This is a genomic window from Planifilum fimeticola (assembly GCF_003001905.1).
Taxonomy (GTDB): domain Bacteria; phylum Bacillota; class Bacilli; order Thermoactinomycetales; family DSM-44946; genus Planifilum; species Planifilum fimeticola.
Genome location: NZ_PVNE01000001.1, coordinates 171,345 through 286,687 on the forward strand (window position 1 = coordinate 171,345; position 115,343 = coordinate 286,687).

The 115,343-nt window shown below is 58.6% G+C and carries 104 protein-coding genes, 2 pseudogenes, 1 riboswitch and 1 other annotated feature (2 of these 108 cut by a window edge); of the genes and pseudogenes, 34 read left to right on the forward strand and 72 right to left on the reverse strand.

Annotation, left to right across the window (positions count from 1 at the left end; translation table 11 throughout):
• The 6 genes from CLV97_RS00795 to CLV97_RS00820 all read right to left on the reverse strand — a co-directional run.
• Positions 1–667: the 5' portion of a carbohydrate ABC transporter permease gene (locus tag CLV97_RS00795; protein ID WP_106343616.1), read on the reverse strand. Its footprint begins 161 nt before the window's first position; 667 of the gene's 828 nt are visible here — the first part of the coding sequence; its start codon is at positions 665–667; its stop codon lies beyond the left edge, outside the window.
• 12 nt (positions 668–679) lie between these two features.
• Positions 680–1,981, reverse strand: a complete 1,302-nt coding sequence (locus tag CLV97_RS00800) for a carbohydrate ABC transporter permease (protein WP_106343740.1) — start codon at positions 1,979–1,981, stop codon at positions 680–682.
• 139 nt (positions 1,982–2,120) lie between these two features.
• Entirely contained in the window at positions 2,121–3,395 is a 1,275-nt protein-coding gene (locus CLV97_RS00805) for an ABC transporter substrate-binding protein (RefSeq protein ID WP_106343741.1), read from the reverse strand.
• A gap of 81 nt (positions 3,396–3,476) precedes the next feature.
• Entirely contained in the window at positions 3,477–4,532 is a 1,056-nt protein-coding gene (locus CLV97_RS00810; RefSeq protein WP_106343742.1) for a Gfo/Idh/MocA family protein, read from the reverse strand.
• 23 nt (positions 4,533–4,555) lie between these two features.
• A complete protein-coding gene (locus CLV97_RS00815) occupies positions 4,556–5,587 on the reverse strand; it encodes a Gfo/Idh/MocA family protein (protein ID WP_106343617.1) in 1,032 nt (343 codons plus the stop codon).
• Between the two features lie 120 nt (positions 5,588–5,707).
• Entirely contained in the window at positions 5,708–6,676 is a 969-nt protein-coding gene (locus tag CLV97_RS00820) for a sugar phosphate isomerase/epimerase family protein (protein ID WP_106343618.1), read from the reverse strand.
• A gap of 509 nt (positions 6,677–7,185) precedes the next feature.
• Here CLV97_RS00820 and trmB point away from each other — a divergent pair.
• Both trmB and rpsD read left to right on the forward strand, forming a co-directional pair.
• Entirely contained in the window at positions 7,186–7,917 is a 732-nt protein-coding gene (gene trmB, locus CLV97_RS00825; RefSeq protein WP_106343619.1) for a tRNA (guanosine(46)-N7)-methyltransferase TrmB, read from the forward strand.
• A 260-nt stretch (positions 7,918–8,177) separates the two neighbouring features.
• A complete protein-coding gene (gene rpsD / locus CLV97_RS00830) occupies positions 8,178–8,777 on the forward strand; it encodes a 30S ribosomal protein S4 (RefSeq protein ID WP_106343620.1) in 600 nt (199 codons plus the stop codon).
• A 73-nt stretch (positions 8,778–8,850) separates the two neighbouring features.
• Here the strand turns inward: rpsD and CLV97_RS00835 are convergent, their stop codons facing one another.
• The 18 genes from CLV97_RS00835 to tyrS all read right to left on the reverse strand — a co-directional run bounded on the left by CLV97_RS00835 (position 8,851) and on the right by tyrS (position 27,801).
• The gene (locus tag CLV97_RS00835; protein WP_106343621.1) at positions 8,851–9,624 is read right to left on the reverse strand and encodes a DUF1028 domain-containing protein; all 774 of its coding nucleotides are present in this window, start codon (positions 9,622–9,624) and stop codon (positions 8,851–8,853) included.
• Between the two features lie 95 nt (positions 9,625–9,719).
• Positions 9,720–10,718, reverse strand: coding sequence for an ABC transporter ATP-binding protein (locus CLV97_RS00840; protein ID WP_106343622.1), 999 nt, complete (start codon positions 10,716–10,718; stop codon positions 9,720–9,722).
• On the reverse strand, positions 10,715–11,554 hold the full coding sequence (locus CLV97_RS00845; RefSeq protein ID WP_106343623.1) for an ABC transporter permease: 840 nt from the start codon (positions 11,552–11,554) through the stop codon (positions 10,715–10,717). Before CLV97_RS00845 ends, CLV97_RS00840 begins: the two co-directional genes overlap by 4 nt.
• Before the next feature lie 32 nt (positions 11,555–11,586).
• Positions 11,587–12,531 carry an ABC transporter permease gene (locus CLV97_RS00850; RefSeq protein ID WP_245891303.1) on the reverse strand — a complete coding sequence of 315 codons (945 nt, stop codon included), beginning with the start codon at positions 12,529–12,531 and terminating at the stop codon, positions 11,587–11,589.
• A gap of 91 nt (positions 12,532–12,622) precedes the next feature.
• Positions 12,623–14,173 (reverse strand): ABC transporter substrate-binding protein, encoded by a 1,551-nt coding sequence (locus CLV97_RS00855; protein ID WP_106343624.1) that lies wholly within the window; start codon positions 14,171–14,173, stop codon positions 12,623–12,625.
• 821 nt (positions 14,174–14,994) lie between these two features.
• A complete protein-coding gene (locus tag CLV97_RS00860; RefSeq protein ID WP_106343625.1) occupies positions 14,995–15,393 on the reverse strand; it encodes a hypothetical protein in 399 nt (132 codons plus the stop codon).
• Positions 15,394–15,554: 161 nt separating this feature from the next.
• A complete protein-coding gene (locus CLV97_RS00865) occupies positions 15,555–17,663 on the reverse strand; it encodes a multicopper oxidase family protein (protein ID WP_170070315.1) in 2,109 nt (702 codons plus the stop codon).
• A gap of 197 nt (positions 17,664–17,860) precedes the next feature.
• A complete protein-coding gene (locus tag CLV97_RS00870) occupies positions 17,861–18,691 on the reverse strand; it encodes a 1,4-dihydroxy-6-naphtoate synthase (RefSeq protein WP_106343627.1) in 831 nt (276 codons plus the stop codon).
• The gene (locus tag CLV97_RS00875; RefSeq protein ID WP_106343744.1) at positions 18,688–19,365 is read right to left on the reverse strand and encodes a futalosine hydrolase; all 678 of its coding nucleotides are present in this window, start codon (positions 19,363–19,365) and stop codon (positions 18,688–18,690) included. Before CLV97_RS00875 ends, CLV97_RS00870 begins: the two co-directional genes overlap by 4 nt.
• Positions 19,366–19,590: 225 nt before the next feature.
• Positions 19,591–20,223 (reverse strand): response regulator transcription factor, encoded by a 633-nt coding sequence (locus tag CLV97_RS00880; RefSeq protein WP_106343628.1) that lies wholly within the window; start codon positions 20,221–20,223, stop codon positions 19,591–19,593.
• A complete protein-coding gene (locus CLV97_RS00885; RefSeq protein WP_106343629.1) occupies positions 20,220–21,281 on the reverse strand; it encodes a sensor histidine kinase in 1,062 nt (353 codons plus the stop codon). Before CLV97_RS00885 ends, CLV97_RS00880 begins: the two co-directional genes overlap by 4 nt.
• Complete coding sequence (gene liaF / locus CLV97_RS00890; RefSeq protein WP_170070316.1) at positions 21,278–22,081, reverse strand: cell wall-active antibiotics response protein LiaF; 804 nt, start codon at positions 22,079–22,081, stop codon at positions 21,278–21,280. The genes CLV97_RS00885 and liaF overlap by 4 nt, the downstream gene beginning before the upstream one ends.
• Before the next feature lie 29 nt (positions 22,082–22,110).
• Positions 22,111–22,983 carry a LiaG family protein gene (gene liaG / locus CLV97_RS00895; RefSeq protein WP_106343631.1) on the reverse strand — a complete coding sequence of 291 codons (873 nt, stop codon included), beginning with the start codon at positions 22,981–22,983 and terminating at the stop codon, positions 22,111–22,113.
• Positions 22,984–23,210: 227 nt separating this feature from the next.
• Positions 23,211–23,885 (reverse strand): PspA/IM30 family protein, encoded by a 675-nt coding sequence (locus tag CLV97_RS00905; protein WP_106343633.1) that lies wholly within the window; start codon positions 23,883–23,885, stop codon positions 23,211–23,213.
• Positions 23,886–23,906: 21 nt separating this feature from the next.
• Positions 23,907–24,317: a hypothetical protein gene (locus CLV97_RS00910; RefSeq protein WP_106343634.1), complete on the reverse strand. Its 411-nt coding sequence runs from the start codon at positions 24,315–24,317 to the stop codon at positions 23,907–23,909.
• A gap of 256 nt (positions 24,318–24,573) precedes the next feature.
• Complete coding sequence (locus CLV97_RS00915; RefSeq protein WP_211295646.1) at positions 24,574–25,083, reverse strand: YkoP family protein; 510 nt, start codon at positions 25,081–25,083, stop codon at positions 24,574–24,576.
• A 438-nt stretch (positions 25,084–25,521) separates the two neighbouring features.
• Positions 25,522–26,484 carry an SDR family oxidoreductase gene (locus tag CLV97_RS00920; protein ID WP_106343636.1) on the reverse strand — a complete coding sequence of 321 codons (963 nt, stop codon included), beginning with the start codon at positions 26,482–26,484 and terminating at the stop codon, positions 25,522–25,524.
• A gap of 60 nt (positions 26,485–26,544) precedes the next feature.
• Positions 26,545–27,801: a tyrosine--tRNA ligase gene (gene tyrS / locus CLV97_RS00925; RefSeq protein ID WP_106343745.1), complete on the reverse strand. Its 1,257-nt coding sequence runs from the start codon at positions 27,799–27,801 to the stop codon at positions 26,545–26,547.
• 91 nt (positions 27,802–27,892) lie between these two features.
• Positions 27,893–28,111 (reverse strand) — a binding site (T-box leader).
• Positions 28,112–28,211: 100 nt separating this feature from the next.
• On the opposite strand from tyrS, the gene CLV97_RS00930 reads away from it, so the two are divergent.
• Positions 28,212–30,527: a transglycosylase domain-containing protein gene (locus tag CLV97_RS00930; protein ID WP_106343637.1), complete on the forward strand. Its 2,316-nt coding sequence runs from the start codon at positions 28,212–28,214 to the stop codon at positions 30,525–30,527.
• Between the two features lie 169 nt (positions 30,528–30,696).
• Here the strand turns inward: CLV97_RS00930 and acsA are convergent, their stop codons facing one another.
• Positions 30,697–32,418, reverse strand: a complete 1,722-nt coding sequence (gene acsA / locus CLV97_RS00935; protein WP_106343638.1) for an acetate--CoA ligase — start codon at positions 32,416–32,418, stop codon at positions 30,697–30,699.
• A 180-nt stretch (positions 32,419–32,598) separates the two neighbouring features.
• On the opposite strand from acsA, the gene CLV97_RS00940 reads away from it, so the two are divergent.
• The 4 genes from CLV97_RS00940 (at position 32,599) to CLV97_RS00955 (ending at position 36,108) form a co-directional block, all read left to right on the forward strand.
• A complete protein-coding gene (locus CLV97_RS00940) occupies positions 32,599–33,231 on the forward strand; it encodes a GNAT family N-acetyltransferase (RefSeq protein WP_106343639.1) in 633 nt (210 codons plus the stop codon).
• Between the two features lie 245 nt (positions 33,232–33,476).
• The gene (locus CLV97_RS00945; protein WP_106343640.1) at positions 33,477–34,127 is read left to right on the forward strand and encodes a CBS and ACT domain-containing protein; all 651 of its coding nucleotides are present in this window, start codon (positions 33,477–33,479) and stop codon (positions 34,125–34,127) included.
• On the forward strand, positions 34,124–35,281 hold the full coding sequence (locus CLV97_RS00950; protein WP_106343641.1) for an acetoin utilization protein AcuC: 1,158 nt from the start codon (positions 34,124–34,126) through the stop codon (positions 35,279–35,281). The genes CLV97_RS00945 and CLV97_RS00950 overlap by 4 nt, the downstream gene beginning before the upstream one ends.
• A gap of 14 nt (positions 35,282–35,295) precedes the next feature.
• The gene (locus CLV97_RS00955) at positions 35,296–36,108 is read left to right on the forward strand and encodes a sugar nucleotide-binding protein (RefSeq protein ID WP_106343642.1); all 813 of its coding nucleotides are present in this window, start codon (positions 35,296–35,298) and stop codon (positions 36,106–36,108) included.
• Positions 36,109–36,374: 266 nt separating this feature from the next.
• Here CLV97_RS00955 and CLV97_RS00960 read toward each other — a convergent pair whose 3' ends face one another.
• The 4 genes from CLV97_RS00960 to CLV97_RS00975 form a co-directional block, all read right to left on the reverse strand.
• On the reverse strand, positions 36,375–36,860 hold the full coding sequence (locus CLV97_RS00960) for a hypothetical protein (protein WP_106343643.1): 486 nt from the start codon (positions 36,858–36,860) through the stop codon (positions 36,375–36,377).
• Positions 36,861–36,880: 20 nt separating this feature from the next.
• Positions 36,881–37,351: a hypothetical protein gene (locus tag CLV97_RS00965; protein ID WP_106343644.1), complete on the reverse strand. Its 471-nt coding sequence runs from the start codon at positions 37,349–37,351 to the stop codon at positions 36,881–36,883.
• A 553-nt stretch (positions 37,352–37,904) separates the two neighbouring features.
• Positions 37,905–38,972 (reverse strand): NAD(P)H-dependent flavin oxidoreductase, encoded by a 1,068-nt coding sequence (locus CLV97_RS00970; protein ID WP_211295647.1) that lies wholly within the window; start codon positions 38,970–38,972, stop codon positions 37,905–37,907.
• A gap of 41 nt (positions 38,973–39,013) precedes the next feature.
• Positions 39,014–39,571 (reverse strand): helix-turn-helix domain-containing protein, encoded by a 558-nt coding sequence (locus tag CLV97_RS00975; RefSeq protein WP_106343646.1) that lies wholly within the window; start codon positions 39,569–39,571, stop codon positions 39,014–39,016.
• Between the two features lie 127 nt (positions 39,572–39,698).
• Between CLV97_RS00975 and CLV97_RS00980 the strand changes: the two genes are divergently transcribed.
• A complete protein-coding gene (locus CLV97_RS00980; RefSeq protein WP_106343647.1) occupies positions 39,699–41,177 on the forward strand; it encodes an L-lactate permease in 1,479 nt (492 codons plus the stop codon).
• A gap of 46 nt (positions 41,178–41,223) precedes the next feature.
• Here CLV97_RS00980 and CLV97_RS00985 read toward each other — a convergent pair whose 3' ends face one another.
• From CLV97_RS00985 to CLV97_RS01000, 4 genes are read right to left on the reverse strand one after another with little or no spacing between them, the layout of a single operon-like run.
• Complete coding sequence (locus tag CLV97_RS00985) at positions 41,224–42,108, reverse strand: ATP-binding cassette domain-containing protein (RefSeq protein WP_106343648.1); 885 nt, start codon at positions 42,106–42,108, stop codon at positions 41,224–41,226.
• Positions 42,101–42,508, reverse strand: a complete 408-nt coding sequence (locus tag CLV97_RS00990; protein WP_106343649.1) for a GntR family transcriptional regulator — start codon at positions 42,506–42,508, stop codon at positions 42,101–42,103. The genes CLV97_RS00985 and CLV97_RS00990 overlap by 8 nt, the downstream gene beginning before the upstream one ends.
• A gap of 18 nt (positions 42,509–42,526) precedes the next feature.
• Complete coding sequence (locus tag CLV97_RS00995; protein WP_146130375.1) at positions 42,527–43,261, reverse strand: hypothetical protein; 735 nt, start codon at positions 43,259–43,261, stop codon at positions 42,527–42,529.
• A 17-nt stretch (positions 43,262–43,278) separates the two neighbouring features.
• Entirely contained in the window at positions 43,279–43,773 is a 495-nt protein-coding gene (locus CLV97_RS01000) for a small multi-drug export protein (RefSeq protein WP_170070317.1), read from the reverse strand.
• A 157-nt stretch (positions 43,774–43,930) separates the two neighbouring features.
• Between CLV97_RS01000 and CLV97_RS01005 the strand changes: the two genes are divergently transcribed.
• From CLV97_RS01005 to CLV97_RS01030, 7 genes are all read left to right on the forward strand, one after another.
• On the forward strand, positions 43,931–45,547 hold the full coding sequence (locus CLV97_RS01005) for a helix-turn-helix domain-containing protein (protein ID WP_106343651.1): 1,617 nt from the start codon (positions 43,931–43,933) through the stop codon (positions 45,545–45,547).
• 136 nt (positions 45,548–45,683) lie between these two features.
• Positions 45,684–47,363: a urocanate hydratase gene (gene hutU / locus CLV97_RS01010; RefSeq protein ID WP_106343747.1), complete on the forward strand. Its 1,680-nt coding sequence runs from the start codon at positions 45,684–45,686 to the stop codon at positions 47,361–47,363.
• The gene (gene hutI, locus CLV97_RS01015) at positions 47,360–48,634 is read left to right on the forward strand and encodes an imidazolonepropionase (RefSeq protein ID WP_106343652.1); all 1,275 of its coding nucleotides are present in this window, start codon (positions 47,360–47,362) and stop codon (positions 48,632–48,634) included. Before hutU ends, hutI begins: the two co-directional genes overlap by 4 nt.
• Positions 48,635–48,685: 51 nt before the next feature.
• Positions 48,686–49,669, forward strand: coding sequence for a formimidoylglutamase (gene hutG / locus CLV97_RS01020; protein WP_106343748.1), 984 nt, complete (start codon positions 48,686–48,688; stop codon positions 49,667–49,669).
• Between the two features lie 134 nt (positions 49,670–49,803).
• Complete coding sequence (locus CLV97_RS01025; RefSeq protein ID WP_106343653.1) at positions 49,804–51,135, forward strand: YjiH family protein; 1,332 nt, start codon at positions 49,804–49,806, stop codon at positions 51,133–51,135.
• Between the two features lie 153 nt (positions 51,136–51,288).
• Positions 51,289–51,753, forward strand: a complete 465-nt coding sequence (locus tag CLV97_RS17820) for a hypothetical protein (protein WP_146130376.1) — start codon at positions 51,289–51,291, stop codon at positions 51,751–51,753.
• An 84-nt stretch (positions 51,754–51,837) separates the two neighbouring features.
• Positions 51,838–52,620 (forward strand): class I SAM-dependent methyltransferase, encoded by a 783-nt coding sequence (locus CLV97_RS01030; RefSeq protein WP_106343654.1) that lies wholly within the window; start codon positions 51,838–51,840, stop codon positions 52,618–52,620.
• A gap of 400 nt (positions 52,621–53,020) precedes the next feature.
• Here CLV97_RS01030 and CLV97_RS01035 read toward each other — a convergent pair whose 3' ends face one another.
• From CLV97_RS01035 to CLV97_RS01070, 8 genes are all read right to left on the reverse strand, one after another.
• The gene (locus tag CLV97_RS01035; protein WP_106343655.1) at positions 53,021–53,740 is read right to left on the reverse strand and encodes a 5'-methylthioadenosine/adenosylhomocysteine nucleosidase; all 720 of its coding nucleotides are present in this window, start codon (positions 53,738–53,740) and stop codon (positions 53,021–53,023) included.
• Between the two features lie 80 nt (positions 53,741–53,820).
• Positions 53,821–54,849 carry a catabolite control protein A gene (ccpA, locus tag CLV97_RS01040; RefSeq protein ID WP_106343656.1) on the reverse strand — a complete coding sequence of 343 codons (1,029 nt, stop codon included), beginning with the start codon at positions 54,847–54,849 and terminating at the stop codon, positions 53,821–53,823.
• Positions 54,850–54,999: 150 nt separating this feature from the next.
• Entirely contained in the window at positions 55,000–56,100 is a 1,101-nt protein-coding gene (locus tag CLV97_RS01045) for a hypothetical protein (RefSeq protein ID WP_106343657.1), read from the reverse strand.
• A gap of 295 nt (positions 56,101–56,395) precedes the next feature.
• Positions 56,396–57,514 (reverse strand): bifunctional 3-deoxy-7-phosphoheptulonate synthase/chorismate mutase, encoded by a 1,119-nt coding sequence (locus CLV97_RS01050; protein WP_106343658.1) that lies wholly within the window; start codon positions 57,512–57,514, stop codon positions 56,396–56,398.
• 351 nt (positions 57,515–57,865) lie between these two features.
• Complete coding sequence (locus CLV97_RS01055; RefSeq protein WP_106343659.1) at positions 57,866–58,615, reverse strand: anti-sigma factor family protein; 750 nt, start codon at positions 58,613–58,615, stop codon at positions 57,866–57,868.
• A 15-nt stretch (positions 58,616–58,630) separates the two neighbouring features.
• Entirely contained in the window at positions 58,631–59,179 is a 549-nt protein-coding gene (locus tag CLV97_RS01060; RefSeq protein WP_106343660.1) for an RNA polymerase sigma factor, read from the reverse strand.
• A 100-nt stretch (positions 59,180–59,279) separates the two neighbouring features.
• Positions 59,280–59,636 carry a bacillithiol system redox-active protein YtxJ gene (ytxJ, locus tag CLV97_RS01065; protein WP_106343661.1) on the reverse strand — a complete coding sequence of 119 codons (357 nt, stop codon included), beginning with the start codon at positions 59,634–59,636 and terminating at the stop codon, positions 59,280–59,282.
• Between the two features lie 18 nt (positions 59,637–59,654).
• Positions 59,655–60,083, reverse strand: coding sequence for an EamA family transporter (locus tag CLV97_RS01070; RefSeq protein ID WP_106343662.1), 429 nt, complete (start codon positions 60,081–60,083; stop codon positions 59,655–59,657).
• A gap of 174 nt (positions 60,084–60,257) precedes the next feature.
• On the opposite strand from CLV97_RS01070, the gene CLV97_RS01075 reads away from it, so the two are divergent.
• A complete protein-coding gene (locus CLV97_RS01075) occupies positions 60,258–60,464 on the forward strand; it encodes a hypothetical protein (RefSeq protein WP_146130377.1) in 207 nt (68 codons plus the stop codon).
• 113 nt (positions 60,465–60,577) lie between these two features.
• Here CLV97_RS01075 and nagZ read toward each other — a convergent pair whose 3' ends face one another.
• Positions 60,578–62,356, reverse strand: a complete 1,779-nt coding sequence (gene nagZ, locus CLV97_RS01080) for a beta-N-acetylhexosaminidase (protein ID WP_245891304.1) — start codon at positions 62,354–62,356, stop codon at positions 60,578–60,580.
• 226 nt (positions 62,357–62,582) lie between these two features.
• Complete coding sequence (locus CLV97_RS01085; RefSeq protein ID WP_106343750.1) at positions 62,583–64,139, reverse strand: multicopper oxidase family protein; 1,557 nt, start codon at positions 64,137–64,139, stop codon at positions 62,583–62,585.
• Positions 64,140–64,366: 227 nt separating this feature from the next.
• Between CLV97_RS01085 and CLV97_RS01090 the strand changes: the two genes are divergently transcribed.
• Both CLV97_RS01090 and CLV97_RS01095 read left to right on the forward strand, forming a co-directional pair.
• Positions 64,367–65,425 carry an isocitrate/isopropylmalate family dehydrogenase gene (locus CLV97_RS01090; RefSeq protein ID WP_106343751.1) on the forward strand — a complete coding sequence of 353 codons (1,059 nt, stop codon included), beginning with the start codon at positions 64,367–64,369 and terminating at the stop codon, positions 65,423–65,425.
• A gap of 366 nt (positions 65,426–65,791) precedes the next feature.
• The gene (locus CLV97_RS01095) at positions 65,792–68,011 is read left to right on the forward strand and encodes a transglycosylase domain-containing protein (RefSeq protein WP_245891315.1); all 2,220 of its coding nucleotides are present in this window, start codon (positions 65,792–65,794) and stop codon (positions 68,009–68,011) included.
• A 370-nt stretch (positions 68,012–68,381) separates the two neighbouring features.
• On the opposite strand, the gene CLV97_RS01105 is transcribed toward CLV97_RS01095, so the two are convergent.
• Positions 68,382–68,975, reverse strand: a complete 594-nt coding sequence (locus tag CLV97_RS01105; RefSeq protein ID WP_106343666.1) for a DUF4145 domain-containing protein — start codon at positions 68,973–68,975, stop codon at positions 68,382–68,384.
• A gap of 286 nt (positions 68,976–69,261) precedes the next feature.
• On the reverse strand, positions 69,262–71,337 hold the full coding sequence (locus tag CLV97_RS01110) for a cell wall-binding repeat-containing protein (RefSeq protein ID WP_170070319.1): 2,076 nt from the start codon (positions 71,335–71,337) through the stop codon (positions 69,262–69,264).
• Positions 71,338–71,701: 364 nt separating this feature from the next.
• Here CLV97_RS01110 and CLV97_RS01115 point away from each other — a divergent pair, with 364 nt between their 5' ends.
• Positions 71,702–73,741: a glycosyltransferase gene (locus CLV97_RS01115; protein WP_106343668.1), complete on the forward strand. Its 2,040-nt coding sequence runs from the start codon at positions 71,702–71,704 to the stop codon at positions 73,739–73,741.
• A gap of 119 nt (positions 73,742–73,860) precedes the next feature.
• Here the strand turns inward: CLV97_RS01115 and CLV97_RS01120 are convergent.
• Positions 73,861–74,211 (reverse strand): annotated as a pseudogene (locus tag CLV97_RS01120) (helix-turn-helix domain-containing protein); the annotation flags it as partial.
• 129 nt (positions 74,212–74,340) lie between these two features.
• Positions 74,341–75,153 (reverse strand): hypothetical protein, encoded by an 813-nt coding sequence (locus tag CLV97_RS01125; RefSeq protein WP_106343670.1) that lies wholly within the window; start codon positions 75,151–75,153, stop codon positions 74,341–74,343.
• A 266-nt stretch (positions 75,154–75,419) separates the two neighbouring features.
• A riboswitch (TPP riboswitch) is annotated at positions 75,420–75,532 on the forward strand.
• An 82-nt stretch (positions 75,533–75,614) separates the two neighbouring features.
• Between CLV97_RS01125 and CLV97_RS01135 the strand changes: the two genes are divergently transcribed.
• The 4 genes from CLV97_RS01135 (at position 75,615) to CLV97_RS01150 (ending at position 78,599) form a co-directional block, all read left to right on the forward strand.
• Positions 75,615–75,911 (forward strand): MTH1187 family thiamine-binding protein, encoded by a 297-nt coding sequence (locus CLV97_RS01135; RefSeq protein ID WP_106343672.1) that lies wholly within the window; start codon positions 75,615–75,617, stop codon positions 75,909–75,911.
• Between the two features lie 5 nt (positions 75,912–75,916).
• Positions 75,917–76,705, forward strand: coding sequence for an ABC transporter permease (locus tag CLV97_RS01140; protein ID WP_245891306.1), 789 nt, complete (start codon positions 75,917–75,919; stop codon positions 76,703–76,705).
• A 64-nt stretch (positions 76,706–76,769) separates the two neighbouring features.
• Positions 76,770–77,786 (forward strand): ABC transporter substrate-binding protein, encoded by a 1,017-nt coding sequence (locus CLV97_RS01145; RefSeq protein WP_106343673.1) that lies wholly within the window; start codon positions 76,770–76,772, stop codon positions 77,784–77,786.
• A 30-nt stretch (positions 77,787–77,816) separates the two neighbouring features.
• The gene (locus CLV97_RS01150; RefSeq protein ID WP_170070320.1) at positions 77,817–78,599 is read left to right on the forward strand and encodes an ABC transporter ATP-binding protein; all 783 of its coding nucleotides are present in this window, start codon (positions 77,817–77,819) and stop codon (positions 78,597–78,599) included.
• Between the two features lie 152 nt (positions 78,600–78,751).
• On the opposite strand, the gene CLV97_RS01155 is transcribed toward CLV97_RS01150, so the two are convergent.
• Entirely contained in the window at positions 78,752–79,114 is a 363-nt protein-coding gene (locus CLV97_RS01155) for a cupin domain-containing protein (RefSeq protein ID WP_106343675.1), read from the reverse strand.
• A 432-nt stretch (positions 79,115–79,546) separates the two neighbouring features.
• On the opposite strand from CLV97_RS01155, the gene CLV97_RS01165 reads away from it, so the two are divergent.
• Positions 79,547–81,412 (forward strand): arginine--tRNA ligase, encoded by a 1,866-nt coding sequence (locus CLV97_RS01165; protein WP_106343677.1) that lies wholly within the window; start codon positions 79,547–79,549, stop codon positions 81,410–81,412.
• A gap of 32 nt (positions 81,413–81,444) precedes the next feature.
• On the opposite strand, the gene CLV97_RS01170 is transcribed toward CLV97_RS01165, so the two are convergent.
• From CLV97_RS01170 to CLV97_RS01220, 11 genes are all read right to left on the reverse strand, one after another.
• Positions 81,445–82,881, reverse strand: a complete 1,437-nt coding sequence (locus CLV97_RS01170; protein WP_106343678.1) for an FMN-binding glutamate synthase family protein — start codon at positions 82,879–82,881, stop codon at positions 81,445–81,447.
• Between the two features lie 52 nt (positions 82,882–82,933).
• Positions 82,934–83,218, reverse strand: coding sequence for a spore coat protein (locus tag CLV97_RS01175; protein WP_106343679.1), 285 nt, complete (start codon positions 83,216–83,218; stop codon positions 82,934–82,936).
• A gap of 72 nt (positions 83,219–83,290) precedes the next feature.
• Positions 83,291–83,506, reverse strand: coding sequence for a DUF2383 domain-containing protein (locus CLV97_RS01180; RefSeq protein WP_106343680.1), 216 nt, complete (start codon positions 83,504–83,506; stop codon positions 83,291–83,293).
• A gap of 129 nt (positions 83,507–83,635) precedes the next feature.
• Positions 83,636–83,932 carry a hypothetical protein gene (locus CLV97_RS01185; protein ID WP_106343681.1) on the reverse strand — a complete coding sequence of 99 codons (297 nt, stop codon included), beginning with the start codon at positions 83,930–83,932 and terminating at the stop codon, positions 83,636–83,638.
• Between the two features lie 213 nt (positions 83,933–84,145).
• Positions 84,146–84,475 (reverse strand): hypothetical protein, encoded by a 330-nt coding sequence (locus CLV97_RS01190; RefSeq protein WP_146130378.1) that lies wholly within the window; start codon positions 84,473–84,475, stop codon positions 84,146–84,148.
• A gap of 36 nt (positions 84,476–84,511) precedes the next feature.
• Positions 84,512–85,096 (reverse strand): RsfA family transcriptional regulator, encoded by a 585-nt coding sequence (locus tag CLV97_RS18720; protein WP_106343683.1) that lies wholly within the window; start codon positions 85,094–85,096, stop codon positions 84,512–84,514.
• A gap of 161 nt (positions 85,097–85,257) precedes the next feature.
• The gene (gene nagA / locus CLV97_RS01200; protein ID WP_106343684.1) at positions 85,258–86,436 is read right to left on the reverse strand and encodes an N-acetylglucosamine-6-phosphate deacetylase; all 1,179 of its coding nucleotides are present in this window, start codon (positions 86,434–86,436) and stop codon (positions 85,258–85,260) included.
• A 331-nt stretch (positions 86,437–86,767) separates the two neighbouring features.
• The gene (locus tag CLV97_RS01205) at positions 86,768–87,514 is read right to left on the reverse strand and encodes a tetratricopeptide repeat protein (protein ID WP_106343685.1); all 747 of its coding nucleotides are present in this window, start codon (positions 87,512–87,514) and stop codon (positions 86,768–86,770) included.
• 153 nt (positions 87,515–87,667) lie between these two features.
• Positions 87,668–88,171: a DUF3907 family protein gene (locus tag CLV97_RS01210; RefSeq protein ID WP_106343686.1), complete on the reverse strand. Its 504-nt coding sequence runs from the start codon at positions 88,169–88,171 to the stop codon at positions 87,668–87,670.
• A 121-nt stretch (positions 88,172–88,292) separates the two neighbouring features.
• A complete protein-coding gene (locus CLV97_RS01215) occupies positions 88,293–89,462 on the reverse strand; it encodes a glycerate kinase family protein (protein WP_106343687.1) in 1,170 nt (389 codons plus the stop codon).
• Between the two features lie 35 nt (positions 89,463–89,497).
• Entirely contained in the window at positions 89,498–89,923 is a 426-nt protein-coding gene (locus CLV97_RS01220) for a CoA-binding protein (RefSeq protein ID WP_211295648.1), read from the reverse strand.
• Positions 89,924–90,370: 447 nt separating this feature from the next.
• Between CLV97_RS01220 and CLV97_RS01225 the strand changes: the two genes are divergently transcribed.
• From CLV97_RS01225 to CLV97_RS01235, 3 genes are read left to right on the forward strand one after another with little or no spacing between them, the layout of a single operon-like run.
• The gene (locus tag CLV97_RS01225) at positions 90,371–92,266 is read left to right on the forward strand and encodes a PrkA family serine protein kinase (protein ID WP_106343689.1); all 1,896 of its coding nucleotides are present in this window, start codon (positions 90,371–90,373) and stop codon (positions 92,264–92,266) included.
• Positions 92,267–92,286: 20 nt separating this feature from the next.
• Complete coding sequence (gene yhbH, locus CLV97_RS01230) at positions 92,287–93,450, forward strand: sporulation protein YhbH (RefSeq protein ID WP_106343690.1); 1,164 nt, start codon at positions 92,287–92,289, stop codon at positions 93,448–93,450.
• Positions 93,437–94,792: a SpoVR family protein gene (locus tag CLV97_RS01235; protein ID WP_106343691.1), complete on the forward strand. Its 1,356-nt coding sequence runs from the start codon at positions 93,437–93,439 to the stop codon at positions 94,790–94,792. Before yhbH ends, CLV97_RS01235 begins: the two co-directional genes overlap by 14 nt.
• Positions 94,793–95,054: 262 nt before the next feature.
• On the opposite strand, the gene CLV97_RS01240 is transcribed toward CLV97_RS01235, so the two are convergent.
• Positions 95,055–96,614: an extracellular solute-binding protein gene (locus CLV97_RS01240; RefSeq protein WP_106343692.1), complete on the reverse strand. Its 1,560-nt coding sequence runs from the start codon at positions 96,612–96,614 to the stop codon at positions 95,055–95,057.
• Between the two features lie 280 nt (positions 96,615–96,894).
• Positions 96,895–97,560 (reverse strand): serine/threonine-protein kinase, encoded by a 666-nt coding sequence (locus CLV97_RS01245; protein WP_146130379.1) that lies wholly within the window; start codon positions 97,558–97,560, stop codon positions 96,895–96,897.
• A 287-nt stretch (positions 97,561–97,847) separates the two neighbouring features.
• Here CLV97_RS01245 and CLV97_RS01250 point away from each other — a divergent pair, with 287 nt between their 5' ends.
• The gene (locus CLV97_RS01250) at positions 97,848–98,231 is read left to right on the forward strand and encodes a DUF3054 domain-containing protein (RefSeq protein ID WP_106343694.1); all 384 of its coding nucleotides are present in this window, start codon (positions 97,848–97,850) and stop codon (positions 98,229–98,231) included.
• A 12-nt stretch (positions 98,232–98,243) separates the two neighbouring features.
• Positions 98,244–99,408 (forward strand): annotated as a pseudogene (locus CLV97_RS01255) (iron-containing alcohol dehydrogenase).
• Between the two features lie 322 nt (positions 99,409–99,730).
• Here the strand turns inward: CLV97_RS01255 and CLV97_RS01260 are convergent.
• The 9 genes from CLV97_RS01260 to CLV97_RS01300 form a co-directional block, all read right to left on the reverse strand.
• Positions 99,731–100,099, reverse strand: a complete 369-nt coding sequence (locus CLV97_RS01260; RefSeq protein ID WP_106343695.1) for a hypothetical protein — start codon at positions 100,097–100,099, stop codon at positions 99,731–99,733.
• Between the two features lie 34 nt (positions 100,100–100,133).
• Complete coding sequence (locus CLV97_RS01265; RefSeq protein ID WP_245891308.1) at positions 100,134–101,900, reverse strand: ABC1 kinase family protein; 1,767 nt, start codon at positions 101,898–101,900, stop codon at positions 100,134–100,136.
• Positions 101,901–101,963: 63 nt separating this feature from the next.
• Positions 101,964–102,866: a R2-like ligand-binding oxidase gene (locus CLV97_RS01270; RefSeq protein ID WP_106343696.1), complete on the reverse strand. Its 903-nt coding sequence runs from the start codon at positions 102,864–102,866 to the stop codon at positions 101,964–101,966.
• A 17-nt stretch (positions 102,867–102,883) separates the two neighbouring features.
• Positions 102,884–103,312, reverse strand: coding sequence for an SCP2 sterol-binding domain-containing protein (locus tag CLV97_RS01275; protein ID WP_106343697.1), 429 nt, complete (start codon positions 103,310–103,312; stop codon positions 102,884–102,886).
• 358 nt (positions 103,313–103,670) lie between these two features.
• Positions 103,671–104,702, reverse strand: coding sequence for an HPr family phosphocarrier protein (locus CLV97_RS01280; RefSeq protein ID WP_106343698.1), 1,032 nt, complete (start codon positions 104,700–104,702; stop codon positions 103,671–103,673).
• A 66-nt stretch (positions 104,703–104,768) separates the two neighbouring features.
• A complete protein-coding gene (locus CLV97_RS01285) occupies positions 104,769–105,284 on the reverse strand; it encodes a DUF6114 domain-containing protein (RefSeq protein ID WP_106343699.1) in 516 nt (171 codons plus the stop codon).
• Between the two features lie 18 nt (positions 105,285–105,302).
• The gene (locus CLV97_RS01290; protein WP_106343700.1) at positions 105,303–105,836 is read right to left on the reverse strand and encodes a DUF6230 family protein; all 534 of its coding nucleotides are present in this window, start codon (positions 105,834–105,836) and stop codon (positions 105,303–105,305) included.
• Positions 105,837–106,119: 283 nt separating this feature from the next.
• Positions 106,120–107,622 (reverse strand): aldehyde dehydrogenase family protein, encoded by a 1,503-nt coding sequence (locus tag CLV97_RS01295; protein ID WP_106343701.1) that lies wholly within the window; start codon positions 107,620–107,622, stop codon positions 106,120–106,122.
• A gap of 83 nt (positions 107,623–107,705) precedes the next feature.
• A complete protein-coding gene (locus CLV97_RS01300) occupies positions 107,706–108,716 on the reverse strand; it encodes an alcohol dehydrogenase family protein (protein WP_245891309.1) in 1,011 nt (336 codons plus the stop codon).
• Positions 108,717–109,005: 289 nt separating this feature from the next.
• On the opposite strand from CLV97_RS01300, the gene CLV97_RS01305 reads away from it, so the two are divergent.
• The 4 genes from CLV97_RS01305 (at position 109,006) to dhaM (ending at position 112,547) form a co-directional block, all read left to right on the forward strand.
• Positions 109,006–110,193: a LuxR C-terminal-related transcriptional regulator gene (locus CLV97_RS01305; protein ID WP_170070321.1), complete on the forward strand. Its 1,188-nt coding sequence runs from the start codon at positions 109,006–109,008 to the stop codon at positions 110,191–110,193.
• A 325-nt stretch (positions 110,194–110,518) separates the two neighbouring features.
• Entirely contained in the window at positions 110,519–111,511 is a 993-nt protein-coding gene (dhaK, locus tag CLV97_RS01310) for a dihydroxyacetone kinase subunit DhaK (protein ID WP_106343704.1), read from the forward strand.
• Between the two features lie 20 nt (positions 111,512–111,531).
• The gene (gene dhaL, locus CLV97_RS01315; protein WP_245891310.1) at positions 111,532–112,161 is read left to right on the forward strand and encodes a dihydroxyacetone kinase subunit DhaL; all 630 of its coding nucleotides are present in this window, start codon (positions 111,532–111,534) and stop codon (positions 112,159–112,161) included.
• On the forward strand, positions 112,158–112,547 hold the full coding sequence (gene dhaM / locus CLV97_RS01320) for a dihydroxyacetone kinase phosphoryl donor subunit DhaM (RefSeq protein ID WP_106343706.1): 390 nt from the start codon (positions 112,158–112,160) through the stop codon (positions 112,545–112,547). The genes dhaL and dhaM overlap by 4 nt, the downstream gene beginning before the upstream one ends.
• A gap of 86 nt (positions 112,548–112,633) precedes the next feature.
• Here dhaM and CLV97_RS01325 read toward each other — a convergent pair whose 3' ends face one another.
• The gene (locus CLV97_RS01325; RefSeq protein ID WP_106343707.1) at positions 112,634–113,830 is read right to left on the reverse strand and encodes an FAD-dependent oxidoreductase; all 1,197 of its coding nucleotides are present in this window, start codon (positions 113,828–113,830) and stop codon (positions 112,634–112,636) included.
• A 34-nt stretch (positions 113,831–113,864) separates the two neighbouring features.
• Positions 113,865–115,178 (reverse strand): FAD-dependent oxidoreductase, encoded by a 1,314-nt coding sequence (locus CLV97_RS01330; protein WP_106343708.1) that lies wholly within the window; start codon positions 115,176–115,178, stop codon positions 113,865–113,867.
• Between the two features lie 150 nt (positions 115,179–115,328).
• Here CLV97_RS01330 and CLV97_RS01335 point away from each other — a divergent pair, with 150 nt between their 5' ends.
• Positions 115,329–115,343 carry the 5' end (the start) of a MarR family winged helix-turn-helix transcriptional regulator gene (locus CLV97_RS01335; RefSeq protein ID WP_106343709.1) on the forward strand. Its footprint extends 459 nt past the window's final position, so the window shows 15 of its 474 coding nt (coding positions 1–15); it begins with the start codon at positions 115,329–115,331; its stop codon lies off the right edge, out of view.

A 115,343-nucleotide genomic window follows, 5' to 3' on the forward strand; every position in this document is an offset into this window, starting at 1 on the left:
TCTTCATTGTCTCCTCGGTGTTGATGGTCAGGGCGAAGAAAAACTCGTTCCAGGCGGCGATGAAGACGAGGATCGCCGTGGTGAAGGTGCCGGGCACCGCCAGGGGGAAGATCACCTTCCAGAAGGTCTGCATCACCGTCGCCCCGTCCACCTTGGCCGCTTCTTCGAGATCGTAGGGAATTTGCCGGTAAAAGGCGGTCAAGTTCCACACAGCCAAAGGCAGGGCAAAGGTGGTATATGGAATCACCAGCCCCAAATAGGAGTTGGTGAGATTGACCGATTTCATGAACAGGTAAATGGGGGCAATGGTGGCGATCTGCGGGAACATCGACACCATCAGAAACAGCCCGAGTACCAGGGTTTTCCCGCGGAAATGCAGTCGGGCGATCGCATAGGCGGCGATGGCCGCCACAAACACGCAGTAGACGGTGGTCAGGGACGCCACGACAAAGCTGTTCCACAGATAAGAGCCGAAGGGCCGCAGGGTAAAGACCCGCACATAGTTGTCCAGCGTCGGATTCGACGCAAACAGTTTAAAGGCGCTTTCCCCGAATAATTCGCCGGGGGGCTTCAGGGATGCCAGGAACTGCCACAAGAAGGGAAACAGGATCACGAATACGAAACCGACCAAGAATACATAAAACCCCGGACCTGCTTTTTTCTGCATCCAATCACCCCCTCACCGTCTGCGCCCGTCGCTGATGAGATCGGAACCGAGCAATTTGACGAAGACCAGGCTGATCAAAGCCACGCAGATAAAGACGACCACGGACAGCGCGGAGCCGGCCCCGAAGTTCAGCTGGGCAAACATCGTTTTGTAGGCGAAAATGGAGATTGTTTCCGTCGAGTTGGCAGGTCCTCCGCCGGTCAACACGTAAACCAGGTCGAACACCCGGAAAGCGTCCAGGGTTCTGAAGAGCAGAGCGACCAGGATGGTCGATTTCAGCATCGGCAGAGTAATCTTGAAAAACTGCTGCGTTTTGGAGGCACCATCCACTTCTGCCGCCTCATAGAGGGACTGGGGAATGGTTTGCAGTCCCGCCAAGAGCAAAAGGGCCATGAAGGGCGTCGTTTTCCATACATCGGCGAAGATGACGGCAAACATCGACCAGAACTTGGTGGTCAACAGTGCACCCATGTTGGGAATCAGCCCGATCTCCGCAAAAATCTTGGCCATCACGCCGTTTTGACCGTCAAAAAGAAACTTCCACATCAAAGCGGCGATGACGGTGGGCAAAGCCCAGGGAACCAGCACGGCGGCCCGGACAATCCCCCGTCCCCTGAACTGTTTGTTGATCAGGACGGCGATCCACAAACCCAACGCCAGCTCCAGGAAAACGGAGATGACCGTAAAGATGGTCGTGTTGGCAAGGGCGTTCCACATCCGGGAACTGTTTGCAAACTCCAGGTAATATTTGAAACCGACAAAGTTGGGCTCGATGATCGTTTCCCGCCAGCCGTTCACCAGTCCGAGGAGATCGTTTTGTTTTTGCAATTTGTCCGCGTCGATCGCTTTGATTTCGGTGTGGATCCGTTCCAGCTCCTGGCGGATTTTCAGGGCGAGCTCCTCGTCCACCCGGGCATATTTCAGTTTTTCCGGAACCGGCTGGAAGTTGTTTAACAATTCATTCACTTCATCCAGCCGCTCGGACACCTGGGGATTGCCCTCGACGGCCTTTTTCAGCTCCCCCAAATCGCTCTTCAGGCTCTGGAGCTGACCCTTGACGTCCTCCGGAGCTTGCCGGATTTCGCTGTCCAGGGCGTTCATCAGGTAAGGAACCGTGTCGGCGTAGCGCTCCACGTCGATCCCATAACTGCTCTGGATCTGGAGCTTTGTCGGATCGTTCAACCGGATGTCGTACAGACTCATCCAAAAGGATCGAAGCACCGGCCAAATCGCGATCACGAGGATGACGACGAGTGCCGGCAGCACCAACAGGTATCCGATGTGTTTTTCGGACAGACTTCGCTTTTTCCCCATGAGTTCTTTCACCAACTTTGACTGTCCTTAGGATAAAGGGCGGAGTTGCCGTTTTTCCCGCGGGCATGCGCCTATTGAAGGGGGTGGAAGCCGCCCCCTTCAAAGGGGATGCGGCTTCCTCCCGATGTCGAGGAGAACCTCATTTCACCACTTCTTTCAGCTGCTTCTCCATGTTTTTGACGGCTTCCTTCGCCGACTGCTTCCCGGCCAAGGCTTTGGAAACTTCGACCTGGATGATTTCGGAAATCTTCGGATATTCCGGGGACACCGGACGAGGAATCGCCGCGCTTACCCCTTTGACAAAGTTTTCATCGGCGTAGAGGGGGTTGGCCTTCTGCACTTCCGGATCGTCATAGGTCGGCAGGTATGTCGGAGAATGGCTGTAGAGAGCGGAAATCTTCTGCCCCTCCGGTCCGGAGACGAACTTCACAAATTCCCAAGCCGCTTCTTTGTTTTTGGAATACTTGTTGATACCGATCATCCAACCGCCCAGCGCCGCGGCGGATTCCTTGTCCCCTTTCGGCAGCGGGGCCACTCCCACCTTATCCACGATCTTGGATTCATCCGGGTTTTGGACAATCGCAAACATGTACGGCCAGTTGCGGGCCAGCACCGATTCTCCTTCTTTGTACATCTGGTGCGTTTCCGGCTCCTTGATCGCCAGGATGTTGCCAGGCACCGCGCCGGATTTGACGACCTCGATCATCTTTTCCAGACCCTTAACCGTCTCGGGAGAGTTGATCACCACATTCCCCTTTTCGTCAAGGATCCGGCCGCCGTAGGAACCGGCGAACTCGATGAAGTTACAGACCAAACCTTCGTATTGGGCGGCCTGCATCACGAAGCCGGACTTGGTGCCCTTATCGCCCTTGTGCTTCTTGGCGAGTTCGATCAGCTCATCCCAGGTTTTGGGGGGCTCCTTCACGATATCCTTCCGGTAGTACAGAAGCCCCGCGTCGATAAACTTGGGCATCGCCCACTGTTTTCCGTTGAAGTTCCCGGCTTCCACAGCACCTTGAACATACTGGCTCATGTCGATGTTGTCCCGCTGGATGAAACGGTCCAGATCCTGCACGTATCCGGCCTGGGCGAATTCCGCCGGCCAAATTACATCCAGATCGAACACATCGATTTCCGAAGACTGTGCGGAGAGCATCGTCACGTACTGGTCGTGGCTGACGCCGGTGTCCGTCGGCATCTCCTTGTACTTCACCTTGATGTTCGGGTGTTTCTTTTCAAAGGCTTCCACCAGCTTCTGGGTGGATCCCGTGTCATCCTTGCCCCGGGCGTAGACGATGGTCACCTGTTCGCCTTTTCCTTCATCCGATCCGCTGTCGGAACTGCCGCAGGCGACCGTCGTCAACATCAACGCCAACGCCAAACCAATCGACCCGATTTTTTTCCATAAGTGCATGGCTTTTTCCCCCTTTGCAAACTGGATATTCCGTCTGAAGCGGTCTAGCATCCCTCCCTCGGCCATCACCCCCTTTTCGTATTAATCCAGCTCCACCAGTTCGCCCGTCCGGGACGAGCGATAGATGGCATCCAAAATCCGGTGGATATACACCCCGTGTTCCGGAGTACAGATGGGAGAAGCCGTCCCTTCCATGCTGTCGATGAAATTTTTCAACAGGTGAAGGCGGTCATCCCGGCGGGCCGGCCGAAGCACCGAATCCACCGGCGTGTTTCCCTCCTCGTGAAACAGGGTGATCTTCCGGTCGTGGAGATCGACGGCGGCGCCGCCTTCGCTGCCGAACAGGTTGACGAAGACCCGATCCCGCTCCACGTAGGCGGCCCAGCTGACATCCAGGGTCAGGGTGACTCCCCCTTCAAACCGGATCATCGCCACCGCCAGGTCCTCCACATCGAAGACACCCCGTTCGTCGATCGATCCATAGCCGGACAACCCCTTTTTCCTCGGGCCGAACACCCCGTAGGTCTGGCCGAAGACGGCGAGGGGCTTGGGAAAGCCCATCAGCCACAAGGTGAGGTCCAGCATGTGGACGCCGATGTCGATCAGGGGCCCACCGCCGGCCCTCTCCATCGACGTGAACCAGCTCCCCCAGCCGGGAATACCGTTCCTGCGGATCCAGCCCGTCTTCGCATGGTAGATCTGGCCCAATTTCCCTTTTTCGATCAATTCCTTCAACAGGAGGGTTTCGCTGTGGAATCGGTTGTTTTGGCCGATCATCAGCACCCGGTTCGTCTCTTTGGCAACCTCCGCCATCTTCCGGGCCAGATCCCCGTTGATGGCCATCGGCTTTTCGCAGAGCACATGCTTGCCCGCGCGGAGGGCATCAATCGCCACCGGTGCGTGGAGATCGTTGGGCACGCAGACGATGACGGCATCCACATCCTCCCGCCGGATCAAATCCCCGAAATCTTTGTAGACATGGGGAATCCCGTGCCTTTCCGCCCGTTCCCGCGCCTTCTCGACGGCCACGTCCGAAATGGCGACCACTTCCGCGCGGGGTTCCTTTTCCAACGTGTTCAAATGCAGTTCGGAAATGCCTCCTGCCCCGACAATCCCGAAACGCCACTTTTCCCGCATGATTTCACTCCACTCCATATCCGTCATAGCTCGACGCTTGCGATCCGCTTATCCTCCGCCGACTGCAGGGCGGCCAAAATGACGCTCAGTGACTTCATCCCCTCTTCCCCGGGAATGAGCGGAGGCGTCCCGTTGAGAATGCTCTCCAGGAATGCGTCGATCACTCCGCTCTTCGTCTGCCCGCCTTCCTCATTGGTGGCGATGGGCCCCACCCGGTGTTTTTCCACGTTGCCGTCGGCCCGTTCGACGATCAGCGGATACTCCGGATCGGCTCCGATGCGGATCAACCCCTTTTCACAGTAGAGGACGGTGCTGTTGTCCTCGCCGGGGACGTGGGTCCAGCTGGCCGCCATGGTACCCATCACTCCATTGGAGGTGCGGAGGATGAACACCGCGTTGTCATCCACGTCCGTATTTTCCTTGTGGAGCGTATCGACAAAGGCTCCCACCTCGACGATCTCATCCTTGAGCAGCCAGCGAATCAGGTCCACCTTGTGAATGCCCAGATCCCCCAGGGCCCCGAGAAATGCCCTATCCTTGCGGAAGAACCATCCGCCCTTCCCTTCGACGCTCCAGCTTTCCGGTCCGCCGTGCGCGAAGGCGGTGCGGAAGGTGAGAACGCGCCCCAGCGTGCCGCTCTCCAAAACCTCCCTCGCCTTGACATGGGGGGGCATCAGCCGCTGGTTGTGGGCGATCATCAGAACCACGCCCCGCTCCTTCGCGGCCCGGATCATATTCAGCGCCTCTTCCCGGGATGTGGCCATCGGCTTTTCGCACAGGACATGCTTGCCGGACTCGGCGGCGGCGATGGAAATGGGCGCGTGATACACGTTGGGAGTGCAGACGCTGACAGCGTCGATGTCCTCCCTCCGAAGCAGCTCCCGATAATCCGTGTAGGCCTCTCCCCCGTACCGGTCGGCGAAGGCCGCCGCCCTTTCCTCCACCGCGTCACAAAAGGCTGCCAATTCCACTTGCGGATGAGCGGCAAACTCGGGAATGTGCCGATGCTTGGCGATGCTGCCGCATCCGATCACCGCAACCCTCACTTTTGCCATATCGTCTTTCCTCCTCTGCTGGTTCATATCCTGTTCTGAGGGGGATGCGCCGCCGCGACCGATGAGCGGCACATCCCTTCCGCCCCGCTCTCTTTCACCGCTTCCGGAACTTCCCGAAAATTACACCCACCACATCTCGCCGAGGGATTCTTCGGGAAGAACCCGTTTCAGGTTTTCCACCGCCTTGAGGAATCCCTCTTCGATGGACAACAGGGCGTCCTCGTGCTCGATGCTGACCACATAATCGTAGCCGACCAGGCGCAGCGCGCTCAGAATGTCCGCCCAGGTTTTCAGATCGTGTCCGTACCCCACCGTCCGGAACAACCAGGCGCGCTCCTGCATGTTGGCATAGGATTGCATATCCGTCAGGCCGTACATGTTTACGTTATCCTGATCGATATAGGTGTCCTTGGCGTGGAAATGGTGAATGGCTCCCTCTTTGCCCAAAATTTTGACCGCGGCCACCGGATCGATCCCCTGCCACCACAGATGGCTGGGATCCAGGTTGGCGCCGATCACCTCGCCGACGGCCTCCCGGAGGCGCAGCAGGGTGGCCGGCGTGTGGACGAGAAACCCTCCGTGCAGCTCCAAACCGATTTTCACGTTGTGATCGGCAGCATATTTTCCCCATTCCTTCCAGTAGGGAATCAGCTTCTCTTCCCACTGCCATTTCAAGACTTCCCGATACTCGTTGGGCCAGGGAGCCACCGGCCAGTTGGGGTACTTGGCTCCTTCGTGATCCCCCGGCGTCCCGGAGAAGCAGTTGACCACGGGAACCTCCAATTTTTCAGCCAACTGAACGGTTTTTACAAAAGTTTCGTGGGATTGTTGTGCAAACGCTTTATCAGGCGACAAAGGGTTGCCGTGACAGCTTAATGCGCTGATCTGCAACCCTTTTTGTGCAACCGTTTGCTTAAATTCTTTCAATTTATTTTCATCAGACAACAGTACGTCGGGATTGCAATGAGCATTTCCCGGATAATTCCCGGTCCCCAGCTCCACCGCATCCAGTCCGGCTTCCTTGACGTAATCCAGCATTTCCTCAAAGGGCTTTTGCGCAAACAGAACGGTGAACACACCCAGTTTCATCGATCGCTCCTCCCCCTTTGATCAGGTTTTGGCGTTCGTCGCAAGCGGATGAAGCCGCTTTCCAAAGATCCAACAACAAACTGCAATCCTTTGAACCGGATCCCTCCCAACCGGCATGTAGTGCGGGAAGATGCTTCGCGTGAATCATACGACAGGATTCCGCGAAATGTCAAACTCTTTTTTGTCATGAATCGACGATGATTTTGATGAAAACGCAAATCATTTTGAGAGGGCTGCCCGACGAGAGCGGTTTTGCTTCCGAGCGCCTCTCGAACGCCTCTTTTTTGAAAGGGATTACACATTTTTAGAATATCCCACCCTCCGCGGGGACACAAGACTGAAAAGTTTGTCAAAATCTTCCCTGGGACGTCCCAGCCCACATACCTTTTGCCCTCTTTTCCATTTCCCGCTACAATGGGGGATGATCCCTTCGGGACTTTTCGCATCGGCCATTGCGGCCTTCCATTGCCGCATATTGCCGATGAAACGGAACGGAGGACGAACGAAGCATGAGACTCAGAAGAAACCCCCGCGCCAAAGAGCTGGTCAGCCGCCATCCCCGGGTCGTCGGCGAGCCGGAACGGATCCGGGGAAAGTGGCGCACCTATTTTGGCAATGACAATCCGATTCACGTGGAGCTGGGGACGGGAAAAGGGCGCTTTCTCTCGGTCGTTTGCGGTCTCAAACCGGCCGTCAACTGGATCGGGGTCGAACGGATCGAGGAAGTGCTGTTGACGGCCTTGAAAAAGTCGGACGAAGCGGAATGCGACAACCTCCGCTTCTTGTGGACGGACGTCGCCCGTCTCGCCGAGATCTTCGCCCCGGGTGAAGTGGATCGCCTTTATCTCCACTTCAGCGATCCCTGGCCCAAGCGCCGGCATGCCAAGCGCCGGCTGACCCATCGGCGGTTCCTCGCCCTGTACCGGCAGGTACTCAAGCCCGGCGGCCACCTCCTGCTGAAGACGGACAGCCGGGATTTGTACCAGTTCACGCTGGAGGAGCTGGAAGACTCCCGCTTCCGCGTGCTGGAAAAGAGCGAAGACCTGCACCGAAGTCCCTATGCCGAAGAGAACATCATGACCGAGTACGAAGAAAAATTCGTCTCGGCGGGCCTTCCGATCTACTATGTGTTGGCGGAACCCCTCCCCCTGGATGACGATCCGTCGAAAGGGGATGCCCCGGAAACATCACCGGAGGACTCGAAGGGCTTCCGGCATTCCGCTTCCCCGAAGCTTCTCTGAGGCGCCCTTGACGCAAGGCGTTGACTTTTCCCGCCCGAGCCTTATAATATTGATTTGTATGGCTCAAAGACCCACTCCTAGGGGACTTGAGGATGGCTTTGCAAAGGATAGGTGATGGATCACCCTCACTGGTTCCGCCCCGATGGCAGAGCCGTCGGGTGTCCCGCTTTTCGCCGCCATCCGGAAAGCGCGGGCAAGTTTCAGCGGACCAGCCACCCTGTCATTTGCAATCACGCAAATGATGAAAGGAGTCAAATTTCATGGCACGTTACACTGGACCGCGTTGGAAATTGAGCCGCCGCCTCGGCATCTCCCTTTCCGGTACGGGAAAGGAGCTGAAGCGTCCGTATCCCCCGGGGCAGCACGGTCCCGGACAGCGGCGCAAACTGAGTGAATACGGTCTCCAACTTCAGGAGAAGCAGAAAATCCGCTTCATGTACGGCGTAAGCGAAAAACAGCTCCGCAACCTGTATGTCCGATCCGGCAAGTTGAAGGGTGTCCACGGGGAAAACCTGCTGAAGCTTTTGGAATCCCGCCTGGACAACCTGGTTTACCGCATCGGCTTCGCCCGCACCCGTCCGCAGGCCCGTCAGCTGGTCGTTCACGGCCATATCACCGTGAACGGGAAAAAGGTGGACCGTCCCTCCTACCAGGTAAAACCGGGCGATGTGATCGGGCTTCGGGAAAAGAGCCGGGATCTCGCCATCGTGAAGGAAGCCCTGGAAGATCGGGACTATCTCCCCGACTACCTGACCTACGACGAAAACAAGATGGAGGGTACGTATACCCGCCTGCCGGAACGGGAAGAACTGCCGGCGGAGATCAACGAAACGCTGGTCATCGAGTACTACTCGCGTTAAAATGCGATATGCGGCTTCTGGAAAAGAAATCCGCCGACCCGAACGGGTCGGCGGATTGTTGTTTTCCCGCCCATCAATGTGCCTCCCCCGACTGACGGGCCGAAGGGCCGTCTCCCCCGCGTCGTCCCGATATTTTCGCACCCGGTTCCGGAAAGGAAGCGGAAAGAGGCGGTGAAGATTTCGGAAAGGGCACTCCCTTCCGGACGGACTCGACCCACTCCTCGTAGCGGTCGATGAGAAGCCCTTTGTTTTCCCGGTAAATGCGCTCCAGTTCGAAGACCGGATCCGGGTGGTGATCCACCCGGAAGTCGACGTAGGGAAAATCGGCCAGCGCCACGACCCGAACAGCAGCGGATCGTTTCCCCCGCCGGTCCCCTCCATGCAGATCCCCGGCGATCAGGGCGGCGAGAAGCCGTTCCGCCAAGGGGCCCACGCTTTTCCTGAACGCTTCGGCCATGGCGGAAAGAACGCTCTCCGTCGCCAGACAGTTTCCGACGACGGCAAACTCCTCCCCCGACAGGTGTCCCCTCGCATGATCATTGTCCGCCCCGGTATGGACGGCTACCGTTCCGTTGCGGTCGATGATGGCCAGTTGCCGCAATTCCCGGCCGGGATCCCGAAAGAGAAGCCTTTCCAGTACTTCCCCGCTGCACATTCCCCGCTCCAGCATCTCCATGCCGTGAAGGCCGAAGGAGGGGTTGACCCATCCCTGAATCACCATCGCGCCCACACCGGACCGGACATAGGGAGCGTAGGCGCCCACCCCCGGAAAATGGGAAGCCACCGCGGCACCGAAGCGGCCGGTTTCCCTGCAGCGGGCGATCACGGAAAAGGTGTGGAGGAGCATACGGCATCACCCCGAATCAGGCGACAAGCATCGGTGAAAACCTCCTTCTCGGTTTATGAATATGCCGAATCCTCCGCAGAGGGAAGGGTGCAAAATCAATCTTCTTCCGCCAACCAGCAGGAGACCCGGTGCCCGCCGACGAGCCGAAGGGGCGGCCGGTCGATCCGGCAACGCTCCACTACGTGCGGACAGCGATCGGAAAAGGGACAACCCGGCGGAAGCTCCGAAAGGTCGGGCGGCTGGCCGGGAATCGGGGTCAGGTCTTTTCCTCCCTCCGGCTTGGGAAGAGAAGCCAGCAGGCCCCGGGTGTAGGGATGGCGGGGTGCGGCAAACAGCGATTTGACGGGGGCCTGCTCCACAATCTTTCCGGCGTACATCACCGAGACGGTGTCACAGGTTTCCGCCACCACGCCGAGATCGTGGGTGATCAGGAGGATCGCCGCTCCTGTCTGCTCCCGAAGATCCTTCATCAAATCCAGAATCTGCGCCTGGATGGTGACATCCAGCGCTGTGGTCGGCTCATCGGCGATCAACAATTCCGGTTGGCCGATGAACGCCGCGGCAATGACGCTCCGCTGGCGCATCCCGCCGCTGAACTGATGGGGATATTGCTTCGCCCGCACTTCCGGAGAAGAGATCCCCACCTTTCCCAACATCTCCACCGCCGCAGACCAGGCGGCGGAGCGGCTCATCTTCCGGTGAAGTTCGAGGACTTCGCCCACCTGCCTGCCGACCCGGTGTGACGGATTGAGGGAGGTCATGGGATCCTGCAGAACCATGGAGATTTCATTGCCGCGGATCCGGCACCATTCCTCCTCGCTCTTCTCCAGCAGATTTTCCCCTTTGAATAAAATTTCCCCCTCCACCCGTTCGCCGGCTTTTCGGCCGATAAGGCCCATGATCGCCTGGGCCGTCACGCTCTTTCCGCATCCCGATTCACCGACCAGGGCCATCATTTCCCCTTTCCTCACCCGGAGGTCCACCCCGTCAACGGCCTTCACCGTCCCCCGGCGGGTGTCAAAAGAGCACCGGAGTCCTTTTACCTTCAGAATCGCATCCACCGGCGCATCCCCCTTTTGTGATCGGTGCGTCACAGGCGCTCCCCCCTCAGCCGGGGATCCAGGGCGTCCCGCAGACCGTCTCCCAGCACGTTGAACCCCAACACCGCCAACGTGATGGCCAATCCCGGAAACACGGCGATCCACCACGCGGCTTCCATCCAATCTTTCCCTTCATTCAGCATGATCCCCCAGGACGGGGTATCCGGCTCCACCCCGAGACCGATGAAGCTCAGGGCCGCTTCGGCAAGGATGGCAAAGGCGAGGGAAAGGGTGGTCTGGACGATGATGGGCGCCATCACGTTGGGCAGGATGTGCCGCCGGAGAACAGTCAGCCGGCCGGCGCCGAGAACCCGCGCCGCATCGATGAAGAGGGATCCCTTGATCTCCAACACCGCTCCACGGGTGATCCGGGCGAAGATCGGAGTGTAGACGATACCGATGGCGATCATCACATTGGTCAGGCTGGCTCCGAGAACCGCCATGATCACCAGGGCCAGCAAGATGTCCGGAAAGGAGAACAGGACATCGATCACCCGCGACAGGGCCGCATCCACCCACCGTCCGCTATAACCTGCCAACGCTCCGATCAACACCCCCGCCGTGAGGGCGATGCCGACGGAAATGAATCCCACCTTGAAGGAAATTCGGGCGCCGTGCAGCAACCGGCTCAGCACATCCCGGCCGAAGGAATCGGTGCCCAACGGGTGTTCCGCCGACGGGGGACTCAAAACGGCGCTTTCATCGATCCGATAGGGATCGTACGGGGCGATGAGCGGGGCAAACAGCGCCATCAGCATAAAGAGCAGGATCAGGACCAGTCCGGCCAGAGCCAGCCGGTTTTGGCGCAAGCGCAACCCGATCTCCCGCATGATCTCCCTCCTTTCGACAAATCGCAGCGCTGTCAATACCGGATCCGCGGATGGATCAGGGTGTACAGCAGATCGACCAGCAGATTGATCACCACGAAAGAGACGGCGATAAACAGGATGCTGCCCTGCAGCAGCGCGTAATCGCGGTTGGTGATCGCCTGCAAGACCAGCTGACCCACGCCGGGCAGGGAAAAGATCTGCTCGATCACCACCGAGCCTCCGAGGAGATACCCGACCTGGATGCCGAGAACCGTCACCACCGGGATCAGGGCGTTCCGCAAGGCGTGGCGCCGAACGACGATCCGCTCCGGCGCCCCCTTGATCCGGGCCATCTTGATATATTCCTGATCCAGCACCTCCAGCATCGACGAACGGGTAATGCGCATCACCACCGCCGCCACGGCGGTCCCCAAGGCGATTCCGGGCATGGCCATCGTCTGCAGATTTCCGAGGGGATCCTCCCAGATCGGAACGTACCCTCCGGAGGGAAACCACCCCCATTTGAGCGAAAACAGGAGAATCAGCAGCGTTCCGAGCCAAAACCCCGGTATGGAAATCCCCGAAAGGCCGAAGAGGGTCGCCAGATAATCCACCCAGCGGTTTCGCCGAACCGCCGCCCGAATGCCCAGGGGAATGCCGACGGCCAGGGCGAACAGCACACTGATCGCCGTCAATTCCAGCGTGACCGGAAGGCGCTCGAGGATCGCCGCCAGGACCGGCTGGCCGGTGAAGGTGGAATGGCCGAAATCCCCCCTCATCAGGTTGGAGACCCATAAGGCATACTGTATGTGAACCGGCCGGTCCAACCCGTACTTCTCCCGCAGCATCTGCGCCTGTTCCTCGTTGTACTGGGCACCCAGCATCACCGTGACCGTATCCCCGGGAACCAGGCGGACCAACAGAAAGACGAGAACGGAGATGCCGAACAGCACCGGGACTGACAAGGCCAATCGCTTCAAAAGGTACTTCGCCAACATCATCCCTCCCGGATCCGCGTCGTGCCCCATCCATCCAAAAAAGAGGATCAACCGCCGAAGTAAGGTTCGACGGTTGATCCCCAACCGTCCATTACCGGGCCAGCCAGGTCTCCTCCAGTGAATGGGTGGTCACCGTGGGGTGAACGTCGAACCCCTTCACTGCCTTGCTCATTGCCGCCGTCCGCTCATTCACGTACAAGAAGACCATGGGAGCTTCCTCCGCGATGATTTTCTGGGCCCGGTGGTAGATCTTCTTCCGCTCTTCCTGGTCGCCGACAGTCCTTCCCTTTTCCAGAAGCGCATCCACTTGCTCGTTGGAATACCCCTGCTGGTTCCACGGCGCTCCGGTATGGAAAAGGTTGTAGGTAAACTCGTCGGGATCGACAAAGCCGAGCCAGCCGACGATGGCCATGTCGAAGTCCCCTTTCCCCAAGGCGTCAAAGAAGAGCCCCGATTCCTGGGCCGATACCTTCACATCAATGCCCACTTCCTTCAGTTGCTGCTTGACGATTTGCGCCGCGTCCACCTGGTAGGGGAAATCGGAGCCCACCTTCAGTGTCAGCTCGAGGTTTTCCTTGCCGGCTTCCTCGAGAAGTTGCTTGGCCTTGGCGACATTCCGCCGGGGATACAGGGTGAAATCGGCGTGGGCCCAGTGATTGGGCGGGATGTTGCCTCCCTTCAGCACCGTCGCCCGGTTCAATTTGGCGATCTTGTTGATGGCTTCCCGATCCACCGCGTGAGCGATCGCCTGACGCACTTTTACGTCATCGAGGGGCGGCCTCTTCGTGTTGAGACCGATGTATTCCCAAAAAGTCCCAGGCACGGACACCACTTCGACGGAGGAAACCTGCTCCAGCATCCGGGCTTCCTTGGCGGATACGTCCAGGATCATGTCCACCTCCCGGTTGCGCAGGGCCGTCATCCGGGCCGTCTCGTCGGGAATGGGCCGGAAGACGACTTCATCCAGATAGGGCTTCTCGGGAAGGTAATACCCGGGAAATTTTTTCAGGCGCAGATATTGATCCTTTTTCCACTCATCCAATTGAAAGGGCCCGCTGCCCGCGTCGGCCCGGTCCAGACTGCCGTCATGGTTCTCCACCGTTTCCCGATCCACGATGGCGTTCATCGGGTAAGCCAGATAGGTCAGGAAGGGAGCCATCGGCTGTTTCAAGCGAAAAACCACTGTATGGGAGTCGGGAGTCTCGATCTCGTCCACGGCGGAAAAGTGGTCTTTGCGGACTCCCAGATCGATGATGCGCTCGATGGAATACTTCACGTCCTCCGAGGTCAGTTCCCGACCGGTACCATGAAATCGGACCCCTTTTCGAAGGGTGAAGGTGTAGGTTTTTCCGTCCTTCGACACCTCCACCTTTTCCGCCAACTCCCCTTCCACTTCTCCGTATTTCTCGGTATACCGCATCAGGCGGCTGTACATATTCTCGATCAAGTGCATCGAGGCGGCATCCGTCGCCTTGTGGGGATCCAGGGTTTTTCCGTCGGATTGCAGAGCGATGCGGATCGTTCCGCCCGGCCTGGGTTTGCCACCCTCCCCTTCCGAATCGGCCTCCCGGGAGGGGGAGCCGGAACAGCCTGTCCACATCAGCATGCTCGCAACGAGCAGAACCACCCAAATTTTTCTCATGAAATGCCTCCTTTTAAATAGACGGATAATTATGTATATTCTGTCCCCTCGATATCCCTGCTTTCTTTCCCAAGGCAAGTGCCCCTTCAACGCATAGAACCACCCCATCGGAAGGCAACGGAGATCAAAAAAGTTTTTGAGGAGGATGCCCCTTTATGATACCAAACACAGGAAAAAGAATCCAAAGAGGAGAAAAGGAAAGAGCAGGGGCATCCTCCCCTTGGAGCGCCCCTGCTTCTCTCAGCTGTCCGGTCCTCCCCTATCCTTCCTTGTTTCAGGATATCCGCGCTTTTCCTTCGACCCAATCGGAATTTTTTCTTTTTCCCCAGGATTTGAAATAGGTGTTGACCACCAAAAAGTGGGCGTCGGCCAAAACGATGGCATCATCATCCAACCGAACCGGAAAGCCGGATCTTGCAAAAGTTCCCCTGCGGAGGAGGCGGTTTGAAAGGAGGCGTCCACCCACATATCCAGCACGGCACCGCCAAAAAGAATCGCCTCGATCGCCCCGACCCACCTAGCAATCCCCAGTCCCAGCGGAGAATGAATATCCGGTGAACAGACTGCCGAGGAAACCGGGGATCGGGAACCAATTGAAGTGAAGGATCAGCAAGTGCGCTGCATGTATCAGTTTGCGATCGGTGCAAGCGGCATGTCCCCAGCAGTCCGCTGAAATAGAGGATTACAAACAGGATATGCGAAAGCAGTCACCTATCCTCTTATTTGCATTCAGCTTGATGGACCCTGCTACCGATCGAGATCGGAATCGCCCTGACGACAGCGACAACCCGCGCGATCCCCGACAGGGAAAGGTTGATGATTCAACCCCTCTTATCCCGGGGCATCACGGCCCAGGCGATCACGCCGATGATCAGTCCCCAAACGGCATTGGTCAACAGGACACTCACGAAGGCGAAGAAATTGGTGGCGGGCCCCTGCAGCTGTCCGGTCAGGATGGGCGAGAGCACCGCACTGATCAGGATGGCGAAGGCGCCGTAGACAAGACCGGTGAACATCAACGTCACGACCGGTCGGGAGAAGCGGGCCCGGACCACAACCGCAAGCCACGCGAGGGAAATGAGAAGGGTGACGGCAATGCTGGTGAAGGGTTGGCCGATGGCCTGCGACAGGCCGACCATGTTCAAGATCGGCCGGATGAGCGCCAGGGCGGCCAAACCCGGGATAAAAAGCCATTCCCGTTTTGATTGAACGCTGACCATGGGCATTCACTCCTATGAAATCCTGCGATGTCGCACAGTCTTTAGGTTCCCCTCCTATCGACCGGACCTATGCGGTCCTTTTCCCCACATCTCATCCGGACGGGAAGGGCTGCATCTTCCATATGGCAAAGCCCTGCTTTTCCGGTGCCGCTCATGCCGCCTCACTCCGGATGGTTGCCCGCGGCCCCGCCGACATGAAACGGAGTCGTCACGCCCTCGTAGCTCAGATGGAGCGTCATTCCGGCGGCGGCGTGGTCCAGATTGTGGCAGTGGTCCATCCAGATTCCGGGGTTATCCGCCCGAAACGCCACCTCATAGCTCTCCCCGGGAGCGACGTTGAGGGTGTCCGTCCACCAGGGACTGCCGGTGACCGGCTTCCCGTTTTTGCTCAGCACCAGCATGTGGTGCCCGTGCAGGTGCATCGGATGATCCATCGGACTGCGATTGATGAAGGTCGTCTTCACCAGGTCCCCCTGCTGAACCATGAAAGTGGGGGTGTGGGGAAACTTCTCCCCGTTGATCAGCCACAGGTCTCGGAACATGCCGTTGTAAAATCCCATCCCGAAGTCAAAAACCATGGTGAACTCCCGGTCAAACCCGCCGGACAGGCCTAAGGGAACCTCCCCCGGTTCACCGTAGTCGGCAGGATCGAACAGCGAAAGGCGAAGATGATCGGATACTTCCGGCACCTTTCCCTTTCCGTCGGGGGTGAACAGAATCTCGGGGTCGTCGGACCCCGTTCCCGCCGTCAACCTCACGGGCCGATCCGGCATGGTGAAGATCACGTCATAGCGTCCGCCCGCCGCCACCGACAGGAGCACATTTTCCAATTCGCCGGGCCGATGGATCTCATTGCCGTCGATGGCCGTCACCCGAAAGGGAGTTCCAACCAGCGTGAAAAATCGGGGGTAGCTGTCGGTGTTCGTCAGTCGCAACCGCACCTCGGTTCCAGGGTCAACCCGCCTGTGCCGCAACGTGTCGGAGTCGTTCAGGACCTCCCGGTTCCCGAAGAAATGGTACATCAGGGAAAGATCCAACCCCTTCTCCGGCTCCTCCTCTTCCGGCAGCAAGACCAGGGGACCGAACAACCCTTTCTTCACCTGAATCGAGGAGGTCTGATGGGAGTGGTACCAGTGGGTTCCCGTCTCCTCCACCCGGAACCGGTAGGTGTGACGCTCCCCCGGCTTGACGGCATCTTGGGTAAGGCCGGCCACCCCGTCTTCGGCGTTGGGAACGTCCACCCCGTGCCAGTGGATCGTCACGCCGTCATCAATATCCTCGTTGATCAGAGTGACTTCCACGAGCTCCCCTTTTCGGGCCCGGAGCTCGGGGCCGGGCACTTGCCCGTTGAAGGTCCAGGCCTCCACGGTTTTTCCGGAGGACAGGCGCACCGTCTCTTTGCGCGCCACGAGGGTGTAGCGGCGATCCGGCTCACCGGTGCGTGGACCGGTCAGCTCCGTCACGTTGACCGCCTTTTTCCCATGTCCGGCATGGGCGTGATGGGACCCGTCACCTCCGTGCCCGACGGCCGGCCCGCCACCGTAATCGATCCGGGAATGGTTCATCATGCTCATGCGATCGGGAAGTATGCTCGCCTGCATGGACAGGACGAACAGGATCACGCCTACGGCCGCGATGCAGGCGAAGGTCGCCGCGACCCGCATCAGGCGGAATCCGGCCGAAGGGGACTTCTCCTCCCGTCGCAACATCCGTTCCCGGCGGCGCTGGCGGAACCAGAGCAAGGCCCCCAGCCCCAGAAAGGCCGCCCAGAAGAGAGTGAGACGGATCGGGAACAGAGTGAGAACGGGATAAAAACAGAGCTGAACGCTGGAAAGACCCGCGGCGGCGAACGCCGTCTGCACCGGTACCGCCATCGGCGGCGCGGCGATCGCTCCCCGCACCTCTCCGTCGACGGGTCCCGTCCCTTGACGATCCCGGGTCAGGCTCCTCAGCCGGGGCATCGTGAAAAGGATCACGGCCAGGTGCGTAAGGAGGAGCGCCGGCAGGGCAAACACCGCCCATTCCTGGACGAACACCCAGCCGAACCGGACCAGCACCAGGGCCGCAAGCCCCACAAACAGCAGGCTGGTCACCAACGCCAGCCACAGAAGAACCAGACTCCTCCTCGCGCTTTTTTTCAGCTTTTCCCGCGAGGAGCGGAAGGGGAGCCGCCCGATGCGGTTCGCGGCCAGCCCCCACATGAGAACCATGGTGGGCAAAAGAAGAAAAATGAATCCCCATATGGATGAGAAAAGATAAACGTCCATCATTGGCAATCTCTCCTTGTTCCGTCCATGGCTCCAGAATAAAAAAAATGCGGTTCGCGTTGAACGAACCGCAGTCCCGAATTCCGTAAGACCCGGGTCTGATTTTGTCTCCGGATCCATCAAGATGCCGAAAAACCCGGTAAACCCCTCCGGGAGGCGAAAAGGCGAGCTCCGCGTGCCCATTCCGTCCGATTTCCGCGTCATTCCTCGAGGGATGACGCATCCCAACTCGGCACCAATCCCTCCTCCGCCGCCCGGGTGAGCAGGGTGCGGATGGCGCCGTATCCGTCCCTTCCCAGGTTGGCGGAAAATTCGTTGACATACAGGTTGATGTGTGCCTTTGCCACCTCCGCATCCATCTCCTGGGCGTGGCGCAGGACATATTCCATCGGCTCCTCGGGATGGGTCCAGGCATGGCGGACCGATGCCCGGATCCAGCCGGCGATCGCTTCCCGGTCCAAATGGCGCCGGGCGATGATGGCGCCCAGCGGGATCGGAAGGCCGGTGTCCCTTTCCCACCACTCGCCCAGGTCGACCAACATGTGCAGCCCGTACGAAGGATAGGTGAATCGCGCTTCGTGGATCACCAGTCCGGCGTCCACCTCTCCGGCCTGCACGGCGGGCATGATCCGGTGAAAGGGCATCACCCGAATTTCTCCCACGCCCTGCGGCACATGCCGGCTGACCCATAGTCGAAACAGAAGGTATGCGGTGGAACGGTCGCTGGGAACTGCGACCCGCTTGCCCGCCAGAAATTCCGGTTCCATAGCCTCCTTCGTCAGGATGAGCGGCCCGCACCCTTTGCCCAGGGCGCCACCGCAGGGGAGAAGGGCGTAATCCCGGAGAACCCAGGGCAAGGCCGCGCAGGAAACCTTGAGCACATCCGGCCCGTCCGGGCGGGTGGCCAGATAGTTGGTCACGTCGATATCCGCATAGGTGACGTCCAATTCGGGAGCGCCGGGAATCAAGCCGTGCACCCAGGCATAAAAAATAAAGGTATCGTTGGGACAAGGAGAAAAGGCGATCTTCATCCGAACACCTCCCTGATGACGGCACCCGCCTCCGCCAGGCGTTCCAGTGCCGCTTCGATCTTCCAGGTCCCCCGGTTCCGGGGACCGACCGGGTTGGAGACGGCGCGGATCTCCAGAAAGGGGACTCCCATGTTTTGCGCAGCGACGGCGACGCCATACCCCTCCATCGCTTCGGCCGCCGCACCCGGAACCCGCATCGCCCGCACCTTCGCGGTCTCTCCCGTTCCGGTGGCGCTGGACACCGTCAGCACCGGGCCCACCACCACCGGCAGCCCGGCGCTCCGAAGGGCCTCCGCCAGGCGGGCCGACTTCCCTTCATCGGCCGGGATGCGGATGCTTCCAAAACCCAGCCGGTCCAGGGAGAGAAACCCCTCCGGCGCCTCCGTCCCCAGGTCGGCGGCCACCGCTTCATCGGCCACCACCAGCGCGCCCACTTCGGCGCGGCCGGGAAAACCCCCGCCGATACCCGCACAGATCGCCAGGCGATATCTCCGCCGGGCCATCCGCGCCGCCGCGCTGGCGGCCGCGGCCGCGGGGCCGACGCCTCCCGCCACCACATCAAAGGGCGAACCGTTCCTCAGGCCGCGCAGGAGCGCATCCCTTTCGGCCTCCACTGCGGTCACGATCAGCACGTCCCCGTCTCCGTCCACAGAACTTCTGACATCCTGTGTCACTCGTTCGATGCTCCTTTCCTTCGCATCCACCCGTGCATGACATACTTTCCCCGCGCGGTCATGGCCCCCGTTCAGTATATCACCACATTCGGAGATCGCTCCAGATCGGAACGCGGCGTGACGGCGCACCCGTCTTGGATCCGGAAAAAATAGGAGGGGATGTACCACTGCGCCCCTTTGCGACGCAACGAAACGAAGTGGTACGCCCCCTCCCTGAGGCCGCAATCAATCCACCAACTTGTGGCGGTGGGCGTAAATCGCCGCCTGGGTCCGGTCTTCCACCCCCAGCTTGGAAAGGATGTTGGTGATATGGGTCTTGACCGTCTTGATCGCGATGAACAGCTGATCCGCAATCTCCTGGTTCGATTTTCCCTCGGCGATCAGCTTCAGCACCTCCATCTCCCGGGCGGTCAAGGTTTCATGGGGTTCCGGTTCGCGATGACGGCGCATCCGGGACAACACCTTGCCCGTCACCTGGGATGCCAGGACCGATTCCCCCCGGGCCGCCGCCCGGATCGCCTCCGCGATCTCCCGGGCCTGGGAGGTCTTCAACAGGTAGCTGAGCGCTCCGGCTTCCAGGGCGGGAACCACTTTGTCGTCATCGACGAAACTGGTGAGGACGATGATCTTCGGCTTGTCCGTCACCCGGCAGATCTCCCGAGTCGCTTCGATCCCGTCCATTCCCTCCATGACCAGATCCATCAGGATCACGTCCGGCTTAAGTTCCTCGGCCAACCGAACCGCCTCTTTTCCATCGGAGGCCTCCCCCACGATTTCAATATCCGGCTGGGTGTCCAGATAGGCGGACAAACCCAGCCGCACCATTTCGTGATCATCCACCAGCAACACCCGGATCATGGCTTCTGCTCCCCTTCTTCATCCACCAACGGGATTTTTACGTCCACCTGAGTCCCCTTTCCGGGAAAGGAGATCACCTCGGCCACTCCGCCGATCTCGTTGGCCCGTTCCTGAATCGATTGCAGGCCGTAGGTGGTCCTCTTCACCTTGTTCATGTCAAAGCCGACACCGTTGTCCACGATTTTGAGATGGATCTGACGCGGCGCGGCAACCAAACGCAAGGTCACCGAAGTGGCCCGGGAATGACGGAGGACATTGGACAACGACTCCTGCACGATTCGGAACAAATGGTCCTCGATCCCCTTGGGCAAATCGGGAAGATCGGCTATCTCCCATTCGATCTTCAGCGGCTGTTTGTCTTTGAGCTCGGCCAGAAGCTCCTTAAGTCCCTCCTTCAACCCCTTCCCCTCCAGGGTGGCCGGACGAAGCTGCATCAGCAGGGCGCGCATCTCATTTTGCGCGTCGCCCGCTACCTTTTCCGCCGTCGCAATCCTTCCGTGCACGGGATGATCCTCGGGAAGATTCTCCCGAACGGCGGACAGCAACATGGAGACGGCGAACAGCTGCTGGCTGACCGCGTCGTGAAGCTCCCGCGCCAGCCGCTGCCGCTCCTCGGTCACCACCGACTGTTTCATCTGTTCTTGCCATCGGGCCCTCTCCGTCGTCAACTTCTGCAGAGAAGCCACCTGCTGCTCCACCCGCCGGGCCATCCGGTTCAGGTGCTCGGCCACTCGTCCGATCTCGTCGTCACCCAGGGGCGGGATCCGGTGGGAAAACTGTCCGCGCTCATATTTGAGGGCGGATTCCAGCAGGTTTTCCAGACGCTTCTTCAGTTGGTTTCCGAACCAATAGCCGGCCAAGGAACCCACCGCCACCACTATGAGCAGAACCAGCAGGATCAAGGGAACGGAAAACCGTTCGCCCGCCCACAGGATGGCCGGGTCCAGCCGGTAATATACGAGGACGGCCGTCAGCACCAGCGCGGACGCCGCCAGACAAACCCACAGCGCAAAGCGCGTGATTCGCCACTGAATCCGGGTCAATCGATTTCCTTTCATAGGACCCTCACATCGACATCGCCGATCAACAGGGAAACGGCTATTTTCACCCGGCGGGGGGATTGAGGATACCCGGGGGTTTCCGCGCGTACCCGGCAGCCGAAACCGCTGTGCCGACGCTCCAGGATTTTGAGATCCCCCATGAGCGCCGTCGACACCACCGAGACGGGCATGTCGTAGGGCACGTAAATATCCACGTCGCCGATCAAACTGCTGATGACGATGGTGCTCTCCCCGTCGGGAATGACCGCCTTGGACAGATCGATGGTCACGTCGCAAAGGGCGTGGGAGAGTTGGAGATCTTTCAGCTCAAAGGGGCCATCCATGCGAACGTTGCCGATCAAGGCGCTGCGGGCGGGGCCCGCTCCTCCCGCCTGACCGAAGACTTCTTCCGTCCGGAAGGACGATCCAGATTCGCTCCTTTTCCCCCGGGCCTCACCTTCCTCAAAGGGATCTCCTTCAAAGAGATCATCCGACCGACGCTTCCTGCTTGAGCGAAAACGACCGATGAACGGCACCGGCCGGTCGGTCAATAGGCAATATCCCACATATAAGAAGAAGGCGGCGCACAAAAAACCGAACGCGTTGATGCCCAGCACCCCGTGAAAAAAGGCGATCGCCGCCAATCCGAAAAAGAAATATCCGATCCAGCGGTGAAGGTGCTGATAGGCGATGTATCCGATGCCAAGCAGAAACAAAGGCCCGAGCAGGGCATAACCGAAATCGATCAGGCCCACCACGATGCTGATGCCGATAAACAGCAGGGCGAACCCAACAGCCTGGTTTCGGAACCGCCGCATGATGCTCCCCTCCTTTGGTCCCTGCCCGGTCATTGGATCCGGATGTCGCCGCTGGTCGTCCGCAGCCGGATCGGATGTTCACCGCTTCCGTGGGAACCGCTGACGCGCCGCTCCCCTCTTTCCACCATCCTCATCGGGAAATCGACGTGGATGTCACCGCTGGTCACCCCTGCGTCCAGGGTGAAGCCGGCGTCCCGGGGCAAATCCAGGGAAAGATCCCCCGACGTAAGCGAAGCCTCCACCGGTCCCGACAGCCGATCCATCTGAACATCCAAATCGCCGGAGGTCATCTCCACCCCGAGGGCTCCCGAATAGTTACTCAGGCGCAAATTTCCCGACGTCAGGCGCCAATCCGCCTCATCGGCCGACACATGCCGCGCGTTGACATTGCCCGACCAGCTTCGGTAACGAATCTGCTCGGCCCGCAGATTGCTCAGCTCGACGTCCCCCGAATCCAGGTCCATCTCCAGCTCCTTCAGGATCATCGGCCGGTTCTTGGTCGGACCGTGAAATTGTATCTCTCCGGAATCCACATCAAGGACCAAGCTGTGCGTGTAATCCCGGGGGATGTGCAGGTCCAACTGGAAGCCGTCCCGCATGAAGATCCAATGAAACCACTGCTCGCCGACGTTGATGGAAACCGTATCCCCTCTTCGGGTGACGGACAGCGCGTCCTTGCGGCCGCCGCGCAATACCGCCGACACCTCTTCCCGATCGCCGGGAAGGATCCGAAGATCCAGGGCCGGCCCCCGAACCTCGATCCGGTTGACTCCTTTGGAGGAAACCGCCTCCGTCGCCGTGTGTCCCGGGGTGATCCATCTGCCGACCCCGCTGTTGGCCAGGGAGCTGAAAAACACCAAGACCCCCAAAAGAATAAAGAACAAACCGGCCAGCTTTTTCATAAAATCGCCTCTTCATCTGTCATGATCCCATTATATCTTAAAATACCCCGGAAAAACCGCAAGGAGCGGGCATCCCTGCGGGCGCTTGATACTGTTGGCAAACATAAGAGCCCGTAAGATGGGAGCCGATTTTCGCCGAACGGCCCGCTGCTGCACACCGACGAGACGGAAAATCGACTCCCCTTGCTTTGTCAACAGTACGAAGGATACCCGCCGGGCGTCCCTTCTCAATTCCCGGGCAATTCCCCTCCGTCAGGCGGCGTGGATCCGGAACGGCGGGCGCGCAATTTCGCCAGCTCCTTTTCCACTTCGTCGGCATAAGCCAAGGGCGCTGCCTCGTCATGGACCCCCGCATGGGCATTCGCCTGGATCTCCATCTGCGCGATTCGCTCTTCCATGCGCTCGAAACCCTTGATCGCGCTCTCGGAATCGATCCGGTGCAAGGTCGCATGGATGCGCTTTTTGGTCTTGGCCGCGTTGGCCCGCGCGATCAAAGCGTTTTTCTTGTCCCGGAGCTCCTGATACTTCTTCTCCAACCGGCCCAACTGTTCCTTGAGCTCCCGAACCTGCTCGGTGGTCTTGTCGGCGTCCTTCCGGTATTGGTCGGCCCTCGCCTCCCAATGCTTCATTTCGGAAAGAGCCTTTCGCGCCAGCTCCTCCTCCCCGGCATCCAACGCCTGCTCCGCCTGCATCTTGCGCCGGGCCGCCAGCCGGAGCGCTTCTTCCGCTTGCCGTTCAAACCGCTCCGCCATCACCTGATGCCGGATGATGGCATCCTTCGCCTTTCGGATCTCGCTTTCCACATCCCTGAGATACTGTTTGATCATCGCCTTCGGATCTTCCAGTTGATCCAACACTTCATGCACCGTCGCGACGACAATGTCCCTCATCCGTTTGAGCATCGCCGATTCCCCCTTCTTTCCTCAGTTTTTGTCCTTTTGCCGCTCCAAGAAGCGTTTCCATTCGCTTTCAAAGTCGTCTTCCCACCGGGGCCTTTGACCCGCCGCCTCCGCTTCCGCCCCCGGTTCCGGCTCGAGACCCGAGGGTTCCCGGTCTTGGCGGATCAGCGTCCATCCGAAATAGATGCAGACGACCGCGATCAACAAGCCGATCAGGAACGGAATCCAGCTGAGCAGCAGAATCGCGCCGAAGATCAGCGCCCCGATACCGACCGCCCTGCCTCCGCTCGATTCCGATCGCTTCCACTTCCTCCAGCCGTATACGAGCAGCCCCGCGGACAACAGGAAGGCGAAGAACCCGCCCAGATCTCCACCGAAGAGAAACACCACCGCTCCCACGATCAAGGCGAGACCTGCCACCGTTTTTCCGTTCATGCTGTCCCCCCTTTCATCTGTCTCCAGGATAAGGAACTTTCCGGATTCCCAGAACGATCCCCGGTTCGATTTCCTCTGGGACCGGAGTCGTATTTTCCCTCGTTACCCGGGCCGGCGGGCGGAGATGGGAAAAGCACCAAAAAAAGGCCGCTCATCGCAGCCCTGTGCCGTGCGGCCGGTAGGCTCACCCGGGCCCGCCTTTTCATGAAAGGGGGGCGTACAAAACGCAACCATTCGGAGGTGGGCTTTTCACGCGTCAGGACGTAACTGACTGAACCGGTCCCGTCTGATCCCAAAGCGGTTCTTTGCGCAGATGCCGCCCGAAAAACTCTTCCTTCGAGATATAAACCCTTTTCGGCGTCAGCTGACCCGCGGTCCGAAGGCGGAGCCATCCGTCCGGATGCAACGGATCAGGATCATCTTGCACACCCACGATTTGGCCGCTCCACGCCCCGGTGAAGGGATGTGGTTCCCAAAAGGACGCGGATCTCCCGCAAATGGGATGATTCGCCACAAACCGGGCCAGGGCGGGAAGGAAAGCGCGAATGGATTTGATCGTGAACAAGGCCAGGAAGATGTCGCTGTGGGATTTCTTCCGAATCATCCGCGCAAATAAACAATTGTGCAGGTGCAGTTTGGCGTTAATCCCTTTTTTCAGGAAAAACCCGTCGGGGGTCAACAGGGGTTCCCCGCGGTAGCGCTTGCTTTCCTTGTCCACATACTTGAGCCGCGTGCAATCAAAAAAATCTGATCCCAGATACGCCACGCGGCGGGCCATCCCCTTGTCTGTGATCCGGCGACCCTGATCGTCCCGGGAAATCGCAACGCTAATTCCCGCCCGGCGACAGCCCGCGGAGGAGTTCGACCGGGGAGCGGCTAAAGCACGCCCTCTGCCTCCGGAACGCCACCATGTTTTGGGGACTCCTTTTTCTTATTTTCAGAATAATGCACCTTTCTTCCTCGGAACCATCCGGGGTTCGATTTCCGTCTGCGACCCGGTTCTCCGGTCGGTCGTGCTCTCCTACCAACAAAAAAAGACCGCCTCTTTCGGGCGGCCTGGGACTACTGACATCCCGATCGTCCGATAAGGGGATGCGCCGCGATCCACAAAGGAGCATTTGGCGCACCCTCTCCTTTTCCTTTTCAAACAATTGATTTCTCCGCGAAGGCGGCTGTCCGTTTGCGACGGCTTCTCCCGCCAGCGTTAAAGATCGGCGGTTTTCTCCTTCATCCGGCGGATCAGTTCGCGGACGGGCGTCAGCGAAACATGGGGAAAAAGCTCCTTCATGGCTTCGGGGTCCACCACGGCATCCTGTCCGACCATGTCCCGAAAGATTTCCCGTGAAAGCATCCGGCCGGGAAACAGACGGGATCCGAGCCACAATCCCGCCTCGGCCAAGGAAGTCGGAATCGCCCATTCCTTGAAGGGCTTCCCCCGTTCCTCGCCGGCCAGCCGAATCCAGTCGGAGGGGGAAAGGGCCCCCGGCCCGCCGATATCCACGGTCCGCCCGCGAACGCGCGGGTTGAGGGAAGCGTCGATCAGGCACCCGGCCACGTCGTCGCTGGCGATCGGGCTGTTCCGGAAAGATGGGAGCGCGTGCGGAATCCCCGGAGCCTTTTCCCACCAGTGGATGGCCGGGATTTGGCAGTAAAATCTCCTGCCGGGATGAATGATGACGGATGAGCGCAAAATGGTATGGGATATGCCTGACCGGCGGATGGATTCCTCCGCCCGCCACTTCGCTCGAAACAGAGCTGACCGGGCCTCCGGCGATGCGTACATGCACGAGAGGTAGGTGATATAGGCGACCGACTCCCGCTTGCAGGCTTCAATCAGGTGTCGGACGCCCTCTACCTCCACCTGGTCGATATCCTCCGGCTTGCCGGGACGGACTGGGGAAATCCCCGCCGCCCAGATCACCTGGTGAACGCCGCGGACCGCTTCAGCCAAGGAATCGGGATTTCTCACATCCCCCGCAACCAGCCGAATCCGGGACAAAACGGGGGCCAACCGGCGGATGGACGAATCGGGGCGCACCAAAGCGCGAACCGGTCGGCCCCGTTCCACCAACTGAACGACGACCCGGCTTCCCACCCGACCGCTGCCGCCGATCACCAAGCAGGTTCCCGGAACTCCTCCCGCGTCGTAGGACGAATACCCACGCATCGGATCATCTCCCGTTTTGAGATTGAGACGAGGGAGACGGAGCGGGAATTCCCTCTCCTGCTATCCCTGAACCAATTTGACTTTGGCAAAGCGGCGCTTCCCGACCTGGACCACCATCCCGTCGGTCACGGGAAGTTCCGCGTCCGTGTCGGTCACCTTCTCCCCGTCGATCCGGACGGCCGACTGCTGGATGAAACGCCGCGCCTCCCCGTTGGAGTTGACAAGTCCCAGGCGGTTCAGCAGACGAACGATCCACATCTTTCCTTCCTTCAATTCGGAAGGGGAAATCTCCACCTCATCCATCTCCTCCGGCAGCTTTCCCTGCTGGAAGACGGTGCGGAAATGGCGCTCCGCTTCATCGGCGGCCTCCTGTCCGTGATACATCCGGACGAAGGTGTGAGCCAGGCGCATCTTGGCGTCCCGGGGATGGAGCGTGCCCTTCTCCAGCCCTTCCTTTACCCGATTCAACTCCTCCAGGGACAAATCGGTGGCCAGTTCGTAATACTTCACCATCAGCTCATCGGGAATCGACATCGTCTTGCCGTACATCTCATTCGGCGGCTCGTCGATGCCGATGTAATTGCCCAGACTCTTGCTCATCTTTTTGACCCCGTCCAGCCCCTCGAGGAGCGGCATCATCATGATGACCTGTTCCGGCTGGCCGTACTCCCGCTGCAGCTGGCGACCCATGAGCAGGTTGAACTTCTGATCGGTTCCTCCCATCTCCACATCGCTCTTCAGGGCGACGGAATCGTAACCCTGCATCAAGGGATAGAAAAACTCGTGGACGCTGATGGCCTGACCGCTGTGGTACCGCTTGGCGAAATCATCCCGCTCCAGCATGCGTGCCACCGTGCACTTGGCGGCCAGTTCCGTCACTTCCATGAAAGTGAGGGGTTTCAGCCACGTGCTGTTGAAATGAACCTCCGTCCGATCGGGGGAGAGAATTTTGAACAACTGCCGGGTGTAGGTCTCCGCGTTGGCCTTCACCTCCTCCTCCGACAATTGGCGACGCGTCTCCGATTTTCCCGTGGGATCGCCGATCCGCCCGGTGAAGTCGCCGATCACCAGCTGAACGATATGCCCCAGCTCCTGAAACTGGCGCAACTTGTGAAGCACCACCGTGTGACCGATGTGAATGTCCGGCGCCGAGGGATCCAACCCCAGCTTCACCTTGAGGGGCTTGCCCGTCTCGATGGAGCGGCGCAGTTTCTCGGCCAGGTCCTCCTCGGGGATGATCTCCGCCGCTCCCCGGCGAAGTACGGCCAGCTGGCGCTCCACCTCCTTCCGCACCTCCGGTCGAATCTCGGTTTCCATCGACAAGTGGAATCACCTTCCCTCCGTTGTTTTGAATCGTCTCGGGGGCCGATCGGCCTGGGCCCGCACGGAAATCAAAAACCCCGTCCCTCCAAGGGACGGGGTTTGCCCGCGGTACCACCCTTATTGAAAGCGCCCGGCGCTTTCCGCTCTTCGGATAACGGGGGCATTCCCCGCCGCGTTTCGACGGATGCCGAAACGCGAAGGCTCCCGGGTGTAATTCGCGCGACGGGGACCGCTGGTTCGCAGCAACCACCAGCTCTCTGAAGGGAACCGACCGCCGGCTACTAGGCCCGTTCTTCGCCGTCATCTATAAGCGATGAAAAAATTTTAATCCCAGCGATTTTAAGTGATCCGCCCCTCCCTTGCTATGGTATAATATTACCGTACAATGAGGAGGGTAGCAAGCGATGACAAAGGGAGATTTTCCATCTCCTCCGGATCAAAACCGGGCGGGGAAAAAACGCGTCCTCAAGGGCGTTTTTTATGGGCTTTTTGTCTGTCTGGTCATCATCCTTTCTCTCTCCTTGGGAGCCGCCGGTGTCGCGGCGGGATACGTGGCCGCCCTGGTCAAGGATGAACCGGTCCGGGACAGGGATTATTTCAACCAAAAGCTTTCGGGCTGGCACCAAACCAGCTATGCCTATTTCCGGGACAAGAGCCTGATCGGTTCAGTCCGGACGCTGATTGGGGACCGGAAGCTGGTGGAAAACGATGAAGTCAGCCAGCATCTGATCGATGCCCTCATTTCCACCGAAGACCGGGAATTTTACGAACACTCGGGGATCGTCCCTCGCTCCCTCCTGCGGGCCGTTTACGAGGATCTGACCAACCAGAAGGTGGTCACCGGGGGAAGCACCATCACCCAGCAGCTGGTCAAGCGGGCCATTTTGGAAAACTATTCGAAAACCTATGATCGGAAAGCCAAGGAAATCCTCCTCGCCCTGCGATTGGAGCGGATGTACAGCAAGGAGGAGATCCTGAACGCCTACTTGAACAGCCTCTATTTCGGAACCGGCTCCGGCGGCCAGCACATGTACGGCGTCCAGGCCGCCGCCCAGGGGATTTTCGGAGTGGACGTCAAGGACCTGAACATCCCCCAAGCAGCTTATCTCGCCGGCATGATCCAGCGTCCGAACGACTACAACCCGTTCAAAAAGGAAGGCCTGGAACGCGGCAAAAAGCGGATGGAGATGGTCCTCCAAAACATGCTGGACAACGGAAAAATCACCCAGCAACAGTATGAGGAGGCCCGCTCCTTCGATATAAAGGGTTCCCTCTCCAAAAAGAAACAAAACGCCTACAGCCGCTACCCCTACATCATGATGGCCGTAGAGGAACGGGCGGCGGAGGCGCTGATGAGGGCGGACGGCCTCGATCCCAAGGAATTGAGCAAAAAAGGGCAGTATCAGGCCACCCTTCAGAAATACATCCAAAAGGTGCAGCAAGGCGGCTACCACATCTACACGACCATCGACAAAAAGCTGTATGACGCCATGAACAAGGCGGCCCAAAACTCCGACCTGTACGCCTCGCCCATCACATACCGGACAAAACTGGGCGGCAAATGGGTCACGCTGAAGAATGCGACGGAGGAAGTCGGCGCCACGCTGATCGACGTGGAAACGGGTGCGCTTCTCGGTTTCGTCGGGGGAAGGGATTTTGAAAAGGAGCAGAAAAACCACGCCCTGAACTCGGCGCGCCAACCGGGTTCGGCGATGAAACCGCTCCTCGGATACGGGCCGGCCCTCGACCGCGGTGTGATCACCCCCGGCTCGATTATCGTCGACGAACCCCTCCAAGCTCAGGGAACGCCGGGCAAGGTTTACCGAAACTCCACCGGCCAATATAAAGGGCCGGTCACGGCAAAAACGGCGCTCCAGTGGTCCTACAACATCCCGGCGATCAAGGTGTTCCGCGCCGTCGGCTTGCAGAACGGATTCGATTACCTTCGCAAGATGAACTTCCCCGTCCATCCCCACGACGGTGAAGCCTCCGTGATCGGCGGTCTCACCTACGGATTCACCGTCGAGCGGATGACCGCCGGATACGCGATGATCGCCAACGGCGGCAGCTTCAACGAACCGTACATGATCGAGAAGATCGTCGATTCGTCCGGGAAAACCGTTTACGAACACAAACCGGATCCGGTGCAAGTGATGTCTCCCCAGGCGGCGTACATGCTCACCGACATGCTTAAGGCGGTGGTCCGCGGCGGAACCGCCCAGTATATCGGCAGCGGCTTCGGTGGATACGACTTGGCCGGAAAGACGGGCACGACCCAAAACGAGTACGACCTGTGGTTCGTCGGCTACACGCCCAAGGTGGCGATGGGCGTCTGGGTGGGTTACGATTACAACCACCGGATTTCCAACAGCAACCGTGCCAAAATCGTCTGGAGAGCGATTTTCCAAGAAGTGCTGAAGGAAGACCCCAACCTGTCGCCGCGCCATCTCCGCTTCCAAAACCCCGGTGGGCTGCCGGGTCAGCAAAAATGCTTCGAGTGCGGACGGCAGAAGGAGTTCGAGAAAAAGGACAAAAAAGAGGAAAAGGAAAAGGAAAAAAGGCATCATCCCCGTCCCAACAATCCCGGAGGAAATAACGGCGGTAACCGTCAGATCCCCATTCCACAGCCGCCGAATGACCAGGAAAACGATAACGGCAATGGAGGAGGAAACAGAGGAGGTTGGGGGTGGATCCCTCGTCCAAGACCCGGCGATGGATGATCCCCGAACAAAAGAGGTGCGGATATCCGCACCTCTTTCTTCGTCCTCGGAGAGTCTTTAGACAACCGACGCCGCTTCCTTCGATCGGCTCGATGCACAATATCCCGGCTCGGGCTCGGCTCGGCAACACAACAGGCGCAGGGAAGTTTCCCTGCGCCTTGACGTTTCATCAATCTTCCATCGTCGACAGGTCACCCGTGGGCAGCCCCAGCTCCCATGCCTTCAGCACGCGGCGCATGATCTTTCCGCTGCGGGTCTTGGGCAGCTTATCCTTGAACTCGATCTCCCGCGGCGCGGCGTGGGCGGCGAGCCCTTTCTTCACAAACTCGTAAATTTCCTTCTTCAGCTCCTCCGTGGGCTCATATCCTGCCCGCAGGGAGATGAAGGCCTTGATGATCTCACCCCGGACGGGATCCGGTTTTCCGATCACCCCGGCTTCAGCCACCGCCGGGTGTTCCACCAGCTTGCTCTCCACCTCGAAGGGTCCGATCCGCTCACCCGAGGTGTTGATCACATCGTCCAACCTTCCTTGGAACCAGAAGTAGCCGTCTTCATCCATATAGGCGGAGTCACCGGAGATGTACCATCCGGGAATGCGGAAATATTCGTCGTATTTCGCCTTGTTCTTCCAGATGGCCCGCATCATCGACGGCCAAGGAGTGCGGATGGCCAGGTTCCCCATCTGGTAGGGAGGCAGTTCGTTCCCGTTATCGTCCAAAATCGCCGCTTTGATCCCCGGGAAGGGACGTCCCATCGACCCCGGTTTGATCTCCATGCACGGATAGTTGGCGATCAGGATGCCGCCCGTTTCCGTCATCCACCAGTTGTCGTGGATCCGTCGTCCGTACACTTTCAGTCCCCAGCGGACCACTTCGGGGTTGAGGGGTTCGCCGACGCTGAGGATGTGACGCACCCGGGACAGATCGTATTTCTTGGCGACCTCTTCCCCCGCTCCCATCAACATCCGGAAGGCCGTCGGCGCGCTGTACCAGACGGTCACGCCGTATTTCTCCAGGGTATGATACCAGTCATCCGGACTGAACCGTCCTCCCCGAATCACATTGGTCACGCCGTTCAACCAGGGAGCGAAAATGCCGTAGGAGGTTCCCGTCACCCAGCCCGGATCGGCGGTGCACCAGTAGATGTCGTCCTCCTGCAGGTCCAGCACCCATTTCCCGGTCTGGTAATGTTGGATCATGGCGTTGTGAACGTGGAGCACGCCCTTCGGCTTTCCGGTGGAACCCGAGGTGTAGTGGATCAGCATCGGGTCCTCGCGGTCGACCCACTCGATGTCCAGTTCCGGGGAAGCCGCTTCCATCTCCTTGTGGAAGTCGATATACCCCTCGCCCAAGTCCTCTTTCGTCTCGCCCACCAGAATGATGTGCTTCAGCGCAGGCAGCTCTTTCACCGGCACCCGTTCCAGCAGCTGCGGAGTGGTCACCAGCGCCACCGCCTCGCTGTTTTCCAGCCGATCCCGGACAGCCGCTTCCATAAACGCTTCAAAGAGGGGACCGACGACCGCACCGATCTTGATCGCACCGAGGAAACTGAAATACAATTCCGGGGAGCGCGGCATGAAGATGAAGACCCGATCGCCTTTCTTGATGCCCAGCTTCCGGAGGACATTTCCGAAACGGTTGGACTTCTCTTTCATTTCCAAAAACGTGTATTGTTCTTCGCGGTTCGCATCGCTGTAGTAGAGGGCGATCTTGTCGCGACGGTCCGATTCCGCATGCCGGTCGATCGCTTCGTAGGCGGCGTTCACCTTGCCGGTTTCATACCAGGAGAAAACCTTTTCAACTTCTTTCCAGTCAAAATTGCGGTAGGCTTCCTCGTAATCTTTCAAGTTGTTCCCTGTTGTCATAACCTTGATCCGTTCCGAATGATCCATCTCCGTCTCCCTCCTTGTTGAAAACGGCTTCATCACAATCATTATAACACACATAAAAACATTCGCAATTTCCGAGTTAATTCACATGATCCCGTTTCCTTTAAAACGCTGGGAATCACACCCTGCTTTCTATATAATGAAACCACACGAAGCACTCCCGGGAGGTGGCGGCTCGGCCCCATGGAGCACATCAAACGGTATCACCGCAACATACTGAAAGCGGATGGAAAAAGCCTGGTGACGGAAGGACCCGTTCCCCCGGAGACCGTCGAACGCTACCCCTTCCACGAAGGTCTGGTTGCCTTTCGGCCTCCGGAGCGGCAGCAACAGGCGATGATCGGAATCGCCCGTCTCCCCGAAGGGCGGATCATCATCGCGAGGACGGAAGACACGATCGTCGGCTACGTCTCCTTTCTCTACCCCGATCCCATGGAACGCTGGTCCGAGGGAAACATGGAAGATCTGTTGGAGCTGGGAGCGATCGAGGTAGCGCCCCCCTACCGCAAATACGGAGTGGCCAAGGCCATGCTGAAAACCGCCTTTGCCGATCCGGCGATGGAAAACTACATCGTCATCTCCACGGAATATTACTGGCACTGGGACCTCAAGGGAACGGGCCTGTCCGTCTGGGAATACCGCAAAGTGATGGAAAAGGTGATGGGCAGCGTCGGCATGGAATGGTTCGCCACCGACGACCCGGAGATCACCGCCCATCCCGCCAACTGTCTGATGGCCCGCATCGGCAAAAACGTCCCCCTCGAATCCGTCGAGAAGTTTGACCGGCTGCGCTTCATCAACCGGCATTTCTATTAACGGCATTCTGAATGGAATGAAAAATATCACCATCGGATTGGAAATGCCCCCGGCTCAGGAAGCCGCGGGATTTTGCTTTTTATTTCCGAAGCCCCTTCCGTTCTCATAAAGAAAGCATTTCGCATCGGCCGCCGAAAGGATTGTGAATCTTCCGATCCGATCACCTTTATTTCTCCGGGGTGAAAAGGTAGAATAGAGCCAAAGAAAACAGCTTTTTCGGAAAACGAGCAAAAGGGGATTCCGCCATGTTGATCAAAGAAATCATGCACCGCCATGTCCGCACCGTCGAACCGGAGACGACGCTGAAACAGGCCCTTCATCTGCTGGAGGAACACCGGATCCGCCACCTCCCCGTCACGGAGGGGGATCGGCTCGTGGGTATTGTGACCGACCGGGATCTGCGGGAAGCCGGTCCCTCCATCCTGGAGCACAGCCCCCAAGACGACACCCTCCATCGGCCGGTTTCATCCATCATGAAAAGGGAGGTGATCACCGCCCACCCGCTCGATTTCATCGAAGACGCAGCCCGGCTCATGTATGAACACCGGATCGGATGCCTGCCCGTCCTTCAGGAGGGGCGGCTGGTCGGCATCGTCACCCAGACCGATGTGCTTCACACCTTGATCGAACTGTTCGGCGTCAACAAGCCCAGCCAACGGGTGGAAATCGAAGTGCCCGACCGAGTCGGCATGCTGGCGGATGCCGCCCAGGTGTTCCGACGTCACAAAGCCAACATCCTGAGCGTCATCGTCCATCCCGGAAGCGAAAACACCCGGCGCATCGCCTTTCGGACGGAAGCGATGCTGATCGACGAGATCGTCCGGGATCTCCGGGCGGCGGGTCACCGGATCCTGTGGCCTCCGGTCGAGGACCAGGAACCGGAGGGATCCAAGTGAGACATTCAGCCCTGATGGTCTACGGTGATGCATTCCAGCGATACCGCTTTCACGACAACCACCCCTTCCAACCGAAACGAATCCAGCTGACCCTCGATCTGATCCGGTCCTTCGGATGGATGGAAGAAGATCAGTTGATCGCTCCCCGAAAGGCCGCGGACAAGGAACTCACCCGCACGCACGAAGAAAGCTTTATCGAAGCGGTCAAACAAGCTCCCGACGGCTCCCTTTCCCCGGAACAGCTGGAAGCCTGCGGACTGGGAACCGAAGATAACCCCATCTTTCCGGGCATGCACGAAGCGGCGGCCACCGTCGTCGGCGGCACCCTCGTCGCCGCGGAACAGGTGATGTCGGGGAAGTGCGAACACGCCCTCAATCTCGCGGGAGGGCTTCATCACGCCCTCCGAGGGCGCGCTTCCGGTTTCTGCATCTATAACGATGCGGCGATCGCCATCGCCTGGCTGCGGAAGGAATACGACGTCCGGGTCCTCTATATCGATACCGACGCCCATCACGGAGACGGGGTGCAATGGGCCTTCTACGACGACCCGCAGGTCATGACCATCTCCATCCATGAAACGGGCAAATACCTGTTTCCCGGAACCGGTTCCGTATACGAGCGCGGGCAGGGCCCGGGATTCGGAACCAGCATCAACCTTCCCCTGGACGCCTTCACCGAAGACGAGTCCTGGCTGGACGCCTTTCGCCGCGTCGTTCCGGAAGCGGCCCGCCGGTTCCGCCCCGATGTGATCCTGTCGCAAAACGGCTGCGACGCCCACCGGTACGATCCCCTCACCCATCTGTCGGCGACGATGCGGATCTACCGGGAAATCCCCCGGACCGTCCACCAGCTGGCCCACGAACTGTGCGACGGCCGGTGGATTGCCGTCGGCGGCGGCGGCTACGACATGTGGCGGGTCGTCCCCCGGGCCTGGACCTGGTTGTGGGCGGAAATGAACGATTGCGCCCCGGAAGAAGCGGCCATCCCGAAAGCCTGGCTCAGGCGGTGGCAGCCGGAAAGTCCCGTGGACTTGCCCCAAACCCTGCACGATCCGGACGGCCTGTTCTCTCCCATTCCCCGCCGGGCTGAGATCACGGAAAAAAACCGGCGCACCGTGGACCAGGTCCTGCAAATGATCAAAAACCACTTGTAACAGGGGGGATCCCGATGCCCCGCCTCCTCCTATTCGGCGCGAGCGGCGCCGTGGGCAAGGCCCTCGTCCGCCTGTTGGAGGCCGAAAACGCGTACACCGTTCACGGCACCTGCCGGAACAACCGGCCCCCTCTCCCTTCCGATCGGTGTCACCGTCTGGATTTGGAGGATTTCCGAAAGCTCGAGCGCCTTTGGGACCGCATCCGGCCGGATGCGGTTCTTCTGGCGCTGCGGGGGGATTACGAGAAACAGCTCCGCTTCCACCGGGCCGTGGCGGAACTGGCCAAAGGATCTCCCTGTGACGTATGGTTCTGCTCCACTTCCGCGGTGTTCGACGGTTCCACACAGAATCCCCACACGGAGGAAGAGCCGCCCGTACCCGAAAGCGAATACGGCCGTTTCAAGGCCGCCTGCGAAGAGATGATGGCATCTGTCCTGGGAAGCCGGCTCCGCATCCTGCGCTTTCCGGCGATCTTCGGCAAGGACGTTCCCCGGGTGACGCAACTCCTGGACCGGCTGAAAAGGGGCGAAACCGTCGAATACCACGACAACTTTTTCGCCAACCGCCACACCGATGACATGCTGGCCCGGCAGATCGCTTTCCTCCTTCAACACAGACCGGAGGGGGTCTTCCACCTGGGATCCGTGGATATCATGGCCCAGGCGGAATTCTACCGGGAACTGGTCTCCCGTCTCGGCTACCCGAAAAAGCTCGTCAAGGTGATCTCCCACCCCGCCGACCGCACCCTCGCGGTCCTGTCCAAACGGGAATGGCCCGAGGAGTTGCGGATCACCCATGACGACATTCTGGATCACTTCCGAAGCTAAGTTACGATTCTTAAACGTGAAGGACTCTAGATAGACCGTTTCCCCTTCCCCCAAACTTGGGGGCTTGCCGGCAGCTCTCCGCAAGAGGTCTTCGGCAGCCTTTCCCGCCTAGAAAAACATCCAAAATGCCCACAAATCGAAGCCTCCCAGCGCGCTTTTTCAGCTCGGGACCCGCATCCATCGACAAAGGGACACCCGATTGGTCATCACCCGGGTGTCCCGAAACAATTTCGAGCCCATCGTTTTATCTCCGCGAATGCTCTTCCTCAACCCTCGCGCAAACCGCGCCTGGCCTCTTCGGGCAGGATGGAGTCGTAATTCCCAAATTGGATCATCTCGCGAAAATGACTGGATACATCGCAGGTTCCGTATTCCACGTCGTCCGTTTCCTTGCCACCAATGAAAAAGTTTTTCCGATACCGTCCATCCACCTCGTAAAGATAGGTCACAAGACTAATTTCTCTCCCGTCAAAATACCTTTTCTTTACATTTCTCAAGAATAATTGGCGGTCAATTATTACATAAGCTTCTACTAACTCAGAATCCAAGTTTTCATTTAAATGAAGCACACCACAATAATACCCTTTTTTGTTAAAGGTCATTTTCACAATATATTGGGGCCTCTTTTTATCCGAGATGATTACAGCATAAGGTTTTTCCTGTTCGTGAAAACGTTTAGCCTGCTCGTAGGAAAGCTTATTAATCCCTTCTTTCCAGCTTGCTCCCCAATGCTCATAATACTCCACTTTCATCAAAGCTCTACTCCTTTCTTCTAATTTAGTTTACGACCGTTTTCATCCCTTATTTCGATGTTTCTTGTCTTGGCATAATCCAGAATCTTTTTCGGAACTTTTTTCTTCTGTACAGGAATTTCCAAAATCATTTTACCGTCAATATCTAATTGTTGCCCCGCCAATCCCGCATTTCGATGTCCAGATCCTTTTTGCTGGGAGGGAACGTCGGCGATTTGGGCACCCGGCGGATATTTATTTAGCAGTTCACTGATGTATTTTTTGGCAGTTTCCGGTTTGATGTTGGCCAATTGGGTATATTTTCGAGATACGATTTCCCCTGTTTCAGGATTATAGGAGTCCAATTTAACATATCCATTTTTGGCGGAATCGTTTTCAACGTAGACCTCATTGTAGGGGTATTTAGCTTCCATCTTTTTGTTGAAGGCAACGCCAAGCGAAAGGTTCCGGGCGATGGCCTTCGCCTTTTCCTCAGGGTATCTTTCGCGCAATGACTGATACAGCTTATCGAGATGTTCTTCATTGACATGATTGATTAGTTCGTTGGTGAGTTCATCATCATCCAGGTGTTTTTTGCCAAGAATCTCATTGATTTTTGTATTACTATCCCTATCGGGATCTGTTTTTTTGCCGCCGCATCCCGAATTCCCCTTTTTCTTGGCGCACGCATCATGGATGAAAATGCCATCGGTGGCACTGACAGCGAGACTCCCTCGGAAATAGCGACGGATTTTAGCAACATTCCGTCAACTGTCGAAAGGGTGCACCTCCATCTGAAAAAACCACGCCCCGGACGGTGAAGGTCGCTCCCATCCATGGTTTCAGAACTCTGCCAATCCGGCGCAGGAAAGCCTGTCCCATCAATCCCCACCGGGCCGCGTCCCACAAACGTGGTCTTGAAAAGCGTGAAAACCGATCTTCCCTGACACCGCAGTTCTCATTTCCCGGGCAATGATCGCACTTTAATCCCATGGCCTCCGGAAAAGAAAAAAGAGGCGCGGCGGATGGTCCTCCGCGCACACCCCTTCCGTCCCGGATAACGGCTCATCTCTTCTCCTTAAGCCGGTCCTGCGCTTCCCGCACCACGTTCCGGATCAGTTCCGCCGCCGGCAGGGAGCGGCTCAGCGATGCGGACTGGCCCGCCCACAAGGACATGAGATCGGGATTTCCCCGACGGGCCGCCTCCCTTCGGATATCCCTCGTCAGGGCGTTTTGAATCGGGTAGTCCGGCCACTCCTCTTCGTATTTCCCCATTTCGGAAACAAAGCGGTTTCGCAAGCCCCGGGCATATCTCCCGGAAAAGGAGCGGGTGAGAACGGTGCCATCGTCCCGGGCGTTTCGGACCGCATCCCGGTACACCGAATTGGCCCCGCTCTCCCGGCAGGTGAGGAATGCCGTCCCCATCTGGACGCCCTCCGCCCCCAGCATCAGGGTTGCCGCAAGCCCCCTGCCGTCCATGATCCCGCCGGCGGCGATCACGGGAATTCGGACCCGGTCCGCCATCTGGGGGACCAGGGACATCAGCCCTACCAGCCCCTTTTCCACCGAACCGGAAAAGGTTCCCCGGTGACCTCCGGCCTCGCTTCCCTGGGCGACCACCATGTCCACGCCGCTCTCCTCCAGGACGGCGCCCTCTTCCACGGTGGTGGCCGTTCCGATCAGGACGGTCCCCTGCCTCTTCAACCGTTTCACCCATTCGGAAGGCAGCACCCCGAAGGTGAAGCTGAACACCGGCACCCGCTCCTCCAGCACCGCGGAGATCTGTTCCTCAAAGGGCTCCCGATACTTGCCCGGATCCGGAGACGCGGGAAGACACATCTCCCTCCGAAACCGGTCCAGCCGCTTCTGCGCCTGTTCGATCCGTTCCCGGTCCTCCTCGAAGGGTTCCGGAATGAACAGATTGACGGCAAAGGGCCGGTCCGTCCGCTCCCGGATCTCTCGGATCGCCTCCCGGATCCGGTTGGCAGACATGTATCCCGCCCCCAGGGTTCCCAGGCCGCCCGCCTCGGAAACCGCCGCCACCAGTTCCGGGGTGGTGGTTCCCCCCGCCATCCCCGCCTGGATGATCGGATAGCGAATTCCCAGCCGCTCTGTCACCCGCGTCGTCAGCAACTGATCCCCCTCCCTCCGAAGTCTTAAGCCGCTCCGGCCCGTTACTTTGCCTGGTTGGAATCGATCACCAAATAGTAGCGGCATTCCCCGTTTCCCGCATTGATGAACCGGTGTTCCACATCGGCTTCGAAGTAGATGGAGTCCCCTGGTTCCAGCTCGTATTTCCTTTTGCCGCCCGCAAGTTCCACCTTCAACCTTCCCTCGTCCACCACGATATACTCCTTGACGCCCGGCAAATGGGGAGGAAACGCTCCCGACTCTTTGCCGGGGGGAATGATGTTCAGGATGAATTCGACTCCCCGGGACGGAAAGGAAGGAGAGAGCAGATGCCTTTCGAAACCGGATTGTTCGTCCCGGTAGATCAACCGTTCCCCTTTTCGGATGACCAACGCCTCTTTCTCTTCCTGTTCCCCCAACAGCCGGGACAGGGTGGTATTGAGGCCCTCGGCGATCTGACAGGCCACCTGGATGGTGGGATTTTTCTCTTCCCGCTCAATCTGGGACAGCATCGAACGGCTGACGCCGCATTTCTTCGAAAGCTCTTCCAGAGAGAGCTTTTTTTCCTTCCGCAGCTTCCGAACGTTTCGGCCAAACCCCATGGAGCTCCCTCCGCCGTTTTCCACTATAGAGGAATATTTTTCTTGACATACGCGCAATCCGGCGATAACATAGATGTAAAATCCATTATAGTGGATTTTTATGATACGCGAAAGAGAGGTCCTATCCATGTGGCAGTTGGGGATTGCATCCGCCCCGATTTTGACCGTCCTGCTGATGTTGTTCGTGTGGAGACAATCGTCCCTGCGCGCCGGTCTGAGCGCTTGGCTGACAGCCGTCTTGATCGCCCTGGCAACCCCTCTTTTTCGCGCGGAACCGGACACCGTGATTCACGCCTCCGCAAGGGGCGTCCTCACCGCATCCATCATCGCTTATGTTCTCTTCTTCGGACTCCTTTTGTATCATCTCATGAGCGGAGCCGGTTTGATCCGGAGCCTGTCCGCCTTCATCTCCCGATCCACCCGGGACCCCGTCCGGCAGATCCTTTTGCTGGTGGTGGCTTTTTCCCCCTTGGTGGAATCGGTCAGCGGCTTCGGTTTGGCCATCACCATCATCGCCCCGATTTTGGTCCAGCTGGGATTCGGCCGATTCAAAGCGGCCCTTTTGGCGCTGGTCAGCATGAGCGCAGTGCCCTGGGGCGCCTTGGGAACCGGAACCGTGATCGGATCCAACCTGGCGGGGGTGTCCCTGCACCAAATGGGTTCGGGAGCGGCGATTCTCAGCATTCCGGCCTTTTTTCTGTTTGCCGTGGCGGCGGTTTACATCGCCGGAGGATGGAGGGGCATCCGGAAGCGGTGGATGGAACTGTTCTTCCTTCTCATCTTCTTCATCCTCTCCCTCTATCTGTTCAGCGCCTTCGTGAGCGTGGAACTCGCCGGGGTCTTCGCCTCCATGATCGCCATCGGTGCGGAGTTGGCATGTATCCGGCTCTTCCCCGACACCGCGACACCCGGGAAGGCGGAGGATTCTTCCGCTCCGCCGTTGCCGGACAGGGGGGTCGTGAAAGCCATGAGTCCCTATTTGTTTTTAACCGGACTGCTCCTCGTCTCCCGGCTGGTTCCTCCGGTTCAGGACCTTTTGAATTCGCATCTGGTCATCGACGCGCCCGGGTATCGGTTTGCCCTGCCCTTGTTGTATTCCCCCGGCTTTTTCCTTTTTCTCACCTGCCTGTACACGTCTGTCCTGTTCAAGATCCCCAAAAAGAAGGTGATGACGGCCCTGCAATCCACCTGGAAACAGTGGACTCCCGTCGTCCTGTCCATGGCCGGATTGATCGCCATGTCCGAGGTGATGTCCGCCTCCGGCATGACCGAGGTGCTCGCTCTGGCGGCGTCCAGGGCCTTCGGCGCTTGGTATGTCTGGATCGCTCCCCTGATCGGGGCCCTCGGTGGATTTCTGACGGGCAGCAATGCCGCGGCCAATGCCATGCTGATCCAGCTTCAGGCGGAAGTCGCCGACCAGCTGGGAATGGCGACGGAGGAGATCGCCGTCCTGCAAAACGCCGCAGCCGCCCATATGACGATGGCCTCTCCGTCCCGCGTGCTGATGGCGGCCTCCGTCTGCCAAATCCCCTCGGAGGAAAACCGGCTGCTCAAGGCCGTCGCTCCCATCGCCGTCGCCGCCGTCTTTTCACTCACCATTCTCTAAAATGCCTGCGTCGGAGGGGCGGACCCAACCCGCCAATCGACCGCCTTCACCCCATTTCTTCCTTCGTCAGATAGTCCAGCAGCTCTTCCAGCGGAAGGGGTTTTTCATCGATCACTTCACAACCCGCCCGCTCCAGATCGGCCAATGTTCTTTGGGCATCCATCGAAACGACGTGGATCATCATGCCTTCCTTCACGTCAAAGACGCCCCGGATGTCGTCCCAGGAGACGGGTCCCGCATTGCGGATCCAGATCTGACGCCAGGAGGTTTGCAGTTCGTCCTTTTCAATGGGACCCTGAATCCTCCCGTTTTTCAAGACGAGAATGTAATCGGCCAATTGGTGAATGTCCTCCACCACGTTGGTGGCGAGCAGGACCGTCCGGTTCGCCTGTTCCATATAGGAGGCGAGGGTCTCCCGGTATACCCGCTTGCTGTTGAAATCCAATCCGTTGGCGGGCTCATCCAGGAGCAGCAGACGGGCCTGACTGCTCAAGGCCAGGGTCAGGGCCGCCTTTTTGCGGGCCCCCTGGGACAGCTTGGCCACGGGCTTTTCCGTGGGGAGGCGAAAGGATCGGACCAGCGATTCGTACATCCGATCATCCCAGCCGGGATACCAGCGGTGGATCAGATGACGCAACTCCTTGAGGGTGAAGTCTTCGCACCCCGACAGGGGTTCCGGCACGTAGGCGATCTGCCGGCTTATTTCCAGATCGTGCGCTTCATAGGAAAGCCCCAGGATGCGGAGCGTTCCCGAATCGGGCTGGATCAGATTTTTGCAGATTCTGAGCAGCGTGCTCTTCCCGGATCCGTTGGCGCCGATCACGGCGTACACCGCCCCCTGATCCAATGTCAGGTGCAATGGGCCGAGCCGAAACCCGTCCCGGCGCTTGACCAATCCGTCCAGGTACACGGCCGCTTTTCCGTCACTCATCTCGGATCCCTCTCTTCTCCATCATTTCCTTGAGCACCTGTTCAAAGAGCTCTCTCGTTTCCCGCGGATCCCGCTTCAAATCCAGGCTCATGCCGATGGCATGGCGAAACGCTTCATACAGCGTTTCATGGGCCACTTGTTCCTTTTTCTCCGCCTTCACTTCCGCCACAAAGGTTCCCTTCCCCTGGATCGTCCGGATATAGCCCTGCTGCTCCAGGTTTTGATAGGCCCTGCGGGTGGTGATCACGCTGCAGGACAGCTCTTTGGCCAACGCCCGAATGGAGGGAAGCGGCGTCCCCGCCGCCAGCTGACCGCCGACGATCAGGGCGATGATTTGCCGCTCGATCTGATGATAGATCGGTTCACGACTGCTTTCCGCGATTCGAATGGGAAGACGAATGGCCCTTCCCCCTCCTTTCTAGGGCAAATCGACGCGGGTGATCCGCCGGGTCAACACGCTCTTCCACAGCCCGACAAAGACGATTGCCACCAGGCAGGCGGCCAACCCCGGCAATGCCTCATAGGTTTGAACCAGATGCAAAACCCTCTCGAAGATGGCCCTCTCCTGATTCCAATCCAGGACATGCCAGGTGATCAGTCCCCCAAACAGAGCGAAGACAAGGATGAAAGAAATCACCGTGTACGTTTTGAAGCGGATCCCGAACTCCAGACAGGTGAACAGACCGCACAGGGTCAAACCGTAACCGAACCAGAACAGGAGAAAAAAGCCGTAGAGCGGAAGACCCCACTGGGATACGTAACCGTTCCAACCGACAGCGGTCATCGCCGCAAACAAGGCAAGGGTGCCCGCCACATAACTGATGAGGGAATAGATCAACCGGCTCCACACGATGACGGACAGCGGAATGGGCCACATGCGCAGAAAGCCCAGCCGCTTCAGAAAGGGATCTTTCTTGAGGGAAGACCAGGAAAGATATTCTCGGGAAAAGGCGGTCCCCATGACGGGAAGGACAGCGATCAACAGATAATCCACCATCAAATCGTTCATGTTGGCCGTCTCGGGATCCCTGATATAACCGTTTAAGAGGACTCCAAACATCAAACCCAGGAAGAGGGCGAAGAGGAGCCCCCCCGCAAGTCCGATCCACCGCCGGCGCAGCTCCGTCAGCGCAAACCAAAGCGCTTGGGACATATCCATCACTCTCCCTTTCAAGTTCCTTGAGGAATCGCCCATTCAAAGCCGTAATGGGATCCGACCGCGAGAAGGGTCGTCCAGAGGAAAATACTTACGGTCATCCAGAGGGTCACCTTTCCCTTCGATGTCCGGAAGGCCATGGCCACCGCCGCGGCGAGATGCGTACCGGTGGCCAGCGGAGACAGCAGGGCAAGCCCCGGCAGGCCAAACCGTTCCCACAGGCGACGGGCGCGCTGTTTCCGCTTGGACGGCGCTTCTTCCGATGCACCGGCTCGGGACGGCTTCCTCCTCTTCCGCCACTGATTCCAGCGATCAAACAGCAGGATGACGAGAAATACGGTAATCCAATTGCCCAGGAATCCGAGGACCGCCACCGATATCGGATGCAAACCCATCAGGACGCCGAGGGGAATGACACCTACCTCGATCCACGGCACAGCGGCCAACAGAAACAAAGAGATGTACGCTCCCGCTTCAAAGGATTCGATCAACACCCTCAGTTCTTCCATGCTCCCCCACCGCCTTCCTTTCGGTGTGTATGTGTTTATATCTATATATACAGTATAACATTCCCGTTGCTTTGTCAATCGTTTTTCTGTCCATCATAAAAAGGGGCGCCATGGGGAATTCCGAAATTAACGGAGACGGTTCAGGTATAATGGGAGCATGACAGACGAAACGGCGAAGTTGAGGGCGTGTCGCCGGGCGCCTGACCCGCAGTTAGCACATCTGATGATCGTTTTTTTCAGTCCGGAACGGGTGGAGATGATGACCGTGAAACTGTTGATCGCAGACAGGGATGCAAAGGAACGGACCGGTCTGGAGTGGCTGATCCAATCCTATCCAGTTCCCTTCGACCGGGTGATCCATGCGGAAAATCCTGATTCCGCCCTGGAGCAGCTCCTGCAGGAGGTTCCGCAGGTGATCTGCGTCGAGCTGGACATGATCCCCCGGGACCTGTGGGACGGCTTTCGGCAAACGGTTCGCCGATACGCCCGCAGGGTGATCGGCATCACGGCGGAGGCCACCTTCGAACGGGCGATGCAGGCGATCGAACTGCGCGCCGTCGACCTGTGGGTCAAACCCGTGTCCCCGGACCGGGTCCGCCGGACCTTGAGCCGCTGCTACCGGGAACTGGCGGAAACCGCCCGCATCCAATCTCCTCCCTCCCCGTCGGCGCCCCCCTCCTTTTCCTACCGGGCGCTTTTTCTGGGGGAAGAAGAAGCAAAGCCCGCCACCCTGCTCTTGATCCAGCCGGAAACGCCCGAGGAGATCGCTCCCCTGCACCGTTTTTTGCAAAATTATCCCTTTCGCTCGCAGCCGACCCTGTTTCCCTTGAGCGATGCCGTCGTCGCCCTTTTTCCCCGGGGAGGGAAAGAAAACGAGCAGGATCTGCACCGGGAAGCCTACCGGATGATCAACGAAGGGGCCGAGCGGCTCGGCATCTCGCTGTTCGTGGTGCTTCATCCGGGCGGAAATGCGCCCACCCTGCGGGACCAATACCAGACCGCCCGTCAGGCGTTGCAACTCCGCTTTTACCGGGGGGACCGGCAGGTGGTGAAGGCGAAGCAGCCGGTCCAGTGGCGGGAACTGGATCCCTTTCTCACGCCGGAGGAACAGCACCGGTGGCTGGAGATGCTGGACGGGCGGAATCGGGACGACGCAAAAAACTGGATGCAACACGAGTTTCTCTCCCTTACGCCTCCCTATCCGGATCCGGGTCTGCTCCGCATCCGCCTGACGAGCATTCTGGCCCAGCTCCGCCGGTTCATGAAGCGGGAAGGGCTCAACCGGGACAAGATCCTGGAAAACCGGTACCATCAGATTTTTGCCACGGTGCTCTACCAACCCCTCCTGTATCGGATCGTGCAGGACCTTTTGCTCTTCATCTACGAGCTTTTTGAGGCCGCGGAAGATCCTGCCCGCCGGGAGTTTTCCGACCCGGTGGAACAGGGCGTCCGGTATATGGAAAAGGAGTTCCACCGTTCGGAGTTGAGCCTGAAGGAGGTGGCCGAACATGTGGGACGAAACCCCGCCTATTTCAGCCACCTCCTGTCCCGCCAGAAAAAGGTCACCTTCCGGGAACTGCTCCGAACCATCCGGATCCGCCACGCCCGCCGGTTGCTCACCTCCACCTCCCTGTCGATCCAGGAAATCGCCGGCCGGTGCGGATTCCCCAACGCCAACCATTTCAGCCGGGTCTTCAAAGAGGTGATGGGTACCACCCCCCGGGAGTATCGGAATCTAAAAAACAGGAAGGTTGCCAAAGAAGAGGAAGTTTGATGGTGAAATCGCTTTCATCCCCGGCGACGCCCTCAAAAAATCTCCGCCTTTTTCGAAAAAGGGCCTTCTATATCCGCCCCCCCGCATTTCGTATACTCAAAAGAGAAAGGGAATTGTGACGAAGGAAGGTGCGACCATGAGCAAATCCCAGGCGAAACCGAGGACCGTCCGCGCCCCGCGCGGGACTCGTCTCAACGCGAAGGGCTGGATCCAGGAAGCGGCCCTGCGCATGCTGATGAACAACCTGGACCCGGAGGTGGCGGAACGCCCCGAAGACCTGGTGGTCTACGGAGGGATCGGAAAGGCGGCGCGAAACTGGGACGCCTTTGAAGCCATCGTCCGGACCCTGAAGGAATTGGAGGAAGACGAAACCCTGCTCATCCAGTCGGGAAAGCCGGTGGCCGTCTTCCGGACCCATCCGGACGCCCCCCGGGTGCTGATCGCCAATTCCAACCTGGTGCCCGCCTGGGCCACCTGGGACCACTTCCATGAACTGGACCGGAAGGGCCTGATGATGTACGGCCAGATGACCGCCGGAAGCTGGATCTACATCGGCAGCCAGGGAATCGTGCAAGGCACCTATGAAACCTTTGCCGAGTGCGCCCGGCGCCACTTCGGGGGATCCCTGAAGCACACCCTCACCGTCACCGCCGGACTGGGCGGAATGGGAGGCGCCCAACCCCTGGCGGTCACCCTGAACGAAGGGGTGGTCATCGCCGTGGAGGTGGACCGCTCCCGGATTCAGCGCCGTCTGGAAACCCGCTACCTGGACCGGATGGCGGAAAGCCTGGATGAAGCGGTACGCCTGGCCATGGAAGCGAAGGAGGCGGGGAAACCCCTGTCCATCGGGCTCCTGGGGAATGCGGCGGAGATTCTGCCGGAAATGGTTTCCCGGGGAATCATCCCGGACATCGTCACCGATCAAACTTCCGCCCACGACCCCCTCAACGGCTACATCCCCCGGGGAATGAGCCTGGAGGAGGCCGCCGAGCTCCGCAAGTCCGATCCGCAAAAGCTGATCGCCCTGGCCAAGGAGAGCATGGCGATCCATGTCCGGGCCATGCTGGAGATGCAAAAGCGGGGAGCCGTCGCCTTCGACTACGGGAACAACATCCGCCAGGTGGCCAAGGATGAAGGAGTGGAAAACGCCTTCGACTTCCCCGGATTTGTCCCGGCCTACATCCGCCCCCTCTTCTGCGAAGGGAAGGGTCCGTTCCGTTGGGTTGCCCTTTCCGGGGACCCCGAGGACATTTACAAGACGGATGAGGTGATCCTGCGGGAGTTCAGCGACAACGAGCGGTTGTGCCGCTGGATCCGGATGGCCCGGGAGAAGGTGGCCTTCCAGGGACTTCCGGCCCGGATTTGCTGGCTCGGATACGGAGAACGGGCCCGCTTCGGAAAGATCATCAACGACATGGTGGCCCGCGGGGAATTGAAAGCCCCCATCGTGATCGGCCGGGACCACCTGGATTCCGGATCCGTCGCCTCCCCCAACCGGGAGACGGAAGGGATGAAGGACGGAAGCGACGCCGTCGCCGACTGGCCGATCCTCAACGCCCTGATTAACGCCGTCGGCGGAGCCAGCTGGGTATCCGTCCACCACGGCGGAGGCGTTGGAATGGGCTATTCCCTCCACGCCGGCATGGTGATCGTCGCTGACGGCACCAAAGCGGCGGAAAAGCGCCTGGAACGGGTGCTCACCACCGACCCGGGAATGGGCGTCGCCCGCCACGCCGACGCGGGATACGAAAAGGCCATCCGCTTTGCACGGGAGAAGGGCATCCACATCCCGATGCTGGAAGGAGGATCCGAATGAGCCGCAGGCCGCTCCTGATCCGCCACGCCAGTCAACTGGTGACGCTGAAGGGAAGCTCCGACGCCCCCCTGACCGGCAAGGCGATGGAGGCGCTTCACATCATCGAAGACGGAAGCGTCTGGATCGAGGAGGGAATCATTCAATCCGTCGGCACCGACCGGGAAATCACGGAAAAATACGGTTCCCGCCTTGAGGAGGCCCGGGTGATCGACGCCTCGGGGCGCCTGGTCACCCCCGGTCTGGTGGATCCCCACACCCACCTGGTCTTTGCCGGCAGCCGGGAGAACGAATTTGAGATGCGCCTGAAGGGCGCCACCTACATGGAGATCATGAACGCCGGCGGGGGCATCCACGCCACCACCTCCGCCACCCAAAAGGCGACGCACGAACAACTGTATGAAGAAAGCCGGCGGCGCCTGGATCTGTTCCTGCGCCACGGAGTGACCACCGTCGAGGCGAAGAGCGGTTACGGCCTCACGCTGGAACACGAACTGAAACAGCTGGAAGTGGCCCGGGAGCTGAATCGAAACCATCCGGTGGACGTGGTTTCCACCTTCATGGGCGCCCACGCCGTCCCCGTCGCCTATCGGGAGCGGCCCGACGACTTCGTGGATCGGGTCATCCGGGAGATGATCCCCGAGGTGGCCAGGAGAAAGCTGGCCGAATTCAACGACGTCTTCTGCGAAAAGGGCGTCTTCACCCCCGAACAGTCCCGCCGCATCCTGGAAGCGGGGAAAGAATGGGGACTTCTTCCCAAGATCCACGCCGATGAGATCGAGCCCTACGGAGGAGCCGAGCTGGCGGCGGAGGTGGGAGCCGTCTCGGCGGACCACCTGCTCAAGGCATCGGAGCAGGGCATCCGCGCCATGGCGGAAAAGGGCGTGGTCGCGGTGCTGCTCCCGGGAACCGCCTTCTTCCTGATGGCGGAGTCGGCCGACGGGCGGCGGATGATCGACGCCGGGGTCCCCGTCGCCCTGTCCACCGACTGCAACCCGGGATCCTCCCCCACCGTCTCCATGCCTCTGATCATGAATCTGGGCTGCCTCAAGATGGGCATGACCCCTGCGGAAGTCCTCACCGCCGCCACCATCAATGCGGCCCACGCCATCCGGAGGGGGCATGAGATCGGCAGCATCGAGGAAGGGAAAAAGGCGGACCTCGTCCTGTTTGACGTTTCCAACTACATGAGCCTGCAGTACGCCTTCGGTGTCAACCACGTCCATACGGTGATCAAAGGCGGCGAAGTGGTCCTGTCCAATGAAATCCGGTGAGAAGGGAGGCGATGCGGCTTGACGAACAGCGGGACAGGCTATCCCTATCCGATGCTGAACCCCCCGTCCTTCCGGTGGAACCGGCCGGATCCCCTTCCGGCCGAACCGAAAGTGCACGAGTGGATCCGGACGCTGGATCTTGGCGAAGCCGTCGCGCCAGACTGGTCCGACATCGACGTCACCCTGCTGGGCGTCCCCCTTTCCCGCTCCTCCATCAGCGCTTCGGCGGCCAGCGAAACTCCCGACGCCCTCCGGCGGGCGTGGAAATATTTCACCACCTACAACCTGGACGAGGGGGTGGATCTTTCTCCCCTGCGGGTGGTGGATCTGGGGGACGTGCGCCAGCACGTAACCGACATCGCCGCCTGCCATCGAAACATTCTCGAGGCGATGGCGGCGATGCGGGAGCATCATTCCCACACCCTCCCGCTGGTGATGGGCGGTGACCACTCCATCACAGCCATGCTGGTCAAGGGGTGGAAGCGGGCCCACCCGGAGGAGCGGATCGGCATCCTGCAGCTGGACACCCATTTCGACCTGCGCAGCCTGGAGGATCACGGTCCCACCAACGGAACACCCATCCGCAACCTGATCGAAAGCGGCACGATCCGCGGGGAAGACGTCTGCAACATCGGCCTCCACGGGTTCTTCAACGCCAAGTCGTTGAAGGAATACGCCGACCGCGCCGGCGTCCGCTACGTCACCCTCAGGGAGGCCCGCCGCCGGGGGGTGGAAAAGGCCGTCGCCGAAGCCCTCAGCTTTCTGGCCGGCAAGGTGGACACCATCTACCTGACCGTGGATATGGATGTTCTGGATACGGGCGTCGCTCCCGGCGCCCCCGCCTCCACCCCCGGGGGCATGCGTACAGAGGAATTGTTTGAGGCGGTCCGAATCGCCGGAACCCATCCAAAGGTGAAGGCGATGGATCTCGTCTGCCTGGACCCTCATCGGGACGTGCGGGAAGTCACCGTCAAAGCGGGGGTCCACACCATGCTCTCCTTTTTGACCGGTTTTGCGCAGCGCAAGGGGTTGTGAAAACCGGAATCCACCAAGCCGGTGAGGCAAGGATGAAGAGCAGTGGGGAATGTGCCGCCAAGCCGCGCTCCTGCGGCCGGAAGGCACATTCCCTCAACCCCTGCTTCATCGGATGACAGCAAGGAGGAATCATCATGGAAAAAACCGCACCGGAAAACGTTCGTCCGCCGGGGCGCTCTGTTCAACCCTCCGATGTCGCAAAATTGATTCTGTTCAGCGCCGTCGGTCTCTTTATGTTTTTCGTTCCGATCACCCTGGGAGGAACCTCCTCCATTCCGCTGGATCACCTGGTAACGGGCATCCGCAACGTCCTCGGGCCGGTTGTTCCCTATTACGCCCTCCTGGTGATCCTTCTCGGGGCCGTCTATCCCTTTGCCCGGGGCACCTGGAAAAAGGATCGGGTGGAGCAGGTGTTCTCGATTCTCAAGGTTCTGGGACTGATCACGGCGGCCATGCTCGTCTTCGGATTCGGGCCGAAGTGGCTGTTTGACCCGGATCTCGGTCCCTTCCTCTTCGAAAAACTGGTGATCCCCGTGGGACTGTTGGTCCCCGTCGGCTCCGTCTTCCTGGCCCTGTTGGTCGGCTATGGCCTTCTGGAATTCGTCGGTGTCTTCCTCCGTCCGGTCATGCGGCGCATCTGGAAAACCCCCGGACGGTCGGCCATCGACGCCGTCGCCTCCTTCGTCGGCAGTTACTCCATCGGCCTGCTCATCACCAACCGCCTGTACAAGGAGGGCTATTACAACGCCAAGGAAGCGGCCATCATCGCCACCGGCTTCTCCACCGTCTCCGCCACCTTCATGATCGTGGTGGCAAAAACCCTGGGACTGATGGAACATTGGAACCTGTATTTCTGGCTCACCTTGTTCGTCACCTTCGCCGTCACCGCGCTGAGCGTTCGGATTTGGCCCCTCCGCGGCAAACGCGAATCCTACTACGACGGTAAAGGAACGCCGGAGCCGGAAATTCGGGAGCGCCTGCTGCATCACGCCTGGCAGGAAGCCCTTAAAGCGTCGGCCAATGCCCCCTCCCTGGCCAAAAACGTCTGGAGCAATCTGCGGGACGGCTTCGTCATGACGATGGCCATCCTGCCCTCCATCATGTCCGTCGGACTGATCGGTCTGCTCCTGTCCAAATACACGCCGCTCTTTGACATTCTCGGTTACCTGTACGCGCCCTTCACCTGGCTGCTGCAGATTCCGGAACCGCTCTTGGCCGCCAAGGCCGCCGCAGTGGAGATCGCCGAGATGTTTTTGCCGGCGCTGCTGGTCGCCGAAGCTCCCCTGGTCACCAAAATGATCATCGGCATCGTCTCCGTCTCTGCAATCCTGTTCTTCTCCGCCTCCATCCCCTGCATCCTGTCGACGGAGATCCCCATCTCCATCTGGGAACTGCTGGTCATCTGGGTGGAGCGGACGATCCTGACGCTCCTGATCGCCACGCCGCTGGTTTACCTGCTGTTGTGAGCCCATGGATTTCACCGGATCCGGTTACGGGATCCGATTTTTTTTGGAATCCTCCGTTTTCGGGTAGGAGTTTCCGAACACCGGATCGTAGAAAAAAAGCAGACAACAAACCAGATTCCTCGCAAAACCCGTCCAAAGGAGCATGTCCATGCTGTGCTGGTGGATTTATCTTTCGATCGGCCTTCTGTTCGGCGCCTTCGATTTTTACTACCATCGCCTCGTGTTCGATCTGTTGGCGGAGGACTCCTGTGGTTTGTTCTCAGCCTCGGCATCTGGCTGGTTCCCATCGTCCCCATCGCCCTCCATGAGGCCCGCGCCTCCCGATCCGCGCCGCGATCCGCTCTCGCCGGTCTCTTGACCTGGTGTGCCTCGATTGCATCGTATTATCTGACCAACGTCGTTCATCTCCTGCTGATCGGCTACCCGGGCCGTCCGGAACTTCACATCTCCCGCCGTGGGGATCCGTATTTTTGGGAGAATTGGAGAAGCGTGCTGCAGGGGGATATCATCGAGGGCGGCATTTTCGAATGGATATGGGTTGCCGCTGTCGGCGGGTTCGCCGTCGGCTGTGCAACCGGTGCTGCTTATCTTTACGGTCGGAGGAAGGGGCGTCATTAGATAAACGGCAGAAAACTGACAAACGGGGGAAACAGCGGGACCAAAATTGCGTTTCACGCGAATTCATCGGAAAGGAAGGGGAGCATGACTGCTCTTTACGACCGGATTGGCCGGGATTATGACGTGACCCGGCAGGCGGATCCCGAGATTGTGCGACGGCTGCGGGTCCATCTCCAGTTGCGGGATGGACGACCGGTCCTGGACGTGGGATGCGGGACGGGGAACTATACCATCGCTTTGGCGGAAACCGGGCTGATGATGACGGGCGCCGACGTGTCCCGGGAGATGATCCGGCAGGCGGAGCGAAAATCGGACCGGGTGAAATGGGTGCAGGCGGATGCCGAAGCTCTGCCCTTTCCGGACGGGACCTTCGACGGGGCGACGATGGTATTGTGTGCGCACCACATGCAAAAGATTGGGAAAGTGTTTTCGGAGGTGTGCCGCGTTCTCCGGTCCGGGCGGTTGGTCATCTTCACCTCGTCACCGGAGCAGATGGAACGATACTGGCTCCGGGAATACTTCCCTCGGGCCCTGGAGGCGGCCAGCCGGCAGATGCCGCCGGTCTCCCTGTTGACGGCTCGCCTGAAGGAAGCAGGATTTGTGCGCTGCGAAGCGGAAACCTTCCTCGTGCAGCCCGATCTTCAGGACCTGTTTCTCTACAGCGGCAAACACCGTCCCCATCTTTACCTCGATCCCGCCGTGCGAGCCGGTATCTCCACCTTTGTCACCCTGGCCGAGGAAGAGGAGATCCGCACCGGATGCGAACGCTTGCGTGCAGATATCAAGAGCGGCCGGATCGACCGGGTGCGCGAACTATACGCCGGCAACCGGGGGGATTATCTGTTCATCGTCGCGGAAAAGGGATAAAATAACGGGATCCCCGGTGAAGGGGAGATCCTGTTTTTTTGCTTGGACGAAAATAGGGATCACAACGGACACTGCAGATTGGTCTTCACAAGGCCGAGTGGATGTGCCGCTTCGTTTCGCCCACTTAACAAAGGAACTCGCGGCACAACCCTCTCCGTTCATCGTAAAGGAACTTTCAACGAACTCGGTTGAGGATTGTTTTTTCGTGGCGATTCAACGGTTTATTGATAATGGGATTTAACTATTGTGAATGCCCGGGTGGCCCACAAAGGCCGCGATCACTCCTTTCCGGAACGTCAGAATCCCCAGAGGATCAGCAGCTTTCAAATGGAGATGGGGTTTCCGCCAAAAAGAAAAACCGGGCGCTTTCCGGATGCGCCCGGTCGGACTGAAAACCTTCTTAACTTTTTGGCGCCAACCCCTTTTGCCTAAGTTCCGCCAGCATGCGACGGACGATTCCGGCGGAGCGGCGGGAGGCCATCTTGGTAAACCGGGTGAAGTTGACGTGAGCGGAATGGTCCGCCCGGTCCGAGATGGACCGGAGAATGACGAAGGGAACCCGGTTCAGGTGGCAGACGTGGGCGACCGCCGCCCCTTCCATCTCAACGCACACCCCTCCAAAGCGTTCGTGCAACTTGCGAACCCGCTCCGTATCGGATACGAACTGATCGCCGGAGAGAATCTTCCCCATCATCGTCTTCCCGCCGGAAGCCTTCTCCGACGCTTCCTCCGCCAAGGCGACGAGATGCGGATCGGCCTGAAAAACGGAGGTTTCCTGAAAGGGAATCTCCCCCGGGGCAAAGCCGAGGGGGCTGGCATCGATATCATGCTGCTGGCACTCGGTGGAGATCACGATATCGCCGATATCGAGATCCGGGTGAAGGGCGCCTGCCACACCGGTAAAAATGACGGCATCCACCCGGTAGCGATCGATCAACACCTGGGTGCTGACCGCCGCGTTCACCTTCCCCACCCCGGATTTGCACAACACCACCGACACGTCCTCCAACCGTCCCCGGTGGTAGTGCGTTCCGGCGTATTTCTCCTCCGACACCGCCTCCATTTCATCCAACAACAGAGCGATCTCTTCGTCCATCGCTCCGATGAGTCCGATCACCATGCGCTTTTCTCTCCTTTCTACACCGGCGCAAGAAAGCCGGGGAAGGCCCCCTTCTCCGGAAACCGCCGAAAAACAAGGCTTCAGTCCATTTCCCTGGTCCGGGTGGACTCCCTGAACTCCAGGCGGTGCGGGAGAACCACTTCATGGTCCTCCACCGGCTCATCGTTCATATATTTGGTCAACAGACGCATGGCCACGGCGCCGATATCGTACATCGGCACGGAAACCGTGCTGAGTTGCGGGCGCACCTGGGACGCCAGGGGAATATTGTCGAAACCGATGATCGAGACATCCTCCGGAACCGATTTCCCCGCATCCTGGACGGCGTGAATTGCTGCCACGGCCATTTCATCCCCGGCGACAAAGACGGCCGTCGGCGGAGACTGGGAAGCGAGGAGGCTCTCCATCGCCGAGATCCCCGACCGATAGCGGTAATCCCCGATGCGGACCAGATCTTCCCGGAAGGGAAGACCGTGTTTCTCGAGAGCCTCCCGATATCCCTCATACCGGGGATAGCCGTTGATCGCATCCGTCAGCGGGCCGCCGATCAGGGCGATTTCCCGATGTCCCTCCCGAATCAATGCATCGGTGGCATCAAAGGCGGCCTGCTTCTGGTCGATCGACACCCAGGGATATTTCCCCTTCCGATCCACCGTGGCCGCCAAAACGACGGGCACAAAGGCCCCGTCGAAAATTTCCCGGTGCTCATCCGTCACCTCGCCGCCCAGAAAGAGCAGGCCGTCCACCTGCTTTTCCAAGAGGGTCTCGCTCAACTGCAATTCCTTCTGTTTCTGCTGATCCGAATTGCAGAGAATGATGTTGTAGTGGTACATATTGGCAATATCCTCGATCCCCCGCGTCAGCTCCGCGAAGAACGCGCTGGAGATGTCCGGAATCACCACACCCACCGTCGTCGTCCGCTTGCTGGCCAGCCCGCGGGCGACGGCATTGGGACGGTATCCCAGCCGGCGAATCGCTTCCAACACCTTTTTCCGCGTGGCCGGCTTCACATTGGGACTCCCGTTGATGACCCGGGACACGGTGGCCATGGAAACGCCCGCTTCCTCCGCCACGTCATAAATTGTTACCGCTCCGCGTTTTTTTTCCATCCTTAATACCCCATCCGTTCGTTTTTCATCTTTCCCTTCATGCCGCGCATATCAGGGTTTCCCTTCTATAATATTAAGGTTACATTTCCACAAAATAAAGGGCTTTCAAATGACAATTTTTAAAAACGCAATAAAGGGAGCCGCCACCCTTCACCGATCCGCCCCGGAAGTCGCTCCCGAAGCGGCGGGACCTTCGCTGAGGACGGCAGGCAGCAGCCCATTGGAGACGCTGGTCCATCCCTCCGGCGCACCCCGGTTGATCCAGACGATCGGCTCATAAGCGGCGAGGCGTTTGAACAGGGGACGGGCATCCACCAAGCGGGGCTCCATCCCCGGAAGTTCCTTTCCCCTTTGCTGAAACGCTTTGATCAGGCGAATCGCACGGTCCCGGGAAGTGAAAAAGTCCACCACCGGAACCCTCGTCTCGAAGTCAAGGAAGGCGGGCTTTCCGTCCGGATCGACGATGACCCAAATCTTCCGCAGTTCGGCCATCCGCCGGATGATCTCCCTGCTGTTTACCCATCCCTGCCCCCTCTTCACCGCCTGTTCCAACCGCTCGAGACATTCCTTGGTTTCCCGGGATTCCGGGCTGTCCTGCCCCTTCCCCTGCAGCTCATTCATATGCCGGGGAAGCAGAAGAACCTGCTCCGGAAAGCCGAATTGGAGATAGGGGGCTTTGGCTCCCGCCTGAAGACAGCGGTCAGCGATCACGTCCCAGGGATGGAGGACCGGTTCCCCGCCGCAGGAGTCGCACACCTCCCGGGCATCCCGCTCATCGATGTAGGCGGTCACCGTATAGGCCCCATCCTCCAGCTCGATCAACAACATTTTGTCCCCCCGGGTCGGAACCCATCCCCCGCCCAAACGTCGCCCTTCAACCACCGCATACTCGCGGAAGAGGCGGAGCATCTCCTCCCGGTGGATGACCCGCCGCGACGAATCTCCCGGATTGATGACCAAACCGTCAAATCCCGAACGAAAGGCTCTCCGCAGAAGATCCGTCACTTTCCGCTCCATCAATGTGACGGACTGGTCCACGCGGAGCACCTTTGACAAGTTCGGATCGGTAAAGAGGATCATCCGTTTGCTATTGGGAGACGGCCCCGGAGAGACCAGAGGCCGTTTCTTGCCGTTCTTCGTCAGCAAATAGGGGGCGTAAAGCTTCGGCACGTGCTGCGCCATGACCCGGAAAAGCCGATCCGGCGGCCACTTTTCCCGATTGGCCTCATACAAACACCGACGTCCGTCCACTTCAAACCCACCCTTTCGGACCGCAAATGGGAAGGGCGCCAACAACCGATTCCGGCAACGTGCGACCACGGATGCCCTGCCCTCGAAAACCATATCTATTATAGCAGGAAAAGGGGGAACGGACGATTTCCATCCCCATCAACTTCTTCCAATGAAAATCCAAAATCCCCGCCCCTTTCCCTCGTGGAGGATCCAGGACGAGGATTTCAGCATCCTGCGATGAATAATGCGGTCCGGGATGTGTTCCGTTGGAGCTTTCAGCCCGTCTGCCGGCATCCCCGTTTCCGGCGAAGCGTCATTTTCCTGAAGAAGCCACGGAAGCCGGATCCTGCGATTCCGACAGCAGTCCCGATTCGCGGAGGTCGGAGATCAGCTTCTCAAATTGCGGAATATCGATTTGCTGATGCGCATCCGACAGGGCGACGGCGGGCTCGGGGTGAACCTCCACCATGATCCCGTCGGCGCCGGCCGCCAGCGCCGCCTTGGCCACCGGAAGCAAAATATCCCTCCGACCCGTGGCATGGCTGATATCGACGAACACCGGAAGGTGACTTTCCTGCTTCAGGAGAGGCACCGCAGAAATGTCCAGGGTGTTCCGCGTCCATTTTTCGTAAGTCCGAATTCCCCGCTCGCAGAGGATGACCTGCCGGTTTCCGCGGGAGACGATGTACTCCGCCGCAAACAGCAATTCCTCAACGGTCGCCGACATGCCCCGCTTGAGAAACACCGGCGTGCGCACCGAACCCGCCGCCTTCAGCAGCTCAAAGTTCTGCATGTTGCGGGCTCCGATCTGGATCACGTCCACGTATTTGACGGCCAGCTCCATATCTGCGGGATTCACGATCTCGCTGACCACTTTCAGATCGAACTCGTCGGCAACGCGGCGCAAAATGCGCAGCCCTTCTTCACCCAACCCCTGAAAGTCGTAGGGAGATGTCCTCGGTTTGAAAGCGCCGCCGCGCAGGAGGCGCAGTCCTTGCCGCTTCATCGATTCGGCCACTTTGCGGACTTGCTCTTCCGACTCCACGGAACAGGGGCCGGCCACGACGGTTTTCCGGTGATTGCCGACGGGTTCGTCCCCCACCATGACCACCGTATCCTGGGGATGATCTTTCCGACTGACGAGCAGGGTCTTTTTGTGATCGTCCTGCTGCAGTTCGAGGGAAGCCTTGAAGATCTGCTTGAACAGGTGGCGAATTGTCTCGTCATCAAAGGGACCGGTGTTGTGCTTGACCAGCTGTTCCAGCATTTCCCGCTCCCGGACGGGATCAAATTTCTGAACTCCCTGTTTTTTCTTGATCTCGCCAATCTCCTTGACGATTGCCCCGCGCTTGCTCATCAGGCTGAGCAATTGCAGGTTGATCTCATCCAACCGGCTTCTCAGTTCATCCAATCGACTCAGGCTCCGGCTCACTCGGCTCCTCTCCCATCCGCAAAGAAATTTTGACGACTATTATAACGGAATCAGTGATTGTTGTCACCCCTAAAAACAAAAAAAGGGCTTTGCCCAAATCCGATGACCGATGACCCGGCCCCACTTGAACCATCCGGGGGATCTCATTTTTTGTTCCGGATCCGCCCCCCGCCTCGGGCTCCCCGTCTTCAATCCCGCCTGCCCTTCGTCTCCGCCCAAGAAAAAAGAGCGGTCAAATGGACCACCCGGTTTCAACTGCGCACCTAGGGATGTTCGGCGAGTGCCTTGCCGCCAGAGGGAGTCGAAACGCCAACCGCTCCCGTGCCGTCGGTCTTGTGCGGGAACCGTCCATCAATGAACCGCCGACAGTTTTTCGAACCACCGGGAAATTTCCTTTTCCTGATCCGGAAAGGTGAAGGTGGTCAGTTTCGGCTCTTTTCCCAGGGTGATGATGACGGAGGTGGGAAAAGCCGTGTTTCTCAACTGCTCCGCTCCTTGGTCCAATCTGATGCCGACCGTGGACATTAAGGTTTTGAACGTGTGGTCATCCGGCACCCTGACGAAAACCAGGCGCTTCACCCGGGTGTACCAGGATGAGCCGTCCTCCAGGAAGAACGGAATGGCGCTGGGATAAATCCATGCCGTATCGGTTCCGGACTCCGGATTGAATTGGTTGGGGCTCACCACGTGGATATAGTCGCTCTGGGGAATGTGCAAAGTCTCCCCCTGGGTTGCGAATACCATCACCTTGTGCGTCGCTTCGGGCAATTCTCGGGAAATGTCCGTCTCGCCGCGGTCGACCGCCATTCGCGGTTCGTCGGCAGACCACGGCAACGTTCCAAAGGGAGCAAGATAGATCAGTACCGCGATCGCCAAACATGCGGCCGCCCTTTTCAGCCAAATCAAAGAAGCGGGAGCGGAACGCATGCGAACATGGGTCCGTATCTCCTCCAAAGTGTTGACCAGTGCCACCATCTCCTGCAGATTTCGCCTGCAAGCGGCGCAACCGGCCACGTGCTCGCGGAGGCGTTGAACACCTGGTGCATCCAGTTCCCGATCCACATAGAGCTGTATTAGCCGATCCACATCTCGGCAAGACATTCCCCGGTCATCTCCTCAACCATTCTTGGTCAATCGTTCCTTCAGCATCTTCCGCGCGCGGAACAGCTGGGTCTTCACCGTTCCCTCGGGAATATCCAGTTGTTCGCTGATCTCCGAATAGGAAAGAGAATGGAAATGACGTAAAATAATGACACGGCGGTAAATTTCAGGCAAATCGCGAATCTCCTCCTTCACCCGCTCCAGAAGGAGACGGTTTTCCACCTGCTCCTCAACGGATTGGGTGCCCACCGAGAGAGGAGGTTCTGAATGTATAAACGCGTCTTCCAGCGCTACCAGTTTCAAACTTTTTTTTCGCTTCAGGTCCCGGAACAAGTTGGTCATCATCGTTCGGAGCCAGGCCTTCAGCGATTTTTCATAGACATACTTGCTCGACTTCCGGTGAGCCTGCCAAATGGTCTCCTGCGTCAGATCCTTGGCATCCTCCGAGTTTCCGGTCAACCGATAGGCGATGTGATACAGATATCGCCGGTGCTGTTGAATCCGCTCCATAAATTCATCCGTCACAAACTTTCTACTGTTGGATACATCCGTTTTGGAACTCATTTGCAACCTCCTGAGTCTGTCGGAAACTTTCGTTGCCGATTGTAATCCAACCCCAGGCCAAAAGGCCACAGCCGGCGGATAATTTCCATATATTTTCACCCTAAGGCTTGTCCGCGACAGCCTCCAACAAATGGTCCCGGGTAATGTTCCAATGGGAAGTATGCCATCTTACGCGGTCACCCTCGATCAGAAGAACCTGAGGCGACTGGTGTTGCACGCCGAACCGGTCCGCGATCGCATTGGAAACCGCGCGGTGCTCGATCACCAACACCATCGCCATCTCCAGCGCCGCCGGTTTTTCCCGGGAGAAGGCGCGCACTTCCTCGAAGGCGGAAGCGCTGATGGGACAGGCTGTACTGTGTTTAAACAGCAGCAATCGACCCCCGCGTTTCCGCTGATCCCGGAGCAGGTTCTCCAGTTGTTCAACCGACGTGATGGGAAGAATTTCGTCTTCCATAGTCCCTTTCCTCTTTCCTTATGATTGGTTCCCCAGCAATATGACCCCGACGACCACGAGGACAATCCCCGCCAATTTCGTGAAAGTGACCGCCTCTCCGAAAACAAGGACGGAAAAGAAGAAGGCGATGACCGGAAAACTGCCGACAATGGGCATCACCCGCCCCACTTCCCCGTGCTCCAGCGCCCTGAAGTAGAAATACTGGGCAAACAGGACGCCGAATACGCCTCCCAGGATGACATAGATCACGGATCGGAGGTCGGTTTTCGAGAAGGCGGCGATGTTCCCGGAGGCCAACAGGAAACCGAGGGTGAACACCGTGGTGATAAACGCCCGGATAAACAGCGCGACCGTCGGGTCCGTGCGGGCAAGTCCCAACTTCTCAAACAAGGGAGCGATCCCGAAACTGAGGGCCGCCAGCAGTGCATACAGAATTTCTTTGTTCATATTCTACCTCATTTGGACCTTTTTGTCCCATGTATATGTGACGTCGCTCCCGATTAGACATGCCGCCGGCCATGGATGGCTACATACCCTTTTTCCCGAACGGTCAAACCTGTTTCACACGTTTTTATCCAGTTCCATATAAATAAAAAAACGTCGGAAATGGAGTGGAAAAGCGTGGGCAAAAAGGTTCAAATCGAATTCTCACCCAGTTCCTTCGCCGACTTGGAAAGGCTCAAGGCAGAGACGGAGGCCACCTCCTACGCTCAAGTCCTGCGTTCCGCTTTGAAGGTGTACAGCTGGTGCGTGTCCCATCAACAGCAGGGAAGAAAGATCAAGGCTTCAAAATCCGGAGAAAACGTGATTTACGAACTGATCCTGTGAGCGCGGGCCGGCCTGCTTTTCGGGCAGAAAAAACGGTCCGCATCCGCCTGCGCGGACGCGGGCCGCAGGATGGCCCCGCACCTTCCGAAGGGAAGGCGAGCCGGTCGATCCCCTCAATCCAACCCCTGCGGGATTTCCAGATCGTGTCCGTGTCCCGCGGGATACATATCCGGAATGGTGACGGGAAGGCGGCCGGAGAGGGGGATCTTCCCGGCAACGGCCTTGGCCGCCGCCTCCAGGGAGACGGGATGTGAGCTGTACAGGGCCAGATACGTGCCGTCTTCGGGAAAAGACATCGGATCGTAGGGAGTGTCCAACCCGAGCACGATGACGGGCTTTCTCGTCGCCCGGAGCGCCCGAACCAGATCTCCCTGTTCCGGGTGCATCTGGGCGCGGAAGGTCCCGATGATCACCGCATCCGATTCGACGGCCATCCGGGAGGCCTCCAGGATCTCCTGCCCTCCGGGCGACAGGCTGATTTTTCGGACCGCCGGATCAAATCCCTGCCCCCTCAAGGCTTCTCCCAATTCAGAGGCGCCTTCCGCCGAAAGCACCAGGACGCGGGACTGCTTTTGGGGATCGAGGGGAAGATGCCGTTGGTCATCGCGGACGAGGGTCACCGCCCTCTGCGCAACCTTCCGGGCGACCTCGGCGAAATCCTTCCGGCCGACCCTCTCCGGTATCCGGTCACCCTCCGTCTGCGGTTTCCTGAGAATCGATTGAGATCCCAATTTCCTCGACTTCAATTCCAAAATCCGGCGGACCGATCGGTCAATCCGCGCCTCGGATATTTCCCCGCTTCGGACGGCTTGCGTCACCGCCTCGATGCTCTCCTTTTGCACCGAAAGGGTGTGGCAGACCAGGACCATGTCCGCCCCGGCCCGGATCGCCCGGACGGCGGCCTTCGCCGAACCGAACCTCTTGGCAATCGCTCCCATCTCCATGTCATCGGTCATGATCACGCCGTCAAAACCCAGTTCGTTCCGGAGCAAATCCGTGAGCACCCGGCGGGACAGGGTCGCCGGCAAATCCGAGGGTTCGAAGGCGGGAAAGGTGACATGGGCCGACATCACCGCGTCCGCGCCTTGGGCAATGGCCCGGCGGAATGGAACCAGGTCCGCCTCCTCCATGCGCTTTCGGTCTCGGGAGATCGTCGGCAGATCCAGATGGGAATCGACGGCGGTGTCCCCGTGCCCCGGGAAATGTTTCACCGCCGTCAAAACCGCGCCGTCATGATACCCGCGGATGTTGGCTTCAGCCATTTTTGCAACCCACGTCGGATCTTCTCCGAAGGAGCGGACCCCGATGACCGGGTTCCGGGCGTTGTTGTTCAAATCGACGACCGGAGCCAGATTCATGTTGATCCCCATGGCTCTCAGCTCCATTCCCGTGATCCTCCCCGCCTCATAGGCGAGGTTCGGATCGCGGGTGGCTCCGAGCGCCATGTTCCCGGGAAAAAGGGTGACCCCTTTCCGAATCCGGATGATGGGGCCCCCCTCCTGGTCGATGGCGACAAACAGGGGAATTCCCGAAGAGGAGGACAAAGCCATGGTCTGCAGCTCGCCGGTCAGCTTCCCCACCTGCTCCGGCGACTCCACGTTCCTCCCGAAGAGAATGACTCCTCCCACATGTTTTTCCTGGATCAGGGTGCGTATCTGATCGTTGATTTCATAGGCCGGCTGATCTCCCGGGTTTCCGAAGCCGACCATGAACATCTGGCCGACTTTTTGCTCCAGAGTCATGTTCCGGATGCGCTCCTCCACCCAGTCGGAACCGTCGCGATCCGGTCCGTTGATGTCGCCCGACACGCCGGGGGATGATGCCGGAGTCAGGAGCAAAAGAGCGATCACCATCAGCACCCACACGCCTCGAGCGACAAAACCGCCCTTCACCCAACCACTCCTTTTCTCAAACTCTCCTTTGTTCCCCATTATAACTCTCCGCCCAGGGCCGTAAAAGGAAGGGCCCTGCTCCCTCCGGATTCGTCCGCGGGTTGTGACAGAATATCAGCGCAAAGGCGATTTTCCGCCTCGACTCCCGGCAGTGGTCGCCGACGAAAAATCGCCTCCGACTTCCGGAAATGGGTTTTGTTCAGCGGTCCACCCTCATCAACCGGAGTTATCCCCTCACTATCCGGTAGGGACGCATCATTTCCCAATCCTCATGCTCAAGAATGTGACAATGCCAGACAAACTCCCCGGTGAAGGAAGTGAGCCCGAAGTGCGGAATGATCCGCGTCACCTGTCCGGGATTGGCGCGGACCGTATCCTTCAGGCCCCGTTCATCGGGTGACGGGGGCACGGGCGCGCCGGTAAACCGAAGTTTCCCGGTTCGATTGAAATGATTGACATCAAAAGGCTGGCGGTTCAGGATGCGAAAATGAACCTCATGAATGTGAATCGGATGGGTATCCGGAGTGGTATTGATCAACTGCCACAGTTCGAAACTTCCCAGGCGCGGCCGGGTCGTGATCGGGTCCGACCACCTCCTGTTCTCCAACAGCAAAAGCAGCCGGCCGAAACGGTCGTTGCTCTCCACCAGGGAAAGATTTCGCACCCTTCTCACCCGGCTCAACGGCGTAGGCGGAAGCGCGCTCAACCGGCGGGGAATGGAGCTGGTATCCCTTGAGCTCAGCGGCCGATTGACCCGGAATTGCATGACCAGCCCCGTCGTTCGCGGGTTGACGGGATCACCGTCCGGATAGGGGGCCGGGGCGCTGTTGGTCATCGTGATGGTTTTCCCTTTGAAGTTGGAAAAGTCGAGGATCACATCTGCGCGCTCGGCCGGCCCCAAGGTGAGCGATTGAACCCGGACGGGACGCGCCATCAATCCGCCGTCCGTTCCGATTTGGATGAAGGGCTGACCGGAGCTGAGACGCAACGTGTAAAATCGGGAATTGGATCCGTTCAGCAGGCGGAACCGGTATTTCCGGGGTTCCACACTCAAAAAGGGCCACACCTTGCCGTTCACCAGAATCGTGTCGCCAAAAAATTCCGGGACGATGGAAGGGTCAGGAAGCCCGGGGGAGGCGGGTTGCGGCCTTCTCGGATAAAAAAGCGAGCCGTCCCGGTTAAAGGAACGATCCTGAATGAGCAGGGGAATTTCAAATTTGCCCCTGGGGAGATTGAGTGACAGCTCCTCGCCGTCGCGGATCAAATAAAATCCCGCCAGGCCGGCATAAATGTTGAGCCGCGTGATTCCGAGGGCGTGATCGTGATACCAGAGGGTCGCCGCCCGCTGGGTGTTGGGATACCGGTAAATCCTCCTCTGGAAAAAGGGCCCTGTCTCCCTGAAACCGCGGGTAAACCAGGCATCGGGATGGCCGTCGCTGTCCGGAGGGGACACCACCCCGTGGGCATGGACCACCGTCCTGACTTCCGGGTTTCCACGAGCTCCGTGAATGGTTTGATCCACCGGGAGAAAATGCCTTTTGGGAAGTTGGTTCAACCAAAGCACCCGGACCGGTTCGTTCCTCCACACTTCGATGGTCGGTCCCGGATATTTCCCCTCATACCCCCAGATCCGGGTGGGGGGGAGATCGCGATGCAGCTTTTGGAAGGTTTCCATCATGCGAACCACATAAAAGGTAAAGCGCGGTTTTCTGGAAATCGGTTTTAAGACCCCCGGAATAGGCAGCGGATCGACAAAGGGCGTCAAGCGTCTTTTCAACCTCATTCCAGCGGCTCCTTTCCGCATCGTTTCTCCTTCCAATTCATTCGTCATTCGTCCTCGGAGAAACGGACACGAAACCATGCGGAAAAAATTGGACAGTTGCCCGGGAAGAAAAGAGGCCGCGATGAGCGATCGTCACCGAACAGTTTTGCTTGATTCCCGTCACTGTTTGGGGGTAGCATTAGTAGTTGAGGTGATTGACGTTGGCAGAGAAAAAAACCGTAGTGGTGATGAAAGGTGACCAAACCGGGCAGGAGCTCCTGGAGGAGGCCCTTCGGGTGCTTCATCCCGATGTCATCCGTTTTGAAATCGACTTTAAACCCTTCGACCTAAGCCTGGAAAACCGGCGCAAAACCAAGAACCAGGTGGTCTACGAAGCGGCAAAGGCGATGAAGGAAGCCGGCTTCGGCCTCAAGGCGGCCACCATCACGCCGGAGGAGAAAGGGGACGTGGGCAGCCCCAACGCCATCCTGCGTCGGGAGATCGACGGCAAGGTGATCGTCCGCACCGGACGGCGGATTCCCGGGGTGCGACCGGTGGCCGGCACCTACGCGCCCATTTCCGTCATCCGGATGGCGGTGGGTGACGCCTACGGCGCGGAGGAGTGGCGCGAGGGAGAAGGAGTGGAGGAGGTGGCGTTCCGTACGGAGCGGATCGACCGAAAAACCTGCCGCGCCGTCGCGGAATTCGCCTTCCGCCACGCCAAGCGGATGAACGCCAAGGTGTTCGGCGGCCCCAAATTTACCGTCAGCCCCGTCTACGAAGGCATGTTGAAGGAAGAAATGGATGCCGCCAGCAAAAGGTATCCCGAGGTACCCTACGAACCCCAGTTGATCGATGCCACCTACGCCCTTCTCCTCAACAGTTCGGGCGAACCGATGGTGATCCCCGCCCTCAACCGGGATGGGGACTGCCTGAGCGATCTGGTCCTGCAGTTGTTCGGATCGATTGCAGGCGCCGAATCGATCCTGCTCAGCTTCGACGAAGATTTCAACCCGCAGGTGGTGATGGCCGAAGCCCCGCACGGAACGGCGCCGACCCTCTTCGGCAAGAACATCGCCAATCCGATGGCGATGATCCTGGCGGCGGCCTCCCTGCTCACCTATTTCAACGATCCCCAGGCATCGGCCGCATCCCGGGCCATCTATGAATCGACCATCGAGGCCGTCCGCGAGGGAACGCGGACCGCTGACCTGGGAGGCAGCGCCACCACCACCGAGTTCACCGATGAGGTGATCCGCAAGGTGCAAACCAAACTGGAAGTCTGGACCACCCTGCAGGGGTATTAAAACCTTTTATATACCCTTGCTTTTCGCCAGATTTTGGGTAGAATTAACAATTAGGGAGCGTTCGGCCTTTGTCGGAAACCGTTGGGGAACAGCTTTTCGCTATTGCTCCTTGTCGTTGCAACGTATGGAACCTTTGCATAGATGCTCTATAACAAACGAATTTCTCAAACGCCCGCTTTGTGATGAAATCCTCCCCAACCACATACAATGGATGATGGTTGGAGTTCAGGATGGTATGAGCGCAAAGCCCATGCGTGTCGCAGCAACGCATGGGTTTTGTTGTCCGGCAGGGGCAGCATCCACCGCCGCCTGCGAACAGAAAGATATGGGGGTATGGGGAACCGAAAGGGGGGGAGCCATTTGCGGATGAGAAAACTCCAGTTGATGTGGAAATTGTGGCGGAAAAGCATGGGGAAAAAGTGGTGGATCCTCGTTTTGACCACCACCTTGCTCCTGATTGCCGGAGGCTGTTCCGCCGTCTTCCTGACCGGCGGCGTCTACGATTTGGAATCGATGAAAAAGATGAACTTCGCCTCCACCTTGTACGACAAGAATAATAAAAAAGTGGTCCAACTCGGCGACACCCACTTTGAATACGTCAAGCTGGACGATATCAAATCCGATCTGTTGATCCAAACCTTTGTCGCCGTCGAAGACCGACGCTTTTACAGCCATAACGGCGTGGATTGGAAGAGCATCGGGCGGGCGACGGTTCGCAACCTCCTTGCCATGGGCGCGGTGGAGGGCGGCGGGACCATCACCATGCAGGTCGCCCGAAACACCATCCTGCAAGACCGGGACAAAGAACTGAGCCGGAAAATCAAGGAGTCGCTGATCGCCTGGAACCTGGAACGCCGATACACCAAGGACGAAATCCTCGAAGCCTACCTCAATTACATCTACCTCGGAAACCAGGTCCGCGGCGTCAAAATGGCCGCCAAGATCTATTTCGACAAGGACATCACCAAAGAGGAGCTGGAACCCCACGAAATCGCCCTCTTGGCCGGTCTCCCCAAGGCACCGGGATCTTACAACCCCTACCTGCATCCCAAAAAGGCAAAGGATCGCCGGGATACCATCCTCGACGTGATGGAAGAGACCGGACTCATCAGCAAAGCGGAAAATAAAAAGTACCAGAAAAAGGGACTGGGAGTCAACCGGAAGTATCTCTCCAAATACAAAAAGAACAACCAGTACGCCGCCTACGTGGACATGGTCATCGACGAAGCGGCCGAACGCTACGGCATGGACGAACAGGAACTGACCAGCGGCGCTTACAAAATCTACACCGGTTTGATTCCCTCCGCCCAAAAAACCCTGGAAAACACGCTGAAAAACGATCCTCTCCTCAAGGCTCATTCCGGCCTGGACGCCGGAGCGACAATCATTGACCCGAAAAACGGCGAAATCGTCGCCGTCGGCGGCGGCCGCAACTATCTGAGCGGATACCTGAACCGGGCCTTGCTGCCGAAACAGCCGGGCTCCTCCATCAAGCCGATCAGCGTGTATGCTCCCGCCGTCGAGGAAAAAGGATACACGGAATATACCCGCGTCCTGGACGCGCCGATCACCGTCAACGGCTGGTCGCCCCAAAACTACTCGAGAACCTACTCGGGGTACGTCCCCCTTCGGACGGTGGCCGCCAAATCCCTGAACGCCGCCACCGTCCGCCTGCTGCATGAAGTGGTCGGGGTGAAGACCGGAGCGGAATACGCCAAAAAGATGGGACTCCCCATCAAAAAAGAGGACCGCTACCTGGCTCCCCTCGCCTTGGGCGGACTCACCGAGGGAGTCAACACCGTTCAGATGGCGGAAGCATACAGCGCTTTCGCCAACGACGGAAAGATCATCGAGCCCCACACGATCCGCAAGATTGAAGCCTGGGACGGGGACGAGGTGAAACCGAAAAAGGAGCCGAAACAGCGGAAGGTATTCAGTCCGCAGACGGCTCGTATGATGACCAAGATCCTGAAGTTTGTCGTCGAGGGAGGAACGGGGCAGAACGCCCGGATCCCCGGCTGGGAAGTGGCCGGAAAGACGGGAACGACTCAGAACTACAAGGAAGCTTGGTTCGTCGGCTACACCCCGCGCTACGTCATGGCCACCATGGTCTACAACGACAAGGGCAGCCGGGTCCGATTGAGCGGCGGCGATTATCCGGCACGGATCTTCCACAAGGTGATGGCGGAGATCCATGCCGGGCTCAAGCCGAAGTCCTTCGAAGGACCGAAATCCACCCATGACGGGCCCTCCATTCCCGACACCGACGGGCCGTCCTGGGATCCGGGACCGGAAAAATCCCCCACCCCCGGCCCGGGCACGCAACCGCCCGATACCAATCCCAAACCGCCGAACCCCGGCAACGGAAAAAACGGCGGTGACGACACGCCCCAGCCGCCCGACACCGGCGGTAACAACGGTGAAGGCGGCGGGAACCCCGGTGGCGGCGGAAATGGCGGCGGCGAAACCGGTGGCGGGAATCCCGGTGGCAGCGGAAATGGCGGCGGCAGCGGCGGCGAAACCGGCGGCGGAGATGGCGGCGGAAACACCGGAGGCGGCAGTGGAAACGGCATTGGGGAAAACTGAGGAGAAACGGCGGGGATGCATCCCCGCCCGCCCGTAAAGGCCTGAAAAGGAAAAACGCTTCACCGCCGTCGGAAACCGCCCTCGCATACAAGAAGGGACCGATTTTCCCGCTGCTCCCTGGCGGTGGGCGCTGCAAATCGGTCCCATCCGATCATCCGGCCCCCAATGCGGGCCTTCTTTTTTTGCTTCAGTTTTCTCCAATGCCGCCGCTTCGGCCCAAACCGCCAGGCCGATATCACGCCGGCATCCGAGTCCAGTCCCCTTCCAAAAAACCCTCCACCCTTTTCCCGGATCAAACCGGTATCCAAAATGAAACACCGAATTATAACCCGGATCCAGGACATCCTCCGACATTCGACGGTTGCTTCCCCTAAACGCGATTGGGGAGAAGCTGAGAAATTGCCTCGATCTTCTTCGTGCGCGTGATTCGGTCTTCCACGATAAAATTGATCAGTTCAAATAGTTGCATCGCCGTCTCCCGGTCATCCCTCGAATCCAGTTGTCCCGGGACAGCCGATTCAGTTCCGATCACCCGGTAGTGCTCCAATGCTTGCCGCACCACCGCCGGCAATCCCTTTTCCACCAGTGAAGCGATGTCCTCGTCCATGTTTTTCCCCGATTCACCCAACTCTTTCATCAGTTTCTTCAAGGCCAGTCGGAGCAATGCCGAAGCTCCACGAGGAGACTTGGAAACAATCGACAACGCCTCCACGTAGTCCTCCTTCACGCCCTCCGGCATTTCTTCGTGAGGGGGCGGACCCTGGAGAATGTCCGGGTGCAAAATGCGTCCTTCACCCTTGTTGATCTCCATCCAGACCGACTCGTTTTTGCAATGGTGGCAAACGCACCGCCACAACCGATTCTTTGCATTGATGCTGAACCAGTTTTGCTCGGCAAGCACGCTGCAGAACATGCAATGAAACCGCTTCGACTGAAAGACCGGCGGATAATAGGCTCCCCTCATCCATAGACACCTCCCTTTCTATTAGTTTAGCGCGAGAGAACACCGAAGCAAAAACTCTATTGCCCTTTTGTGAAATAAAATCCCAACCGGGCGGTCCATCCTCTCATCTCCTCCGTCCATCCCGTCTCCACTCCCCAGCCGATCGGAAAACCCGCACCCCGCCGGAAAAGAAGATTTCCCCTTCGGAAAAGGGGTCATCCCTATTCCGGCGCAAAGGAAACGGCCTCTGTAGAATACAGAAGCCGTTAAATGGGATATTCAGGCCGTTCCAGCCGGTATCCCGGTGTTACTTCAAATAGTTGCGAATCTGTTTTTCCGTCTTGGTCGAGATCGATTTGGTGCCTCCGAGGAGATAAGCCCGCTTCATCTCTCCGGGGCGTTCCTTCAAAAGGTCATTCACCTTGGGATGCAGCTCCTCGGGTTTGGTCAGGAGGAGCGGACCCTTGGACAGGGCGGCCAACGGACCTCCCGAAAGGGCATCCGTAAACATATCTCCGCGGGCGAACACCACCGTATTGAGGCTCATGTTGAAGTGCTTCACCACATTGACATTCACATCATAGCGGTTCGAACCGCTGATCCGGGTCACCGTTCCATATTTGGACAGCTGGGACTTCACATTGTCGGAAACGGTGAGCGGACCGCCCACGATAATAAATTTCTTGATCTCGGGATGCCCTTTTATGAAGGATTCGATCGAAGAAGGCACCGAATCGGTCGTCACCATCAAGATGGGGGATCCTTTCTGGGCGGCGATGCTGGATGCCGAGAGGGCATCCGGATACGTCTGACCGCTTACCACAAAGGCCGTGTCCGTTGTGCGGACCCCCGCCAACTGTTCGGCCACCCCCGCAGACACCGCATACCGGTTGCGGCCGTCGATCCGCTTGATGGTCTGGACGCCGAGTGACCGCAGCTCTTCCTCCACATAGGTGGACACGGACAGGGTACCCCCCAGGATGATCGCCTTCTTCGGCCGGCGCCGCTTGATTTCCTCCTTGACCGAAGCCTGCAGCTTGTCCGTGGTGGTCAACAGGATCGGTGCGTGGTTGGCATGCGCCAACGGGCCTCCCGACAGGGCATCCGTAAACATATCTCCGCGGGCGAGCACCACCGTGTCGGAGGCGGCCGATGTCCCGATCTCCTTGCTGATGGCGACGGACACTTCATAGCGGTTGCGGCCGTCGAGCCGCTTCATCCTCATCGCCGCGCCGACGTCCGAGCGAAGGCCGGTCAGATGATTGACAATGTAATCGCCCGGACATTGCGTGCTGGCCCGGGGAAGATTGCCGTGTCCCAATAGGGTGGGGACGTTTTTATCCACCGGAGGCACATTGGGATCATTGTATTCGTAATCCCGGACAAAGTCGGCCTTGCCCAGGGGATCGATCCCGTGAAGATCGGCCTGGTAAGCCAGCAATTGAATCAATTTCTCGCGCAGGGAGTCGGGCAAGGCGGTCGACTCGTAGGTGCCCATCACGGCAACCCCGAAGGAGCCGTAGTTAAACGAGTAAGCGTGTGCGCCAACCACTCCCGGCGTCAGCACATCGCCGTCCTCTCCCTTGCGCCCCTCGTAGATCCGCCCATCGCTGCCGATGATCGCATTATAGCCGATGTCGCCGTAATTCCGCGTCACCGTGTGGTAATAGTAGATGGAACGGACGCGGGCGGCCGGATCGGGATCGTTCACAGGCGTGTCGGTGTGGTGGACGACGAGATGGGTGACTTGATCATACTCCCGCGGCCACTTTTCCGTACCGTCCGAATTGTAGCGAAGCGATTCATCCGCTCCCCACTCGGCACGGCTGACCACTTCGGGTTTATCCAGGAAGGCCGCCTTTGCCCTCTTGAAGAGAATGTCGGCCAAAGAAGTCATCGTCTCCACCTTGCCGCCGTCTTCCGAGTTGATCAGCGTCAGCTTGAAATCTCGGATTCGCGGCTTTTTCGATCCGTCGGTATCCATTTCAATGCGGTATTGGATGTACCTTCCCCGATCCCCGTAGATCAGTTTCGAGAAGGTTTCCTCGCTTTTCCGGTGGTCCGGCCCTTCGATTTCATCGACTTCGACCACTTTCCAGGAAGACCACGTCTTGCCGTCCCGGGAAGTGCGAATCGCGATTTCGATCAACTCGTTGGGCTTTCCCCACTTTTTGAAGGAGGAACGGTCCTTCCAATGGACACCGACATCGGTGAAAACGATGCGGGATTTGATGACCGGCGAAACGTAAACCCCCGACGTTTTCCCCGACTCCACCGACAGTTCCGCTTGTTTTCCCTCGGCACGGACTGCCAAGTTCTCAAGATCTCCTTGGGCAAACTCATCCGGCTGCTCGTGCCGAACCTCCTCGGCCAAGATTTTCACGGCGGGATTCTTCGCCCAGGAAGACGGGAATGCCGGCACAAAAAGGGCGAAGGAAAGCATTGTTCCCAAAAAAATGAATTTTGTCCACAAACCCCGACGAAACATGTTGAACCCCCTTGACGATTCAGTTCAGACCGCAACAACTGGATGGGATCGCTTCTTGGCGGCCACCCCCCTGAAAAACAAACGATTTTGTCCATCACAAACGAGGACAGGAATATTTTACATCATTTTACGAAAAAGGTGTGCTAATTTTTTTATCAAAATGATTTCTTATTAGTGTGAATATATCGATTTCACACGAACCTACTATAATGTGGTAAAATCGTATCGCGTCAATTCCCCTATGTTAGGGTGAGTTCACATGAAGGAGCCGATTTTTTATCTCTTCAACTCCATCAGCCACATTCGAGGCGGGGGGACCCGCAACGTGCTCGCCAGAGCCAAGCTTCTTCGCGAAAAAAGAAATTGTCAAATATATATTCTCACCCTGAACTTCGATCCCGACTATGACTTTATTCGCAGCGAAATGATCCGCTTAAACCTCCTCCATCCCGAGATCCCCATTCTCAACATGTTTGAATACCTGTCCCACAAGACAAACGACGATTTTCAAACCGTCACGGCGGACGATGCGCCAAGGATCGATCATCCCCCGGAAGAAGAAGGGTTTGATCTTGAACGCGTCCCGGAGACAAACGGTTACCGCCTATATCGGAACGGCACGCTCGTCAAATATAAAGAGTACGATGACGACGGGCGGTTGAACTTCACCGACCACTTCGATGAAAACCGGGTTCTCGTCCGCCGCGAACACTTCGACATGAAAGGGCGCGTCAGGCAGATCGTTGAGTATGACCGGGATACCGCCAATCCCCGACAAAAGCGGTTCCTGGACGAGACGGGACGATGCTTTCTGGAGTACCGGTACAACCCGAAAACCAAAAAGTGCATTCAGGTGGACTGGTTCGACCGGGACGGGACCCTCATCAACACCTTCCCGAACGTCCGGACGTTGAAGCTCCATTGGCTTCACAAAATCGCCGATCGGCATCCGAAGGCGATCTTTCAAACGGATGTTTCGAAGAAAAATACGGATTATATTCTTCTCAAGGTGGACCATCCCCATGTCGTCAAAGTCAAGATGTTTCACTCCCTTCATCTGCAAAAACCCTACACCTACGGCGCGCCGTTAAAAGAGGTCCACGGAACGGTTTTGGAAAAAGCGGATCAGTTTGATGCCGTCGTCTTTACCACCGATCTACAGAAAAAAGATGTCGAGCGGCAATTCGGCCCTCGATCCACCTTCCACGTCGTTCCCCATTGCGCCCCCAGGATTCAACCGAGGCCGGACGTGGAGAGGGATCCTTTCACCTGCGTTTACGTGGGAAGATTTGTTGAGCTGAAAAACGTGGATCACGCCATTCGGGCTTTCAAACGGGTTGTGAAAAAGGTTCCGCAAGCAAAATTGGAAATTTGGGGTTATGGAGCAGAGGAAAAAAACTATCAAAAGCTGATCCGGGATTTGGAACTGGAGCAACACGTCAAAGTTTGCGGCATCACGCAAGACGCCATCGGTGTGTTTTCAAGGGCGGCCTTTTCCGTATTGCCCTCCTCCGAGGAGGCCTTTCCGCTCACCATCATCGAGAGCAAGATGGTCGGCACCCCCGTGATCGCTTACGAAGTGAATTACGGTCCCAGGGCGATGATTCGCAACGGAGTGGACGGGCTTCTGGTGAAACCCCACGATATCGGCGAGTTGGCCGATGCCATGGTAAAACTGTTCACCGAACCGGAACTGAGAGAAGCCCTGGGGCAGGAGGCCAGGAAAACCCCGGAGATCCTCAGTGAAGAACGATATGTGGATGAATGGATGCAAGTCTACGAATCGGCTCTCAGGCAGAGCGAGCAAAGGGTCCGGGTGAAGAAACCGATTTGCACTGTCGACCAAATGGAATGGAACGGTCCCAGCGACATCCATATTGCCGGGTCCCTGACCTTTAAACAGGATCTTCGGGAAGAACCTTCCTTGTCCTTGTATATTCGGGAACGGTCGGTGCTGGTGGATGAATACTTCCCGCTGTCAACGGAGCGGCTAAACGCAAACACCTTCTCCTTTCGGGGCGAATTCTCCGTACATCCCTTCACCAGGGAAGGAACGTGGGACATGTACGTGAGCTGTTCCATTCGGAACCAGCACCATTTTATCCGAATCCCCAAGGGGACGGTATCCCTGCCGGAACGCAGAAAGATCTCAAATGTCCTCCTGAAGCCCTATGCCACAATCCACGGAAATATCAGCATCGAAGCGAAGCCACGCACGTCAAAACCGAATTTCCGGGAGAAATTGACAAGGTGGAAACATCGGATATTGGAGAACATCCCGCCCATAAGGCCGAACTGAACAAAACGGCAACGAAAAGGGATGCACCGGGGAAAGATCACCCGGTGCATTCTTTTGGAACCGATTGAGGAAGTTCGCCATCAACAGAGGGAGAGAGATCAGGATCGGGGGATCATGGATGCTGTTTTCCGAAATTGGGCCGGGGTCACGCCCACCCGTTCGGTAAACCGCGTGGTAAATGTTCCGAGGCTTTGATGTCCGATCTCCAGCGCGATGTCGCGAACAGTCAGCCGGGTGTGCAACAACAAATCCTTCGCCCTTTGCAGGCGTACGGAAGAGACGTAATACATCGGAGTGAGCCCCGTTCGATTCTTGAAGATTCGCGTGAAATGAAAAGGGCTGTATCCCGCATGCCGGGCCAATCGGTGAAGGGTGATCGGCTCCCGGATATGTTGATGAATATATGCGCTCACTTCGTCTACCACCCGGTCAGCCTCCGAATGACGGATTGTCAAGATTGCTACCTCCATCCCCGGGATTATCCGAACTTACGTTCCGATCCTCTTGTTGCCAATTTTAGCCAAAACCAGGATATGGAATACCACCTGCTGCGCCCGCTCCCCTTCAAACACACATACCGGCAACAAAAACAGGTGCCGCTACGCCGGCACCCGAACCAAAAGGGGTTCACTCAGCAAATTTGACCGCATCTGCCCCGCTTCTCTCCCTGTTTCCCTGTGCTCTTCATCCCACCGCTCGGCGTGTTTCTTCAGGATTTTCCTCAACCGCTGCATCTCCGTACGGACTTCCTCACGGGACACGCCCAAGGCGGTGGCCACCTCCAACCAGCTGCCCTTTTTCTTCATGGCCATCACCTTCCCCAGCGGCTTGCCGCTGATTTTGGACAGAACGGCCGCTTTCAACCATTCCCGGGGACGCACTTTTTCCTTTTTGATCATCGCCGCCAGTTTCTTCTCGTCCATCTCCAAATACTCGGCGATACTCCTGGAGACCACCTCCGGATGGTGGTCCAGCCAGACGGCTTTTCTCGCCGCCGCAGGAAGGATGCGATGCATCTCGCTCCGGAATTTCCTCTCATCCACGCCCAGATCCTTTGCCACGGTATGCCATGTCTTTTTCTCCGCCTTCGCCTTCAGCACCGATCGCAGATCCCGATCGCTCAGCTTGGCGATCACCGCGGCGGGGTACAGGTCGCAGCGCTTCACGCCTTCGTCGATCAACGCCTCCACCTCATCGCGGGGGATTCCCAGATACCCCGCAATCCGCTCCTCCATGTCCCGCTTCGCTTCCCCGGAGGGGGGACGGGTGGAAAGGGGTTGAACCTGACGGGTTTCACGATATGCGGCAGCTCCCCCCGTATCCTTCGCCGCCCAGGTTTCGACGCTTAACACAGCCCCCGCCAGCGCCACCAACACCGCCGCCGCTCCGATCAACCCTTGCCGATGGATCACGCAAGTTCCCTCCTTTTAGCTTTGCCGCGTCTGGTTAATTATGGTTCCCCCCTCGGGGAAAAATATCCCAAAACGTCGGCTTGGACCGGAGGAAGATGACGCAAAATGCGTTCATCCAGATTTCCCGCGAAAAATGGACGGCAATCCGCATCCCCAGGATTCGAGGGAGACGGTAGAGACGGACGTTTCGGACAGTTACGGGAAAAATCCCCATGCGCGCACGCATTGTCAACCCTCGGGACATGTGGTATGTTGTAGCTGAAACCGCATATACAGCGGGGAGCTGGGGGAAGCCCGGCTGAGAGGGTGCCCGGATCGGCACCGACCCGACGAACCTGATCTGGATAATGCCAGCGCAGGGAATTTGTCGTCGTCCATCCGTTTTGACGGGTGGAGAGCGCATGTGCACTCAAGCCGATCCGGTTCCGGATCGGCTTTTTTACGGCACGGGAGGTGATCCAATGGCGAATGCCAACGTCAGTTTGCAGATCTTGCCCCGGGGAAAAACCGACGAAGAAATTTACGCCTTGGTGGACAAGGCGATCGATGTGATCCGGGAATCGGGCGTCCGCTACGAGGTGGGCCCCCTGGAGACGACGATGGAGGGAGACTACGACGTGTTGATGGACGTGGTGAAGCGGGCCCAGGAAGCGGTGATCGCTGCGGGCAGCGATCGAGTGATCAGCATCGTCAAAATCGACTACAAACCCTCCGGGCTCAACTGGGATGAAAAAGTGGGCAAATACCGGAAGGGGTGACCGGCTTGCAAATCCGTCAGTGGCAAAAGCATCTTCGCACGGTCGGACCGCCGGTATCGATTCTCCTTTTCCTGCTGGCCCTGTGGGAGGGAGGCGTCCGGCTCACCGGCGTGGAAAAATGGCTCCTTCCCGCCCCGAGCGACATCCTGCGCACCCTGGCGGCGGACATGCCCCTCGTCCTTCGCCACACGGGGCCGACGCTGAAGGAGGCGGCCCTCGGCTTTGCGGCGGGAATCGCCGCCGGGTGGCTGCTGGCGATGGTGATGGAGCTCTCCCCTTGGCTGAAGAGGGCCCTTTATCCTCTCCTGGTCGGTACCCAGACCGTGCCGATCATCGCCGTCGCTCCGCTTTTCATCCTCTGGTTCGGTTACGACCTGCTGCCCAAGGTCTTGATCGTCGCCCTGGTCACCTTTTTCCCGGTGGTCGTCAGCACGGCGGACGGGCTTCGCTCGGCGGATCCGGACATGGTTCGTCTGCTCCGGTCCATGGGGGCCAATTCCTGGCAGATCTTCCGCATGGTCCGCTTCCCTCACGCCCTGCCCGCCTTTTTTTCGGGGATGAAAATCGCCGCCACCTACAGCGTCCTCGGGGCGGTGATCGCCGAGTGGCTGGGGGCCAATGTCGGCCTGGGCGTCTTTCTGGTCCGGGCGCAGCACTCCTTCGCCGCGGACCGGGTCTTCGTGGCCATCTTGGCCATCACGTTCTGGACCTGGCTCCTGTTTTTCCTGATCCGCCTGTTGGAACGGATGGCGGTTCCCTGGAAACAAAGCCGGGACAAGGAACCGTCGAAATAACTTCTGCAAAAGGGGGGAAAAGCGGCTTCTCCGGCTCTACTGCCGAAAAGCGCGCTATTCACCGATGAAACGATGGAAAAGCATCCGCATCGCATCCATTCTTCTGCTGGTTCTCACGTTGGTCCTGTCGGCGTGCGGCCGGCCGTCCGACGACAATACCTCGTCCGAAGGCAAAAAGAAAGTCACCATCATGCTGGACTGGCTGCCCAACACGAACCACACGGGCCTGTACGTCGCCCAGAACAAGGGCTATTTTGCCGAAGAGGGACTGGAAGTGGAGATCGTCACCCCGGGTGAAACCTCGGCCAACGAACTGGTGGGTGCCGGCAAGGCTCCCTTCGGCATCAGCTCCCAGGAATATGTGACCCAGGCCCGGGCCCAGGGAGTTCCCGTCGTGTCGGTCGCGGCCGTCCTCCAGCACAACACCTCGGGATTCGCCGCCCCCAAGGAGAAAAAGATCCGCTCGCCCAAGGATTTCGTCGGCAAAACCTACGGAGGATGGGGAACGCCGATCGAAAACGCCTTCATCCAAACGGTCCTTGAGCTGGACGGTGTAAAGACCAAAAACGTGGAGGACAAAGTGCGCATCGTCAACATCGGCCAGGCCGATTTCTTCACCGCGATCAAGCGGGATATCGACTTTTCCTGGATCTACTACGGTTGGACGGGCATTGAGGCGGAACTCAGGAAAGTATCCCTGGACGTCATCTACCTGAAGGATCTGGACCCCGTTCTCGACTTTTACACGCCGACAATCATCACCAACGAAGAGATGATCCGGAAAGACCCGGATACCATCAAGAAATTCCTTTCGGCAGTGAAAAAGGGATACGAATTTGCCATCGACCATCCCAAAGAAGCGGCCGACATCCTGATCGAGGCCGTCCCCGAATCGGATCCCGAATTGGTCCGGAAATCGCAGCAATGGATCAGCAAGCAGTACCGGGCCGACGCGCCATCCTGGGGGGTGCAAAAGGAAGAAGTATGGGTCGGTTTCACCGACTGGATGTGGAAACACAAACTGATCGAGAAGAAGATCGACCCGTCCAAGGCCTTCACGAATGAATACCTGCCCCAATGAAGGTGATGCTCGACGATGGGGGAAAATGCGATGAAAGTGCGCCTTCGCGAAATTCATAAAACCTATCGCATTCCTGCGGGAAACCTTCCCGTCCTTCAAGGGATCGACCTGGAAATCCGGTCCGGGGAATTCGTCTCTCTGATCGGTCCCAGCGGCTGCGGCAAGAGCACGATCTTCAACATTCTGAGCGGGCTGGAGGTGCCGGACCGGGGCAGCGTCGCCCTGGACGGGAAGGAAGTAACCGGCCGCACCGGCCACGTCAGCTACATGATGCAGAAGGATTGCCTGCTTCCGTGGCGGACCGTGCTGGACAACGCCATCCTCGGCGCCGAGGTGCGGGGGCTTTCCCGCCGGAAGGCCCGGGAAAAGGCCCGGGAGCTCCTGCCCGTCTTCGGTCTGACGGATTTCGCCGATGAGTACCCCTCCCGCCTCTCCGGAGGCATGCGGCAGCGGGCCGCCCTCCTGCGGACGGCGGTGACCGGGCGGGACCTCTGGCTTTTGGATGAACCCTTCGGTTCCTTGGACGCCCTGACCCGGGAACAGATGCAGGACTGGCTGCTCGGCATCCGCGACCGGTTCGGCCACACCATCGGCATGATCACCCACAGCATCGACGAGGCGATATACCTGTCGGACCGGATCTACGTTTTCACCCCCCGGCCCGCCCGCGTGAAAGAGATCCTCACCGTCGATCTCCCCCGCCCCCGCTCCCGCCGGATGGTCACCCAGGAACCCTTCCTCCGGTGCAAAGAGCGGCTGTGGCGCCTGTTGCACGAGGAGGAAGCGGCGGACAACCCGGGAACCCAGTTGTAATCGAAAGCAGGTTATTCCGAAGCCGGAGAGCCCTCTCCGGCTCTTTTCTTTGAGTTGGAAAAAAGAAAACCGCCGGAGGGGGTGTGCCGAGAGTGCCTTTGCCATTGCAACGAAACGGAGCGGCACGCCCCTCCGGCCACCCATCCACTGTTTTACCGGTCTTTCAAGGGCGGCATCCATTCGTCCGGATTCAGACCGGGGCCTTCGATGACGATGGCGGTCATGCCCGTCTCCGTTCCCGACTCGTGTCCTTCACCCGCCTCCCAAAAAACCGCCTCCCCCGCGCGGATCGGAACCCTGTCGGTCTCGTCACGCACCCACCCGCTTCCCGACACCACCAGAAACAGCTGATTCACCCCGGCCGGATGAAAACCGATGACACCGCCCGGATCAAAATGCATACACCCCGCCTGGAAGAGCCCCTCCGAGCGAACAATTCGCGAAACCCCCACCTTCCGGCTTCCGAACCGTTCAATCATGCGCCGGACTTCCGCATCGAAACGAAAAAACCGCATGGAAACACCTCCAAAACCCCTCATGCGCCAACCCGCCCATCGGGCTTGAGTCGACGCCCATCGGTCCCAATCCGACGGCGGCTCTATAAAGGGACAGCATCCTCCGCCTCTCCCGAAGCGGAGACGATCCGTATGTGAGCAACCCTGCGAAACCGTCAGCGCAGCCGTGATCCCCCGAAGATTTCCGCCGCCGTGACGTGCAGATCCCATTCGCCTCTTTCAAAATATTTTCCGCGTTTTAACGGATCCATCTTAACGCTCATCGAGGAATGATACAAGATCAGGAATTCTTGAGGCCAAAAATTTTTCCGCTTTAAAGGATGGTCCTGCCAAAAACCGTTTCCCCCGGTCTTTTTTCGTGTATAATGGGGAGAAACTTTTCCATTCCGTCTTTTTCCTGATTGAAGGAGGAACACCGCATTGAGATCCGTCATGGGATACATGTCCGGGGAAATCGAGAAGAGGGTAGCCGCGCTGCTTTCCGAGGAAGGTTACGCATGGCCGGAGCCCCGGAACGTGACCGTCGAACAACCGTCCCGGATGGAGCACGGAGACTTGGCCACCAATGCGGCGATGAAGCTCGCACCGGTCCTGCGCCGTTCCCCCATTTCCATCGCCGAAGCGCTGAAGCCGCATCTGGAATCGATTCCCCTCGTCGACCGGGTCGAAGTGGCCCCGCCCGGATTTTTGAACTTTTTTCTGGATTGGAACGAGTGGGCCGCTTTCTCCGAAAAGGATGATTCCTCCCACGACCGCTTCCAAAAGAAGGTCGTCGTGGAACACACATCGATCAACCCCAACAAGGCGGCCCACATCGGCCATCTGCGCAATTCCTGCATCGGGGACACCCTGGCCCGGATGCTGAAGCGGATCGGATACCGGGTCGAGGTGCACAACTACATCGATGATCTGGGCAACCAGGTGGCGGACACGGTGGCCGGCCTCCTGGACATTTCCCTCCAGGAGGATTACGACCGATTCGGGGACTACTGCTGGGATATCTACACCCGCGTTCACCGGTCGACCGATGATGAGCAGTTGAAAAGGCGACGCGCCGAGATCCTGCACGCTTTGGAGGAAGGGAACAACAACATCGCCTGGATCGGCACCCTCGTGGCGGAGAAGATCGTCCACGAACATTTGGAGGACATGGCCCGCTTCGGCATCGGTTACGACCTGCTGGTCTGGGAAAGCGACATCCTCCGGGAGGGATTCTGGGCGGCCGCCTTTGAAAAATTGAAGCAATCCCCCCTCTTTCGCAAGGAAACGGAGGGACCGCTCGCCGGCTGCTGGGTTCTGAAGCAGCCCGACGCGGGCGAAAAAGGGGCGGAGGAGCTGAATCCGGACAAGGTGCTTGTCCGTTCCAACGGGGTGCTCACCTACACCGCCAAGGACATTGCCTACCACCTGTGGAAATTCGGCCTGCTGGACAAGGATTTCCGCTACCGTCCCTTCGCCGGCGATCTGTGGACCTCCTCCCGGACGGGAGAAAGCCGTCCGTTCGGGAAGGCAAACCGGGTGCTCAACGTCATCGACCGCCGCCAGGAATACCCGCAGCGCATGGTGAAAGTCGCTCTGGAAACCCTGGGATTTGAAGAGGAAGCGGCCAACCTGCACCATGTCAGCTACGGCGTGGTCTCCCTGAGCCCCGCCACCGCCGCGCAATTGGGAATCGACACCACCGACGGCAAGCCGGCGTATCCCATGTCCGGACGGCAGGGAATCGGCATCAAGATCAACGAGCTGCTCGATCGGATGGAAGCGGCGGTGGAAGCCGTACGCCCGCAAAAAGAGGGAATCCCCAGCCGGGAGATCGCTGCGGCGGCCATCCGCTATTATCTCCTCCGCTTCAACCTGGGAAAGGAAATCGTGTTCGACATCGACCAGGCCGTCGATCTCCAGGGGAATTCCGGCATCTACCTGATGTACCAGCACGCCCGGGCATCCGCCATCCTCCGGGAGGGGGAAGCCTTTCTGAAGGACGGCGCCTATCGCTCCCGCCGCGACCGGGCACCGGCGGTTCCGGAACATCTCTCACCGTCGGAACGGGCCCTGTTGCGCCACCTCGCCCTCTGGCCCGACACGCTGGAAACCGCGACGGAGGAGCTCAACCCCACGTCGGTCACCGCCTACACCTACGAACTGGCCTCCCTCTTCAGCAGCTTTTACAACGCCTGTCCCGTCCTGAGGGCCCCCGATCCCCTTCGTTCCTTCCGCCTCTGGCTGACGGCCCGGACCCGCTCCACACTGGCCGACGCCCTCCATGTGATCGGCCTTCCGGCACCGGAACGGATGTAAAGAAGCCCTGCGGATGATCCGCAGGGCTCTTTTCAATGGACCGGCGGCGGAGCGTCGGGCTCCCTCTCCGACCGGGGCTCTCCCGGGATGGGTCCGGCAAAATCCCAAGGATTCTTCTCTTCCGTCCAGGCCAGATGTTGTTCCTCCCGGGGCAGCCCCGCATAATCGACGCCCAGAAGGCGGGCCAGCTCCCGATCGACGCAGACCAGGTCGCTTCGGTCGATCTGATTAAGATCCGTCTTGCCCAGGGCGTATGCCACCATCCTCATCTCCTCGACGCAGGATTTGAGGAATTTGGCCAGGTGCTCCGCCCCTTTTTCCACATCGATGTCCTCTTTGAACTTCCCGTGGTACAAAGCCGTCTGAACCGGCGGTTCAAAGGGGGAGGCGATGTTCATCTGGGTTTGGAGCATCGCCACCAGGGCGATCGAACCGATATAGACGGCATCCGCCCCCAGGGCCATCGCCTTGAGAAAATGGCCCGGCGTCGTCAATCCGCCGGCGGCGATCACCGACACGTCCCGCTTCACACCCCTCCTCTCCAGGTGTCGGACGGTCCGGGCCAAGGCGTGGAGGGTGGGCAAACCCACATCATCCTGAAGAATCGTCGGCCCCCCGTGGGTTCCCGCTTCCGCACCGTCCACGACGATATAGTCGATTTCCCCCTCCAGCGCCACATCAATTTCGTGCTCCAGATAATGGGTGGCACAGGTCTTCAGCCCCACCGGCACGCCGTAACGCTCCCGAAGCTCCCGCACCAGCGGCGGGAAGTCCTCCACCCGGTTCATCCCCGGCAGGCGGGTGTGGATCCGGGCATCCTCCCCCTTGGCCAGGTTGAACCGTTTCCGGAAGGTCTCATCAATCTGCCAGGAACGGGTGCCCATCGGCGCCGCCGCCTGAGCCCCCTGACCCAATTGAATTTCAATGGCATCCAGTTGCTGCAGCTGCTCGGGCGTGTTCATCCATCCGCCCCGGTTGTACTGGCCGATGAAGAACCGTGCTTCCTTCCGCTCTTCCTCGATCAATGGCGCCTCCCCGGAGTTGGTGGCCGTTCCGGCCAGGGACGCGCCCCGGGCCAGGGCGAGCTTCGCCTTCAACCCGAGGGCGCCGCCGTAGGACATCCCGGAAATCAACACCGGGATCTCCAGCGACAACGGCCGCCGGGCCCTCGGGCCGATCGTCACCTCCGTCGCGATCTGCACTCCGTCGGGGGTGGGAAGCCGGTACAGGTGGACCGGGTTGAACAGCAGCTTCTCCCAGGGCGACAAAACCACCGGACTGCCCAGGGGACGCTCCAGGGGCTTCCCCGATTCCGCCCGCATCCCCGCTTCCACGATGGCCCGCGGCGTCAGCTTCTGGGCAATGGTGAGGAAGGAAAACAGATTCTCGGTATAGGGGTCCTGCAACACCCGGTTGACGATCGCGTCCATCACCACATTGGTCATCCGATGCATGAGCCACGAGATCATCGGATCCCTCCTTTCCCTCGAAAACCGCCCTCGCGGGCGGAGCCTCGCCTGATCATCGCCGGTTTTCCCGTTCTTCTCCCCTCAGCTCCTTCTGCTCCCAGGAGAGAATGGCCGTTTCAATCGCCTGCTGTCCGGCAACCGGGGTCTGATACCATCCCCGCTGGTGCATCGCATGGAACAACCGGGCATGCATCGATTCCGTATCCTCGTGAAGCCGGTGCAACGTTTCCCGCAAAGCCTCGTTGGCGCACTCCGTCTCCGCCATGGTGTAGGATTGTGTCAGCTGCTTTTCCATCAGCAACATGTCCTGAGCCATTTCCCGCTCCAACAGTTCCATTCGGACAACCTCCTTCCTGCAATAAGGACCTTTTCCCCGACGGGGTCGTTCCTGCTGCGTTTTCGCCCGCAATCAATGGGACATGTCCGCTCGCCCGCTGTGGCGGCGCATTTCCTGAACCAACGCGTCCACGTGCTGCCGGTGCAGGTCGGACGCTTCCCGGAAAATCCGCTTCATCTCGTCATCCTTGCACTGTTCGGCGTACCGCTCGTACTTTCGGGAAGCCAGCTCTTCCACCTTGAGCAGTTCCTGCACCCGAAGAAGCTCCATCTGGGTCAGCTGCTCCAACCTTTTCCCTCCTTTTTCCAAAGCTGGTCATAGTATGGATCATTGGCCGATCGCTTATGAAACGCGTTGCGGACATTCCGCACAGCAAAAAAACAGGGCCGTCATCTGACGATGACGGCCCCTTCACCATCACTTGCGGCGCTTCCTCCCGACCGTACCGGGAGATCTCCTTCCCTGAAGAATATCCATCCCTACCTTCGGATTGGACCGAATCGAATCGGCGAACTGTTTCAGTTCCTGTTTGCTCACATCGGCTTGAGTCACCTTCATCAGGTAATCCAGAACCGCGCCCATCCCCCCCTGTTGATGGGCTTTCTTCGCCCCTTGAAGAATGTGATTCATCTGTTGCTCCGTGAGCACCGACTGACCCAGAACCGAGTTGATCATCTGGGTCAATTCCTTCACGGAAGGGCCTTTGTTTGTCATGCCCGATATTCCTCCCATCTGTGATTGACTCCTTTCAACTTATGTGGGAGCGCAGCGCATGACAACTGCACTTGCCCAAGCCCGCCCGCCCAAATTCGCCAATCGACCCGCCGCCGACACGATAAAACCCGATGGAAAACGTCGAAGATCTCCATCGGGCAGAAAAAGGCCATCCTTTGTTTCACCTGATATGAGCTCATCCTCTTCAGGCGGTCAGGACCGTTCCGTCTCCGAATGAATCCGACCGTCCGGCGGTTTTTTCCCCAGCAGTTGATACAGAAACTGGTAGACTTCCAGCACCACGTTCCCCAGGATTTTCACTTCCTTCCGGAGGAGGCGGTTCTCCTCCCGAAGACGGGCAGCTTCGGAGACAAGAAGGCGCTGTTTCTTCTCCAGTTGCTCCACTCGTTCAGCGAGCCTTTTGGAATCCGACCTGTCCATGCCCTGGCGTGCCAGCGACACCGTGGACTCCAACGTTCGACGGGTTTTTTCAACCCCGGAGCCGTTCCGGTTCCGACCCACCTGCCGACGGGATCCGGTCAAGAAAAACACCCCTTCGGCATTTCATGCTTCATTAATTTATGTTCGTTTTTCTTCCCCCGTGTCCGCATCCGTCTTTTCCTCCGAGGATTCCGCGGCGGAGGAAATCGTGTGCACCACGGCATCGCCCTCGGAATCCTTGGAAGGACGGACGCTTCGCAGCAATTGGAACAATTCGGAATACCGCTCCGTCAAAAGTTCCCTAAGCCGGTCGACGGTATCCAACTGTTCGGTCAGCCGTCGATTCTCCTCGGCAAGCCGCTTATACTCCCTCTCCTTCTCTTCCAACTGCTTCTCCAATTCATTGACGTGATTCACCAAGGCATGGAACTCTTTTTCGTGCCGTCGGAGCATTTGAATCAGCTGTTTGAGGGAATCGACCGTGTCCGGTCGTCTGTTTTTGAGATGTTTGGCGAGCCGCTGTTTTTTCGCCTTGAGGAAATTTTCCTCTTCCTTGCGCCGGACCACGGCGTTCCACCGGAATCCGCACGCTCCGGGCGTTCTTCCCAATTTGCGGGCCACTTCTTCGAAGGCTTCCAGCTGGGTGCTTCCCTCGCGAATGTGGCGCAAAACGGTCTCCGCCAGTATCTGATCCTCTTTCTTTGTCCAACTGCGCCCTTTCAAGGTTTTCCCTCCTTTGCTCCTTTCTCTGATGCCTCTGTTATAGTGTATTGTCCTGATCGACAAATGGTGCCCCTTCTCTGATAGAAAAAAAAACCCCGCTTAAGAAAGCGGGATTTCAGCGGGTTTCTCTGAAACGCGAGTTTATGTCAATGCGAAGCGGATCATTCGTAGAAGGTCTCCCGGTCAAAAACGCGCTTTCCGCGGATCCACACCTGCCGGACATGACATGATTCGTCTGTCACCACGAGGTCGGCGCGTTTTCCCGTCTCCAGGCTTCCCAGATCCCCGTCCAGTCCCAGGCGACGGGCAGGGACGAGGGATGCCATCCGTACTGCCTTCCAAAGCGGCATGCCGGTAAATTTCACCATGTTCCGAACGGCCTGGTCCAGGGTGAGCAGACTGCCGGCGAGACTGCCGTCGGCCAAAACCGCCTTCCCCTCCCGGGCAAACACCGGAAGGCCACCCAATTCATATTCCCCGTCCGGCATCCCGACGGCCCGGATGCCGTCGGAGATGAGAATCAGCTTGTCGCTCTCCCCCTTCAATTTGGCCAGCAGCTTGACCACTGCCGGGTGGACGTGAAAACCGTCGGCGATCAGTTCCGCAAAAAGACGATCCTCCGTCAGAACGGCTCCGGCCACTCCGGGACTTCGATGATGCAGGCCGGTCATTCCGTTGAAGCAGTGGGTCACCTGGGAGGCGCCCGCGTCGATCGCAGACAGGGCCTGTTCGTAGGTCGCCCCGGTGTGGCCGATGGATACAATCACTCCCTTGGACGAGAGGAGGCGGACCGTCTCCATTCCCTTCGGGCGTTCAGGAGCCATCGTTACGACGCGCAGCATCCCCCTGGAGTTTTTCAGCGCCCACATCGCCTCCTCCGGATCGGGTTCGACGATGTACTCGGGGTTTTGCGCCCCCCGATGGCTGGGACAAATCCAGGGCCCCTCCAGATGGATCCCCAACACCCTGGCCCCCTCCAGGGAGGAAGCCATCTCCGCCACGTTATTGAATACTTGCTCGAGCCGGGATTTCGGCATGGTCACCGTCGTCGCCAAAAATCCGGTCACGCCGTGCCGAGCCAGCGTTCGGGATATCGTCGCCAGGGATTTCGGAGTGGCGTCCATCACGTCCGCTCCCCCGGCTCCGTGCACATGAAGATCAATCAGTCCGGGCCAGATAAATCCGGAGACGGCAAATTCCCTCCGGGGATCCGTGAAGCGGGAAAGCGGCGGCCCCACGTACGCAATCCGTTCCCCCCGAATCACCACCATTCCCTCTTCCAGAATTCCGTCGGCCAGGACGACGGATCCTCGCAGCACGAAATAATCGTTTTCCCCCATCCCAATTTTCCCCCTTCCAACCTCATGGTGAGGGTCTCCTCTATTTCAGATTACTGAAGGGTTGACGGCAACGTCAATGAAAGAGTATTTACGTTGCCGATTGATTTTAAAGTAATAAAAGGGTTGAAAGGGGTTATTTAATACAGCAAAGGTGGTATAAAAACAAAAGACCAGGATGATCCGCCCTGGTCCAAGTGAAAGAGGGTCAAGATTAAGGAGTTAAGAAGCGTGGTAGTAAGCGAGGAGATCAACCCGCCTACATCAACATCATAACACAATGAACGAAATTTGTCGATGTTTGCCTGATGTTTTTTTCAAAAAGGTTGCGATTTTACCTTTCCTCCACGGGATCGCTTTTTCTCAGCCATGGAATCTTTGCCAAAGAGAGAATTCCTTTTCTTTGCAATTTCAAAACCAATTTCAATTGGCTGCGTGCTGCCTTGTTCCGGGGATCAGCCATCAGGGCGAGGCGGAATTGCTCCGCCGCCTCGCTGTATTTTCCCATCTGAAAGAATACCTTGCCGCAGCTCTGGTGCAAATAAGTGTCTCCGTCACGGCGGGAAGCGATGCGCAGATGAAGCACGGCTTGCCTTTCGCGTCCGGTTTGCGCATAAATCTCAGCCAAAAGCGCATGGGCCAGACCGTCCTGCGGATTCAGTTCCAACCCGCGCAATAAAAGGCACTCCGCGCGTTGGACCTGCTCTTTCTTCTCCAGAAGAAACCGGGCATATTCCCGGTAGGCACAACTGTAGGCGGGATGCCGCTCCATCAGTTTGAGAAAGGCTTGTTCCGCTTCTTCCGCCCGGTCCATCTTTTCCAGAATTTTCGACAAGAGCAGCTCGCCCTCCGGGAAATCCGGGCGTCCCCGAAGCGCTTCCTCCACAGCTTTCTTGGATTCCTCATACAAGCCCTTGCGATATTCCAACTGGGCCAGCTCCAGATAGTGGTCTGGGTTCGGGTCCGATGAAACCTTCCGCAAAATCCGCTCCTTCTCCCGCCGATAATCGTTCTCCGTCAAAGGCTTGTCCGACGGATAAAATTTTAATTCGTGCTGGAGTGTCATCCCGGATCCGGACATTTCGATTCCCCCTCTTCCCTCATGAAACCGTGCAAAGACCACTATTGATTAGATTGTAACGTATCCGACATTTTTTGTCACGGATTTTCGACAAATCCGGCAAAAACGGGCCTCGAAGATGTCGCGTCCCCTCAAGAAAAACCGCGCAATCTGTCAATCGGTCTTCAACATCCGTATCCGGGTGATATAGTCGGTTTCGTAATAATCCAATTCGTCGCGCAGGGTTTCAAAAATGCGGGACAGATCGATCGTCAGTTTGCGCAGGGATTCGGCCGGCCGGCGGCGGAATTTGATCGCATCCTGTTGGGTGTAGCAATAGCGGCCGTCCTCTTCGTATACCTCGTTGCGCGGGTAATAGAAGTTGTAGATGCAGCCGTGGACGATTTCACTCAATACCTTCTCCGCAAACTCCCGTTTAAAGGTGGCGCGACGCAACACCAAACTGACCTTCTCGTAAGCCAACTGGCAAGATACCAACAATACCCGAAGATCTGACAGATACTCCCGGTAATACTCCTCCATCCCCTCTTTTTCCGGAGTTTCCTCCATCAACCGGGGTATGTGGGTATAATTCAAAAAATCTTCCAGCAGGCGAATGGCTTCTTTCAACTGATCCTTCGCCATCCTGCACAATTGTTTGGTCTGCTCGGCGGGCATGCCGAAAAAACCCCCTTAAGATGTTACCGAAACGGTTTTTTCCAGTATAACACGATTTTCACTATGCCGATGCGGAAAATGGTGGTCAGCGGCAGGATGTCTTTGCCAAGGGCACGGCCTTTCACGGGTCATGTTTTCTTTGCGCAGAGGACCGGATCGGCAGCCGGCTGATGGCGACCGCTCCCCGGAAAAAGCGGCAGACGGACCGCTCCAGCAGTTCCCCGCCCCGCTTCATGGCTTCCTCCAAAGGCATCGGACCGTCGACGATGGGCAACACCGCCGCCATTCCCTCCCTTTGAAGCCGTTCCGCACCCTCGCCGACGGCCCCGGCAAAGGCGATAACGGGCACTCTGTGCCGCTTGGCCATCCGCGCCAATCCCACCGGCGCCTTCCCGTGGAGAGACTGGCCGTCCATGCGTCCTTCACCCGTCAATACGAGATCGCTATTGGCGATTTTCTCCTCGAGGCCCATCACCCGGGCGATCAAGGGAAAGCCGGGAACGAGCTCCGCGCCGCAGAAGGCGACGAGGGCCGCACCCACGCCCCCGGCAGCTCCTCCTCCGGGAAGGTTGGAGACCGGTTTTGCGGCGGCATCCAGCAGGCGGGCATAATGCTCCATCCCCGCCGCCAGCCGGGGGAGCATCTGTGGACCGGCTCCCTTTTGCGGGGCGAAGACGGGAACCGCCCCTTCGGGTCCCGTGAGCGGATTGTCCACATCGCAGGCGACGACGATCCGCGTGTGAAAAATCCGGGGGTCGATCCCGGACGCGTCGATCCGCTCCACCAGACCGAGCGCCTGTCCCCCCGGGGGAACGTCCCGCCCCTCCCGGTCGAGGAGGCGCACCCCGAGCGCCTGCAAAAGGCCGATCCCCCCGTCTACCGTGGCACTGCCTCCCAGTCCGATCACGATCTCCGGAGGGTTGTGCTTCAAGGCGTCGCGCAGCAGTTCCCCCGTTCCCCGGGAGGTCGCCCGCCACGGGTCCCGCTTCCCTGTCGGAACCAGCGGCAGACCCGACGCCGCCGCCACCTCCAGCACGACCCGGCCGTCGGCGAGCAAACCGTAGGCCGCCTCCACCGGATCCCCCAAGGGACCCGTCACCCGGAGAAACACCTTCTTCCCTCCGCAGGCCCGGATCAGGGCGTCCACCGTACCCTCCCCGCCGTCGGCCAGAAGAACCTGCTCCACCTCCACGGAGGAAAGGGCTGCGCGCAGACCGGCGGCCATCCGGGCCCCCGCCTCCATACTGCTCATGCTTCCCTTGAACGAATCGGGAGCGATCAAAACGCGCAATTTCCCTTCTCCTTTCACCCCTCAGCGGACGAAGTTCACCGCTTGCCGATCAAAATGGCGTGTTCCACCTTGATACAGCGATCCATGATCACCGTCATGCCGTGGGATTTCGCGTATTCGTACGCCTCCTCGTTGACAACCCCCAGCTGGGCCCACAGCACATCGGCACCGATCTCCACCGCCTCGCGGGCGATTTCCGGAAGAAACTCGCTCCTCCGAAAAACGTTGACGATATCCACGTGGCCTTCGATTTCCTTCAGGGAACCGACGGCTTTGACGCCCAGGGCTTCTTTGATCCGCGGGTTGACCGGAATGATCTCATATCCCGCCTCCTGCATGGCTTTGGACACCTGATAGGAGGTGCGCTCCGGATTGTCCGACAGACCGACGACGGCGATCCGCCGCTTCGTTTCCAAAATCCGCTTGATTTCTTCACGACTCGGGTTTTCCACCCTTGCCATCCCCTTTCACTCTTGTTGCACCCTTATTGTATCGCACTTTTCCGCAGATGTTCAGGGCAAGGACGGATCAAGCGCGGAGCGGCCTTAGAATCGGTAAAATCCTGTGCATCCGTCGGTCCATTTTAGAAAAACGAAATGCCCAAGGCCCCTCCTCCCCGGCATCGGCGGATGATTTCATCCGCCCTGCGTCAGGTTGCACGCATCAGCAAAAAGTTTCCTTTTTTGGTGTATTAATCGGATTGGAAGAAACAAACTATTTTTGATTTACGAAAATAAGGGAATAATAGTAGAAACGGAAGATCTTGTCTTTTCGCCGGATCGATCCGTTTCCGCTGCACTGCGAAGACCCGTCCGGGTCATCCTGCGGTCCCGTTCCCGTGTCCGTTGCGAGGGAGTTTGTTCACCAGCTTTTTCCGTGCAGCGGGAAAACAAAAAGAGGTGAGACCCATGGCGTTTTTGGACAAACTGAGCATTTATCAGCGGCAGGAGGCGTCGCTGAAATGGGAGGGCACGTTCCGGGACTATCTGGAGATGGTCAAAGAGCGGCCCCACATCGCCCAGCACGCCCACGCCCGCATCTATCGGATGATCCGGGACGCCGGGGTGGAGGAATCCGGTGATCGTCGAATCTACAAATTTTTCAGCGAAGAACTGTTCGGTTTGGAAGATACCATCCGAACCCTGGTGGAAGAATACTTTCAACCTTCGGCGGAACGGTTGGACGTCCGCAAGCGCCTGCTGCTCCTGATGGGCCCCGTCAGCGGAGGAAAGTCCACGATCGTTTCCCTGCTGAAGCGAGGATTGGAGAAGTATACCCGCACCGATGCCGGCGCCGTTTACGGAATCAAAGGATGCCCCATGCACGAGGAACCCCTTCACCTGATTCCGGAAGAGCTTCGGACTGAATTTTCCGAAGAGTACGGCGTCCAGATCGAGGGCACCCTGTGTCCGGTTTGCCGCCATCGCCTGGATACCGAGTGGGAAGGGGACATCGGGCAAGTTCCGGTGGAGCGCGTCCTGTTTTCCGAAGAGCGGCGGGTGGGCATCGGCACCTTCGCCCCCTCCGACCCCAAATCCCAAGACATCTCCGAATTGACCGGAAGCATCGATTTCTCCACGATCGCCACCTACGGATCGGAATCGGACCCCCGGGCTTACCGCTTTGACGGCGAACTGAACATCGCCAACCGGGGAATGATGGAATTCCAGGAAATGCTCAAGTGTGATGAAAAGTTCCTGTGGAACCTGCTTTCCCTCACCCAGGAGGGCAATTTCAAGGCCGGCCGCTTCGCCCTGATCTCCGCGGACGAGCTGGTGATCGCCCACACGAACGAGGCGGAATATCGCCATTTCATCAGCAACAAGAAAAACGAGGCCCTCCATTCCCGGATCATCGTCATCAAGGTTCCCTACAACCTGCGGGTGAGCCAGGAGGAGCGGATCTACCGCAAGATGATCCGTCAAAGCAATCTGAACCGAGTGCACATCGCCCCCCACGCCCTCTGGACGGCGGCCGTCTTCTCCGTCCTGACCCGGCTGAAGGATTCCAAACAGCCCAACATGGATCGCCTGAAAAAAATGCGCCTGTACGACGGACAGGAGGTGGAAGGCGTCTCCGCCAAACAGGTGGAGGAATTGAAGAAGGAATTCCCTGACGAGGGGATGTCGGGGATCGACCCCCGCTATGTGATGAACCGAATCTCCAGCGCCCTGATCGAGGGCGGGAAAAACTGCATCAACGCCCTGGATATCCTCCGTTCCCTCAAAAGCGGCCTGGACCAGCATCCGTCCATCACCCCGGAAGAGAAAGAGCAGGCCCTCAACCTGATCTCCGTCGCCCGGGCCGAATACGACGAGGTGGCCAAGAACGAAGTCCAGAAGGCCTTTGTCTACTCCTTCGAGGAATCGGCGCGCACGCTTCTCAACAATTACCTGGACAACGTGGAGGCCTACTGCGGCGGCCACCGGTTGAAGGATCCCCTCACCGGCGAAACGCTCGATCCCGACGAAAAACTGATGCGCTCCATCGAAGAGCAGATCGGCATCACGGAAAACGGAAAACGCGCCTTCCGGGAGGAAATCCTGATCCGCATCTCCTATTACGCCCGCAAGGGCAAAACCTTCGACTACACTTCTCACCCGCGCTTGAAGGAAGCGATCGAGAAAAAGCTGTTCAGCGACCTGAAGGACGTGGTGAAAATCACCACCTCCAGCAAAACTCCGGATGAAACCCAGCTGAAACGAGTGAACGAAGTCGTTTCCCGACTGATCGATCATCACGGATACTGCGCCGTCTGCGCCAACGACCTGTTGACCTATGTGGGCAGTCTGCTCAACCGTTGACCCCAAGGGAGGGATGCGCCATGACGGCAGAGCGTCTTTTTTTCCTTTCCCGGGATGACTGGTCCCTTCACCGAAAAGGCCAACTGGACCAGATGCGCCACCAGGAAAGGGTTCGAGAGGCGATCCGCGAGAACCTCTCCGACTTGATCTCCGAAGAATCGATCATTCTCAACCGGAACGGCCAGAAGGTGAAAGTGCCGATCCGCACCCTGGAAGAAGTTCGCTTCCGCTTCAACCGGGACAAACAGTCCCACGTCGGCCAAGGGGATGGAACGGGCCAACCCGGTGACACCATCGGCAGGGCGGCCCCCGGCACCGGTCAGGGCTTTGGCGCCGGCGACCAACCCGGCGAAGACATCTATGAAGCGGAAGTTTCGGAGGAAGAGCTGGCGGCCATCGTCTTCGAGGGATGGGAGCTTCCCGATCTGAAGCAAAAGGAGGAAGACCAACTCCCCGCGGAGCGCCCGGTCTTTGACGACATCCGCAAACGGGGGCTTATGGGAAACCTGGACAAGAAGCGAACCTACCTGGAAAGCCTCAAGCGCTCCCTGCGGGAGGGGAGCGCTTCCCCGACCCTTCGGCCGGAGGACCTGCGGTTCAAAACCTGGAACGAGAAGGAGCTGCCCCAATCCAAGGCGGCCGTGTTCGCCATGATGGATACCTCCGGCTCCATGGGAACCTTTCACAAGTGGATGGCCAGGGCCTTCTTCCACTGGATGGTCAAATTTCTCAAGACCCGGTATCCCCACGTGGAGACCGTGTTTCTGGCCCACCACACCGAAGCGATGCAGGTGACGGAGGAACAATTTTTCCACCGGGTCGAAAGCGGGGGAACCCGCTGTTCATCGGTGTACGAGTTGGCGCTGCAGCTGATCGAAACCCGCTATCCCGCGCATCGGTACAATCTGTACGCCTACCATTTCACCGACGGAGACAACTTGACCAGCGACAACGAACCGACGGTGGAACTGACCCGGCGTCTCATCGAGAGCTGCAACCGGGTGGGTTACGGGGAAATCAATCCCAACGCCCGCTCCAACACCCTGATGCAACACATGCGGTCCATCAAGCATCCGGCCTTTGTCACGGCCACTTTCCGTTCCAAAGAAGACATCCATCCGGCTCTGAAGCGGTTTTTCTCCCGCGCCGACGGCGAAGGGGGGAGCCGGAATGCAATTCGTTGACATGGAACGGCTGGAACGGGCGATTGAAGAGATCACGGAACGGGCCCTGGCCTCCGGGCTCGACTTTTTCCCGATGCGATACGAAATCACTCCGCCGGACATCCTCTACTCCATCGGCGCCTACGGAATGCCCACCCGGTTTTCCCACTGGAGTTTCGGCAAAGCCTACTACCGGATGAAAACCGATTACGATTACGGCCTGAGCAAGATCTACGAGCTGGTGATCAATTCCAATCCCTGTTACGCCTTTCTGCTGGAATCCAACTCCCTGCTCCAAAACAAGCTGATTGTCGCCCACGTCCTGGGCCACAGCGACTTTTTCAAAAACAACGCCTATTTTTCCCTCACCAACCGGAACATGGTGGAAAGCATGGCGGTCACCGCCCGCCGCATTCGCGCCTACGAAGAACAATACGGTCGGAAAACGGTGGAAACCTTCCTGGACGCCGTCCTGTCCATCAACGAACACGTCGATCCCCACACCGTCTTCCGGGACGGCACCCCCACCGGTTACCGCCCCCAATCTCCGGAAGACCCGGGCGGCGGAGAACCGATGGGAGCCGCCGATTCCTCCCGGGAGGAGGCGCAGGCAAAGGGCTCCGCTTTGGGCCCGGCCCAATCGCCGAAGGAAGAAAAAGACCTGGTCCGCTTCATCGCCGACCGCTCGCCCATCCTGGAGGGATGGGAACGGGAAATCATGTACCGGCTACGGGAAGAGATGCTGTATTTCTGGCCCCAGCTGGAGACCAAGATCATGAATGAAGGATGGGCCACCTTCTGGCACGTGCAGATTCTGCGGGAAATGGACCTCGATGAGGAGGAGGCCGTCGAATTCGCCGCCATGCACTCCCGGCTCATCCAACCCCCGGTTACGGGAATCAATCCCTATCTGCTGGGATGGAAGATGTTTGTCTGGTTGGACCGGAACCTGGGCCGGGAAGCCGTCTTCGACATCCGGGCCACCGAGTCCGACGTCTCCTTCCTGCGCAACTATCTGAACAAAGAATTGGCCGAGGAGATGGATCTCTTTGTCTTCCGCCGCAGCGGCGAACATTGGAGAATCACCTCCAAGGATGTGGAGGAAGTGCGGGAACACCTCATCCGCTCCCGCATCAACGGAGGATACCCCTACATCGTGGCCTGCGACGACAACTACCAAAACCGAGGGGAGCTCTACCTGCTCCACCGCTACGACGGAACCGAACTGGACACCCGTTACATCGCCAAAACGCTCCCGATGGTCTATCGCCTCTGGGGACGTCCCGTCCACCTGGAAACGGTGATCAGCGACCAAAACGTCCGCTACACCTGGGACGGCAAAAAGCTGTCCCACCGGGTGTGAGGAAAGACGATATTCGGGAGAATCCCGGGTCATGCGCCGGATTTGAAACAGAAAAGGACCCTTTGGCCCCCTGCCATCCTCCCAAGGGCAGGGGACCGTTTTTTGCGAAAAGCTTTGCTTTTCCTCTCTTTTTTCGCAGCGAAGGCGGCATGACTCCATCCGCCTGTTTTCGCACCGTGCCCCCCACGTGATCCGGCAGGATGAGGAAGCGCTTTTACTTTGTGGGAAAGGCTCTTCCCATAAAGATGAGCCCTCCCATCAACTACTCCCATCGCGGCCGCACGTTTTTCTCCTTGATCTTCCGGTTCACTTCCTCGATCATCTGCTGTCCCCCGCTCTCCAGATACCGGCGTACGGCCCGGTCCCACGCGGACAGGGGCAGGTCGCCGGTGATCATTTTGGCCTGTTCATTCAACAGATCCCGGGTAATCTTCAGTCCGATCCGCGCTTCGGTCTCGGAATATACCTGGTGAATCGGGTTCAGCCAGTGACGGGTCTCCGCATGCATTTTCTCCAGTTCTTCCGCCAGTTCTTTAAAGGCGCTGTTCTTGTAGGTCAGGGAATAACGGTTCGCCTCGTCACTCGGAGCCCACATTTTGTTGTCAAGGAGATAATGCCAAGGGGCCATTCCCTTGGTCCGCTCCGTAATAACCGGCCGACCGTCGACCATGTGGTACCCTTTCCCTTCGTGCCCGTACATCCAATCGAAGTCTTCATTGTCCGGATTTCTCTCCTCCCAGGAATAAAACCGGCGACCAAAATCGATGATCTCCAAAATCCGGCGAACTTTTCCGGGTTCATCCTTCAGCTTGGCGGAAAGTGCGTTCATCATGTAATAGCCGGAACCGGCGGTATATCCTCTCGAACCGTCCGGAGCTTCGAAAGGGGGAATGGGTGTAGGATCGGCTTTCGGGTGGATTTTTTGCAGTGCCTCCATATTCGCTTCCGGCATCTCCACGGGACCCCGGACGAAGATTCCCGCCTTTCCTGCATAAAACTCCTTGACGGCCTCGGTGGGACTATACACCGCGAAGTCTTTGGGAATCGCTCCCTCCTGGTACAGTTCCCGCATCATCCGGATAAACTCTTTCCAATGCTCGGTGATGACGCCGGGCACGTATTGCCCCCGCTCGTTTTGGTGATACCATGCGTTCATATCCCAGTAGGCCCCGAAATGGTAGTGGGGCCACAGATCTTTTCCCAGGACCATCCCGTATGTGTCGTCCTTGCCGTTTCCGTCGGGATCGTTCTTGGTGAACGCGATGGCCACCTCCTTCAACTCTTCATAGTTGGTAGGCATCTTTAAACCGAGATTGTCCAGCCAGTCCTGGCGGATGACCGGCGTATTCAGGTAATATTTCGGAAAATACTTGGGGATGGCATAAATCTTCCCATCCACCGTCACGGCGTTCCACACTTCCTGCGGAACAGCTTTCAAGGTGGGATAATCGTCGATGTATTCGTTCAGCGGAAGGAAAGCCCCCTGCTTCGCCCATCTGAAAAAGTTCGCCCGATCGATCTGGGATTCAAAACCGATGACGTCGGGGATATCCCCGGAAGCCATGCGGGCTGTCAGTTTCTCCAGATAATCCGTGTAGACTCCGTATTCTCTTTGGTAATCCACTTGGAACTTCTCCTCGATCATCCGTACGCCTTCCCCGTCCTTCGGCGGAATGTCCCCATACACGAAATCCAGGGAGGTGATCGTATATTTCCCGTTTTCGGGAACCTCCTGCGTCGCCTCCTGGGTGGAACAGGCGGAAATGCCCGACGCCAAACTCACAGCCAGCAATCCCGTCAGACACTTACGCCAACCTTTCATCGCGGCAACCTCCAAAAGAGTGGCTTTTTTAAACAATTCTACAATTTGATGCTAACTCCTTTCGAAAAAAGCCTGATGACTGGACTAAGGAAGTCCCACTCTCCCATTGACCGTACATCCGTGCGCCCCTTGACGCACGGCGCAAACCCGCGTGATGTCACTTCGACTTGTCAACAATTCCGGGGAATACCGGATGGGCCCCTCATATGCAAACCCTGCCGAATCCCCTTTATCGCCCTCCGCATAAAGAAAGCGGGGAAAGGGTGTCCCCGCTCCGTGGTCATTTCTTGATAAACGGCAAAAACCGCCGCCCGAAATCGCTGACGGAAAAATCCCCCGCGACTTGGCGGTAATAGGTCTTCTTCACCACCTCGATCAACCAGACGGGAATCTTTCGGCCGGCGATCAGGGGGTAAAATTTGCGGTACGCCTGGACCAAATGGTCCCAGCGCCCGTCATTTCCGGGTTTCACGTATTCGGAGACGTCCAGCAGCTTGGCGCGCCCCTGCTGGAGAAGCACGTTTTTCAGGTGGATGTCGCGGGGATTGAGCCCCGCCCGACGGGCATAGTCCCGGGCTTTCTCCACATCGTCGATCGCCTGCTCCGGAATGGGAATCCCTTTGACCAGGCAGTCATAAAGGGTGGGGCCCTCCTCGTAGCTCAACACAAGATAAAAACTCCCCTTCCCGTAACAGACCGGGAAATAGGGAGACCGTCCCAGTCGCCGGTAGGCGGCATATTCATTTTCCCTGGATTGACTGCGCCCCTCGGCATACACCTTAAACGCCAACCGCGGAAAATCGGGATAGCGAACCACCACCGCATCGGTACCCGTCCCGACCACTGTCAGGGGCGGTGGGACGGACACGACGCTGACGGGATGATTATCCGGATTGGCTTCGATGCGGATTTTTTTCAACAAGGGTTCGATCGACTGCCAAGACATGATGTTCTCTCCCTGTTCGTGATGCGGAGTTCGGCTCCACTCCCGCGCGCCCGCCGCCGGGACGCCCCCTTCCCGCAGCCTTTTTCCGACCAGCGATAATTGAGAGAGCCATTGTTCCCTAATACACCTTTCCTCTTCCCTGCAAACGAAAAACCCCATTTCCCATCAATCTTTTTCCAATTCACTCCCCCGGCAAGCAAACGTTTATGCAATTGACAAGGGAGCAATCGTCACCGTCCGTTCATTTTCGCTATACTGAAAGGTGAACTGTGAAAGGAGGGAAGGGGATGAAGCAAAAAACGACCGTCACGCTCCTGATCGGCGACTTGCTCATCGTCCTGTTGTTTTCAGCAATCGGTAGGGTCAGCCATCACATGGTTCCGGATCCCTTGTCGGTTCTCAACACCGCCTTTCCCTTCGCCGTCGCCTGGTTGGCGGCGGGGGCGCTGACGGGCGTCTTTAAACCCGGCTCGGCCGAAAGCGTAGGAAAAGCCTTCAAAGTCACCCTGTTGACCCTGGTAATCGCCGCCCCCCTTGGCGTCCTTTTGCGCAGCCTGTTGCTCGGACGAATGATGGCTCCCTCCTTTTGGATTGTCGGTTCGGTCAGTCTGGCGATTTTGATGCTCACTTGGCGTCTGTTATATGCTTATTTTAAAAAGAATGAGGCGTGAGGTGACCACCGGATGGACAGCTTCGTGTTCCGCAATCCTACCAAACTGATCTTCGGAAAAGGAAAGCTGGAAGCGTTGAAAACCGAACTGCCCCGGGGCGGAAAGATCCTTCTCGTCTACGGGGGCGGAAGCATCAAGCGAAGGCATCTATCAAAAGACCTTGTCCCTGCTGGATGAGATCGGCGCCGAGATGCATGAGCTCCCCGGAGTGGAACCCAATCCGCGCCTCTCCACCGTTCATCGGGGGGTGGAGATCTGCCGCACGAAGGGGATTGATTTTCTCTTGGCGGTGGGGGGCGGAAGCGTCATCGACTGCACCAAGGCGATCGCCATCGGGGCAAAGTACGAAGGGGACGTGTGGGAGATCATCTCCCGAAAGGCGGAGCCTGCAGACGCTCTTCCCCTGGGAACGGTGCTGACCCATGCGGCGACCGGCTCGGAAATGAACCACATTTCGGTGATCACCAATTGGGAGACCAAGGAAAAGATCGGCTGGGGATCCCCGCTGGTCTATCCCCGGTTTTCCATCCTCGATCCGGTCCACACCTTCAGCGTTCCGAAAGAACAAACGGTGTACGGCATCGTCGACATGATGTCCCACGCCTTTGAGGAATACTTCAGCCCGTCACCCAACGTTCCCCTGCAGGAACGGTTTGCCGAGTCCATTCTGACGACGGTGATCGAAACGGCGCCCAAACTGGTGAACGACCTGGAAAACTATGAATACCGGGAAACCATCATGCTCTGTGGAACGATGGCTTTGAACGGCGTACTCAAAATGGGCATGAGGGGTGATTGGGCAACCCACAACCTGGAACACGCCGTCTCGGCGGTCTACGACATTCCCCACGGTGCAGGGCTGGCCATCCTGTTTCCCAACTGGATGCGCTACATGGTGGAAAAGGGCACTGCCCTCCCCAAGTTCCTCCAGTTGGCCACTCGCGTCTTCGGGGTGGACCCGTCCGGAAAAGAAGACCGGGAGATCGCCCTCGAGGGGATCGATCGATTGCGTGCCTTCTGGAGCGCTCTCGGCGCCCCGGCGCGGCTGGCCGACTACAACATCGGCGAGGATGCCCTGGGCCTTCTGGCCGACAAAGCGATGTACGCCGGTCCCTTCGGACGCCTTCGCCCCTTGGAAAGGGAGGATGTCCTGCAAATTTTGAGGATGTCGCTGTGATTCCCGTTCGTCACACCGCCTCACCCGAAAAGGGGTGAGGCGGTTTGTTCTTTAAATACTTGCGAAAGGGCCGACAGATTAAACCTCTCCCAAACGGAAAAATCCCGGCATGCGCCGGGACTGACTCCGTGCCGATATTGTCGGGAGAGGGGCCTGAGCCGCCATGCGAGCAAAACGAAGCGGTATACCCTCTTCGGCATCCGCTGGGGATGGTTGGTGGGGACCGTTTTTCCCGCCTCGGCTCCATGCAGCAGGGGTCGCTTCTCGGAAAATCGGTCCCTCCAACACGTGAACCTGGAAACCGTTCGTCCTTTTCACAAGCCTACGGGCTTTTTGATTCCCTTGCCGTTTCCTGCTCCCGGATCAGCCGGTCGATCGTCTCCCTCAGCCGGGCCACTTCCCGCTCCAGGGATTCAATCCTCTCTTTCAGGGAAACGACGTCTCCGCTCTCCGACCGCCTTTTCAGCCGCCAGCGCTGAATCCGCTCGTAAAGGAGCAACAGGCTGGGATCGTTCAGCACCACATCCATGATGCCGTCTTCAAAGGTCTCCCTGTAGCCGGGCATCCCGTGATCCTTTCCGTCGAGAAGATGTTTCTCCAGCAGTTCCGGTATCCGGTCGTTGTTCGGCCCGCCGCTCTGTCGGTAGAAAGCCTCAATCCGCTGTTCCATGGTCATCTTTTCATTTCCCATGCGATCCCTCCATCCGGTTGCCGTCCGCATCGGGTCAAGCTCTCTTGGAACGGATCACTCGCCACACCACATACAGGGCGGTGATCGCCGAACCCCACAGCATGCTCACCGCCAGCCAGCGAAGGGAAGGAATCGAAAGCACCTGCTCGCCTCCGAAGGAAAGAAGCAGGGAACTGCCCACGAACAGCCCGCTGGCCATCATGCCCAGAGTGATGCGGTTCACCATCCGGTTCAACAGGCGGGCGGAATCATCGTCCAGACGATTCACCACCACCCATTTCCAATCGTTCCAGGCCAGCTTCTCCAGGATCTTGTTGATCCGGCGCGGAAGGGTGGCGACGAGCTTGGCGGCCTCCGTGATCCAGCTGGCGTTGGCCCGATAGTTGAATCGACGCCCCAGCCAGCGGCGAAGAATCTGCACGTCAGCCGACTCCAGCACCACATGATAGCTGATCTCGGGACACAGCCACCGGGCTGTTCCCTCCGCCGCCGAAAATCCCTTGGCCCACAGGGCCAGGCCGTTGGGAATCCGGCAGTAGTTGCGCATGGCGACGGTGATCGCCTGAATCAGCAGGTTGCCCCAGTTGTACTTGCTCCCCTGTTCACTATTGACGTATCGGATAAAGACCGTTCGAATCTCATCCTTCAGGCGGACGGGATCCGTATACGGGGTCGGCTGGACAATGTCCAATGCAGCCTCCGCGGCGTCCTCCGCCTGATTCAGCCGGATGTGGAGCAACATCCGGAAAATCGCTTCGGTGTGCAGGGCATCCAGGCGACCCACCATGCCCCAGTCGATGCCGATCACCTTTTTGGTATGGCGGTCCAGGATGAGGTTGGAGCCGTGGGGATCGGCGTGATAATACCCTTCGGTGAAGGTCTTGATATAGTAGTGGGCCAGGTCCATCATCCGTTCAAACCGCTCTTCAAAGGTGAGAAAATCGACCGGAAACTCCTTCAGATTCCACCCGTCCACATACTCCATCACCAACACGGATGTAGTCGCGTGATAAACTTCGGGAACGCCGATTGTTTCAAACTCCTCGCCGAGCCGGCCGTGTTCCTCCATGTTTCGCGCCTCGGAGCGCATATCCAGCTCATTCATCGAACTGCTGTAATAATCGTCGACCAATCCCGGCAGATCGACGGCCGCCGCCCACTCGGGAGGGAGAAGCTTGTGAACACGCCTCGCGAATTTCCGGATCACCGCAATATCCGTTTGAAACAGCTTTCCCACATGGGGACGAACCACTTTGACCGCGCACATGCGCCCGTCCTTCATTCGGGCCCGGTAAACCTGGGCCAACGAGGCGGAACCGATCGGTTCCCTGTCGATCCATTCGAAGGTGTCCAGACCCTCGGGCAACTCCTCATCCATGACGTAGGCCATATACCGGAAGGGCATCGGGGGAACCTCATCCAGCAACTTGGCCAGCTCCGCCGTAACAGGTTCCGGGATCAATTCCTGCCGGGTGACCAGCACCTGTCCCAGCTTGATGAAAGTGGGACCCAATTCCTCAAAGGCGAGGCGAAGGCGACGGCCGATCCGCTTCAGTTCCTGATCTTCCTCCGGCGTGGTCCTCTTGCCCGGAAACCAACGAAACATCCTCCGGTCCGTCAACAAATAAAGCAGCCCGTGTTTGGCCATGACTCCTGCGATGGATCGAAAGCGTCCGCCCCTTGTGATGGCCCTCCGCATCTTCCAAATCTCCTGCCGGATCTTTTCCTTTTCCTCCGCGGAGAACCGCTCCGCCGTCACCGCAGATTTCTCTTCCTGATCCTTCGGGACCGGAGTTGCCACCGCGATATCCCCCCTTTGGCGGCGCGGAGATGTTTCCGCACCGCCCGACGTTCACTCCGTTGCTCAGAACTCTTCCTTCACCGTCTTCATCGTCTCTTCACTCAAGCTGGAGAGATCCTTCACCGATTTTCCGCGCGCCCGTTCCAACAGGCTCATCCGGATGTCGAACTGTTTCATGGCGTATTGGGTCATCTCTTCCTTATCCAGCCCGAAGGGGAGTTCATCCACCTGATTGATCAATTCGTTCACCACGCCGATGGCCACCGGCAGGAGGAACTCCATCCGCTTCTGGATCACATCCCACACGTCGTGTTCGATGATGAGGCGCTGCAGAAGATATACGCCGTAGGCGATGTGACGGGATTCATCCCGCTGCAGGTAATGGAAGGCCTGGACGGTCCCGGGCATGATGCCGAGCCGTTTGTAGGATTGGAAGGTGGAGTAATACCCCGTCTCCGCCAGAACGCCTTCCACAATCATGTTGTAGGTGACGGACGCCTCCGCCTGCGCCTCCGGGGAGGGATCGTGATTTAACCGCTCCATGGCCTGCGGCAGATACTCGTAAAACATTTTCCGGTAATTGTCCAGGTGATACACGGACAAGTCCTTCTCGGGGACATCGCCCACCTCGTCCAGAAAACGGCGAAAGATCTCGGTGTGCTTCGCCTCTTCGAAGAGGAAGGTGGTCAGGTACATCTCCTCTTCCAGCCGTCCCTCGTTGGAAATCACCTGGATCAGGGGAAGCAAATCCCGGGTGACCGCTTCCTCGCCGGCCTGAAACATGGCGCACAGGCGCAGGGTCATTTCCTTTTCCACATCATCAAATTTTTCCCAGTCCTTTTTGTCCTGGGTCAAATCGATGTCTCTCGGATCCCAAACCCCCAACTTTTTGGCCTTGTGATACAAACGCATGGGCAGAAGGGAATGATCCAGGCCCCTCTCGCTGGTGGTCTGCATCACGCGCATGTTTTTTTCCTCCCCTCTCATTTCAGGGCTTCAGGAATTTCCGTATCCACTTTCAGCGCATCCTCCAACAGATATTTGGCCGCCATCACATAACCGGACAGGGTGGACATATCCCCTTTTACCAGCTTCAACCTGCCGCGCATCAGAGTCGAAACGGGCTCCAGCTTCCGCTCAAAGATCAATTTCCACGTGTAGGGATCGGCACTGACCACGTACGGAGCCTTTTCCAGATCCTCCTCCGTCGCCGCCCGGGCCTCGCGGCACTCCCCGTGCCACAGATCCAGATAGATGGCCCGGTCTTCGTCCAAACCGACGGACTCATCCTTTTCCACTTTCAACACCAAAGGCCACTCCCAGGTCGAGGCCACCTTCCGATAGTTTTGGTTTTGGTTCAAATGTTTGGCCCATTCCTTCGCCCATTCCTCCGTAAACGCTTCATATGCCATCCCTATCCACTCCCTTTCGATGATCAATCTCCGATGAAACGATTGGACCGCGGGCACGCAATCTCCGCCGCTTCGACAAAAAGGCTTAAATGGCATGTTACAACTTCTTTCGTATCACCCCCCAAATGGATACGAGTACGTACTGGTATCAACAGGGGCACGGGTTTTCCCCGGAACCTTTCACCGACCGTTTCTTCGGAAAATACCGGGCGGAAGGACCTCCGGCAAGGGAAAGATGACAGGGAAAACGGCTGTCCGTTTTCTCACCCGCCTTCGGCCCTTCTTTTTTTCTTCTTCGTCTTGTCTGATTATTCCTTCATATTTGTCAAAAAAGGATTGCCCCCGGCAAGGCTTTCATCTATTTTTTCGTCAAATACCGCACGAGCGCGTCGACGGCCTGTCTGGACGCATTCCCCTCCGCCGAAAGGACAATTTCCGTTCCCCGGAACAGACCCAGCCCGACCACCGCCCAGTAGTCGTCGGCCTTGACCGCCTTCTTCCCTTTCTTGATCATCACCGAGGCGTCATATTTTTTGACTTCTTTCACCAGCTCGCGCGCGCGAACCAGCCCGATCGTCTTCGCCAGCTTCACCTTTTCTTCAATGACGGCGCCTGAATCATCGGGCGGCTCTCCGCCGGCCGGGGGCGGTTCGGTTTGATTCGGATCCTCCGATCCGGAACCGGGACCCTCTGCCGGGTTATCCGTCTCATCGGAAACGCCGTCTCCTTTTTCATCCCCGGACGGTTTTTCTTCTCCTTCCTTCTCCCCGTCCTTCGCCTCCGAATCTTCGTCCTTCGTCGGCGTCGTCGACATTTCACGCAGGCGCTCGTTGATCTCTTCCTCCATCTCTTTCCGGGAGGACTGGGCAAAGGGACGGAGATCCAGGACAGGGCCGTCCGGTTTCAGGGAGACCCCGGGTTGGGTGCTCATTTCGAGTCCGTGCAGGTCGATCTGTTTCGCTTCCAGCCGATCCACCTTCATGAAGACATCATGAAGAACGATGGAAGGAATGGAGTCACCGATCTGTATCGGAAGGCCTTTGATGCGAAAACCCAGGGCCGTGGCATCCGCTTGCAGCCCGCGGATCGGCACCACGCCTCCGTCGGCGATCTCCATTCCCCAACCGCGGCCTTGATGGGCGGCCGCCATCTTCATGCCGTAGACTTTCGCTTCCCCGGCAATCATCCGCAACACGGGCCCGCCGTCATTCCCGATGGCCAAAAGCGGGAGCAAACCCTTGATTTCGATCCGGTCGGCCCGGATCACCACCCCTTGACTCCAGTCGGCCGCATGAGCCGGTGCGGCTCCCCCGAAAAAGGGAAGCAGGGCCAGCGTCAGAAGGCCGGTCAACAAAAAGGCCTTCTTGCAGATTCGCCTGAAAAGCTTCAAAAGCGGGTTCACCCCCTTCGTCCGGGTTGCTTCCCCACAACCTTCACAACCATGAAACCCTTCGCCTCAATCGGCGCCGCCTTCGTTCTCCGCCTTGGCGACAATCGGCCACTCGGGCTTCTTCTCTTTTCGCGTCCGCATCCAGCGCCTTCTTTCGCCCGCTTTCCCGCTCTTCCCGAGGGATCGCTTTCCGTCCGGATCCCAGGCGGCGCAGAGGGATCCTCCGACGACCCCCAGCACCGTTCCGATCAACAGGCCGCCGAGAGCTCCCATAATGGAGATGATCGACAGCACCATGGCAAAAACACCGAGCAACCGCACATACTGCGGCATGATCCAACCGAGAATGCCGCACAGGAGGACCATCGTCCCGAAGAGAAGCCCGGTAAAGGCGAAGCTTCCGGGCACAAAGGCCAACCAGTACAGGTTGACCGGTATCCACAGGATGATGAGCCCGGCCAGGATGACGAGGATCAGACCCGCCTTCGGCCGTCGTTTCGGCGCTGACCGCCCCGTTGGTACGGGGGAGCCACCCTCGCCGGGTGGCTCATGGGACAACCTCTGTTCCGCGATCTTTTCCATTCGGCTCACCTTTCGCGCTTACTTGAGCGAAACATCCAGCGTCATGCCCGGAATCGAGATGCTGTTGGCAAAGAGGTAGTGACCCCGGATCTTCACATTTTTCAGGTTCAACGTCGGCGCGGACAGGCTGATTTTCTCCAGGGGATTGGTGCTGTACTTTTCCTCCACCTTCAGTTTTTTGAAAGAGGAATCCGCGGTCATCCGGGTCATGTCCAGAACCAGTCCCGACGCCTTCACATCCTTGGACGCCGTAATCAGAACGCGGGCCTTTAAGGACCCCAGTTCGAAGTCCTTGTACAGTTTCATCCCTTTGATCACGCCGTCCAGGCTGGAGCTGGCCTGGGGATAAACGGATCTATCGCTCGTCTGCCCGATTTTGGGCAACAGCTTGAAGTTGGTGATCTGAATCTCGTCGGCCTCGACAATAAACCCTCCGATTCCGGCCACCGGCATGGCCAGGGCGACGCCACCGGTCCAGATGCCGATGCCCATGGCGAGAAGCAGGGCGAGGGCGGCCGACATACTGATCCAAAACTTCTTCCACCGATACATCGCACAACCTCCTTTTGGTTCGGCGGATCGATTAAGCGTTCGTTTTGGCCGGCTACCTTCTAGCACGCACGACGCAGTTCAAACCCGAGTCTCGGTGAAATTGCGAGCGACAAGGAAGGAAATTCAGACCCCATTTGTTGCAACAATCCGTATCGAAGGAAGGTTTAGACAACAGGAGAGACGGTCGGCTTGACATCATCCGCTGTCTGCGACAAGCCATTCGGGAAGGGCCTGTTCACCGTCCCTTCCCCCGAGCATCACCTCCCTTCCCGGAAAACGGAGGTTACTGAATATTGAGCCAGATGCTCTTAACCTCCGTGAAATGCTCGAGGGCTTCCTTCCCTTTTTCCCGCCCCCATCCGCTCTCCTTGAAGCCTCCCCACGGACTGGTGGGATCCATCAGGTTGTATCCGTTCACCCACACGGTTCCGGCGCGGAGAGCGTGGGCCACCTGGATTCCCTTTTTGAGGTCGCGGGTCCAGACGCCGGCGGCCAGTCCGTATTTCGTCGCGTTGGCCCTTTTCACCACGTCGGACAATTCCTCGAAGGGCATCACCGCCAGCACGGGGCCGAAAATTTCTTCCCGTGCGATCGTCATCTCGTCTTCGGCCTCCATCACCGTCGGCTTGACGAAATACCCCTGACCTTCGCCCTTTTCACCGCCGGTGAGCAGTTTCGCCCCTTCGTCAATTCCCCGCTGAATATACCCGAGCACTCGCTCCATGTGTTGCCGGCTGACGAGCGGCCCCATCTGGGTCATCCAGTCGACGCCGGGCCCCTGCCGGATCGACTTGGCCTTCTCCACCACGGCTTCCAGCACGTCCTCATACACGTCCCGGTGAACGTACATCCGGGATCCGGCGCTGCACACTTCCCCCTGGTTGAAGAAAATGCTCATCATGACGCCGCCGGCCACCGCCTCCAGATCGGCATCGGGGAAAACGATGTTGGGGGACTTCCCGCCGAGCTCCAGGGTGACCCGCTTGAAGTCGTCCCCCGCGGCGCGAACAATCTCTTTCCCGACCCGGTTCGACCCGGTAAAGGTGATCTTATCCACATCCGGATGCCTCACCAGCGCGGAACCGGCACGCGGACCGTAACCCGGAACGATGTTGACAACGCCCGGAGGAAACCCCGCTTCCTGAATCAGCTCCCCGAGCCGGATCGCCGTCAACGGCGTGATCTCCGACGGCTTCAACACCACCGTGTTGCCGCAGGCAAGCGCCGGAGCCAATTTCCACGAGGAGATCAGGAGCGGAAAATTCCACGGAACGATCGCACCGACGACGCCTACGGGTTCCCGACGGGTATACGCCAAATAACTTCCGGGAAAGGAGACGGGCAGCACATCTCCGGTCAGCTTCGTGGCCCAACCGGCGAAATAGCGGAATTGCTCCACGGTCAAAGGGATATCCGCCACCGACGTCTCCGTAAGGGGCTTGCCGGTGTCCAGGGATTCGAGCTGGCACAGCTCGTCGGCGTTCTCCTCGATCAGATCCGCCAGCTTCCAGAGCAGCCGGCCCCTCTCGGCCGGAGAAATCCGGCTCCAGGGGCCCTCCAAAGCCCTTCTCGCCGAACGGACCGCTTCATCCACGTCGCCCTCGTCCGCTTCGTACAGAAATGCCAAGGGCTCTCCGGTGGCCGGATCAAGGGTGCTGAAGGTGCGTTCCGCCTTGGAGGGCACCCACCGCCCGTGGATCAACAGTTTCTTCGTTCCGCCCCGGATAAAGTCCCGCACAGAGGGCAAAACGGAAGGAAGCTCCAGTGTCGATGTCAAATCTTCCATGTTACGAATACACCCCCGGCCCATTCAAAATCCGTCTCTCCGACCGTTGCCGAAGCTTTCCCGCACCTGCAAATCGGGGGAAATCACGTCACCTGCAGAATCACCTTGCTCGCCTTGCGCTGATCAAAGAGGCGATACCCTTCGGGAGCCTGCTCCAGGGGCAGGCGGTGGCTGATCACCACGGTGGGGTCGATTCGCCCGCTCCGCACCAATGACAGGGTGGTGTCGATATCCCGGTGGATGTTGGCCAACCCGATCCGGAAGGTGATATCCTTCGTCAGGCTGTTCATCAGGGGATACTCAAAGGTGCTTTCGGAGGTGACTCCGATGGCGGAGATGCGCCCCCCTCCCCGAACCAGTTCGAAGGCCAGCTGGATGGTCTTCGATCCGCCCACCGCCTCGATCACCGCGTCAACCCCTTCTCCGTCGGTCATCCGGGTGATGTGGGAAACGGGGTTCACTTCCCCGGCCGGCACCGGCACGGCGCCCAGTTTTTCAGCCAGGGCCGTCCTCTCCTTCAGCAGATCGACCGCGAAGACCCGGGAAGCCCCCAGGACCAGGGCGCTCTGCACCGCCATGATCCCGACGGGACCGCAGCCGATCACCGCCACCGTCTCCCCCGGCTTGAGCCCGCTGTTGACCACCGCCCCGTACGCCGTGGTCAGGATATCTCCGGAAAAGAGGGCCTGTTCGTCGGTCAATTCCTCCGGAACCCGCCGAAGCGTCTCGTCGGCATAGGGGATCCGCGCGTATTCGGCCTGGGTTCCCTGCAAATTGCCGAAGGCGACCCCGTATCCCAGCACCCCGCCGCTCGTGCATTGATGATAGAGATCGCGCCGGCACATGGGACAAGAGCCGCAGGCCACGTGAAACGCTCCCACGACGCGGTCTCCCTTCTTAAAGCGGCGGACCTGGGAGCCCGTTTCCTCCACCACGCCCACATATTCATGCCCGATGACCGATCCGGGGAGAAGTCCGGGAATGGTGCCGTGATAAAGATGCAAATCGGAACCGCAAATCGCCGCCGTTTGCACCCGGATGATCGCATCCGTCGGTTCCAGGATTTCCGGATCGGGCATCGTTTCCACTCTCACGTCGCCAACACCATGGAATGTGACCGCTTTCATGAGAAATACGCGCAGGCTCCCCCGCTCCTTCCAGGGGAGAAAGCGCCCCCTCCTTTCTCCATGAGAACTTTCCGTGCCGAAGAAAAGGATTGCTCCTATTTTGAAAGATAACACTGATCCAAATTGATCTACATCCCATGGATGAGGGGATTGTCACCCCCATAAATGTGGGGTGTCAGCTTGACAAACGGAATAGAACCAAATAATTTGTAATTATCAACAAATAATTCTTATGCCGTATAAAGAAGGGTGCGCCATGATGACTTTTTTGCCTACACCCTTTTTGACTCAAAAAGAGGTACAACAAATTCTGGATACACTGGCCCAGGGCTACCCGGAGAGCCAGACCCGTTGGCGGTTGAAGCTGTCGACCCTTCCCCTCTCCGAGGAGGAGAAGAGCGCGGTCAATGAAGTGTTCCAATTCCTGCTGGAGCGGCTGGACCGTCTGCTTTCCGATCCCGCGGCCGGGGCCCGCCAGATGCGGAAACTGTTTCTTTCCCGTTCCGACACCCTTCGTCCCAGCCACATGGTCCTCATTGTCAGCATGCTGGAAGAGATCGCCGTGGAGCTGATTTTGCAAAACTCCGCCCTGGATATCCATGTCGGTTATCGCTGGATTCATTCCTCTTTATTGAATATGGCATTTTCCTCCTTTTTAGGCGAGTCCGTTTTTCCCCGGAATCACGGCGAAGCATCCGGGGCGTCAAATTCCGACACCGCCTTTGAGGAAGGGCAGATGGAGCTTTACGAAGCCATCATCCGGTATGACGAGGCGCTCCTCACCCTGAATGGGCCGGAGGACATCCTCTCCTATTCCGTCCGGGAAATCTGCCGCATCGCCGGCTTTGCGCGGGCCGCACTTTTCTGGTACACGCCCATCACCCGTTCCCTGGACGGGATCTATTCGCACAACATCGATTTGGACGTCATCCGCCGCATCCGCGAGCTGGACTACAACATCCCCGGATTGAAATACGTGCTGCGGGAGAAGAAACCCATCTATCTCCAGGACGTAAAGAATTATCTTCCCGCTCACCACATCGAAAACTTCCGGGTCACCTCCCTGGTGGTGGCCCCCCTGTACGGGAAGGATCCCTTCCCCCTCGGCTTCCTGCTCCTGGACCAGGACGGGCGGCACTTCCGACCGGAACACCGGCGAATGGAAATCCTCCACGCGCTCATCCAGAGGACCTCCAAGGCCCTGGAAGCCCAGCTGAACCCGTCCCGGCCGCCCCGTTTCCACAATCCCTCCGTCCTCAGCAACCGGGAACGGGAAATCCTGCAGCTGATCGCCGCAGGGCACAGCACCAAATCCATCGCCGCCCAACTGCATATCAGCGAGCACACCGCCGCGGAACATGCCCATACCATTTTAAAGAAGTTGGACGCGAAAAACCGGGCCGAAGCGGTCGCGATCGCCCTGCGGAAACAGTGGATCCGATAGCCATTCTGGCGATCATCGCGGCGGAGGGCGGGGTCTTTGTCCCCATGATCGGAAGAGCTCCGATGTCGCCGGAAAACCGGAAGCGATGACTTCGCCGTTGAAGGAAAACCCATCTCCGCTGCCCTTCCGCCTCTTCAGGGAACGGGGGACGTTCGGAAGGGTTTCTCCCAACTTTCAGAGAACGAAAAATATAAAAGGATTTTCATTTAAAATATTTTGCCTGCGTTCGCGGAAAGCGCCCTTGTGACCTCTTTCCTTGCAGGAAGCTTTTCACGCTTTGCCAGCTCATGTAAGCGTTGCCATCCTTGGACGAGGGGGAATCGATGTGAAAAAGCTGATCAATTCGCCTGAGCAGGTGGTGCGGGACATGCTGGACGGCATGGTGGCCGCCCATCCCCATCTCAAAAACTTGCCCGGCACGCAAGTCATCGTCCGGGCCGACGCCCCCGTTTCCGGAAAGGTGGGCCTGGTCAGCGGCGGCGGAAGCGGCCATGAACCCGCCCATGCGGGGTATGTGGGAAAGGGAATGCTGGATGCGGCGGTGGCGGGTGAGGTGTTCACCTCCCCCACTCCCGATCAGGTGTTGGAAGCGATCAAGGCGGTGGACAGCGGCAACGGGGTTCTCCTCATCATCAAAAACTACACCGGTGACGTGATGAACTTCGAAATGGCGGCGGAATTGGCTGAAGCGGAGGGCATCCGCGTGGCAAAGGTGGTCGTCAACGACGACGTGGCCGTCGAAAACAGCACCTACACGACGGGCCGCCGCGGGATTGCCGGAACCGTCTTCGTCCACAAGATCGCCGGCGCCCTGGCCTCCCGCGGCGCCTCCCTGGAACAGGTGGAGGAGGTCGCCAACAAGGTGATCCGGCAGGTCCGAAGCATGGGAATGGCCCTCACCCCCTGCATCGTACCGGCGGCGGGAACTCCCGGTTTTCAGCTGGGGGAGGACGAGATCGAAATCGGTCTGGGGATCCACGGAGAACCCGGCGTCTACCGCTCCAAACTGATGACGGCGGAGGAGACGGCCCGCACCCTCCTCGAGCGGATTCTCGAGGACCTTCCGCTCTCGTCCGGCGAAAAGGCGGCCGTCATGATCAACGGGCTCGGGGCGACGCCGCTGATGGAACTGTATATCGTGAACAAGACCGTTTCCGAACTGCTGAAGGAACGGGGCATCGCCGTCCACAGAACCTTTGTCGGTCCCTACATGACCTCCCTGGAGATGGCCGGCTGTTCCCTCACCCTGCTCAAACTGGATGAGGAATTGACCGACCTGTTGGACGCCCCCGCCCGGACCGCGGCGTGGAACCAATGAATCAAGGAGGCGCGGATTCGTTGATTACGCTGAAACAGGTGGAATCGTGGCTCATCGAAACCAACCGCATCCTGCAGGAAAAGAAGGCTTATCTGACGCAGCTGGATCAGGCCATCGGCGACGGCGACCACGGCATCAATCTGGCCCGGGGCTTTCAGGAGGTGGCCAAGAACCTCTCCGATCAGTCCGCTCCGGACATCGGCGCCCTGCTGAAGAATGTGGCGATGACCCTGCTGTCCAAGGTGGGCGGCGCTTCGGGTCCCCTATACGGGACCGCCTTCCTGAAAATGTCCACCGCCCTGAAGGACAAGGTGGAAGCCGCGCCGGAGGAGTTTGCCCGGGCACTGGCCGAAGCCGCCGACGGCATTCAGATGAGGGGAAAAGCCCGGGTGGGAGACAAGACGATGCTGGACGTGTGGAAGCCGGTGGCCGACCTTGCCGTACAGCAGGGTGACCGGTTGTCCTGGGAAGCCCTGCTCCAATGTTCCCTCAAGCAGATGGAGTCCACGCGGAACCTCGAAGCCAAAAAGGGAAGGGCCGCTTATCTCGGCCGGCGTTCCGTCGGCCATCTCGACCCGGGGGCGGTCTCCAGCCACTATCTGTTTGAAGCGCTGTCCGGGACGATGACAAGGGAGGAAACCGCAGGATGAGTTTCGTCGGTATCGTACTGGTTTCCCACAGCGCGGAGCTGGCGGAAGGGCTGAAAAAACTGCTCAAGCAGGTTCAGCCCCACGTCCCCATCGCGGCCGCCGGCGGAGGAAACGAGGGTGAAATCGGCACGAGCATGGAAAAGATCGCTGCAGCCATCGAGTCGGTCCGTTCCGAAAAGGGGGTTGCGGTCTTCATCGACCTGGGCAGCGCCTTGCTCAACGCGGAAATGGCCATCGAAGGGCTGGACGAACCGGACAGGGTGCGCATCGCCGATGCACCGCTGGTTGAAGGCTCCTATGTGGCCGCAGTGGAATCGGGATGCGGCAGCTCCCTTGAGACCGTGCTGCAAAAGGCCCGGAAAGCGAAAAACATGAAAAAGCTTTAAAGCCCGGCGGAAGTTCGTCCGGGAACCCGCGACCATCCCGAAATGCAACGAGAAGGGAGCCCTTGGCGTGCCAAGGGCTCCCTTTCTTACGCCCGGACCCGCTCCTCCCAATCGACCCGGTAGGAGTAAAGCCAGTCGTGGGCATTGGGGCTGGCAAACAGCTTGAGGAAAAAGGGCATGGTCATATCCCGCAGCCAGAGCAGGATCGGATTGGACACGGCCTTGTTGTTGCCGATGCTCCGCGAATACCGGACCACCTTTTCCGCCCGCTGTCTGCGCAGGCTTTCGTAGGCGGCGAAAGCTTCGGACGGATCGGGCAGATCCCGGAGGCACCGGGCCAAGACAATCGCATCCTCCAGGGCCATGGAAGCACCCTGCCCTGCGTGGGGCGAGGTGGCGTGGGCCGCGTCCCCGATCAGGACCACGGGCCCCCGGTGCCAGGCGGGTTGAAAGGGAACATCGTAAATCGGGTACATGCCGATTTCCCCTTCGGTGGAACGGATGATCTCCCGGACCGGGTGGGGATCTTCCGCGTGCCACTCAAGCAACATCTCCCGCCGCTCGTCGTTGGACAATCCGCTCAGCGCCCCGCGCGTCGTCGCCTCGGGATACGGGAGGTTGCTGAACCAGTAAATCTCTCCGGACGGCTTCACCAGATATCCGAAAAAGGCCTTCTTGCCGAAGATCATCCTCTGAACCCCCGGCGTCGGGGAGAGGGTCAGGCTGTGAGTGAACCCGCCGCAGCTGAGCAGGCCGGTGTAAGCGGGGGCGGGAGCTTCGGGAAAGACAACCCGGCGCGTACGGGAATGGATGCCGTCACACCCCACCAGAAAGTCGCCCTCCGCCTCCGTTCCGTCCTCAAACCGGGCGACGACTCCTCCGCCCGCGGACCATTCAATATCCTCCAGTTTCTTGCCGTACTCCACCCGGATGCCCTGACGGACCGCCTCCCCATGGATCGCCTCCTGCAACAGCCACCGCTTGATGATGATCCCGTGTCTCCCCCTGGAACCGTTATACACTTCGCCGAGGCGCTTGCCCCTCCCGCTGATCATCACCATGCGGGCGAAGGGAAACCCCTTCTCGGTCAGGGTTTGATCGATGCCCAGCGTCCTGAGAACGTCCAGGCCGTTGGGAGCCACGTTCAGAAACAGGCCGGCATACCGTGAAGGAGAGGGCTTTGCCTCGTATACCACCGCATCGATGCCCGCCCGCTTGAGAAACAGGGCCAGCGCGGGACCTGCGATTCCGCCGCCGATAATGAGAGCCTTCCGTTTTTTCATGATTCATACCCCCCTCAATATTCGGAAATGGGCGTTACTTGTTCCCCTGATCCTTGAACATCCTCCGTTTCAGGGGAGGGATGGCGTTGACGAGGCGGAACAGGGTCTTGACCGTCCCCAGGGCGAAAGCATTGTCGGACACGGCCTGGTTCATGGCCCGCAAGGAGTTCTTGACCGCCTCGAAACCGTAGCGGATCATTTCCACCTCGTAATCGTGAACCGCCTGGAGAAGCGATTTCTCTCCGCAATGGGCGGCGATCAGATTTCGGCACAGGAGGGCGGCGTCTTTGAGGGCCGTGTTGGCACCGATGCCGCGAAACGGGGTCATGCTGTGAATGGCGTCTCCGATCAGGGTGATGTTTTTCGTGCCCCAGTGGGCAATTGGCACGGAGCTGCGGATCGCCACCGGGGTGATGGCGGACGGATCGGTGAAGCGGACGAGGCGCTTCAGGTTGGGGTGCCAGTCAGCAATCATCTCCAGGACGACGCGGCGGAGGATGGTTCCGTCAAGGTCCTTCAACTCCCCCGACAACCCGAACTTATCCCTCCGGGCGCTGAACCCCCACATGGCGAAGTCCGCCGTGTTATCGTGTAACAGGCCGGGCGGAAGCGCGACGGGGTTCCCGTCCTCTTCGGTGAAACCCGGCAAGCCCTCGGGACTGTCGCCGAATTCGTGCACCGCGATGAACATGCAATGTCCGTTGGGTGCCAGGATGGAAGCGGGACCCTCAAAGAGACGGGGAGGAAGCAGAGATCTCGTTTCCTCCGTCAGCGGAAGTTTTCCCATCACCGCCCGGACCCCCGTGTCGATTACATCCGCATGGGGCAGGAATTGCCTGCGGACCCTTGAATGCACGCCGTCGGCGGCGACGAGCAGATCCCCCGCGGCGAAAGAACCGTCCTCGAAGAACGCGATGACCCGGCCGTCGTCCGCCTCCTCGTAATGGGTGAACTTCTTGCCGAAGCGCACCCGGTCGCCCAAATCGGCGAGCAATACCTGCCGCAGGGTGATCCGGCTCACCGATTTGTGACTGTCGACCGGATCCGGAGCCTCCGACGCGTTACCGACAGACAGCAATTCCTCCATTTTTTCGGTGAAGAAACTGTAGCTGTCCCCTTTCCCTGACGTGGCCAAAAAAACTTCAAAAAGGCGGGGAGGCAGGCATGCCTTAAGGGCGCGGCTCCCCTCGGGATTGATGTGAATCCGGTATCCCTGGATCCGTGACGCGGGGGATCGGTCCCGTTCGAAGACCGTCGCGCGAATCCCCGCCGTTTTCAGCCCCTGGGCCAGACACAATCCGCCGATGCCCCCTCCGATGATGAGCACATGGGGCGAAGTCGTCGACATGATGAACCCTCCCGAGATTGATGCGCTCCGTGATGATCGTTCGTTTGGTATAATGGGTTTAATCAAAAATCTTATTGCGAAAAATAATCATCACGAAAATTAATTATCTCGATTATCGGGATATTTACATTCTAACAGGAGGCCGATACCATGTCAACGGGTACA

Coding starts and splice junctions, on each gene's coding strand:
- CLV97_RS00800 (WP_106343740.1), bottom strand. CDS start 1,981: ATGGGGAAAAAGCGAAGTCTGTCCGAAAAACACATCGGATACCTGTTG.
- CLV97_RS00960 (WP_106343643.1), bottom strand. CDS start 36,860: ATGAAAGTGGAGTATTATGAGCATTGGGGAGCAAGCTGGAAAGAAGGG.
- CLV97_RS01235 (WP_106343691.1), top strand. CDS start 93,437: ATGCAATTCGTTGACATGGAACGGCTGGAACGGGCGATTGAAGAGATC.
- CLV97_RS00910 (WP_106343634.1), bottom strand. CDS start 24,317: ATGAACGGAAAAACGGTGGCAGGTCTCGCCTTGATCGTGGGAGCGGTG.
- CLV97_RS00870 (WP_106343627.1), bottom strand. CDS start 18,691: ATGAAGATCGCCTTTTCTCCTTGTCCCAACGATACCTTTATTTTTTAT.
- CLV97_RS00865 (WP_170070315.1), bottom strand. CDS start 17,663: ATGATGGACGTTTATCTTTTCTCATCCATATGGGGATTCATTTTTCTT.
- CLV97_RS01285 (WP_106343699.1), bottom strand. CDS start 105,284: ATGGAAAAGATCGCGGAACAGAGGTTGTCCCATGAGCCACCCGGCGAG.
- ytxJ (WP_106343661.1), bottom strand. CDS start 59,636: ATGGAAGACGAAATTCTTCCCATCACGTCGGTTGAACAACTGGAGAAC.
- CLV97_RS01175 (WP_106343679.1), bottom strand. CDS start 83,218: ATGGAACTGTTGGAGCGGGAAATGGCTCAGGACATGTTGCTGATGGAA.
- hutG (WP_106343748.1), top strand. CDS start 48,686: ATGCTGAACCCCCCGTCCTTCCGGTGGAACCGGCCGGATCCCCTTCCG.
- CLV97_RS00855 (WP_106343624.1), bottom strand. CDS start 14,173: ATGAGAAAAATTTGGGTGGTTCTGCTCGTTGCGAGCATGCTGATGTGG.
- tyrS (WP_106343745.1), bottom strand. CDS start 27,801: ATGGAAACCGAGATTCGACCGGAGGTGCGGAAGGAGGTGGAGCGCCAG.
- liaG (WP_106343631.1), bottom strand. CDS start 22,983: ATGAAAAAGCTGGCCGGTTTGTTCTTTATTCTTTTGGGGGTCTTGGTG.
- CLV97_RS01165 (WP_106343677.1), top strand. CDS start 79,547: ATGGGATACATGTCCGGGGAAATCGAGAAGAGGGTAGCCGCGCTGCTT.
- CLV97_RS00945 (WP_106343640.1), top strand. CDS start 33,477: ATGTTGATCAAAGAAATCATGCACCGCCATGTCCGCACCGTCGAACCG.
- hutI (WP_106343652.1), top strand. CDS start 47,360: ATGAGCCGCAGGCCGCTCCTGATCCGCCACGCCAGTCAACTGGTGACG.
- CLV97_RS00820 (WP_106343618.1), bottom strand. CDS start 6,676: ATGAAACTGGGTGTGTTCACCGTTCTGTTTGCGCAAAAGCCCTTTGAG.
- CLV97_RS01275 (WP_106343697.1), bottom strand. CDS start 103,312: ATGGCATATGAAGCGTTTACGGAGGAATGGGCGAAGGAATGGGCCAAA.
- CLV97_RS01295 (WP_106343701.1), bottom strand. CDS start 107,622: ATGGAAGATTTGACATCGACACTGGAGCTTCCTTCCGTTTTGCCCTCT.
- acsA (WP_106343638.1), bottom strand. CDS start 32,418: ATGGATCATTCGGAACGGATCAAGGTTATGACAACAGGGAACAACTTG.
- CLV97_RS00850 (WP_245891303.1), bottom strand. CDS start 12,531: ATGTTGGCGAAGTACCTTTTGAAGCGATTGGCCTTGTCAGTCCCGGTG.
- CLV97_RS01000 (WP_170070317.1), bottom strand. CDS start 43,773: ATGGAAGAACTGAGGGTGTTGATCGAATCCTTTGAAGCGGGAGCGTAC.
- CLV97_RS01060 (WP_106343660.1), bottom strand. CDS start 59,179: ATGAGTTCCAAAACGGATGTATCCAACAGTAGAAAGTTTGTGACGGAT.
- rpsD (WP_106343620.1), top strand. CDS start 8,178: ATGGCACGTTACACTGGACCGCGTTGGAAATTGAGCCGCCGCCTCGGC.
- CLV97_RS01170 (WP_106343678.1), bottom strand. CDS start 82,881: ATGATCTCGTGGCTCATGCATCGGATGACCAATGTGGTGATGGACGCG.
- CLV97_RS00995 (WP_146130375.1), bottom strand. CDS start 43,261: ATGTCCCAAGCGCTTTGGTTTGCGCTGACGGAGCTGCGCCGGCGGTGG.
- CLV97_RS01210 (WP_106343686.1), bottom strand. CDS start 88,171: ATGCCCGCCGAGCAGACCAAACAATTGTGCAGGATGGCGAAGGATCAG.
- CLV97_RS01155 (WP_106343675.1), bottom strand. CDS start 79,114: ATGCGGTTTTTTCGTTTCGATGCGGAAGTCCGGCGCATGATTGAACGG.
- CLV97_RS01085 (WP_106343750.1), bottom strand. CDS start 64,139: ATGAGGTTGAAAAGACGCTTGACGCCCTTTGTCGATCCGCTGCCTATT.
- CLV97_RS01105 (WP_106343666.1), bottom strand. CDS start 68,975: ATGAGGGGAGCCTATTATCCGCCGGTCTTTCAGTCGAAGCGGTTTCAT.
- nagA (WP_106343684.1), bottom strand. CDS start 86,436: ATGGGGGAAAACGATTATTTCGTGCTGCGAGGATCCGTCGTCCTGGCC.
- CLV97_RS01095 (WP_245891315.1), top strand. CDS start 65,792: ATGAGAAAACTCCAGTTGATGTGGAAATTGTGGCGGAAAAGCATGGGG.
- CLV97_RS00880 (WP_106343628.1), bottom strand. CDS start 20,223: ATGATCCGGGTGTTGCTGGTGGATGATCACGAAATGGTGCGGCTGGGT.
- CLV97_RS01150 (WP_170070320.1), top strand. CDS start 77,817: ATGAAAGTGCGCCTTCGCGAAATTCATAAAACCTATCGCATTCCTGCG.
- CLV97_RS01185 (WP_106343681.1), bottom strand. CDS start 83,932: ATGACAAACAAAGGCCCTTCCGTGAAGGAATTGACCCAGATGATCAAC.
- CLV97_RS01030 (WP_106343654.1), top strand. CDS start 51,838: ATGACTGCTCTTTACGACCGGATTGGCCGGGATTATGACGTGACCCGG.
- CLV97_RS01290 (WP_106343700.1), bottom strand. CDS start 105,836: ATGTATCGGTGGAAGAAGTTTTGGATCAGTATGTCGGCCGCCCTCGCC.
- CLV97_RS01270 (WP_106343696.1), bottom strand. CDS start 102,866: ATGCGCGTGATGCAGACCACCAGCGAGAGGGGCCTGGATCATTCCCTT.
- CLV97_RS01240 (WP_106343692.1), bottom strand. CDS start 96,614: ATGAAAGGTTGGCGTAAGTGTCTGACGGGATTGCTGGCTGTGAGTTTG.
- CLV97_RS01135 (WP_106343672.1), top strand. CDS start 75,615: ATGGCGAATGCCAACGTCAGTTTGCAGATCTTGCCCCGGGGAAAAACC.
- CLV97_RS01025 (WP_106343653.1), top strand. CDS start 49,804: ATGGAAAAAACCGCACCGGAAAACGTTCGTCCGCCGGGGCGCTCTGTT.
- CLV97_RS01325 (WP_106343707.1), bottom strand. CDS start 113,830: ATGAAAAAACGGAAGGCTCTCATTATCGGCGGCGGAATCGCAGGTCCC.
- CLV97_RS01070 (WP_106343662.1), bottom strand. CDS start 60,083: ATGAACAAAGAAATTCTGTATGCACTGCTGGCGGCCCTCAGTTTCGGG.
- CLV97_RS01005 (WP_106343651.1), top strand. CDS start 43,931: ATGACAGACGAAACGGCGAAGTTGAGGGCGTGTCGCCGGGCGCCTGAC.
- dhaM (WP_106343706.1), top strand. CDS start 112,158: ATGAGTTTCGTCGGTATCGTACTGGTTTCCCACAGCGCGGAGCTGGCG.
- CLV97_RS01260 (WP_106343695.1), bottom strand. CDS start 100,099: ATGGGAAATGAAAAGATGACCATGGAACAGCGGATTGAGGCTTTCTAC.
- CLV97_RS00805 (WP_106343741.1), bottom strand. CDS start 3,395: ATGCACTTATGGAAAAAAATCGGGTCGATTGGTTTGGCGTTGGCGTTG.
- CLV97_RS01330 (WP_106343708.1), bottom strand. CDS start 115,178: ATGTCGACGACTTCGCCCCATGTGCTCATCATCGGAGGGGGCATCGGC.
- CLV97_RS00885 (WP_106343629.1), bottom strand. CDS start 21,281: ATGAAAGGAAATCGATTGACCCGGATTCAGTGGCGAATCACGCGCTTT.
- CLV97_RS00810 (WP_106343742.1), bottom strand. CDS start 4,532: ATGCGGGAAAAGTGGCGTTTCGGGATTGTCGGGGCAGGAGGCATTTCC.
- CLV97_RS01145 (WP_106343673.1), top strand. CDS start 76,770: ATGAAACGATGGAAAAGCATCCGCATCGCATCCATTCTTCTGCTGGTT.
- CLV97_RS00940 (WP_106343639.1), top strand. CDS start 32,599: ATGGAGCACATCAAACGGTATCACCGCAACATACTGAAAGCGGATGGA.
- trmB (WP_106343619.1), top strand. CDS start 7,186: ATGAGACTCAGAAGAAACCCCCGCGCCAAAGAGCTGGTCAGCCGCCAT.
- CLV97_RS00835 (WP_106343621.1), bottom strand. CDS start 9,624: ATGCTCCTCCACACCTTTTCCGTGATCGCCCGCTGCAGGGAAACCGGC.
- CLV97_RS00845 (WP_106343623.1), bottom strand. CDS start 11,554: ATGCGGGAGATCGGGTTGCGCTTGCGCCAAAACCGGCTGGCTCTGGCC.
- CLV97_RS01250 (WP_106343694.1), top strand. CDS start 97,848: ATGAAGCAAAAAACGACCGTCACGCTCCTGATCGGCGACTTGCTCATC.
- CLV97_RS00920 (WP_106343636.1), bottom strand. CDS start 26,484: ATGCGTGGGTATTCGTCCTACGACGCGGGAGGAGTTCCGGGAACCTGC.
- CLV97_RS01035 (WP_106343655.1), bottom strand. CDS start 53,740: ATGGTGATCGGACTCATCGGAGCGATGGACGAAGAGATCGCTCTGTTG.
- CLV97_RS00955 (WP_106343642.1), top strand. CDS start 35,296: ATGCCCCGCCTCCTCCTATTCGGCGCGAGCGGCGCCGTGGGCAAGGCC.
- CLV97_RS01225 (WP_106343689.1), top strand. CDS start 90,371: ATGGCGTTTTTGGACAAACTGAGCATTTATCAGCGGCAGGAGGCGTCG.
- hutU (WP_106343747.1), top strand. CDS start 45,684: ATGAGCAAATCCCAGGCGAAACCGAGGACCGTCCGCGCCCCGCGCGGG.
- liaF (WP_170070316.1), bottom strand. CDS start 22,081: ATGCGGCGGTTCCGAAACCAGGCTGTTGGGTTCGCCCTGCTGTTTATC.
- CLV97_RS01245 (WP_146130379.1), bottom strand. CDS start 97,560: ATGTCTTGGCAGTCGATCGAACCCTTGTTGAAAAAAATCCGCATCGAA.
- CLV97_RS00815 (WP_106343617.1), bottom strand. CDS start 5,587: ATGGCAAAAGTGAGGGTTGCGGTGATCGGATGCGGCAGCATCGCCAAG.
- ccpA (WP_106343656.1), bottom strand. CDS start 54,849: ATGGAAAAAAAACGCGGAGCGGTAACAATTTATGACGTGGCGGAGGAA.
- CLV97_RS01055 (WP_106343659.1), bottom strand. CDS start 58,615: ATGTCTTGCCGAGATGTGGATCGGCTAATACAGCTCTATGTGGATCGG.
- CLV97_RS01115 (WP_106343668.1), top strand. CDS start 71,702: ATGAAGGAGCCGATTTTTTATCTCTTCAACTCCATCAGCCACATTCGA.
- CLV97_RS00975 (WP_106343646.1), bottom strand. CDS start 39,571: ATGGGGTTTGGCCGAAACGTTCGGAAGCTGCGGAAGGAAAAAAAGCTC.
- CLV97_RS00930 (WP_106343637.1), top strand. CDS start 28,212: ATGACAAAGGGAGATTTTCCATCTCCTCCGGATCAAAACCGGGCGGGG.
- yhbH (WP_106343690.1), top strand. CDS start 92,287: ATGACGGCAGAGCGTCTTTTTTTCCTTTCCCGGGATGACTGGTCCCTT.
- CLV97_RS01205 (WP_106343685.1), bottom strand. CDS start 87,514: ATGTCCGGATCCGGGATGACACTCCAGCACGAATTAAAATTTTATCCG.
- CLV97_RS00985 (WP_106343648.1), bottom strand. CDS start 42,108: ATGAGTGACGGAAAAGCGGCCGTGTACCTGGACGGATTGGTCAAGCGC.
- CLV97_RS01220 (WP_211295648.1), bottom strand. CDS start 89,923: ATGGCAAGGGTGGAAAACCCGAGTCGTGAAGAAATCAAGCGGATTTTG.
- CLV97_RS01305 (WP_170070321.1), top strand. CDS start 109,006: ATGATGACTTTTTTGCCTACACCCTTTTTGACTCAAAAAGAGGTACAA.
- CLV97_RS00860 (WP_106343625.1), bottom strand. CDS start 15,393: ATGGTCAGCGTTCAATCAAAACGGGAATGGCTTTTTATCCCGGGTTTG.
- CLV97_RS01090 (WP_106343751.1), top strand. CDS start 64,367: ATGAAAGGTGACCAAACCGGGCAGGAGCTCCTGGAGGAGGCCCTTCGG.
- CLV97_RS00905 (WP_106343633.1), bottom strand. CDS start 23,885: ATGCTCAAACGGATGAGGGACATTGTCGTCGCGACGGTGCATGAAGTG.
- CLV97_RS00980 (WP_106343647.1), top strand. CDS start 39,699: ATGTGGCAGTTGGGGATTGCATCCGCCCCGATTTTGACCGTCCTGCTG.